103 protein-coding genes (2 of these 103 only partly in view) are annotated in these 114,748 nt (G+C 59.7%); 46 read left to right on the top strand and 57 right to left on the bottom strand.

Annotated features, from left to right (window positions below; all coding sequences use genetic code 11):
- The 3 genes from ftsA to lpxC all read left to right on the top strand — a co-directional run.
- Positions 1-466: the end of a cell division protein FtsA gene (gene ftsA, locus PspS34_RS23115; RefSeq protein ID WP_007989901.1), read on the top strand. The gene continues 794 nt to the left of window position 1, outside the view; 466 of the gene's 1,260 nt are visible here — the last part of the coding sequence; the start codon falls outside the window, past its left edge; its stop codon occupies positions 464-466.
- A 73-nt stretch (positions 467-539) separates the two neighbouring features.
- Complete coding sequence (gene ftsZ / locus PspS34_RS23110) at positions 540-1,733, top strand: cell division protein FtsZ (protein WP_008016708.1); 1,194 nt, start codon at positions 540-542, stop codon at positions 1,731-1,733.
- A 112-nt stretch (positions 1,734-1,845) separates the two neighbouring features.
- Positions 1,846-2,757: a UDP-3-O-acyl-N-acetylglucosamine deacetylase gene (gene lpxC, locus PspS34_RS23105; RefSeq protein ID WP_007916984.1), complete on the top strand. Its 912-nt coding sequence runs from the start codon at positions 1,846-1,848 to the stop codon at positions 2,755-2,757.
- A gap of 172 nt (positions 2,758-2,929) precedes the next feature.
- Here the strand turns inward: lpxC and PspS34_RS23100 are convergent, their stop codons facing one another.
- The 7 genes from PspS34_RS23100 to PspS34_RS23070 all read right to left on the bottom strand — a co-directional run bounded on the left by PspS34_RS23100 (position 2,930) and on the right by PspS34_RS23070 (position 13,121).
- Positions 2,930-4,432 carry a sensor domain-containing diguanylate cyclase gene (locus PspS34_RS23100; RefSeq protein ID WP_159390338.1) on the bottom strand — a complete coding sequence of 501 codons (1,503 nt, stop codon included), beginning with the start codon at positions 4,430-4,432 and terminating at the stop codon, positions 2,930-2,932.
- Between the two features lie 247 nt (positions 4,433-4,679).
- Complete coding sequence (locus tag PspS34_RS23095; RefSeq protein ID WP_057713368.1) at positions 4,680-4,904, bottom strand: hypothetical protein; 225 nt, start codon at positions 4,902-4,904, stop codon at positions 4,680-4,682.
- Positions 4,905-5,151: 247 nt separating this feature from the next.
- Positions 5,152-6,516: a heavy metal sensor histidine kinase gene (locus PspS34_RS23090; RefSeq protein ID WP_150814289.1), complete on the bottom strand. Its 1,365-nt coding sequence runs from the start codon at positions 6,514-6,516 to the stop codon at positions 5,152-5,154.
- Positions 6,506-7,183 (bottom strand): heavy metal response regulator transcription factor, encoded by a 678-nt coding sequence (locus tag PspS34_RS23085; protein WP_056726212.1) that lies wholly within the window; start codon positions 7,181-7,183, stop codon positions 6,506-6,508. Before PspS34_RS23085 ends, PspS34_RS23090 begins: the two co-directional genes overlap by 11 nt.
- Positions 7,184-7,192: 9 nt before the next feature.
- Complete coding sequence (locus PspS34_RS23080) at positions 7,193-10,294, bottom strand: multidrug efflux RND transporter permease subunit (RefSeq protein WP_090457605.1); 3,102 nt, start codon at positions 10,292-10,294, stop codon at positions 7,193-7,195.
- Positions 10,291-11,451, bottom strand: coding sequence for an efflux RND transporter periplasmic adaptor subunit (locus PspS34_RS23075; protein WP_057713371.1), 1,161 nt, complete (start codon positions 11,449-11,451; stop codon positions 10,291-10,293). Before PspS34_RS23075 ends, PspS34_RS23080 begins: the two co-directional genes overlap by 4 nt.
- 701 nt (positions 11,452-12,152) lie before the next feature.
- Complete coding sequence (locus PspS34_RS23070) at positions 12,153-13,121, bottom strand: LysR family transcriptional regulator (protein WP_150814291.1); 969 nt, start codon at positions 13,119-13,121, stop codon at positions 12,153-12,155.
- Between the two features lie 331 nt (positions 13,122-13,452).
- Here PspS34_RS23070 and PspS34_RS23065 point away from each other — a divergent pair, with 331 nt between their 5' ends.
- From PspS34_RS23065 to PspS34_RS23050, 4 genes are all read left to right on the top strand, one after another.
- The gene (locus tag PspS34_RS23065; RefSeq protein WP_154860493.1) at positions 13,453-14,952 is read left to right on the top strand and encodes an efflux transporter outer membrane subunit; all 1,500 of its coding nucleotides are present in this window, start codon (positions 13,453-13,455) and stop codon (positions 14,950-14,952) included.
- Between the two features lie 138 nt (positions 14,953-15,090).
- Positions 15,091-17,283, top strand: coding sequence for an FUSC family protein (locus PspS34_RS23060; RefSeq protein ID WP_154860492.1), 2,193 nt, complete (start codon positions 15,091-15,093; stop codon positions 17,281-17,283).
- A complete protein-coding gene (locus tag PspS34_RS23055; protein ID WP_154860491.1) occupies positions 17,273-17,473 on the top strand; it encodes a DUF1656 domain-containing protein in 201 nt (66 codons plus the stop codon). The genes PspS34_RS23060 and PspS34_RS23055 overlap by 11 nt, the downstream gene beginning before the upstream one ends.
- A 24-nt stretch (positions 17,474-17,497) precedes the next feature.
- Positions 17,498-18,361, top strand: coding sequence for an HlyD family secretion protein (locus PspS34_RS23050; RefSeq protein WP_057395860.1), 864 nt, complete (start codon positions 17,498-17,500; stop codon positions 18,359-18,361).
- Positions 18,362-18,488: 127 nt separating this feature from the next.
- On the opposite strand, the gene PspS34_RS23045 is transcribed toward PspS34_RS23050, so the two are convergent.
- The 16 genes from PspS34_RS23045 to yaaA form a co-directional block, all read right to left on the bottom strand.
- Positions 18,489-18,878 (bottom strand): DUF4440 domain-containing protein, encoded by a 390-nt coding sequence (locus PspS34_RS23045; RefSeq protein ID WP_154860490.1) that lies wholly within the window; start codon positions 18,876-18,878, stop codon positions 18,489-18,491.
- Positions 18,879-19,017: 139 nt separating this feature from the next.
- Complete coding sequence (locus PspS34_RS23040) at positions 19,018-19,842, bottom strand: SDR family oxidoreductase (protein ID WP_154860489.1); 825 nt, start codon at positions 19,840-19,842, stop codon at positions 19,018-19,020.
- A 34-nt stretch (positions 19,843-19,876) separates the two neighbouring features.
- Positions 19,877-20,341 carry a hypothetical protein gene (locus PspS34_RS23035; protein WP_057713377.1) on the bottom strand — a complete coding sequence of 155 codons (465 nt, stop codon included), beginning with the start codon at positions 20,339-20,341 and terminating at the stop codon, positions 19,877-19,879.
- Between the two features lie 289 nt (positions 20,342-20,630).
- Positions 20,631-22,082, bottom strand: a complete 1,452-nt coding sequence (locus tag PspS34_RS23030; protein WP_057713378.1) for a mannose-1-phosphate guanylyltransferase/mannose-6-phosphate isomerase — start codon at positions 22,080-22,082, stop codon at positions 20,631-20,633.
- A gap of 214 nt (positions 22,083-22,296) precedes the next feature.
- Positions 22,297-22,953 (bottom strand): alginate O-acetyltransferase AlgF, encoded by a 657-nt coding sequence (locus PspS34_RS23025; RefSeq protein WP_057713379.1) that lies wholly within the window; start codon positions 22,951-22,953, stop codon positions 22,297-22,299.
- Positions 22,954-22,967: 14 nt separating this feature from the next.
- Entirely contained in the window at positions 22,968-24,143 is a 1,176-nt protein-coding gene (locus PspS34_RS23020; protein WP_057713380.1) for an alginate O-acetyltransferase, read from the bottom strand.
- Between the two features lie 11 nt (positions 24,144-24,154).
- Positions 24,155-25,720 (bottom strand): MBOAT family protein, encoded by a 1,566-nt coding sequence (locus PspS34_RS23015; protein WP_154860488.1) that lies wholly within the window; start codon positions 25,718-25,720, stop codon positions 24,155-24,157.
- A gap of 215 nt (positions 25,721-25,935) precedes the next feature.
- Positions 25,936-27,060 carry a mannuronate-specific alginate lyase gene (locus PspS34_RS23010; RefSeq protein ID WP_150814295.1) on the bottom strand — a complete coding sequence of 375 codons (1,125 nt, stop codon included), beginning with the start codon at positions 27,058-27,060 and terminating at the stop codon, positions 25,936-25,938.
- An 8-nt stretch (positions 27,061-27,068) separates the two neighbouring features.
- Entirely contained in the window at positions 27,069-28,517 is a 1,449-nt protein-coding gene (locus PspS34_RS23005; protein WP_154860487.1) for an alginate O-acetyltransferase, read from the bottom strand.
- Positions 28,518-28,527: 10 nt separating this feature from the next.
- Complete coding sequence (gene algG, locus PspS34_RS23000) at positions 28,528-30,102, bottom strand: mannuronan 5-epimerase AlgG (protein ID WP_154860486.1); 1,575 nt, start codon at positions 30,100-30,102, stop codon at positions 28,528-28,530.
- 26 nt (positions 30,103-30,128) lie between these two features.
- Entirely contained in the window at positions 30,129-31,613 is a 1,485-nt protein-coding gene (locus PspS34_RS22995) for an alginate export family protein (protein ID WP_154860485.1), read from the bottom strand.
- Positions 31,610-33,055, bottom strand: coding sequence for an alginate biosynthesis TPR repeat lipoprotein AlgK (gene algK, locus PspS34_RS22990; RefSeq protein ID WP_223509078.1), 1,446 nt, complete (start codon positions 33,053-33,055; stop codon positions 31,610-31,612). Before algK ends, PspS34_RS22995 begins: the two co-directional genes overlap by 4 nt.
- Positions 33,056-33,130: 75 nt before the next feature.
- A complete protein-coding gene (locus PspS34_RS22985; protein WP_102671020.1) occupies positions 33,131-34,300 on the bottom strand; it encodes an alginate biosynthesis protein Alg44 in 1,170 nt (389 codons plus the stop codon).
- A gap of 36 nt (positions 34,301-34,336) precedes the next feature.
- On the bottom strand, positions 34,337-35,821 hold the full coding sequence (gene alg8 / locus PspS34_RS22980) for a mannuronan synthase (protein WP_174245556.1): 1,485 nt from the start codon (positions 35,819-35,821) through the stop codon (positions 34,337-34,339).
- 92 nt (positions 35,822-35,913) lie between these two features.
- On the bottom strand, positions 35,914-37,230 hold the full coding sequence (locus tag PspS34_RS22975) for a nucleotide sugar dehydrogenase (RefSeq protein WP_057713389.1): 1,317 nt from the start codon (positions 37,228-37,230) through the stop codon (positions 35,914-35,916).
- Between the two features lie 811 nt (positions 37,231-38,041).
- Positions 38,042-38,821 (bottom strand): peroxide stress protein YaaA, encoded by a 780-nt coding sequence (gene yaaA / locus PspS34_RS22970; RefSeq protein ID WP_159390337.1) that lies wholly within the window; start codon positions 38,819-38,821, stop codon positions 38,042-38,044.
- A gap of 266 nt (positions 38,822-39,087) precedes the next feature.
- Between yaaA and PspS34_RS22965 the strand changes: the two genes are divergently transcribed.
- Both PspS34_RS22965 and PspS34_RS22960 read left to right on the top strand, forming a co-directional pair.
- Entirely contained in the window at positions 39,088-40,212 is a 1,125-nt protein-coding gene (locus tag PspS34_RS22965) for a polysaccharide deacetylase family protein (protein WP_154860482.1), read from the top strand.
- Positions 40,213-40,548: 336 nt separating this feature from the next.
- A complete protein-coding gene (locus PspS34_RS22960; RefSeq protein WP_008050144.1) occupies positions 40,549-41,943 on the top strand; it encodes a PhoH family protein in 1,395 nt (464 codons plus the stop codon).
- Between the two features lie 128 nt (positions 41,944-42,071).
- On the opposite strand, the gene PspS34_RS22955 is transcribed toward PspS34_RS22960, so the two are convergent.
- Positions 42,072-42,515, bottom strand: coding sequence for an HIT domain-containing protein (locus PspS34_RS22955; RefSeq protein ID WP_154860481.1), 444 nt, complete (start codon positions 42,513-42,515; stop codon positions 42,072-42,074).
- Positions 42,516-43,253: 738 nt separating this feature from the next.
- Here PspS34_RS22955 and moaC point away from each other — a divergent pair.
- The 4 genes from moaC to PspS34_RS22935 all read left to right on the top strand — a co-directional run bounded on the left by moaC (position 43,254) and on the right by PspS34_RS22935 (position 45,505).
- On the top strand, positions 43,254-43,727 hold the full coding sequence (gene moaC, locus PspS34_RS22950; protein WP_057713392.1) for a cyclic pyranopterin monophosphate synthase MoaC: 474 nt from the start codon (positions 43,254-43,256) through the stop codon (positions 43,725-43,727).
- Positions 43,724-43,966 carry a molybdopterin converting factor subunit 1 gene (gene moaD, locus PspS34_RS22945; RefSeq protein ID WP_057713393.1) on the top strand — a complete coding sequence of 81 codons (243 nt, stop codon included), beginning with the start codon at positions 43,724-43,726 and terminating at the stop codon, positions 43,964-43,966. The genes moaC and moaD overlap by 4 nt, the downstream gene beginning before the upstream one ends.
- Before the next feature lie 3 nt (positions 43,967-43,969).
- Entirely contained in the window at positions 43,970-44,422 is a 453-nt protein-coding gene (gene moaE / locus PspS34_RS22940; protein WP_007989960.1) for a molybdopterin synthase catalytic subunit MoaE, read from the top strand.
- Between the two features lie 306 nt (positions 44,423-44,728).
- Positions 44,729-45,505, top strand: a complete 777-nt coding sequence (locus PspS34_RS22935; protein ID WP_150814303.1) for an ABC transporter substrate-binding protein — start codon at positions 44,729-44,731, stop codon at positions 45,503-45,505.
- Between the two features lie 134 nt (positions 45,506-45,639).
- On the opposite strand, the gene PspS34_RS22930 is transcribed toward PspS34_RS22935, so the two are convergent.
- The 5 genes from PspS34_RS22930 to PspS34_RS22910 form a co-directional block, all read right to left on the bottom strand.
- Positions 45,640-46,281, bottom strand: coding sequence for a PAS domain-containing protein (locus PspS34_RS22930; protein WP_007972668.1), 642 nt, complete (start codon positions 46,279-46,281; stop codon positions 45,640-45,642).
- Positions 46,282-46,371: 90 nt separating this feature from the next.
- Positions 46,372-47,499 carry an FAD-binding oxidoreductase gene (locus PspS34_RS22925; protein WP_090457579.1) on the bottom strand — a complete coding sequence of 376 codons (1,128 nt, stop codon included), beginning with the start codon at positions 47,497-47,499 and terminating at the stop codon, positions 46,372-46,374.
- A 150-nt stretch (positions 47,500-47,649) separates the two neighbouring features.
- Positions 47,650-48,594 (bottom strand): ornithine cyclodeaminase family protein, encoded by a 945-nt coding sequence (locus PspS34_RS22920; RefSeq protein ID WP_154860479.1) that lies wholly within the window; start codon positions 48,592-48,594, stop codon positions 47,650-47,652.
- Positions 48,595-48,732: 138 nt separating this feature from the next.
- Positions 48,733-50,223 carry an ATP-dependent RNA helicase RhlB gene (gene rhlB / locus PspS34_RS22915; RefSeq protein WP_090457577.1) on the bottom strand — a complete coding sequence of 497 codons (1,491 nt, stop codon included), beginning with the start codon at positions 50,221-50,223 and terminating at the stop codon, positions 48,733-48,735.
- A 98-nt stretch (positions 50,224-50,321) separates the two neighbouring features.
- The gene (locus tag PspS34_RS22910; RefSeq protein WP_154860478.1) at positions 50,322-50,978 is read right to left on the bottom strand and encodes an alpha/beta fold hydrolase; all 657 of its coding nucleotides are present in this window, start codon (positions 50,976-50,978) and stop codon (positions 50,322-50,324) included.
- Positions 50,979-51,447: 469 nt separating this feature from the next.
- On the opposite strand from PspS34_RS22910, the gene PspS34_RS22905 reads away from it, so the two are divergent.
- From PspS34_RS22905 to PspS34_RS22865, 9 genes are all read left to right on the top strand, one after another.
- On the top strand, positions 51,448-52,479 hold the full coding sequence (locus tag PspS34_RS22905; RefSeq protein ID WP_008018591.1) for an amino acid ABC transporter substrate-binding protein: 1,032 nt from the start codon (positions 51,448-51,450) through the stop codon (positions 52,477-52,479).
- Positions 52,480-52,544: 65 nt separating this feature from the next.
- Positions 52,545-53,726 carry an amino acid ABC transporter permease gene (locus PspS34_RS22900; RefSeq protein ID WP_057713400.1) on the top strand — a complete coding sequence of 394 codons (1,182 nt, stop codon included), beginning with the start codon at positions 52,545-52,547 and terminating at the stop codon, positions 53,724-53,726.
- Between the two features lie 10 nt (positions 53,727-53,736).
- Positions 53,737-54,834: an amino acid ABC transporter permease gene (locus PspS34_RS22895; protein WP_057713401.1), complete on the top strand. Its 1,098-nt coding sequence runs from the start codon at positions 53,737-53,739 to the stop codon at positions 54,832-54,834.
- A 28-nt stretch (positions 54,835-54,862) separates the two neighbouring features.
- Positions 54,863-55,627 (top strand): amino acid ABC transporter ATP-binding protein, encoded by a 765-nt coding sequence (locus tag PspS34_RS22890; RefSeq protein WP_007989979.1) that lies wholly within the window; start codon positions 54,863-54,865, stop codon positions 55,625-55,627.
- 253 nt (positions 55,628-55,880) lie between these two features.
- Positions 55,881-56,540: a FadR/GntR family transcriptional regulator gene (locus PspS34_RS22885; RefSeq protein WP_154860477.1), complete on the top strand. Its 660-nt coding sequence runs from the start codon at positions 55,881-55,883 to the stop codon at positions 56,538-56,540.
- A complete protein-coding gene (locus PspS34_RS22880; protein ID WP_154860476.1) occupies positions 56,530-57,834 on the top strand; it encodes a CynX/NimT family MFS transporter in 1,305 nt (434 codons plus the stop codon). Before PspS34_RS22885 ends, PspS34_RS22880 begins: the two co-directional genes overlap by 11 nt.
- Positions 57,835-57,945: 111 nt before the next feature.
- Complete coding sequence (locus PspS34_RS22875; protein ID WP_057713404.1) at positions 57,946-58,416, top strand: nuclear transport factor 2 family protein; 471 nt, start codon at positions 57,946-57,948, stop codon at positions 58,414-58,416.
- 40 nt (positions 58,417-58,456) lie between these two features.
- Entirely contained in the window at positions 58,457-58,777 is a 321-nt protein-coding gene (locus PspS34_RS22870; RefSeq protein ID WP_102671038.1) for a GIY-YIG nuclease family protein, read from the top strand.
- Positions 58,778-58,865: 88 nt separating this feature from the next.
- Complete coding sequence (locus PspS34_RS22865) at positions 58,866-59,801, top strand: glutathione S-transferase family protein (protein ID WP_150814310.1); 936 nt, start codon at positions 58,866-58,868, stop codon at positions 59,799-59,801.
- A 99-nt stretch (positions 59,802-59,900) separates the two neighbouring features.
- Here the strand turns inward: PspS34_RS22865 and PspS34_RS22860 are convergent, their stop codons facing one another.
- Together PspS34_RS22860 and yejK are read right to left on the bottom strand one after the other, a co-directional pair.
- Positions 59,901-60,251, bottom strand: a complete 351-nt coding sequence (locus tag PspS34_RS22860) for a glutaredoxin family protein (RefSeq protein ID WP_057713407.1) — start codon at positions 60,249-60,251, stop codon at positions 59,901-59,903.
- A complete protein-coding gene (yejK, locus tag PspS34_RS22855) occupies positions 60,251-61,255 on the bottom strand; it encodes a nucleoid-associated protein YejK (RefSeq protein ID WP_008018580.1) in 1,005 nt (334 codons plus the stop codon). The genes PspS34_RS22860 and yejK overlap by 1 nt, the downstream gene beginning before the upstream one ends.
- A 396-nt stretch (positions 61,256-61,651) precedes the next feature.
- Between yejK and PspS34_RS22850 the strand changes: the two genes are divergently transcribed.
- Both PspS34_RS22850 and PspS34_RS22845 read left to right on the top strand, forming a co-directional pair.
- The gene (locus tag PspS34_RS22850) at positions 61,652-61,933 is read left to right on the top strand and encodes an HU family DNA-binding protein (protein ID WP_007905514.1); all 282 of its coding nucleotides are present in this window, start codon (positions 61,652-61,654) and stop codon (positions 61,931-61,933) included.
- Between the two features lie 303 nt (positions 61,934-62,236).
- Entirely contained in the window at positions 62,237-62,671 is a 435-nt protein-coding gene (locus tag PspS34_RS22845; protein WP_150814313.1) for a DUF3757 domain-containing protein, read from the top strand.
- Between the two features lie 154 nt (positions 62,672-62,825).
- Here PspS34_RS22845 and rlmF read toward each other — a convergent pair whose 3' ends face one another.
- The 5 genes from rlmF to ccsA all read right to left on the bottom strand — a co-directional run bounded on the left by rlmF (position 62,826) and on the right by ccsA (position 70,987).
- Positions 62,826-63,857: a 23S rRNA (adenine(1618)-N(6))-methyltransferase RlmF gene (gene rlmF, locus PspS34_RS22840; protein ID WP_154860475.1), complete on the bottom strand. Its 1,032-nt coding sequence runs from the start codon at positions 63,855-63,857 to the stop codon at positions 62,826-62,828.
- 245 nt (positions 63,858-64,102) lie between these two features.
- Positions 64,103-66,949, bottom strand: coding sequence for a valine--tRNA ligase (locus PspS34_RS22835; protein ID WP_102672256.1), 2,847 nt, complete (start codon positions 66,947-66,949; stop codon positions 64,103-64,105).
- Between the two features lie 254 nt (positions 66,950-67,203).
- Positions 67,204-68,520 carry an MFS transporter gene (locus tag PspS34_RS22830; RefSeq protein ID WP_090457564.1) on the bottom strand — a complete coding sequence of 439 codons (1,317 nt, stop codon included), beginning with the start codon at positions 68,518-68,520 and terminating at the stop codon, positions 67,204-67,206.
- Between the two features lie 409 nt (positions 68,521-68,929).
- Positions 68,930-70,162: a transporter associated domain-containing protein gene (locus PspS34_RS22825; RefSeq protein WP_150814686.1), complete on the bottom strand. Its 1,233-nt coding sequence runs from the start codon at positions 70,160-70,162 to the stop codon at positions 68,930-68,932.
- A 12-nt stretch (positions 70,163-70,174) separates the two neighbouring features.
- Entirely contained in the window at positions 70,175-70,987 is an 813-nt protein-coding gene (gene ccsA / locus PspS34_RS22820) for a cytochrome c biogenesis protein CcsA (protein WP_154860474.1), read from the bottom strand.
- A gap of 210 nt (positions 70,988-71,197) precedes the next feature.
- Here ccsA and ffh point away from each other — a divergent pair, with 210 nt between their 5' ends.
- The 5 genes from ffh (at position 71,198) to rplS (ending at position 74,928) form a co-directional block, all read left to right on the top strand.
- Positions 71,198-72,574, top strand: coding sequence for a signal recognition particle protein (gene ffh / locus PspS34_RS22815; RefSeq protein WP_046041990.1), 1,377 nt, complete (start codon positions 71,198-71,200; stop codon positions 72,572-72,574).
- Positions 72,575-72,983: 409 nt separating this feature from the next.
- On the top strand, positions 72,984-73,235 hold the full coding sequence (rpsP, locus tag PspS34_RS22810) for a 30S ribosomal protein S16 (protein WP_007972721.1): 252 nt from the start codon (positions 72,984-72,986) through the stop codon (positions 73,233-73,235).
- Between the two features lie 5 nt (positions 73,236-73,240).
- On the top strand, positions 73,241-73,777 hold the full coding sequence (gene rimM, locus PspS34_RS22805; RefSeq protein ID WP_057713414.1) for a ribosome maturation factor RimM: 537 nt from the start codon (positions 73,241-73,243) through the stop codon (positions 73,775-73,777).
- A gap of 2 nt (positions 73,778-73,779) precedes the next feature.
- Positions 73,780-74,532 (top strand): tRNA (guanosine(37)-N1)-methyltransferase TrmD, encoded by a 753-nt coding sequence (trmD, locus tag PspS34_RS22800; protein WP_007897583.1) that lies wholly within the window; start codon positions 73,780-73,782, stop codon positions 74,530-74,532.
- 45 nt (positions 74,533-74,577) lie between these two features.
- Entirely contained in the window at positions 74,578-74,928 is a 351-nt protein-coding gene (gene rplS / locus PspS34_RS22795) for a 50S ribosomal protein L19 (protein WP_003175895.1), read from the top strand.
- Positions 74,929-75,130: 202 nt separating this feature from the next.
- Here the strand turns inward: rplS and PspS34_RS22790 are convergent, their stop codons facing one another.
- Positions 75,131-76,942: a sodium:proton antiporter gene (locus PspS34_RS22790; protein WP_159390336.1), complete on the bottom strand. Its 1,812-nt coding sequence runs from the start codon at positions 76,940-76,942 to the stop codon at positions 75,131-75,133.
- 107 nt (positions 76,943-77,049) lie between these two features.
- Here PspS34_RS22790 and xerD point away from each other — a divergent pair, with 107 nt between their 5' ends.
- The 6 genes from xerD (at position 77,050) to PspS34_RS22760 (ending at position 83,782) form a co-directional block, all read left to right on the top strand.
- The gene (gene xerD, locus PspS34_RS22785) at positions 77,050-77,946 is read left to right on the top strand and encodes a site-specific tyrosine recombinase XerD (protein WP_154860472.1); all 897 of its coding nucleotides are present in this window, start codon (positions 77,050-77,052) and stop codon (positions 77,944-77,946) included.
- A gap of 266 nt (positions 77,947-78,212) precedes the next feature.
- The gene (dsbC, locus tag PspS34_RS22780) at positions 78,213-78,944 is read left to right on the top strand and encodes a bifunctional protein-disulfide isomerase/oxidoreductase DsbC (RefSeq protein WP_057713416.1); all 732 of its coding nucleotides are present in this window, start codon (positions 78,213-78,215) and stop codon (positions 78,942-78,944) included.
- 133 nt (positions 78,945-79,077) lie between these two features.
- Positions 79,078-80,382 carry a homoserine dehydrogenase gene (locus tag PspS34_RS22775; protein WP_057713417.1) on the top strand — a complete coding sequence of 435 codons (1,305 nt, stop codon included), beginning with the start codon at positions 79,078-79,080 and terminating at the stop codon, positions 80,380-80,382.
- 66 nt (positions 80,383-80,448) lie between these two features.
- Positions 80,449-81,858 carry a threonine synthase gene (gene thrC / locus PspS34_RS22770; protein ID WP_150814684.1) on the top strand — a complete coding sequence of 470 codons (1,410 nt, stop codon included), beginning with the start codon at positions 80,449-80,451 and terminating at the stop codon, positions 81,856-81,858.
- A gap of 119 nt (positions 81,859-81,977) precedes the next feature.
- Positions 81,978-83,333, top strand: coding sequence for a transporter substrate-binding domain-containing protein (locus PspS34_RS22765; RefSeq protein ID WP_154860471.1), 1,356 nt, complete (start codon positions 81,978-81,980; stop codon positions 83,331-83,333).
- Positions 83,334-83,494: 161 nt separating this feature from the next.
- Positions 83,495-83,782, top strand: a complete 288-nt coding sequence (locus PspS34_RS22760; RefSeq protein ID WP_150814682.1) for a DUF3509 domain-containing protein — start codon at positions 83,495-83,497, stop codon at positions 83,780-83,782.
- A 169-nt stretch (positions 83,783-83,951) separates the two neighbouring features.
- Here the strand turns inward: PspS34_RS22760 and PspS34_RS22755 are convergent, their stop codons facing one another.
- Positions 83,952-84,920, bottom strand: a complete 969-nt coding sequence (locus tag PspS34_RS22755) for a TIGR02285 family protein (RefSeq protein WP_154860470.1) — start codon at positions 84,918-84,920, stop codon at positions 83,952-83,954.
- Positions 84,874-86,073, bottom strand: a complete 1,200-nt coding sequence (locus tag PspS34_RS22750) for a CaiB/BaiF CoA-transferase family protein (RefSeq protein ID WP_057713422.1) — start codon at positions 86,071-86,073, stop codon at positions 84,874-84,876. Before PspS34_RS22750 ends, PspS34_RS22755 begins: the two co-directional genes overlap by 47 nt.
- Before the next feature lie 147 nt (positions 86,074-86,220).
- Here PspS34_RS22750 and PspS34_RS22745 point away from each other — a divergent pair, with 147 nt between their 5' ends.
- From PspS34_RS22745 to PspS34_RS22735, 3 genes are all read left to right on the top strand, one after another.
- A complete protein-coding gene (locus tag PspS34_RS22745) occupies positions 86,221-86,763 on the top strand; it encodes a YaeQ family protein (RefSeq protein WP_007971297.1) in 543 nt (180 codons plus the stop codon).
- 66 nt (positions 86,764-86,829) lie between these two features.
- Complete coding sequence (gene recJ, locus PspS34_RS22740; protein ID WP_046042001.1) at positions 86,830-88,539, top strand: single-stranded-DNA-specific exonuclease RecJ; 1,710 nt, start codon at positions 86,830-86,832, stop codon at positions 88,537-88,539.
- Between the two features lie 276 nt (positions 88,540-88,815).
- A complete protein-coding gene (locus tag PspS34_RS22735) occupies positions 88,816-89,922 on the top strand; it encodes an NADH:flavin oxidoreductase/NADH oxidase (RefSeq protein ID WP_150814679.1) in 1,107 nt (368 codons plus the stop codon).
- Positions 89,923-89,988: 66 nt separating this feature from the next.
- On the opposite strand, the gene glpD is transcribed toward PspS34_RS22735, so the two are convergent.
- From glpD to PspS34_RS22715, 4 genes are all read right to left on the bottom strand, one after another.
- Positions 89,989-91,527: a glycerol-3-phosphate dehydrogenase gene (glpD, locus tag PspS34_RS22730; RefSeq protein WP_154860469.1), complete on the bottom strand. Its 1,539-nt coding sequence runs from the start codon at positions 91,525-91,527 to the stop codon at positions 89,989-89,991.
- A gap of 321 nt (positions 91,528-91,848) precedes the next feature.
- The gene (locus PspS34_RS22725; protein ID WP_007971301.1) at positions 91,849-92,604 is read right to left on the bottom strand and encodes a DeoR/GlpR family transcriptional regulator; all 756 of its coding nucleotides are present in this window, start codon (positions 92,602-92,604) and stop codon (positions 91,849-91,851) included.
- Between the two features lie 95 nt (positions 92,605-92,699).
- Positions 92,700-94,205, bottom strand: a complete 1,506-nt coding sequence (gene glpK, locus PspS34_RS22720; RefSeq protein ID WP_154860468.1) for a glycerol kinase GlpK — start codon at positions 94,203-94,205, stop codon at positions 92,700-92,702.
- A 74-nt stretch (positions 94,206-94,279) separates the two neighbouring features.
- Complete coding sequence (locus PspS34_RS22715; protein ID WP_090457548.1) at positions 94,280-95,131, bottom strand: MIP/aquaporin family protein; 852 nt, start codon at positions 95,129-95,131, stop codon at positions 94,280-94,282.
- Positions 95,132-95,478: 347 nt separating this feature from the next.
- Between PspS34_RS22715 and ybaK the strand changes: the two genes are divergently transcribed.
- Positions 95,479-95,949 carry a Cys-tRNA(Pro) deacylase gene (gene ybaK / locus PspS34_RS22710; protein ID WP_057713427.1) on the top strand — a complete coding sequence of 157 codons (471 nt, stop codon included), beginning with the start codon at positions 95,479-95,481 and terminating at the stop codon, positions 95,947-95,949.
- Positions 95,950-96,058: 109 nt separating this feature from the next.
- Entirely contained in the window at positions 96,059-96,841 is a 783-nt protein-coding gene (locus tag PspS34_RS22705; protein ID WP_154860467.1) for a PhzF family phenazine biosynthesis protein, read from the top strand.
- Between the two features lie 116 nt (positions 96,842-96,957).
- Here the strand turns inward: PspS34_RS22705 and PspS34_RS22700 are convergent, their stop codons facing one another.
- Both PspS34_RS22700 and argF read right to left on the bottom strand, forming a co-directional pair.
- Entirely contained in the window at positions 96,958-98,067 is a 1,110-nt protein-coding gene (locus PspS34_RS22700) for an ABC transporter ATP-binding protein (protein ID WP_154860466.1), read from the bottom strand.
- The gene (argF, locus tag PspS34_RS22695; RefSeq protein ID WP_057713430.1) at positions 98,064-98,984 is read right to left on the bottom strand and encodes an ornithine carbamoyltransferase; all 921 of its coding nucleotides are present in this window, start codon (positions 98,982-98,984) and stop codon (positions 98,064-98,066) included. The genes PspS34_RS22700 and argF overlap by 4 nt, the downstream gene beginning before the upstream one ends.
- A gap of 574 nt (positions 98,985-99,558) precedes the next feature.
- Here argF and PspS34_RS22690 point away from each other — a divergent pair.
- Both PspS34_RS22690 and grxD read left to right on the top strand, forming a co-directional pair.
- Positions 99,559-101,667 carry a molybdopterin oxidoreductase family protein gene (locus PspS34_RS22690; RefSeq protein WP_154860465.1) on the top strand — a complete coding sequence of 703 codons (2,109 nt, stop codon included), beginning with the start codon at positions 99,559-99,561 and terminating at the stop codon, positions 101,665-101,667.
- A gap of 97 nt (positions 101,668-101,764) precedes the next feature.
- On the top strand, positions 101,765-102,106 hold the full coding sequence (gene grxD, locus PspS34_RS22685; protein WP_150814674.1) for a Grx4 family monothiol glutaredoxin: 342 nt from the start codon (positions 101,765-101,767) through the stop codon (positions 102,104-102,106).
- 199 nt (positions 102,107-102,305) lie between these two features.
- On the opposite strand, the gene bfr is transcribed toward grxD, so the two are convergent.
- Both bfr and PspS34_RS22675 read right to left on the bottom strand, forming a co-directional pair.
- Entirely contained in the window at positions 102,306-102,782 is a 477-nt protein-coding gene (bfr, locus tag PspS34_RS22680) for a bacterioferritin (RefSeq protein ID WP_057713432.1), read from the bottom strand.
- 198 nt (positions 102,783-102,980) lie between these two features.
- Positions 102,981-103,199: a bacterioferritin-associated ferredoxin gene (locus tag PspS34_RS22675; protein ID WP_007985869.1), complete on the bottom strand. Its 219-nt coding sequence runs from the start codon at positions 103,197-103,199 to the stop codon at positions 102,981-102,983.
- 311 nt (positions 103,200-103,510) lie between these two features.
- Between PspS34_RS22675 and PspS34_RS22670 the strand changes: the two genes are divergently transcribed.
- Entirely contained in the window at positions 103,511-104,113 is a 603-nt protein-coding gene (locus PspS34_RS22670) for a peroxiredoxin C (protein WP_057713433.1), read from the top strand.
- Between the two features lie 186 nt (positions 104,114-104,299).
- On the opposite strand, the gene rnt is transcribed toward PspS34_RS22670, so the two are convergent.
- The gene (rnt, locus tag PspS34_RS22665; protein WP_057713434.1) at positions 104,300-104,977 is read right to left on the bottom strand and encodes a ribonuclease T; all 678 of its coding nucleotides are present in this window, start codon (positions 104,975-104,977) and stop codon (positions 104,300-104,302) included.
- Entirely contained in the window at positions 104,974-106,020 is a 1,047-nt protein-coding gene (pyrC, locus tag PspS34_RS22660; protein ID WP_090457540.1) for a dihydroorotase, read from the bottom strand. The genes rnt and pyrC overlap by 4 nt, the downstream gene beginning before the upstream one ends.
- 159 nt (positions 106,021-106,179) lie before the next feature.
- Between pyrC and PspS34_RS22655 the strand changes: the two genes are divergently transcribed.
- Both PspS34_RS22655 and PspS34_RS22650 read left to right on the top strand, forming a co-directional pair.
- Complete coding sequence (locus tag PspS34_RS22655; protein ID WP_150814673.1) at positions 106,180-107,085, top strand: OmpA family protein; 906 nt, start codon at positions 106,180-106,182, stop codon at positions 107,083-107,085.
- 129 nt (positions 107,086-107,214) lie between these two features.
- Entirely contained in the window at positions 107,215-108,432 is a 1,218-nt protein-coding gene (locus PspS34_RS22650; RefSeq protein ID WP_007972320.1) for an argininosuccinate synthase, read from the top strand.
- Between the two features lie 150 nt (positions 108,433-108,582).
- On the opposite strand, the gene PspS34_RS22645 is transcribed toward PspS34_RS22650, so the two are convergent.
- Positions 108,583-109,281, bottom strand: coding sequence for a hypothetical protein (locus PspS34_RS22645; RefSeq protein ID WP_154860463.1), 699 nt, complete (start codon positions 109,279-109,281; stop codon positions 108,583-108,585).
- 546 nt (positions 109,282-109,827) lie between these two features.
- Here PspS34_RS22645 and PspS34_RS22640 point away from each other — a divergent pair.
- Positions 109,828-110,454 carry a response regulator transcription factor gene (locus PspS34_RS22640; RefSeq protein WP_154860462.1) on the top strand — a complete coding sequence of 209 codons (627 nt, stop codon included), beginning with the start codon at positions 109,828-109,830 and terminating at the stop codon, positions 110,452-110,454.
- A gap of 83 nt (positions 110,455-110,537) precedes the next feature.
- On the opposite strand, the gene PspS34_RS22635 is transcribed toward PspS34_RS22640, so the two are convergent.
- The 7 genes from PspS34_RS22635 to PspS34_RS22605 form a co-directional block, all read right to left on the bottom strand.
- Positions 110,538-110,717, bottom strand: a complete 180-nt coding sequence (locus PspS34_RS22635; protein WP_007972325.1) for a hypothetical protein — start codon at positions 110,715-110,717, stop codon at positions 110,538-110,540.
- Positions 110,718-110,823: 106 nt separating this feature from the next.
- Positions 110,824-111,462 carry an endonuclease III gene (gene nth, locus PspS34_RS22630; protein WP_102671233.1) on the bottom strand — a complete coding sequence of 213 codons (639 nt, stop codon included), beginning with the start codon at positions 111,460-111,462 and terminating at the stop codon, positions 110,824-110,826.
- Positions 111,463-111,487: 25 nt separating this feature from the next.
- Positions 111,488-112,072, bottom strand: a complete 585-nt coding sequence (locus PspS34_RS22625; RefSeq protein ID WP_150814670.1) for an Rnf-Nqr domain containing protein — start codon at positions 112,070-112,072, stop codon at positions 111,488-111,490.
- Positions 112,065-112,676, bottom strand: a complete 612-nt coding sequence (locus PspS34_RS22620) for an RnfABCDGE type electron transport complex subunit G (protein WP_057713441.1) — start codon at positions 112,674-112,676, stop codon at positions 112,065-112,067. Before PspS34_RS22620 ends, PspS34_RS22625 begins: the two co-directional genes overlap by 8 nt.
- Positions 112,673-113,659, bottom strand: a complete 987-nt coding sequence (locus tag PspS34_RS22615; protein WP_150814668.1) for an RnfABCDGE type electron transport complex subunit D — start codon at positions 113,657-113,659, stop codon at positions 112,673-112,675. Before PspS34_RS22615 ends, PspS34_RS22620 begins: the two co-directional genes overlap by 4 nt.
- Positions 113,646-114,659, bottom strand: coding sequence for an electron transport complex subunit RsxB (gene rsxB / locus PspS34_RS22610; protein WP_150814667.1), 1,014 nt, complete (start codon positions 114,657-114,659; stop codon positions 113,646-113,648). Before rsxB ends, PspS34_RS22615 begins: the two co-directional genes overlap by 14 nt.
- Positions 114,656-114,748: the 3' end of an Rnf-Nqr domain containing protein gene (locus PspS34_RS22605; protein WP_154860461.1), read on the bottom strand. It continues 477 nt past the right edge of the window; the window shows 93 of its 570 coding nt (coding positions 478-570); its start codon lies off the right edge, out of view; its stop codon occupies positions 114,656-114,658. Before PspS34_RS22605 ends, rsxB begins: the two co-directional genes overlap by 4 nt.

Raw genomic sequence — 114,748 nt, 5'->3', positions numbered from 1 at the left:
GGCCAAACTGGCCGGTGCCGGTGAAACCATCAAGGTGCCAAGCGTTGGCGATCGTCCGCCGCGCGAACTGTCCCGCCAGGCCTTGGCCGAAGTGGTCGAGCCGCGCTACGACGAGCTGTTCACGCTGATCCAGGCCGAACTGCGTCGCAGTGGTTACGAAGACCTGATCCCGGCCGGCATCGTGCTGACCGGCGGTACGTCGAAGATGGAAGGCGCTACCGAATTGGCCGAGGAAATCTTCCACATGCCGGTGCGCCTGGGCGTGCCTCACGGCGTGAAAGGTCTGGATGACGTGGTACGCAACCCGATCTATTCCACCGGCGTCGGCCTGTTGATGTACGGCCTGCAGAAGCAGTCCGACGGCATCTCGTTCTCGGGCATCGGCAGTCGCGACAGCTACAGCAACGAAGAGCCACAGGCTCCGCTGCTGGACCGCCTGAAGAAGTGGGTCCAGGGCAATTTCTGAAGATTTACCGCAATACCGTTACACCGAAGCACGCAGTAGGCGAAAAAACTAGAGAATGTAAAGGAGAGGGAAAATGTTCGAACTCGTAGACAACATCCCCGCAAGCCCGGTAATCAAAGTTATCGGTGTCGGCGGTGGCGGCGGCAACGCTGTCAACCATATGGTCAAGAGCAACATCGAAGGCGTCGAATTCATCTGCGCCAACACCGATGCTCAAGCGCTGAAAAACATCGGCGCGCGGACCATCCTGCAACTGGGCACCGGCGTGACCAAGGGCCTGGGCGCTGGCGCCAACCCTGAAGTCGGCCGTCAAGCCGCTCTGGAAGACCGTGAGCGCATTGCCGAAGTGCTGGCCGGCACCAACATGGTGTTCATCACCACCGGCATGGGCGGCGGTACCGGTACCGGTGCTGCGCCGATCATCGCCGAAGTGGCCAAGGAAATGGGCATCCTGACCGTTGCGGTCGTGACCCGTCCGTTCCCGTTCGAAGGCCGCAAGCGTATGCAGATCGCCGACGAAGGCATCCGCATGCTCTCCGAAAGCGTCGACTCGTTGATCACCATTCCCAACGAGAAGCTGCTGACCATCCTCGGTAAAGACGCCAGCCTGCTGTCGGCTTTCGCCAAGGCAGACGATGTACTGGCCGGTGCCGTCCGCGGTATCTCCGACATCATCAAGCGTCCGGGCATGATCAACGTCGACTTCGCCGACGTGCGTACCGTGATGAGTGAAATGGGCATGGCGATGATGGGCACTGGCTGCGCCAGCGGTCCGAACCGTGCACGTGAAGCGACCGAAGCGGCCATCCGCAACCCGCTGCTGGAAGACGTGAACCTGCAAGGCGCTCGCGGCATCCTGGTGAACATTACCGCCGGTCCGGATCTGTCCCTGGGTGAATACTCCGACGTGGGTAGCATCATCGAGGCATTCGCCTCCGAGCACGCGATGGTCAAGGTCGGTACCGTTATCGATCCGGACATGCGCGACGAGCTGCACGTGACTGTCGTTGCCACAGGTTTGGGCGCTAAAATCGAGAAGCCTGTGAAGGTCATCGACAACACCGTTCACACTTCGATGGCTGCACAGCCACAACAACAGGCCCCTGTTCGTCAGGAAGCTCCAGCGGTGAACTACCGTGACCTGGACCGTCCGACCGTCATGCGCAACCAGGCTCAGGCCGGTGCTGCGACTGCCGCGAAGATGAATCCGCAAGATGATCTGGACTACCTGGACATCCCGGCTTTCCTGCGTCGTCAGGCCGATTGATGGAATGTATCAGGGCTATGAAGGTGATTGGTGTTCAGCAAAGGCGTGGTCTGCTATCATCGCCAGCCTTTGTTGATACCAGTTCGCAATTTGCGCTGAAGCGGCCCAAGCCATGATTAAACAACGCACACTGAAAAATATTATCCGTGCCACAGGTGTAGGCCTGCACTCCGGGGAGAAGGTCTACCTGACCCTCAAGCCTGCGCCTGTCGACACTGGCATTGTGTTTTGTCGCGCTGACCTCGACCCTGTGGTGCAAATTCCTGCCCGCGCGGAAAACGTCGGTGAAACCACTATGTCGACCACGCTTATAAATGGCGACGTCAAAGTGGACACGGTAGAGCACTTGCTCTCGGCCATGGCTGGCCTGGGCATCGATAACGCCTACGTCGAGCTCTCCGCGTCCGAAGTCCCGATCATGGATGGCAGCGCTGGACCCTTCGTATTCCTGATTCAATCGGCAGGCCTGGAAGAACAGGACGCCGCCAAGAAATTCATCCGCATCCTGCGTGAAGTGACAGTGGAAGACGGCGACAAGCGCGCCACTTTCGTCCCTTTCGAAGGGTTCAAGGTGAGCTTCGAGATCGATTTCGATCACCCGGTTTTCCGGGACCGCACCCAAAGTGCAAGCGTGGATTTTTCCAGCACTTCGTTCGTAAAAGAAGTCAGCCGCGCCCGTACTTTCGGTTTCATGAGTGACATCGAGTACCTGCGCAAGCACAACCTCGCACTCGGCGGCAGCGTTGAAAACGCTATTGTGGTCGACGCCGATGGCGTACTGAACGAAGACGGCCTTCGCTATGAAGACGAATTCGTGAAGCACAAGATTCTCGATGCAATTGGTGACCTCTACCTGCTGGGCAATAGCCTGATTGGTGAGTTCAAGGGCTTCAAGTCCGGCCACGCACTGAACAACCAGCTGCTGCGCAAGTTGATTGAGCAGACAGATGCCTGGGAAGTCGTGACGTTCGAAGACGCCAGCACTGCACCGATCTCTTACATGCGCCCGGTTGCGGCCGTGTAAGCAAAAAACCTCTCTAGTTTTTAAAGGCTACCTTCGGGTGGCCTTTTTTTATGTCCGAAGTTTGTAGTGCCTGGGCTGGCCTCATCGCGAGCAAGCTCGCTCCCACAGTTGATTGCATTCCCCTGTGGGAGCGAGCTTGCTCGCGATGGCGTCCTCCCATCCAATGAAAATCCTATTCGACACAAACCACCCGGTTACGCCCCCCTTCCTTGGCCTGATACAGCGCCTTGTCGGCACTGAACAGCAATTGCTCCAGGTTGATATCGCTGGCCGCCGTCCAGGTGGCAATACCGATACTCACACTCATCGGCGGTCCACCGACGTCCACCAGTGGCAGTTTCTGCACCGCCTCGCGGATGTGCTCGGCGATCTGCTTCGCGCCTTCACTGTCAGTTTCGGCCAGGATCACCGAAAACTCCTCGCCGCCATAGCGAGCCACCAGATCCGTCGGGCGATGGACATTGGCGCGCAGGACCCCGGCCAACGCCCGCAAGGCTTCGTCGCCGGCCTGATGCCCGTGCCGGTCATTGAAGGCCTTGAAGTGATCGGCATCGATCATCAGCAACGACAACGGCCTGCCACTGCGCTGCGCACGAAACCATTCATGGCGCAGGGTCTGATCAAGGGATCGACGGTTGGCCACGCCGGTCAAGGCATCGGTGGCCGCCAGTTGCGCCAATTCCTGCTCGGCACTTTGGCGCCGTCGCAGCTCGCGGCAGAGCAGCCAGGTCAGCCACAACAGGCCGATGCACAAGACCCCTGTTGCACCGCTGATCACATAGGCCGTGCGGTTCCAGGTGGCGAACACTTCGTCGATGGAAAGGGCCACGATGACGGTCAGCGGCAGATTGCCGACCCGGGTAAAGGTGTACAGGCGCCGTTGATGATCGACACTCGACACGCTTTCAAAGGTACCACTGCGCTCGCGCAGCATGCGTGCGACGTTGGGACGGCTGGAGAAGCTTTTGCCGATGGCGTTTTGCTCCCGGTACGGTTTCTGCGCCAGGAGGATCCCGTCATCGTTAATGATGCCCAGCGTACTGCCGTTGCCGATGTCGAGGCTGTTGAACAGTTGGTCGAAGTAGCTCATGCGCATCGACGCCACCGCGACCCCCACAAACTCACCCGTGGGCGAAGAAATGCGCCGGCTGAAACTGATGCGCCATTCGTCGCTGTCATCGCAGTCGCAGCGTGGCTTGAACGGTCGGCTGATAAACATGCCGGTGTCGTGATTGAAGGCATGGGCCAGGAAATAATCGCGGTCAGCGAAGTTGCCCGGTTTCGGTTCGATCAATGATGAGTCGACCAGCACGTCGCCGTGCTTGTCCAGCAGCAGGATGTCGCCCTTGTAGCGCGCAGTGGTGGAGCGGTCGAACAGCACCAGATGACGGATCTGCGGTGCAACCTGTTTAAGGTCGTCCCGTTGGGCGGCGGCGATCAGGCCCTGCAAGGTCAAGTCATAGAGCTCGACCGTACGCAGGACATCGGTATCGATCAGTTGCGCAATGGTGGTCGCGCTGCGTGTGGCGGTCTGCTGGGCGTAGGCGTGTTCGCGGATCAGCAGGAAAGTGACGATGCACAGGATCGAGATGACGGTCAGGGTACTGCCGAAGATCACCATGATCTCGGGTCGCCCGGTCGGGCCTTGAAAATGTGCAGTGCGGCTTGCGGTCATAGGGCTGACGTTCGCTAAAGGGACGCTCTAAGCGTAGTTGCATAAACGTAGCAGCCGAGTGAATCGTTCCCGTTGCTCGAACGATTGATCTTGGGTGTGGGCGTCAGTGACTTTCGTTGCGAAAATTGCAATGAAGGCCGAGTCGCCACTATAAAAAAAGCCGCTGACAGCAGCGGCTTTGAAGACAACTTCTCAAAGGGAAGAGCCGATGAAAAGTGTCGAGGGAAACGGGAGTGATCGGTGCGGATCAGCTGTCTTTCTCGGCCAGTGGCTGGGCCTGGATGCTGGATGCCTGCGGGGCTTGGGAGTCTTGAGCAGCCTTGGCCGTCATCTCGATCTGATGCTCTTCGAACGTTGCAGCGCGTGCGGCGTTATGCGCGACGAAAGTCTGCGATTCTTCCGCCATCGCCAATGGCGACAGGAACAAAGAGGACAAAACGAAAGCGCTGGCAATACCCATACTGTTGGACATTTTTAAAACCTTCTTGCTTGGCAAGTGCTGTTTGGTGCGGGCAAAGATAAGGATATGAGGCGAGGGGAAAAAGAGCGGATTCATGAAAGGACTGTTGCGCTTATGGCAATAGTTGATTGGCCGCTTATATGTGTTCAACCCAATCCAATGTGGGAGCGAGCTTGCTCGCGATAGCATCACCTCGGTTCAGAAGTTGCACCGAGTCGCCTGCATCGCGAGCAAGCTCGCTCCCACAAAGGAGAGGGTTTCAGACGGGAAGATGAATCCCGAAAGTATTCATCCCATGATCACTGCGCACGAACACATCGCCGCCATGCATCAACGCAATTGCCTTGACGATGGCCAGCCCCAGACCGTGATTGTGGCCGCTGTTGCTACGCGACGCATCGACCCGGTAGAAGCGTTCGAACAGGCGCGGCAGATGTTCGTTGGCAATCGGCGAACCCGGGTTGGCGACGCCGATGCTGACTTGATGCTCCTGGGTTTCGATCCGCACTTGAATCACCTGTCCGGGCGCGGTGTGCTGCACCGCATTATTCAGCAAGTTGATCAATGCCCGGCGCAGATGGGCGATCTCGATGCGCACCTGCGCGTCACCACTGACCTCAACCTGGACCTGAGCGTCTTCGAGAATGAAATCCAGATATTCCAGGGTCGTGGCCACCTCGTCGGCCAGCGAGGTTGAGGTGAGCTTGGTCGCCTTGCTGCCCTGATCGGCGCTGGCGAGAAACAGCATGTCGTTGATGATCGAGCGCAGTCGCTCAAGCTCTTCGAGGTTCGATTGCAGCACTTCGAAGTAATGCTCGGCGGAGCGCCCGCGGGTCAATGCGACCTGGGTCTGGCCGATCAGATTGGTCAGTGGCGAGCGCAGTTCGTGGGCGACATCGGCGTTGAATGACTCAAGGCGCGAGTAGGCTTGCTCGACCCGTTCCAGGGTCGAATTGAACGAGCTGGCGAATTGATCGAGTTCCGGCGGCAACGGTGACAATCGCAAGCGCCCCGAGCGCAACGGCGGGGCCAGGCGCTGGGCTTCCTGGGACAGTTTGATCAGCGGCTTGAGCCCGATCCGCGCCACCCAATAACCCAGTGCCGAGGCCAGCAGCACACCGACAATCGCCAGGCTGATCAGCGCGACCAGCAGGTGATGCTGGGTATGGAAAAACGTTTCGGTGTCGATGGCGATCATGAAGCGCAACGCTGGGCGCTGGTCCTTGGCCGGGAACTCGCTGACCAGCACTTTCAGCGGATACGGGTGCTCCGGCAGATGCATGTCGCGCGTACCCAGCGGGCCTTGGGCAAAGGCACGGATCTGCGAGGTCAGGTTGCCGTATTCGTAGTGTGGATCGCCGCTGATGATCCAGAAACTGATGCGCTTGTCTTCTTCGCTCAGCAGGTTGAGCTTGTTGTTGATCTTCACCCAGTGCTCTGGCGTGCCGTAACGGCCGACCGTGGATTCGAGCACGCTGTAGCGCGCATCGAGTTCGGCTTCTGGCAGCAGGCCCAGGCCCTTGTCGACCTGCTGGTACAGCGCCCAGCCAATCAGCAGGAACACCAGCAGCGCCACCAGCGTGAACATTGCGCTCAGACGCAGGGCGATGGAATTACTGGACACCACGGCTCTCCAGCACATAACCCATGCCACGAATGGTGTGCAGCAGTTTCTCTTCGAACGGCCCGTCGAGCTTGGCCCGCAGGCGTTTGATCGCGACTTCGACGACGTTGGCGTCGCTGTCGAAATTGATGTCCCAGACCATCTCGGCAATGGCGGTTTTCGAGAGGATTTCACCCTGGCGCCGGGCCAGTACACTGAGCAGCGAGAACTCCTTGGCGGTCAGGTCCAGGCGTGTACCGGCGCGGGTGGCCTTGCGGCTGATCAAATCTATCCACAGGTCGGCGATGCTCACTTGCACCGGTTCATGACCGCCGCTGCGCCGGGTCAGCGCTTGCAGGCGTGCCACCAGTTCAAGGAAGGAAAACGGTTTGCCCAGATAGTCATCGGCGCCTTCACGCAAGCCCTTGATGCGGTCTTCCACACGCTCGCGGGCGGTGAGCATGATCACCGGGGTTTGCTTGCGCGCACGCAGGGCGCGCAACACACCGAAGCCGTCGAGGCCCGGTAGCATGACGTCGAGGACGATCACCGCGTAGTCGCTCTCTAGCGCAAGGTGCAGACCTTCCACACCATCGCGGGCCAGATCTACGGTGAAACCCTGTTCCGTCAGGCCGCGATGTAGATAGTCCGCGGTTTTTTCTTCGTCTTCGATAATCAGAACGCGCATGACCCCGCCTCAGTCTGTGGTCGCCAGCACCGGTTCTGGCGCAGGTTTAGGTCGATGGAATAGCCGCTCAAGCCACAAGTATATGACCGGTGTGGTGAACAGCGTCAGCGCCTGGCTCACCAGCAAACCGCCGACCACCGCGATCCCCAGGGGCTGGCGCAGCTCGGCACCGGTGCCATAGCCGAGCATCAACGGCAGAGCGCCGAGCAGGGCGGCGAGGGTGGTCATGATGATCGGCCGGAATCGTGTGATGCAGGCCTTGAAAATTGCGTCCTCGGGCGACATTCCGCCATTGCGCTGCGCTTCGAGGGCGAAGTCGATCATCAGGATGCCGTTCTTCTTGACGATACCGATCAGCAACACCAGCCCGATCAGCGCCATGATGGAAAAGTCCTGGCCGCAAATCCACAGCATGATCACCGCGCCGAGGCCCGCCGAAGGCAAGGTCGAAATGATCGTCAGCGGGTGCACGAAGCTCTCGTAGAGCACGCCGAGAATGATGTACACCGCCAACAGCGCCGCCAGGATCAGCCACGGCTGGCTGGCCAGCGAGCTCTGGAACGCCTGGGCCGCGCCCTGGAAATTACCGCTGATGGCGGTCGGCATGCCGATGTCGGCCTTGGCCTGGTTGAGCATGATCACCGCATCGCCCAGTGCCACGCCGGGGGCCAGGTTGAACGACAGGTTGGCGGCGGGGAACATCCCGTCATGGGCGATGGACAGCGGGCCGACAGTCGGCGCATCGAACCTGGCCAGGGCCGACAGCGGCACCATTTCCCCGCTCAGGGGCGAGCGCAGGTAGAAGTAGTTGAGGCTTTCGGCCTTGCCGCGCTGCTTGGTATCCAGTTCCAGGATCACGTTGTACTGGTTGATCTGGGTCTGGAATTCATTGACCTGACGCTGGCCGAAAGCATCGTACAGGGCTTCGTCGACGTCACTGGCGGTGAGGCCGAAACGTGCAGCGGCGCTACGGTCGATGCTGATGTGGGTGATGCTGCCGCCCAGTTGCAGGTCGTTGGAAATATCGCGGAACGCCGGGTTGCTGCGCAGTTTTTCCGTCAAGCGTTGGGTCCAGGTGCTGAGGGTCGCACCGTCGTTGCTCTTGAGCACGTATTGGTACTGGGCGCGGCTCGGGCCGGAGCTGAGGTTGATGTCTTGCCCTGCACGCAGGTACAGGACGATACCCGGGACTTTCATCAGTTGCGGGCGAATCCGGTCAATGAACTGACTGGCCGAGACATCGCGGTCGCTGCGTTTTTTCAGGGTGATCCAGAAGCGGCCGTTGGCGATGGTCTGGTTGCTGCCGGAAACCCCGACCGAGTGCGAGAACGTTTCCACCGCAGGGTCGGCGGCGACGATTTCCGCCATTGCCAGGTGTTTTTTCACCATGTCGCCGTAGGAAATGTCGGCAGCGGCTTCGGTGGTGCCGAGGACGAAACCGGTGTCCTGGATCGGGAAGAAACCTTTCGGGATCAGAATGTACCCGGCAACGGCCAGGCCCAGTGACAGGCAGAACACGCCGATCATCAAGCGCTGATGGGCGAGGGCGTGGCGCAGGCCTTTTTCGTACCATGCCAGCAGACGCTCGCCAAAGCCCGGTTTGTCGTGGGCATGATGCACGGGCGCGCGCATGAACAGCGCAGCGAGGGTCGGTGCCAACGTCAGCGAAACCACCACCGAAATCATGATGGTGGAGGTGGCGGTCAGGGCGAACTCCTTGAACAGCCGGCCGACCACACCGCCCATGAACAGCAGCGGAATGAACGCCGCCACCAGCGAGAAACTGATCGACACCACGGTAAAACCGATCTCGCCGGCGCCCTTGATCGCCGCCTCGCGCATGCCGTCGCCGGCCTCCAGATGCCGGTGAATGTTCTCCACCACCACGATCGCATCGTCCACCACAAAGCCCACGGCGACCACGATCGCCACCAGCGTGAGGTTGTTCAGGCTGAAGCCCATGACGTACATCAGCGCAAAGCTGGCGATCAGCGACACACCGAGCACAGCCGACACGATCAGCGTGGCCGACAGTTGGCGCAGGAACAGCGCCATCACCGCCACCACCAGCATCACAGCGATCATCAAGGTGATTTCCACCTCGTGCAGCGAGGCGCGGATAGTCTGGGTGCGGTCGATCAACACCTTGACCTGCACCGAGGCGGGCAACATCGCTTGCAGCGCCGGCAGCGCGGCCTGAATGCGATCCACGGTCTCGACGATGTTGGCGCCTGGCTGGCGGAAAATCACAAGGTTCACGCCCGGTTGCGAACCCGCCCAGGCCTGAACGTAGGCATCTTCCGAACCGTTGACGACTTTCGCGACATCCTTGAGGTGAACCGGTGCACCGTCCTTGTAGGAAACGATCAACTGGCTGTATTCGTCGGGGTGGAACAACTGGTCGTTGGTCGACAGGGTTGAAATGCTTGATTCGCCGTACAACGCCCCTTTGGCCAGGTTGAGGCTGGTCTGCTGGATCGCCAGGCGAATGTCCGCCAGGGTCAGGCCGATGGCGGCGAGTTTGTCGGCGGACACCTGGACACGGATCGCCGGACGCTGCTGACCGGTGATGACGACCTGGCCTACACCGTCGACCTGACTGAGCTGACGGGACAACAGGGTTTCCGTCAGGTCACTGAGCTCAGGGCCAGGCATCAGCGAGGAGTTGACGCTGAGGATCAGCACCGGGCTGTCGGCCGGGTTGACCTTGCGCCAGGTCGGCAGGTTCGGCATGTCCTTGGGCAGTTTGCCCGCGGCGGTGTTGATCGCCGCCTGCACTTCCTGGGCGGCGGTGTCGATGCTCTTGTCGAGGGTGAATTGCAGGGTCAGGTTGGTCGAGCCCAGTGCACTGCTCGAGGTCATCTGGGTTACCCCGGGAATGGCACTGAATTGCACTTCAAGGGGCGTGGCCACCGAGGAAGCCATGGTTTCCGGGCTGGCGCCGGGCAGTTGCGCGGCCACCTGGATGGTCGGGAATTCTGCCTCCGGCAACGGCGCTACCGGCAGGCGCGGAAACGCGATGACACCCAGCAGCACCAGGGCGAACGTCAGCAGGACCGTGGCCACCGGGTGGTCGATGCACCAGGCTGAAATCGAACCATGGCCCTTCATTGCGCCGCCTCCGATCGCACCACCTGAGGTGGCTCGGTCAGCACTTGCACAGTAGCGCCGGGCTTGAGCCGCGACTGGCCATCGCTGACCAGTACATCACCCGGCTTCACACCCTTGATGATGTCCTGGCCGCTGCCTTGATAGACCATCTGTACCTGCACGGCTTCGACCTTGTCCCCATTGACCCGGTACACGAAGTGCTGGTCGAGGCCGCGTTGTACGACTGTCGGCGGCACCACCAGCGCATCTTTATCCAGGGCTGTCTGAATCTTTACCGTCACCAGCAGGCCCGGCCAGAGTTTCTGTGCGTCGTTGTCGAATTCGGCTTTGGCGCGGATGGTGCCGGTGTTGGCGTTGATCTGGTTGTCGATCAGGGTCAGGTGACCTTCGCCGAGCAGGTTGCCGGTTTCGCCGTCGGTGTCGGCCCCGATGTAAGCCTTGACCCGGGCGTGCTGTGGGTCGTTGATCAGGCCTTGCAGGGTCGGCAGCATTTGCTGCGGCAGGGAGAATTCCACAGCGATCGGGTCGATCTGGGTCACGGTGAACAGGCCTTGGGTGTCGGTCATGCGCAGGAAGTTGCCTTCGTCGACGGTACGAATGCCGACACGACCGCTGACCGGGGAGCGAATTTGTGTGTAGGAAAGCTGTACCTCGGCGGAGTCAATCGAGGCCTGGTTACCTTGGGCGGTGGCCTTGAGCTGGTTGACCAGGGCTTGTTGCTGGTCGTAAGTCTGCTTGGACACGCCGTCGTCGACACTCAACAGCTTGTAGCGCTTGAGGTTGACCAGCGCCACTTGCAGTTGCGCCTGGCTTTCGCCCAGTTGTGCCCGGGCCTGGTCGAGGCTGGCGCGGATCGACCGGTCGTCGATGGTGGCCAGCAGGTCACCTTTTTTCACCAGTTGGCCTTCTTTGACCAGCAATCTGGTGAGGATGCCGTCGATTTGCGGGCGGACCACGACGCTGTGCAGGGACAGTACCGAACCGATGCCGCTGACGTAGCGCGGTACGTCTTTTTCGGCGACGGCGACCACGCGCACCGGGATGGCGGTGGGGGTGGCGAGTTTGGCCTTGGCCGGTTTGGTGGCGTACCACAGGCCCAGCGCTGCCAGGACGATCAGAAGGGCGACGAGCAGGGCGGATTTTTTCTGGATTCGCATGCGAGTGGGGCGCCGGGGCTGGGTGGTCGGTAGGTGGGTAAGGTAGTTTCCTTTATAAACCTGTTTGCTGGTCAGGAGGGTGACGGCTAACTGACGGCGCTGTCAGTTTGGGGGGACTTGGCGGCCTTTGGGCCGACCATGTTCTTGGTTGACCGTGTACATATCCGTTTCTTCGGTAACGGCCACTTATGGTTTCGCCCTTACGGCGACTCACTTTTTTAACAAGCGCCTCAAAAAAAGTAAGCAAAAAAAGCGCTCGCCCCGAACGTCCGGCCCCTCGCTGGGGCTCGGCGTTCCTTCGCTCCGGCATTCATCCGGGGGCATTGCCCTCCGGTCGGCTTCGCTTCGACCTACATGCAATGAGTTCGACTGCGTCGAACGGCGCTGCGCGCCAATCCCCGGATGAAAGCCTCCACTCAGCCTCCCGAGGGGGCGGGCAGATCAAAAGCAGCCGAGGCGGCCTACCGGCCGGCCTGATTTTCCTGACCGTGCATAATTCAAAATGTGGGAGCGGGCTTGCTCGCGAAGGCGGCCTGACAGCCGGCCAATTTCTGGCAGATTGATGCAAATCCAACTGTGGGAGCGAGCCTGCTCGCGAAAGCGGTGTATCTGCTCACAGAGATTTGAATGTGAGTACGCCATCGTGAACAGGCTCGCTCCCACAAGGGATCAATCTGATATGAGCCGGGCTCGGGCATCCATCAATTCGCCACCCGAACCCCACCCAGACTCCCGCTCAATTCATACGCCGCCAATTCCGCCTGATGCGCCGCCAGCAATTCCGGCAACGATCCACGCAAATACTCGACCCAGGTCTTGATCTTCGCATCCAGGTACTGGCGCGACGGGTAGATCGCATACAGGTTCAGTTCCTGGGAGCGGTAGTTGGGCATCACGCGCACCAGTGTGCCGTTGCGCAGGCCTTCTATCGCGGCGTACAGCGGCAGCACCCCAACGCCCATGCCGCTGATGATCGCGGTTTTCATCGCGTCGGCGGAGTTCACCAGGAAGGGTGAGCTGTTGATGGTGACCATTTCCTGGCCATCAGGGCCGTCGAAGGCCCATTTCTCCAGCGGAATCACCGGGCTGACCAGGCGCAGGCAGGCGTGGTTGAGCAGGTCGCTGGGTTTTTGTGCGCAGCCGTTGGCTTTGACGTAGGCCGGCGAGGCGCAAACGATGCTGTAGGTGATGCCCAGGCGCTGGGAGACGAAACCCGAGTCTGGCAGTTCGCTGGCGAGGACGATGGACACGTCGTAACCCTCGTCGAGCAGGTCCGGCACGCGGTTGGCCATGGTCAGGTCGAAGGTCACGTCCGGGTGGGTCTTGCGGTAGCGGGCGATGGCGTCGATCACGAAGTGCTGGCCGATGCCGGTCATGGTGTGCACTTTCAGTTGCCCGGCCGGGCGTGCGTGGGCGTCGCTGGCCTCGGCTTCGGCTTCTTCGACGTAGGCCAGGATCTGTTCGCAGCGCAACAGGTAGCGCTTGCCGGCTTCGGTCAGGGCGATGCGGCGGGTCGTTCGGTTGAGCAGGCGGGTTTGCAGGTGGGCTTCCAGGTTGGAGACCGCGCGCGAGACGTTGGCCGTGGTGGTGTCCAGTTGCACGGCGGCGGCGGTGAAGCTGCCGGCTTCGGCCACGTAACTGAAGGCGCGCATGTTTTGCAAAGTGTCCATGGGGGGCTCTCGGGTGCGATGGCAAATTGTGACACGAAGTTTCAGAGTCTGAGACCCCAGACTTAAGGATTATCTCGTTAACGGTAACAAAGATTCACAGGAATCCCAGCTTATCGCCATTCAGGCCGCCCCATAGAATTGCGCAACTTGGGGAACCGGGGCTCGACCCACCGCATAACCTGTGGGAGCGGGCTTGCTCGCGAAGACGGTCTGACATTCACCATCAATGTCGACTGATGTACCGCTTTCGCGAGCAAGCCCGCTCCCACAAAAGCGGAACTCCAGTTTCCAGAAAATCTCGTACCTCCCCCTATTTCAGGAAATCGCAGCAGTGCCGCGTCGCATCAGCAGAGCGCTTCAGCCGCTCAGTGTTTTGGCTTTAACCCTGGCAATCAGCGGCTGCATCGGAACCGGAGGTATTGCCCCACAGGGCAAGGCGCTGGAAGCCAACTCACTGGCTACCGACGAAGCGATCCAGAGCGCCGCGCAGGATGCCCACTGGCCCACCGCACAATGGTGGCAAGCCTACGGCGACCCGCAACTGAATCGCTGGATCGACCTCGCCCTGCAAGGCAGCCCGAGCCTGGCCATGGCCGCCGCCCGGGTGCGTCAGGCCAGGTCCATGGCCGGCGTGGCCGAAGCGGCCGAATCGCTGCAGATCAATGGCGAGTCCACCCTCAAGCGTCACAACTGGCCTACCGACCAGTTCTATGGCCCCGGTGAGCTGGCCAACAGCACCACCTGGGACAATAACGCCGCGCTGGGTTTCAGTTATGCCCTCGACCTCTGGGGCCGCGAAAGCAATGCCACCGAGCGCGCCGTGGACATGGCGCACATGAGCGTTGCCGAAGCGCGTCAGGCCCAGCTCGAATTGCAGGACAACATCGTACGGGTCTACATCGAGTTGTCGTTGCATTACGCCCAGCGGGACATCGTTGAAGCGACCTTGAAGCAGCAACAGCAGATTCTCGAACTGGCGCAAAAGCGTCTGGACGGTGGCATCGGCACCCATTTCGAAGTCAGCCAAGCTGAAACACCGTTGCCGGAAACCCATCGTCAGATCGACGCCCTCGACGAAGAAATCGCCTTGAGCCGCAACCAACTCGCCGCCCTCGCCGGCAAGGGCCCGGGGGAGGGCGCGCAGTTGCAGCGGCCAACGCTGTCACTGGGTGCGCCATTGAAGCTGCCGTCGTCGCTGCCGGCACAATTGCTCGGTCAACGCCCGGACGTGGTCGCCAGCCGCTGGCAAGTGGCGGCGCAGGCGCGGGGTATCGATGTCGCCCATGCCGGTTTCTACCCGAACGTCGATCTGGTCGGCAGCCTTGGCTACATGGCCACCGGCGGTGGGGCAATGGAGTTCTTGACCGGCAAGAAACTCAACTACAGCGTGGGGCCGGCGATTTCGTTGCCGATCTTCGATGGCGGGCGCTTGCGCTCGGAGTTGGGCGAAGCCTCGGCGGGTTATGACATCGCCGTGGCCAAGTACAACCAGACCCTGGTCAATGCCCTGAAAAACATCTCCGACCAGTTGATCCGCCGCGAGTCCATGGACAAACAGCAGGCGTTCGCCGCCGAGTCGGTGGCCACTGCGCAGAAGACCTACGACATCGCGATGATCGCCTACCAGCGTGGCCTGACCGACTACCTCAACGTGCTCAATGCCCAGACCTTGTTGTTCAAGCAGCAGCAAGTGCAGCAGCAGGTTCAGGCGGCGCGCCTCAGTGCCCATGCCGAACTGGTGACGGCGTTGGGCGGTGGTCTCGGTGCCGGTATTGACGTGCCGAACGCCGAACAGACTCAAGTGCCGAAAACCCCGAGCCTTTTGCGTTGAACACGAACCCTGTGGGAGCGGGCTTGCTCGCGAAAGCGGTTTGTCAGGCGGAAAAATGCTGACTGACACTCCCTCTTCGCGAGCAAGCCCGCTCCCACAGGTCCTGAGTCTGACCTTATTTTTATTGAGCAGGATTTCATGACTCCCTTGCCCGCACCCTTGCGCTGGCTGTACTCCCTGGAATGGCGCCGGGGTTTCTTCGACTGGGCACGCAGCGACGGCGTGACTTGGGTCTACATTTTCAAGGTACTGTTCGCGGCATTCCTGACGTTATGGCTGGCCATGCGCCTGGAGCTGCCGCAACCGCGTACGGCGATGATCACGGTGTTCATCGTCATGCAGCCGCAAAGCGGCCAGGTGTTCGCCAAGAGCTTCTATCGTTTTCTCGGCACCCTGGCCGGTTCGGCGGTGATGGTCGCGCTGATCGCCCTGTTTGCGCAGAACACTGAGTTGTTCCTCGGTTCGCTGGCGATCTGGGTCGGTATCTGCACGGCAGGCGCCGCCCGCTGCCGCAACTTCCGCGCCTACGGTTTCGTCCTCGCCGGATACACCGCGGCGATGGTCGGCTTGCCCGCGCTGGCCCACCCGGATGGCGCGTTCATGGCGGCGGTCTGGCGGGTATTGGAAATCTCGTTGGGCATTCTCTGTTCGACCCTGATCAGTGCCGCCATCCTGCCGCAATCGGCTAGCGCGGCGATGCGCAATGCCTTGTATCAGCGTTTTGGTGTGTTCGCCCTGTTCGTCACCGACGGCTTGCGCGGTCGCAGCCGGCGGGAGGCGTTCGAGGCCGGTAACGTGCGTTTCATCGCCGAAGCCGTGGGCCTGGAAGGCTTGCGCAGTGTCACGGTGTTCGAAGACCCGCACATGCGTCGGCGCAATGGCCGGCTCAGTCGCCTGAACAGCGAGTTCATGGGGATCACCACGCGCTTCAATGCCTTGCACCAGTTGCTTGAACGCTTGCGCAGCAGCGCGGCGGACACCGTGGTGGCGGCCATCAAGCCGGGTCTGCAGGACCTCGCCGAGTTGCTCGACGGCTTCAGCGGACGTGCCCTGACCAGCGCCGATGCGGCACGCCTGGTCGCGGTGCTGAGCGCCTACAAGGAAGGTTTGCCGGCGCGAGTGCGCTGTCTGCGGGCAACGTTCCAGCAGCACAATCCGAGCGATGCCGAGCAACTGGATTTCCACACCGCGTACGAGTTGCTTTATCGCTTCGTCGACGACTTGCACGGTTATGCACAGACCCACGCCTCCCTGGCCGATCACAGTCACGAACGGGAGCGCTGGGACGAGCCGTTCACCCCGCAAACCAACTGGATGGCAGCGGCAGCATCGGGAATTCGCGCAGCGTTCATTCTGGCGGTATTGGGCAGCTATTGGGTGGCAACCGCCTGGCCGAGCGGGGCGACCATGACCCTGATTGCCGCCGCGACGGTGGGCCTGTCCGCCGCCACCCCGAACCCGAAACGCATGGCCTTTCAGATGGCGTGCGGGACATTGCTCGGGGCGCTGATCGGCTTCGTCGAGATGTTTTTCATTTTCCCGTGGATCGACGGATTTCCGTTGCTGTGCGTGATGCTCGCGCCGGTGATCGTACTGGGCTCGTTCCTGACTTCGCGGCCGCAATACGTCGGCGTCGGCCTGGGTTTGCTGATCTTCTTCAGCACCGGTTCGGTGCCGGACAACCTCACGGTCTACAACCCCTACACCTTCATCAACGACTACATCGCCATGGTGCTGGGCATGCTGGTGTGTGCAGCGGCCGGGGCGATCATTCTGCCGCCCAACAGCCGCTGGCTGTGGCGTCGGCTGGAGCAGGATTTACGCGGCCAGGTGGTGTACGCCATCAGCGGCAAACTCAAGGGATTGGCATCGAGTTTCGAAAGCCGCACCCGCGATCTGGTGCATCAGGCCTACGGCTTCGCGGCGGGCCAACCGCAAGTGCAGCGGGACTTGCTGCGCTGGATGTTCGTAGTGCTGGAAGTCGGCCACGCGATCATCGAGTTGCGCAAGGAACAGGCAATTTTGCCGGTGCATCCGGCCTATGCCGAATCCCAGCCGTGGCGCCAGGCGATCCGGGTGATGGGGCGTGCGCTGGTGCGGCTGTTCCTGCAACCGAACAGCAGCAATCTCGAACGCGCGCTGATTGCCGTCGATCACGCGATCAGCCGTGTGCAGTCCACCGACGAACCCTTCGCCCCGCACTTCGATACCTCGGCGTTGCGCCGGGTGAAGAGCTACCTGCACTTCATCCGCACCTCTCTGCTCGATCCGCAATCACCGCTCGCCACCTTCGCAAGCAGCCAGCCCCAAGGACTTGAACATGCCTCGTGAAATCGCCTTCCACGGCGTGTACATGCCGACCATGACCCTGATGTTTTTCTTCACCGCGGCGCTTTCCTGGGCGCTGGACCGGTTCCTGTCCGGGTTCGACCTGTACCGTTTTTTCTGGCATCCGGCGTTGCTGCGCCTGAGCCTGTTTACCTGTCTGTTCGGCGCGTTGGCGCTGACTGTCTACCGTTGACTCTCTATCACTGAGAATGCCCCGATGAAAAAGTTTTTCAGCCTGCTCGCGACCTTGCTGGTGCTGGCTCTCGCGCTGTGGATCGGCCGCTCCTTGTGGGAGCACTACATGAACACGCCATGGACCCGCGACGGCCGCGTGCGCGCCGATATCATCAACGTCGCCGCCGACGTCACCGGCGAAGTGGTGGACGTGCCGGTGCGCGACAACCAGTTGGTGAAGAAGGGCGATTTGCTGATGCAGATCGACCCCGAGCACTACCGTCTCGCAGTGAAACAGGCACAGAGTCTGGTGGCATCGCGCAAGGCGACCTGGGAGATGCGCAAGGTCAACGCCCATCGTCGCGCCGATATGGACAACCTGGTGATCTCCCGGGAAAACCGTGACGACGCCAGTAACCTCGCCGACTCGGCCCTGGCCGATTACCAGCAGGCCCAGGCGCAACTGGAAGCCGCCGAGCTCAACCTGAAACGCACTGAAGTGCGCGCGGCGGTGGACGGCTACGTGACCAACCTCAACGTGCATCGCGGCGACTACGCGCGCATCGGCGAGGCGAAAATGGCCGTGGTCGACATGAACTCGTTCTGGGTCTACGGCTTCTTCGAAGAAACCAAGCTGCCCCACGTGCGCGTGGGTGATAAAGCCGACATGCAACTGATGAGCGGTGAAGTACTCAAGGGCCACGTGGAAAGCATCTCGCGTGGCATCTACGACCGCGACAACCCGGAGAGCCGAGAGCTGATTGCCGATGTGAACCCTACGTTTAACTGGGTGCGTTTGGCGCAGCGGGTGCCGGTGCGGATTCACATCGATGAAGTGCCGGAGGGTGTGCTGTTGGCGGCGGGGATTACGTGTACGGTGGTGGTGAAACAAGGCGATGGTGCTTAACCCATTCCCCTGTAGGAGCGAGCCTGCTCGCGATGAACCAGAGCGCGCCGCGTGTATTCAGAATGCACGCGTTATCGTTGACGTCCATCGCGAGCAGGCTCGCTCCTACAGTTGATCGTCGTCGTGTTCAGCAGAAGGTCTCTTGCAGATGCCGCCAAAGAATTCTGCCTTCCACCTTCTCGAACACCACGGTCGAGCGACGATCCGAGTGCAGTCCGGTCGCATCGGTCTGCTGTTCACGGTAACTCACGGTCGCGCCACCGTCATGCAACGCAATACCGCGCAACTCACTGAGCTCGATGCGGAACCCGAGCTTCTTGCCGCCCGCCAATGTGAACAATTCGTTCAGCGCGTCAAAATCCAGCACCCGGCCGAGCGGCGAGACCATGGAGAACTGCGGCGAAAAACGTGTCAGCAGTTTTTCGAGTTCGCACGCGTCACGTTCTTCGGCCAGCCATTGTTCGATGGCCACGTGGGCCTGGATCACTTCTTCGAAGTATTCGGTGTAGTCGGTCATTGTGCAGTTACCTGACGTTTTGTAGGGACTGTGCGGGCCTCTTCGCGAGCAAGCCCGCTCCCACAATTAATTGTGTTTCTTCAGGAACAACTCGGTCAAATGTGGGAGCGGGCTTGCTCGCGAAGGTGTCGACGCGGTCTCAGAGCTGCCCACGCAGCCCGAACCGCTTCATCAGCCCGGACTCGAGCCAACCCTTGGGCAACAAACCCGCCAGCAGCGGCAACGCGCGGCTGCCATTGCCCAGGCGAATCAGTCGCGGTGGCTTGTCCTGCTGCACAGCCTTGAGCAAACCGACGGCAAATTCACTGGCCGGGGTCGGGTTGTCCTGAGAGGCTTTGGCCCGGGCGCGTATGCCTTCGCGCAGCGGAAACCATGGCGACTGTTCGCTGATCAGTTGCTCTGCTTCGTGCCCGGCATTCCTGGCGAAACTGGAAGCGATGGCTCCCGGCTGGACTTCCATGACCCGCACACCGAACGGCGCCAGTTCCATGCGCAAGGCATCGCTCAAGGCATGCACGGCGGCTTTCGAGGCACAGTAGGCCCCGGCGAATGGCGTGACCAACACACCCGAAACGCTGCCGATATTCACAACCAATCCTTTGGTCCGGCGCAGCACGGGAAACATCGCGCGAGTGACGCCGACGATGGCGAACACATTGGTTTCGAACTGGCGCTGCATGGCTGGTACGCCACCATCGAGCAGCGGTCCCATGGCGCCATAACCTGCGTTGTTGATCAGCACGTCGAGACCACCGCGCTCCTGGTTGATGCGCTCGCTCAACTGCTCAAGGGCAACACCGTCGTTTACGTCCAGTTGCACAGCGGTAAATCCGGCAGCGTTCAGCATGGCAACATCTTCGGTCTTGCGCGCACTGGCCCAGACTTCATAGCCGGCGACTTTGAATGCGTCGGCAAGGGCGCGGCCAATGCCGCTGGAGCAACCGGTAATCAACGCAACGGGCATGGCGCATTCCTTGTGCAAAAGAGAGGGGGAGGGATCAGTCGGAAAAACTACCCTGCAATCGCTCGGCGCGAAACTCCAGGGTTTCCGGACGGTAGCCAGGGCGCAGTGGCGGCAGCGGCAAACAGTCTTCCCAGTTGCCACCGGCCTGCAATTCACCAGGGCCACGATAGCGCGGGGCGGTGTATTGATTGTCGGCCAGGTTCACCGTATCGCCCGGTGCATAAGCCGCGACCCGCCAGCGCAACTCAGTGAGCGGCACGTCATTGCCGTTGTTCAGGGTTAATTGCAATGGGCGGTCGGCGGGACACTGCTGCGGTGCGTAACTGATGCGCAACTCCAGGCGTTGCAGTTGCTTGAGTTCGTGGTGGTCCATCCAGATGACCCAGGTGGCGACGATGCCCAGCCCCACGGCGGCGGCCACGGATACGGGCAAGGCCTTGGCCGGATAGCGCAGCAACAGGATCAGCCAGGTGATGACCAGCAGGACGCCGATGAACATGACGTGAAATCTCGGGAATAGAGAGGGTCATCCTACCTAAGCGCAGGTGGGGTTGGCGATGGGCGATTCGGTGGTGTGCCGACTGGCCCCATCGCGAGCAAGCTCGCTCCCACAGTGTACCGAGCCGAGCACAAAATATGTGATCAACCCAACACCCTGTGGGAGCGAGCTTGCTCACGAAGAGGCCAGTCGAGGCACTGCAAAAAGCCAGACAAAAAAAGCCCCCGCCCAGCCTGCTGCGGATAGGGAACGCAGCAGGCTGGACGGGGGCTTCTTGTTTTACTGAACGTTACTGCGCGATGGTTTTCACCGACACGCCACGCTCGACCGGCGTCGAGCGCCCGTAGATATCTTCAAACCGCTCGATATCGTCTTCGCCCAGGTAGCTGCCCGATTGAACTTCGATGATCTCCAACGGAATCTTGCCCGGGTTGCGCAAACGGTGAACCGAAGCGATCGGAATGTAGGTCGACTGGTTCTCGGTCAGCAGGAACACGTTCTCGTCACAGGTCACCTCGGCGGTGCCGCTGACCACGATCCAGTGCTCGGCGCGGTGGTGGTGCATCTGCAGCGACAGGCAAGCCCCCGGTTTGACCGAGATGTGCTTGACCTGGAAGCGGCCGCCCATGTCCACCGAGTCGTAGGAGCCCCACGGACGGTAGACCTCGCAGTGGTTCTGGGTTTCGCTGCGGCCCTGTTCGTTGAGGGTGTTGACCATCTGCTTCACGCCTTGGACCTTGTCCTTGTGGGCGATCATCATGGCGTCCTTGGTTTCGACCACGACGATGTTTTCCAGGCCGATCACCGACACCAGCTTGCCGTTGCCGTGGATCATGCAGTTTTTGCTGTCCTGGATCACCACGTCGCCTTTGGTGACGTTGCCGTTAGCGTCTTTTGCATTGACTTCCCACAGCGACGACCAGCAGCCGACATCGCTCCAGCCCGCGGTCAGCGGCACGACGCAGGCGCGTTGGGTTTTTTCCATCACCGAGTAGTCGATGGAATTGTCCGGGCAGCACGCGAAGGTGGCTTCGTCGAAGGTGATGGTGTCGGCATCCTGGTGGCTGCGCTCCAGGGTCAGCACGCAGGTGTCGTAGATGTCCGGATCGTGCTTCTTCAGTTCTTCAAGGAAGCGGCTGGCGCGGAACAGGAACATGCCGCTGTTCCAGAAGTAACCGCCGGACTGGACGAACTCGGTGGCGCGCTTCACGTCGGGCTTTTCGACGAAGTGCGAGACGCGGCTGACGCCTTCAGGCAGCAGCGAGTCGTTGGTCGACTTGATGTAGCCATAACCGGTTTCCGGCTTGGTGGCCGGCACGCCGAACAGCACCATTTCACCGTTTTCGGCGGCGACGGTGGCCAGGGCCAGGGCGCGTTGCAGGGCTTTCTGGTCTTCCAGCACGTGGTCCGCCGGCAGCACCAGCATCAGCTCGTCGCGACCTTCGTTGACCAGCATCAACGCGGTCAGGGCCACGGCCGGCGCGGTGTTGCGACCGAACGGTTCCATCAGGATGCGCTGGGTTTCCAGCTTACGCGCGGCCAACTGCTCGTTGACGATAAAGCGGTGGTCCTTGTTGCAGACCACGATTGGCGAATCCATGCCTTCGAACACCAGGCGTTCCAGGGTTTGCTGGAACAGGGTGTGTTCGCCGGTCAGGGCCAGGAACTGCTTGGGGAATTGCTTACGGGAAAGCGGCCAAAGACGTGAGCCACTACCACCTGACAAGATCACCGGAATCATGTTTTTACTCCTTGAAAATCGATTGGTTAGAGCTACTGCGTTCTGTCGTTTCACTCTTGTTTTTGTTCCGCGTCCGGATTGACTACTCGATCTACTGTGGGAGCGGGCTTGCTCGCGAAAGCGGTGGGTCAGTCAACATCATCGTTGAATGTGAATCCGTATTCGCGAGCAAGCCCGCTCCCACAAGGGGATTGGGGTCAATCCGGCAAATTCATTAGCGCGTCGACACCGGGCGTTTCACCCAGACCGGCGACAGGCTGCTGCCGCTGCCAGTGACGTACAGCACTGCGGCTTCACCGCGTTCCAGGGCGACCGGTTTCACGTCGCCGACTTTGGTGGTGCCGTCGTACAAGGCCAGGCTGACCTTGACCGGGTTGATTTCACGCTCGCCGCGACCCTTGGGCGCAACGTTCGGGACCACGTCGGTCTTACCGTCGGCGGTCTTCAGGGTCAGCGCCTTGTCGCTGAGGTTTTGCACGCGTACCAGGGACTTCTGTTTGTTCTTGAACGGCGGCTCTTCGATCAGTTGCGGGGCGCCGCTGGCGTTGTTGACCAGGGTGTAATAGTGGTCGCCGGCCAGTTTCACCGGCAGGGTCTGGCTGCCAACCTTGGCGCTGTAGTCGCCGCCCGGCATGAAGCTGAAGTCAGTGCTGGACAGTGGCGCGACGTCGCTCAGGTTGGTGCTGCCGACGGTGGCGCTGACTTCGGCGTTGCCGGCGTTGTAGATACGCACGAAGGTCGAGCCTTTCGGTGCGGTCGGGCCGTACAGGGCGGCGTCGCCTGCGGCGAAAGCCTGTACCGACAGCACGCTGAGGCCGGCAACCAGGGCAAAGCTTTTAGCGAGACGACGAGGAGTTGTAGTGAAAGTCATGGTGTACCTCTCTTTCAGTTTTGCGCCCGGTCGGGCGTCTCGGATTTAGTGTTTGCAGCTACGTTTTGTTGGCGGGCGCCGGCTTGTTTAAGCTCTGCGACCCACTGCGGGTCGGCGTCGCCGATTTCGTTGTTCACGGGCAGATATCGTTCAGGGAACTCCCAGATCAGCACCTGTGGCGGGCTGTTCTTGAAGGCGTCGCTCTTGAGGTAGCTGAGCATCGGCAGAATCGGACCGTGGCCGTCTTCGGCGTAATTGACCACGTCGCTGTTCAGCGCTTGCTTGAGCGCCCCGACGAAGTTCCAGTTGGGGTTGGCGCTGTAGCTGGTGCCGATCAGGGCCACCGGCACTTCGGTGTTGGCGAACAGCGCGTCGTCACCGGCGGATTGATCTTCAGCCACGACCGTATTGCGCTTCTGCAATTGCTCCTGTTTAGGCATCAGGTTTTCGAACAGCGGGTCCAGTGGCAGGAACAGACGCAGGTCGCCCTTGTGCGTAATGGTTTCGGCAGGTTCAGTGACGAAACGCTGGGGCTCGCCGCTCAGCGGATACTTGTCGGCAATGGTCCTGGCCAGACGGTTGGCGGCGATCTCGGCACCTTGCGGTGTCCAGTGGGTGTCGGTGCGCAGGAACACTTGCTGGCCATTCTGCTTGGCCTGTTGCAGCGGGCCGAGCAGGTCAGGGGCCGGAATACGGTCGGCGGCCAGGCGCTGGTGGAAGTCCTTGTAGAGGTTGGCGTGGATGCTCGCCGGTTTCACTTCACCGAGGTGTTCCGGGTACAGGCGCACCTTGGCCGGCACCACCGCCATCACCAGTTGCACGCCTTTTTCCTTCAAGGTCTGGCGTACGCCTTCGACCAGCGCGTAGTTGCCTTGCAGGTTCAGCTCTTCGTTGACTACCGGGTGGAATTCTTCATCGCTGTACAACCACTGGTCGCGACCGAGCACCACGCCCGGACGACCTTCGTTGAACAGTTTGAAATCCAGCGCGGCCCAGAGGTTGGTGCCCAGGCGTTTGATCGGGAACTCGTCGTCGTAGTGCGTTTCCACGGCTTTGCTCCAGCGGCCGTTGAGCACAGTCGCATCGGCGTTGGTGCTGAAGCCGAAGAAGCTGCGCACCGACCACAGACCGAGCACCAGCAAGGTCACCAGGAACAGCGCGATGTAGAAGATGCGTAATGAGCGGGTCATGGTCAGATCCCTCAGAACTGGAAGTAAAGGAACGGCGAGAAGCTCTGCGCCGAGAGTTTGAGAATCGAGGCAATGAACAGCAGCAGCACCAGCGCACGCATCACGTAACGCGACCAGTCAGCGGTCCAGTAGGCCGGTTGCACCTGGGCTTCGACGCCGACGGTGTAGCCTGGCTGGTGGATGCTCGCCGGGTTATCCCCAGGCGCGGCCTTGATCGTTCCCGGTGTCGCAGCGGCCGGGCCGTCGGTGTCGGCGCTCACGGCAGGCTTGGTCTTGACCGGAGGCTGGTTGGTGTAGAAATCGCGCAGGCCGAAGAACGCCAGGGTCACGTAGGCCACGATCAGGGTCGCCACTTGCAGACCGGTGAGGCTGGCCTGGTTGAGTTCCGACAGCGACCAGTCGCCGAAGCTGAACATCGCACCGTACATGCGCCCGGCGACGTGCAGGTTTTCCGCGCGGAAGATCACCCAGCCCATCACCACCAGCAGGAAGGTCAGTGCCCAGCGGATCGGGTTGAAACTGCGTGGCGAGGTGTTCAGGCCGATGGCTTTTTCAATCGCCAGCCACATGCCGTGCCACGCACCCCAGACGATGTAGGTGATGTTCGCGCCGTGCCACAGACCACCAAGCAGCATGGTCAGGAACAGGTTGCGATAGGTCATCAGCGTGCCTTTGCGGTTACCGCCGAGGGTGATGTACAGGTAGTCACGCAGCCAGGTCGACAGGCTGATGTGCCAGCGCCGCCAGAACTCGGTGATCGATTGGCTGATGTACGGCTGCTTGAAGTTTTCCATGAAGCGGAAACCCATCATCAAGCCCAGGCCGATGGCCATGTCGCTGTAACCGGAGAAGTCGAAATACAACTGCGCGGTATACGCCAGGGCGCCGAGCCAGGCATCGCCCGTGCTCGGGTTTTGCAGGGCAAAGCAGTGGTCGGCCACCACCGCCAGGGTGTCGGCGATGAAGACTTTCTTGATGAAACCCTGCATGAACCGCGTGCAGCCCTCGGAGAACTTGTCGAGGGTGTGGGTGCGGTTGTTGAACTGGTCGGCCAGGTCACGGAAACGCAACACAGGGCCTGCGATCAAGTGTGGGAAGATCGCCACGAACGCTGCGAAGTCGATCAGGTTGCGGGTCGCCGGGGTGTCGCCACGGTAGACGTCGATGATGTAGCTGATGGACTCGAAGACGTAGAACGAGATCCCGATCGGCAGCAGCACGTGGGTCAGGATGAAGGGTTCCAGGCCCACCGACGTCATCATTGCGTTGATGCTGTCGACGCCGAAGTTGGCGTACTTGAAGTAGCCGAGGATGCACAGGTCGACAGCCACGCCGAGCAGCAGCCAGCGCTGCGCCGGTTTGGTTCTGACCCCGGCGGCACCGACTTTCAGGCCGATCCAGTAGTTCCACAGCGTAACGCCGGCGAACAGCGCGAGGAAGTCCACACGCCACCAGGCGTAGAACACGTAACTGGCAATCAGCAGCAGCAAATTGCGATAGCGTTGCCCGCTCAGATAGTACAAGCCGAGGAAGATCGGCAAGAATAAAAACAGGAACACGTTGGACGAAAAAACCATCCCGATCTCTCCTTGTTTGAACCAACAGTCAAGGGCCAACGGCCCCCCCAAACCCCCCACGGAAATCCGGGGGGCATCACACTCAACTAACGTCTTGCACTGACCCAGTGTGGGAGCGGGCTTGCTCGCGAAAGCGGTGCGTCAGTCGACATCTTTGGTGGATGTCAGACCGCATTCGCGAGCAAGCCCGCTCCCACAGGGGATCTGAGTTTGTCCTAGGAACCCTTGCTGCCCTTTTCATTGGCCGGGTCGTAGACCTTGGTCAGGTCACCGCCGAGGCGGAAGGTCTTGAACGGTTGCATCTTGTGCTTCTTCGCCAGCACCTCGGGCGAGCAGGTGTAGAGCGAGCAGAACGGTTCGAGCCAGGCGAATTTCGAGTCGACCTTCAAGTCGGTCATGTCCTGTTCCTTGCCGTTCTTTTCCTCGAACTCATCCGGGTCTTTCACCCCGGCGAGCACGCGATCACCCAGGCGTTTCAATGCGCCGTTGTTTTCCTGGCGCAAATCCACACCGTTGACCTGGGCGAAACTGGCGATCATCGCCAGCGGCGGCAGGGCGTAGTTGTGGTAGGCCAGGGCCCGTTGCTGACGCTTGAGTTCGTTGGGCAGGTAGCCGTCGGCGTCGACCTGGTTGGCGCCGACCTTGTATTCCTTCACTGCCCAGTCGAACAGGTCGCGACGGTTGGTGGCGACGGACGTGGCCATCACTGACCAGGCGGCCCAGTACGAGTGGTTGTTGGTCTGGTCGAGCGGCAGGTTGTCCCAGTCGCTGACCACCTGGTCGGCCATCTTGCTGAACCAGGCTTCGATCAGCTGCGACTCTTGCTGATGGTTGGCCAGCGGACGGGAGTCGGAGAATTTCAGGCGAATGTACGACGACGCCATGCTGCCCAACGCCCATTTGCGCATGGACTTGCCGGTGTGGTTGAAGTCCTTGGACATCAGCGCATCGGCCTTGGCCCAGGCGGTCAACCAGGTCAGCGTGCACTCCAGTTGTTCCGGGCGGCCGTCACGCATGAACTGCATCACGCGCTTACTGATGCCTCGCTCGATCTTGGTGATGTCGGCGGTGCTTTCGCGGAAGGCTTTTTCCGACTGCTCGTTCAGGGTCGCGCGGGCCTTGTCCGAACCTTCGTATTTGCTGCGAAATTGCAGCGAGCCGGTGTACGGCGTCGGCATCGCATCGCAGCCTTCGCTCTTGTCGCCGGTTTTGATTTTTTCAATCGGCGCGAAGTATCCCTGCGGCGGGCGCAGTGGCGCCGCAGCCTGCGCTGCACCGGCGAACATCGCCAGGCTTAACAGGGTGGGTGCCAACAATTTTGAAAGTATCGGATTTCGCATAGCAGACCTCATTGCCCGACCGAAGCAGTACGCTGTTCGGCGCTCGGGAATACGTTGCGTTTGCAGATTTTCGCTTCGACTTTCTGTGGCGTGGTGGCGTTTTCAGGCCCCAGGATTTCGACGGCCAGCAGATTCTGCGTGGCCCAGTCTTCGTCCGTGCGCAACTCGAAGGCGAAACGCCCGTCGGTATCGGAGGTTTCCGGTTTGTCGATCTTGATGTCCTCGTGGCGTCCGTTCATGTACCAGAGGGTGGCTTGCAGGGTTTTCACCGAGGTGTCGGCGAAGCGGATGTCGACCTGGTGACTGCCGTTTTGCAGGTTCAGGTTTTTGCTGTTGACCATCAGTTCATTCTTGCCCGGCTTCAGGGTGGTGCTGCCGGACATCTGCGCATCCTTGCCTTCGCAACCGTTGTCCAGCAGCGCCATCATCTGGCGGTAGATGGTTTCCTGGTCGAGGCGATACAGCGGCGAGAATTCCCAGATGAGAATCTTCGGCGGGTTCTTCTGGAACTCGTCGCTGCCCAGGTACTGCAGCATCGAACCTTCCAGGCCGCCGCCGGGGAACGCCACGTTGAGAATGTCGGCGCCGATGGCCTCTTCGAGGAAACCGGCGAAGTTGTAGTTCTTGCCGCTGTGGGAGGTACCGACCAGGGTGATTTCCGGATTGCCGGAATCGCCGAACAGATCGCCATCGCCCGCTTCGCCCTTCGGCTCGGTGGTGAACTGATCCATGTACTGGATCGCGTAGCTGGTGCCACAGAGTTGACCGGCCATGTTGTGCAATGTTCCGGTCTTGCCCATGCGACCCGACTTGTGGGTCTCGAATTCGCGCTTGGGAATGTCGGCGAACTCAGGCAATTGCTTGACCTTCTCGGCGACGATTTTCGCCGTGCGCTGTGCACCATATGGAGTCCAGTGCTGGTCGCCACGGAAGTAGAAATCGTGGGCGGGCAGGGTGTCGGGCAGTTGCTCGTTGGTCAGCGGCGACAGGTCCGGAACGACATAGCCCATCTGCGCAAAACGACCGAGCATGGACTTGTAGTTCCTCAGCGCCTTGTCGAAGTCGAAGCTGGCTTTCTCTGCCGGGTTGAGCTTGTTGCGGTTCACCAGGCCACGGGTCGGCTGATAGACCACGACCAGTTCGACACCTTTGCTCTTGAACGCATCGTGCAGTTGTTTCATGCGTTTGTAGCCGGCGGGCGTGGTGTCGAATTCGGTGCGCAAATCTTCTTGCGTACGGAACAACCAGTCGCCCTGGGCCTGTACCAGCGTGGTGAAGTTCTGCTGATAACGGGTGGTGTAGTTCTTCGCATCGTGGGCGGCCGGGCACAGGCTGCAGCACGGTTCTGCGGTGAAGCTAGGCGCTTTGACCTCATCGGCGCGAGCACCACCGCTGGCGGCGAGAATGCCGGCGGTCAGGGCCGACAGGCTGAGTAATTTGATCAAGTGTGGGTGCATAAGATTATCCTCAGTCCCGCATTTCGGTCTGGCGTTCGACGGGGTCGATCAGCACGGCTTTCTGCTGGCGCACCAGCAGGTCGAGAATTTCATCCTGGCGCTCGCCGAGAATCCCCGAAAAGCTGATGCCGCTGGATTTGGTCGGGGCGAGCATGGACACGCGATACAACTCGACACTCAGCGGCGAGTCGATGGACAGCGGCCCGCTACCGTTGGCCGCCAACTCACCGCCGACCACGATCAGCGACACCTGGGCGTCGAACGGGTCGAGCTTGATGTCACGGTCGGTGTTGCTCAGGTCCTTGATGTGCCCGTAGACGCCGGTCAGGCCGTTGGCCATGGCGACGTTTTCGTACAGGCGAATGTTCACGCTGTTACGAATGCGGATGCCGTGGCGACGGTTGCTGACGACTTTGTTGCCCCACAGCAGGTTGTCGGCACTCTCGTAGAGGGTGATGCCGTCGGTGTGGTTCTGGTAGATCTCGTTGTGGGCGATCAGGTTGTTCACGCTGTTACGGTCGATCACCAGGCCCGACAACTTGTTGTCGTAGCTGCGGTTGTTGAAGATGAAGCTGTCGTTGACCTCACGGGAAATAATGATCCCGTGCTTCTTCTTGGTCCCGTACACCGTGTTGTCGGCAATGATCAGACCGTGGGAACGGTCGTGGGGGTCGATGCCGTAGACGATGTTGTCTTTGTAGGTGTTGCCCTTGACCACGAAGTCGCGGGTTTCATAGCAGTAGAAGCCGTACCACATGTCCGAGAACTCGGAGCCGACGATCCAGCCGGTCGGCTCAGGACGCTTGAGCACCTTGGCCATGTTCGGCGTGTACTGGGAAATACTCACGCCGTAGGATTTACTGTTGGCGTAGCCGAAACTGGCGATCTTGCTGTTGGCGATGTAGGTTTCGGTGCCGCCCCAGGACAGCAGGAACGGACGGAATTCCTTGGGCGAATTGAACGTCGCCGGGCCGTTGTCCTTCTCGCGCCAGCCAGTGATTTTTGTGTCACGCACGAACAGCTGGCCGTCGTTGACCAGGAACGAGCCGGCCTCCTGGGACAGGCGCAGTTCCTGGGTCTGCTTGTCGATTTCCAGGATGCCGTGGCGACCGACCACGATCGGCAACTTCGCCAGGAACACACCCGGCGAGGTTTCGCTGAAGTACTGCTTGGGGACCTTTTTCGCCAGGTCCTTGAGGTTCATGTAGCCGTCGTCGACGAAGATCGCCTGGGGGATGCCGTGCTGACGCACTACCCACTCGGCCATCTTGTTGTCGCCACCGATGAAGTCCTTCAGGGCGTCTTCCTGCATCATCCGGCGCAGGCTGATCTTGCCCGGTTTGCTGCGCACGATCTTCGCGGCGATGGCTTCGGCTGTGTAGCCGGAAACGTCCGGCAGTTTCGGCGTGGCCAGTTCCAGCGGCCCGGTCGGTGCGCTGCTGACGGTGTAGGTCTTGGCCTGTTGCAGTTCCTTGGCCGTGGTTGCCGGCTTCGCCGGCTCCACATTGGCGAAGCCAGTCGCACTGGCCAGCAGCATCGCGCCGGCCAGCAGGCTGATCGAGCCTTTTCGGGCTGGATGATTCATCTGGAAGACTCCCTTCGCAATGTGCATCAGAAGCGCCAGATCACGTCGATGAACGCGCGGTGCATGTACGAATCGACTTCCTTGCCGTACGCATCGCCTGGCTTGAACACGCCGCCACGAAAGCGCACCAGGGCCGAAGGCTCATCGATCGCCTGACTCATCGAAACTGGCAACAGGCCTTGCTTGAAGTACTTGGTCACCACCAGGTCCATTTCCTGACCGAGGTCTTTCTCGCCATCGTTCAGTGGCAGGGACGTACTGGAGAGGATCGCGCCAGTCACGTCATCGGTATTGTTCTGCACAGCGTCGATGCCGTTGCTGCCGACCGGCTTGTTGCCGTCGACGCGCCAGAATTTGTGGTAGATCAGGCTGGCGTCGTATTCGTCGTTGAGCATCCACGAACCGAACAGAGTGGCGCTCTGCATGTTGTTCATTTCGCCACGGAAGGCTTCGCCGAAACGGTGCACGCGCGAGCGGGTACCGGTGTAGTTCGAGCGGTTACTTTCCAGACCGTTCTGTTCATAGTCTTCGCTGGCGCGGGCGTAGGCCGCACCGACTTGCCATTGCGGATCGAGGCGCAGGCGAACACCCAGATCGGTGGCCCAGCCATCGACATCGCCGCTGCGCTTGGCTTGTGCGGGAGCGGTGCCATCGGCGTTCAGCGGATTGACCGTGTCACGGTCGCCGCTCATGCCGGTGATGCTGCCCCAGTAGTTGACTGTGTTGGTATTGCGCCAGTTGTAGGCGTCGCTGTCGGCGGTGAGGCCGAGCCAGCTGATGTCGCCGTTTTGTTTTTTGTCCAGCGAATCGCTCGGCACGCCCGGTTGTGCGTAGTCGAGTTTGCCGTCGTCGTGGGTGTGATGACCGCGGATGCCCACCCAGTTGCCCGGTGTCCACTGGTACGCCGCATCGGCGTAAGCGTGCAGGCGATCCTTGTCCTCTGGTGCGAGCTCCTTGAGGTCGGTGCGGTACTCGCTGAAGCGTTCGGCGATACCGACGTTGGCGCGCAGCAGGGTGGTGTCGAAGGTCCAGTTAAGGGCTTCGATGTTGGTGTCGCGCCATTGGCCGTCGTCATTGCGCAGGCGCTGGCGACCGAACTTCAGGATCTCGCCGGGGTAGGGCGTGAAGCCGCTGTAGCCGACCCAGAACTCACGCATCGCCAGGTAGTTTTTCTTGGTCTCGCGATCACCATTGTCGGTGTTCTCGGCGCCATCGGATTGTTGCAGGGTGTCGGTCTCGATGATGTCGGTGGACGTCACTGCCTGACCCATGGCGTAGGCGCTCCACGCGCCGCTTTCGCCATAGACCCACGGACGCAGGTCGAGACCGACGCCGTTGACGTCGCCGCCGTCGGCGGTGCCGAGGTCACGGTCGTCTTCGGACTGGCCGGTGATTTTTACGTCCAGGCCGAAGTTCTTGGTTTCTTCAGTCATGGCAGCCAGCGTCGGGCAAGACCAGATCAGCGCGAATGTCAGGCCGATGCCGGCCTTCATGAATGGATTCAACTTCATTGGGATTCCTCGCCATCTTCTTCTTGCAGGGCATGCAGTTCCGGCGTGTTCGGGCTCAGGGCACCGCGCACGGCCTGTTCTTGTTTCAACAGGCGTTGGGCCTCGGCCAACCGGTCGGGCGGCAGCTGCGTTTGGATTGTTTGCGCAAGCTCGGTGGCTTGCGGAGTGTTCTGGGCCAGGGCCAGTTGGCTGAAGACATAGGCGTTCAGCGGATCCGGCTTGGTGCCCTTGCCTTGGGAAAACAGTTGGGCGATGGCGAAGTCGGCGCTGTTCTGGCCGTTGCGCGCAGCGGTCAACAGATGGTCGAGGGCCTTCTGCGGATAGACCTTGCCCAGGTAGCCACGGCGATAAATCTGGCCGAGGTAGTAATCGGCAGCGACTTCACGGCCGACGGCTTTCTGGAAATGCGCTTCGGCGACCTTGGCGTCGGCCGGCACCAGTTTGCCTTCGAAGTAGAGCTTGCCCAGCAACAGCTCGGCGCGGGGCTGGTCGGCGGCGCGGCCGTTGTCCAGGTACTTCATCATCTGGTCGACGTCGCCCAGTTCGGGGAAGTCGTAGAGCAGTTGCGCGAGGGAGACCCACGACGCCGGATAGCCCGGTGCGATCGGCTCTAGCAGCGACTGCGCGGTTTTCTCGTCTGTCTTGCCCAGGGAGGCATCGGCGAGCACGCGGGCGACGCTGTCGACGCGCTGCGCCGAAACGGTGCCATAGGCATGAGCCGCTTGCATCTGCTTGATCAGCTCGGCCTGTTGCTCTGGCTTGGCCTGTTTCTGATAGACCGTGGCCAGTTCGACGTAGCAGATGTCGCTGGTGTTGAGCGCGGCCTTGCAGATTTTTTCCACGTCATCCAGATGCTGGTCGTAGGTGCCCTGGGTGCGATAGAGCAGCACCTGCGCCAGACCCGCTTCCGGCTTGCCTTCGGCGCGCCATTGGCTGATCTGCTGCTGGGCATTCACGTTGGGGAAGCTGTGCGGGTATTGCAGGTACAGCATCGCCAACGGGATCAGCGTATTGCCTTCGCCCGCCGCGGCGGCTTTTTTCAACAGGGTTTCGGCTTCGTGTTGTTCCGCTTCGGTGGAGCCGGGCTTGGCCACCAGCAGACGACCGAGGCGTGCCTGGGCGCGCGGCGAAACGCTGGCCGCGGCGCGGTAAGTCGCCTCGGCCTGTTTCATCTGCGTCGGGTCACGGCTGTCGACCTGGAGATCGGCCAGGCCGACCTGGGCTTCGCTGTAGCCCAGGTCGGCCAGTTGCCGGTAATTCTGCGCAGCGGTGGCGGTATCGCCACGTTTGAGCGCTTCGTTGGCCAGGCGCTGGTCGGGCAGGCCGGCGCAGCCGGCCAGGCTCACCGCCAATGCCACAGCACACAGAGACCCCATGTGGGAGCGGGCTTGCTCGCGAAAGCGGTGTGTCATCCCACATTGATGTTGAATATTAAACCGCATTCGCGAGCAAGCCCGCTCCCACAGGGGCTGCGGCGTGTTTTGAATTTTTGTGATAGTCACAGGCATGTCCTCGACTTAAAGACCGACAGCCATGGCTTTGTCGATCAGCCAGTTCAGGTTCGGGCCACGGTCGCTGTTCACTTCCACCGGGCGGCCGGCGAGGGAGCTGTCCAGGGTTTCGTCCGGCTGGATCAGCACGCGGATGTCAGAAGACAGGTCGGCGCTTTTCAGGCTGGTGCTGCTGACGATCTTGCCGGTGCGGCTCTTGTCCTCGCCGGCGATCTGGAAGCGCACTGAAGTACCCGGGCGCACGTCGCTGAACTGGCGATAGGAGAAGCGCGCTTCTACGTTGGCTTCGCTGTTACGCGGCACCAGTTGGAAGATCACGTCGCCCTTGCTGGCGTACTGGCCGTTGGCGACCATTTGCTGGGCCACGGTGCAGTCGCAAGGCGAGGTCAGGGTGCCGGTCATCTGCTTGCCGAACAGTTCTTCAACCTTGGCCGGTTGCAGTTGGTCTTCGTCCAGATGGCCCTTGAGCACGTCGAGCATGCTGGTGCTGAAGGTCGCCAGCGGTGCGCCCTTGGCGGCCACGCCGTCGGCTTTCACCAGGCTCTGCACGGTGCCGTCGCGAGGCATGGTGATGTTCACGCCCGGCACGCTGACCAGGCCGGCCTGGGCGTGGCTGACGAAGTACATGCCATACACCGATTTGAAGACAAAGCCGAATGCAGCCACGCCGACAACGAAGATCCCCAGGCTGAAGGTCACGGCTTTCAGGCGTCCGAACGCGGACATGCCGTGGCCGCCGTCCTTGACCTTGCGCGCCTTGGTGAAGTTGTCGCGCTGCAGGGTCGCCAGCATTTCACCCACGCTGACGATGTCGCCAGCCAGGTGCGAAGTGATCAGGTGGCGCAGGGTCGAGATGTCCCGTGGTTCCAGGTTCTGGAACTGGCAGCCGGCGCGTCCGGTCTCGCGATCGAAAGAGCGGACCTGCAACTCGACGTCCATGGCCAGGCCGAGGTTGTCGATGACGAATTGCAGGCGGGCCTTGTACACGTCACCCATCTTCAGCGGCAGTTGACCGGCGTTGAACGCCAGGCCACCGGCGGACAGATCGATCACCCGGGCTTCGACCGGCGTCCGGTCAGGGCCGAAGAAACGCAACTTGGCCGGGATTTTCACTCGGGCGTGTTGGCGCTGGGCTTCGGATTCGTGCACTACGTTGGCGTTGACGGCGGTATTCATAAAGGCGATTTCCTGGTTAATTCAATAAGGGGGCGGTCAGACCATCAACAGCAGCACGGCGACAAAAATGCTGCCGGCAGAGAAGGTCATGGTCCGAGACGACCAAGTGTTGAACCAACGTTGAAAGCTGGCGAGATCACGGGTCAGAGACGTGGGTTGGCGGGTCCAGGACTGTTGGTCGAGGCGGAAGAACACGTAGATCTTCACCAGCGCGCCGACGATCTGGTTGTAATAGAGAATCGCCGGGTAAGCCGGGCCGATCCGGTGTCCGGAGCACGACAGCAACAAGGTCAGGATGAACCGGGTGATGCCGATCCACAGCAGGTACACCAGGATGAACGCGGTGCCGTACTTGAAGCTGGCGATCAACGCCACGGTCAGGCCCAGCAGCGAGGTCCACATCGACACGCGCTGGTCGAACAGCACCACCGAAGTGAACACGCCGAGGCGTTTGATCCCCAGGCCCAGGGCACGGGAGTTCTGCCGCAGGTTGTTGCCGTACCAACGGAACATCAGCTTGCGGCTGGCCTTGATGAAGCTCTTTTCCGGCGGGTGTTCAACGGTGTTGATCGCCGCGTCGGGCACGTAGAACGTGTCGTAGCCCAGGCGCATCAGGCTGAACCAGCTCGACTTGTCATCGCCGGTAAGGAACTTGAAGCGACCCAGGCGCCAGTGTTGCAGCGAGTCGCTTTCCACGTCGGCGATGAAGTCCGGGTTGGTGACCACGGTGGCGCGGAACACCGACATGCGGCCGGTCATGGTCAGCACGCGCTTGGACAAGGCCATCGAGCACATGTTGATGTGGCGCTGGGCGAAACGCAGCTTGTGCCATTCGCTCATGATGTAGCCGCCGCGCACTTCGCAGAATTCGTTGGTGGTCAGGCCGCCGACGTTGCCGAACATCTGGAACCACGGCACGGTCTTGAGCACCACGCCTTCGGCCAGCACGGTGTCGCCATCGATCACCGCGACCACGGCGCGATCATCCGGCAGGTGCCGGGAGATGGCGCGGAAGCCGTAGGCCAGGCCATCGCGTTTGCCGGTGCCGGGAATGCGCACGAAGTCGAGCTTGACCCGGGACGGCGGGTTCATCCGTTTCCACAGGCTTTTGACCAGCAGCTCATCGGACATTTCCACGATGGAGCAGACCACGGTGGTCGGCAGGCCGCAGTCGATGGCTTCGCGGATCACCGAGCTGTAGACCTGTGCGGTGGTCAGGGCGTCGATGCGGAAACTGGTGACCATCAGGAACACGTGGGACGGGTCAGCCGCTTTGCCCAGCTTGCGCACTTTGCGCCGCAGGTGCGGGTAGACGATGTACAGAAAAATCATGCCGCGCACAAAGTGGGTGGCACCCATCGAATAGCGCCAGATACCCACGGCGCCAATCAGGAAAATGAAGTCCTTCGACTCGGAGTCGAACGTGGACACGGGCAGCGCCATGGCGAGGCCCATCAGTAAACTCAGGTAGAACAGCCAACCGGCGGCCTGGAGTAGGCCGTGTTTTAGCCTGTGCATAATCGGAATCCTAAAGTCAGTTGCAAGCCCCAAGCTTCAAGCCCCAAGCGAGGAGCTTTGAACTTGCGGCTTGGAGCTTGAAGCTTGCGGCTGCTTTACCAGCAGATACCTTCAGTCCGGCCAGTCACGCTGGTGGCCTTGGACATGAAACCGACCAGGTCGATCACTTGCTTGCCGTGTGGAACTTCCTGCACCAGCGCGCGGAACTTCTCGTCGCGGTTGCCGAGGATGATCACGTCGGAGTTGTTGATCACCGCGTCGAAGTCGGAGTTGAGCAAGGACGAGACGTGAGGGATCTTCGACTCGATGTAGTCCTTGTTCGCACCGTGAACGCGGGCGTACTCGACGTTGCTGTCGTAGATGCTCAGGTCATAGCCCTTGCCGATCAGCATTTCTGCCAGGTCGACCAGCGGGCTTTCGCGCAGGTCGTCGGTGCCGGCCTTGAAGCTCAAGCCCAGCAGGGCGACTTTGCGTTTGTCGTGGCTGGAAACGATGTCGAAAGCGTTCTGCACCTGGGATTCGTTGCTGCGCATCAGCGAGTTGAGCAACGGGGCTTCCACGTCCAGGGAACCGGCGCGGTAGGTCAGGGCACGCACGTCTTTTGGCAGGCACGAGCCGCCGAAGGCGAAGCCTGGGCGCATGTAGTACTGGGACAGGTTGAGGGTCTTGTCCTGGCAGACCACGTCCATCACTTCACGACCGTCGACGCCGACCGCCTTGGCGATGTTGCCGATTTCGTTGGCGAAGGTGACCTTGGTGGCGTGCCACACGTTGCAGGTGTACTTGATCATCTCGGCGACCGCGATGTCCTTGCGGATGATCGGTGCGTCGAGCTCTTCGTACAGCGATTGCAGAACGTCGCCGGACGCCTTGTCGAATTCACCGATGACGGTCATTGGCGGCTGGTCGTAGTCGGCGATGGCGGTGCTTTCGCGCAGGAACTCAGGGTTCACGGCCACGCCGAAATCAACACCGGCCTTCTTGCCGGAGCAGTCTTCGAGAATCGGGATGACCACATTGGCCACGGTACCCGGCAGTACGGTGCTGCGCACCACGATGGTGTGGCGGGTGGTCTTGTCACGCAGGACAAAACCGATTTCGCGGCACACTGCCTCGATGTAGTTCAGTTCCAGATCGCCGTTCTTCTTGCTCGGCGTGCCCACACAGATCATCGACAGGTCGGTGTCGCGAATCGCCTCGGCGAAGTTGGTGGTGCCACGCAGACGACCTGTCTGGATGCCTTGGGCCAGAAGTTCACCCAGGCCTGGTTCAACGATCGGCGATTTGCCGGCATTGATCATATCGATCTTGTCTTTGGCCACATCGACGCCAACGACGTCATGGCCCCGTGCAGACAGGCAACCGGCACATACTGCGCCGACGTAACCCAAACCAAAAATGCTGATGCGCATCGCAATTACCTCTGTATTGATCAAGCCATTAGATGGCCGGAGTTAATGGTGTTCAGCGTGTTTTAGTGCACTCGCAAGTGTGCCTTACAGGCACGACAATGCTCTGTGATGGCATATAAGTTACGAGTGTCTAAATAAATGCACTCAAGGTGTGCGCAACTAGGCCTTGTTATTATGATTTGCCCTGTTATGCAGCCGATCCCTCTTTCGGAGGATGCAGGCGCAACGGCCTTGCACGCCTGATGTCAGGCCGAAAGCCCGTAGATCAAGCGGTTGGGTGCTCGGGTGAGCACGTTTATAGGGGCGCTGTCGTGGCCTTGTAGGGGATAGTCATACCGCGTTATCTCCTGTCCGATTGCTGTTGTCCAAATCGGTGATTAGTCAGCGCAAGTTAATATTACAACTTCGCTACACGAATCGCTTATCTGCGTAAGTTATCTCGTACACGCTCGGCGAGAATCGTTACCGGTGGTATGAGCGGCGCGTTTGGACATAGTTCCAGCCCGCTCATCGCGAAATCTGAAATTTCTTGAAATATTGAGAAAGATGGCACTGCTCTCAAATTGATAGCACTTACCGTTTCGCCCTTTATATATAGGCGGATAATTGGGTCGGATAGTTTTTTGCCACTACTGTTAAAAAAAGTCAGTGCCACTACGCAAAAAAATGATTGAAGTCGAGTGAAACTAAAGTTAGAAAATCAGCTGGTGTTTTTATGGCGCCAAAAAAATGGCGAAATGGCGGGGAAGTCTGAAGTGAATCAAGGGTCGGCGCACGAGGGTTTGTGGAGGTCGTGCGCCGACCGGATGTATCACTCTGGTGCGTGATCGCGTAGAAACACCAGATTGTCCGGCTTGGACTGTTCGGCGCTGTAGCGATAGCCTTGAACGTCGAACTGCTTGAGGGTGGCCGGGTCGTTGATGCGTTCTTCGATGACGAAGCGACTCATCAAGCCACGGGCCTTTTTCGCGTAGAAGCTGATGATCTTGTACTGGCCGTTCTTCAGGTCCTTGAATTCGGTATTGATGATGCGCGCGTTCAAGGCGTTGCGTTTGACGGCCGAGAAGTACTCGTTGGACGCCAGGTTGAGCAGCACGTCATCGCCTTGATCGACCAGGGCTTCGTTCAGCCATTCGCTGATGCGCGTGCCCCAGAAGGCATACAAATCCTTGCCCCGAGCGTTGGCCAGTTTGGTGCCCATTTCCAGGCGATAGGGTTGCATCAGGTCCAGCGGGCGCAGCAGGCCATAGAGGCCCGAGAGCATGCGCAGGTGTTTTTGGGCGTAATCGAAATCGGCTTCGCTGAGGGTTTGCGCATTCATGCCGGTGTACACATCGCCCTTGAATGCCAGCAGCGCCTGCTTGGCGTTTTCCGGGGTGAACGCGGGCGTCCAGCTGTCGAAACGCGCGGCGTTGAGCCCGCCGATCTTGTCGGAAACGTGCATCAATTCGCTGATTTGCGCGGGCGTCAGCTCGCGCAATTGCAGGATCAACTCCTGGGAGTGGTCGAGGTACTGCGGCTGGGTGAAGCGCTGGGTCGCCGGCGGTGTTTCATAGTCGAGGGTCTTGGCGGGTGAAATCACCATCAGCATGAAGTCGTCTCCTTTAATCGTGGCGGCGATTCTAGGGGGTTGTCCTCGTTGACTCCAGCTATCGCGTCCATAGGTGATGGCCGGTTCGCCACCAACCCCTTGTGGGAGCGGGCTTGCTCGCGAATGCGGTATGACATTCAGCGAAAATGTCGACTGATACACCGCTTTCGCGAGCAAGCCCGCTCCCACAGTGGTTCGGTGTTGCTGCAGGAGGTGTGTCTGGATCAGCTATAGTGCCGCGCGGGTTTTGTTATGGAGACATCCCATTGCGTATCGCTTTTCTCATTTCGATCTGGCTACTGAGCTTCGGCGCCATCGCGGCTCCGGGCGATGTGGCGACGCTCGATCGCAGCACCTGGCCGGAGAAACTCGGCAACCCGACACTGTTCGACGTGGCGTCCAGGGCCGAGATCCTCATGTTTTCCAGTGTCCTGTTGGCCAGCGAGTCGCTGGATGAACCCGCCCTGGCCCAGCGCCTGGGCCTGCGCACGATCAATCTGGAGTCGGTCGACCGGGTTCGTCAGCGCATGTGGCAACGGCTGCTGGCCAACTACAACTTCGCCCAACAGAGTTGCGACCAGGATGCCTCCTTCTGTTTTCTGGTCGAAGACATGCCCACCTTGCGCGAGCAGGCTGCCAAATTCCAGGTCGGCGCAGACAGCTATTACATCAAGTGGGCCGAGCCGAGCCGCGTGTTCCACACCCAGTACCTGGACGAACAGTTGCACAAGGCCGCTTTGTTCCCGCAAGCCAGCAGCGAAGTCGATCATTTTGGCGACTATGAGCGCAGCGGCGGCGGGATGCATGACCGGCTGTTTCTGCTGACCTTCGACAGCGCGGCCAACGCCGCACCGGATAACACCGCCTGGGTCGCCGAGTACCTGCGCAAGTCGAACCTGAGCGGGACGTTCTTCGTCCTCGGCAAGGACATCCAGGCCCGTTTGGCCGAACATTCGGTGAGTAACCTGCAAGCGACCTACTCGAGCCAGTGCATCGGCGTACAAGGCTGGGAGTTCCGTTCCCACAGCCACTGGCAGGACTGGCAGGACTCGGTGCGCCGCAGCGCCGAACTGGTCAAGAGCAAGCTGCCGGAGAACTACGTGCCCCTGTTCCGTCCGCCCGATGGCCAGCGCCGTTCCGATGCCGAAGGCTTCTTCAAGACTCAGGGGTTGCAGGTAGCGTTGTGGGACATCGACGCCCAGGATGGTGCCGGCAAACTCAAGGGCAACCCGAGTGCGCAACGGGTGCTGACCCTGATGCTGCTGTGGCGGCACGGAGTGATCAATTTCAATGTGAAACAGGATTCAGTGAAAACGGCGTTGCCGTGGCTGGTCACGCAAACGGCGCCTGTCGGGATCGGCTGGGAGGATTGCCAGGATGCGTTTCGCTGAAAATGACAAAACCCCGTAAACATTGGGTTTTTGGCAATTTTGGAAGGGGATTCGTTGCAGGTGGACTTCCGACTTTAAACGGGTGATGGCAGTCCGCCAAGTGCTATTGGTCAATCTGCAAAATAAACTTCAAAAAAGCGTCAAAGTACTTTTTTCTGTCACACGTTTTGGAGTATTACGAAGACAGACCGCCGAAACCTGCAACACAGGTGGCGTCTTCCAAGACCCCGCATGTATGCAGAACACTTGAGTCCCCGCAGGTGTATTCGGCAGTCACTTCGAGGCGCAGCACCGTCAAGGTATTGCGTCGAATGGCTCCCACAAAGGTGACCGAGTATGGATGATCACGGACGTAGCTCTTCTTCCAACCAGCCAATCCTTTATGTACTCGATACCAACGTATTGATTCACGATCCAAACGCGCTGCTTAACTTCGAAGAACACCACGTCGCGATCCCGATGACCGTGCTTGAAGAGCTCGACAAGCTCAAGAGCGGGCATCACAGCGTAGCCGCCGAATGCCGCCAGGCCATCCGCCTGATCGACAAGACTCTGGGCGATGCCTCACCCGAGGACGTCGAGCAGGGTGTGCCGATCCAGCGTGGCAAAAGCGGACCCAAGGGTTTGCTGTCAATTTTGATGAGCAAGCATGCCGAGCCGAACCTGATTCTGCCCGAGCACCTGAACGACAACAAAATCATCAATCAACTGATCGACCTGCACGCGCGCGATCCGAAGAAGCCCGTGGTGCTGGTCACCAAAGACATCAACATGCGCCTCAAGGCGCGCGCCTGCGGAATCGCGGCCGAGGACTACAGCACCGACCAACTGGTCGATGACGTGTCCTTGCTGCCCAATGGCTACCACAACATGACCGGCTCTTTCTGGGACCGCGTGAGCAAGGTTGAAACCCGTCAGGACCACGGCCGCACCTGGCATCAGGTGCAATTGATCGACAACCTGCCGGCGGTGCACATCAACGAATTCATCATTGATGAACAGGGCTTTGTCGGCTGGATCAAGGAGATTGAAGAGGACCGCTTGCTGATCCTCGACCTGCACCAGGAACCGCTGCTGCACCAGGAAGCCTGGGGCCTCAAACCGCGTGATATCTATCAGAGCCTGGCGTTGTACGCCTTGCTCGATCCGGATATCCACCTGGTCAACCTGTCGGGTGCCGCGGGTTCGGGTAAAACCATCCTGGCGCTGGCCGCTGCGATCGAGCAGACCATGGTCAGCAAACGTTATCGTCGCATCATCGCTACCCGTAGCGTGCAGGGCCTGGATCAGGAAATCGGCTTCCTGCCCGGTACCGAGGCGGAAAAAATGGAGCCGTGGCTGGGCGCCATCACCGACAACCTCGAAGCCTTGCACATGGATGACGAAAGCACCCATGGCAGCGTCGACTACATCCTCAGCAAAGTGCCGTTGCAGTTCAAATCCCTCAACTATATCCGGGGCCGCAGCTTCCAGCAGAGCCTGATTCTGATCGACGAATGCCAGAACCTCACGCCGCACCAGATGAAAACCATCATCACCCGTGCCGGTGCCGGTTCCAAAGTGGTGTGCCTGGGCAACCTGGCACAGATCGACACCCCTTACCTGTCCGCGACCAGCTCCGGGCTGACCTACCTCACTGAACGCTTCAAGGACTTCCCGAACGGGGTGCATATCACCTTGCAAGGGGTACCACGTTCGATCCTGGCCGAATACGCCGAATCGCATCTGTAACTGTCCACCGGAACCGGGCGCCCGCAAGGTCGCCCGGTTTTTTGTACGCGAGGTAAAGGCTGTGCCTCAGGGCAGACCCAATACCGATGAATGTGTTTCTGCAAAGCCTGGGGCGAAAGCAGTCTTGTTTACAGAGGTTGCGAAAAATAGCCCTTGAGGGTTTCCGTAAGAATTGATTGAGCGTTCAATACCTCTTGGGTCGGCTCAGGCTGTGAGCTACTAAACTTTTTTCGCGCCCAACTGAAAAAGAAGGGGCCATCAATAATATGTTCATTGTGTTCCGACAAATATAACTTGGTCACGGAAGCATACCTGGGGAAAACGTGAAAATGCAGTTCATGATTGAGCTCGGAAATACGCATTATGTATATTTTTTCAGGAGAAAATAGAGTGTTTAACGCTCGCTCCGTAAATGCTAGCCCACTCATCAGTTCGGCACTTTCCTCTGCGCTTAGTTCTGCAAGTCTTGTTATGTCCCGCTTAAGAGAAATAATCATGTAGCCAGGGATGTCACAGTCCCGGCAATGAGAGATCATGATGTGTTTTCCTGAGTAAATTGTCCGTGCTGACATGACTAACCTTCCGTGTGCCAACCATGGTTAGCGTGTAGGGCCCGCGCCGTTGAGCTCCTGCCGGAGGTCGGCAGAAAAGGGCGCGTGTTCATGATTTCTTCAGGAGATCCTGGCTGATGACTGCCGGAAACTGCGCCGGGAGCAATAGCGTAGACTTGGATGTTGGATTTACTGAATTCGCGTGCCAATGACCTTTTGTGATACCACTGACTTGAGTTTGTAGGGTCGTGAATTTTGTTGGTCAGTTTTTCTCGAATTAACAACTCGGTCAATCATTCAGTTGTAGGAAGTTTCACGGCAGGTTATGGGTGCGGACTTTCGGAGAGTTCTTACGTCGAGATTTGTTATAGGATAATCAGTAAGTTATCAACTGGTGAACAAGGTTGAGTCGTTCGGCGATGTCAAAAAAGTGCATTTTCAGTAGGATTTTGTTACATGTGTTTCTGTTATTTGGTAATGCTTGTAAGCTTAATAATGAATCGCATCTGTAACTGTCCACCGGAACCGGGCGGCCGCGAGGTCACCCGGTTTTTTATGCCCAACACAAATCCAACTGTAGGAGCGAGCCTGCTCGCGATGGACGTCAACGATAACGCGTGTTGTCTGAATGCCCGCGTTGTTCCTGCGTTTTTCGCGAGCAGGCTCGCTCCTACAGGGGGATTGTGTGAGCCGATATTCGTGCGTGCGGAAATCTGACCCGCAGGTTTACAATCGACGCTCCTGATCAGGAGTAATCCCGTGCTGACTCATCTCGATTCCCAAGGTCGCGCCAACATGGTCGACGTCACTGAAAAAGCCGTGACGTTCCGTGAGGCGACCGCTCAAGCGCTGGTGCGCATGCTGCCCGAAACCCTGCAGATGATCGTCAGTGGCGGCCACCCCAAGGGTGATGTGTTTGCCGTGGCACGCATTGCCGGCATCCAGGCGGCGAAGAAAACCAGCGATCTGATTCCCCTGTGCCATCCGCTGATGCTGACCGGCGTCAAGGTCGAGCTCAGTGCCGAAGGCGAGGATTCGGTGCGCATCGTGGCGCGTTGCAAGCTGTCAGGGCAGACCGGCGTCGAGATGGAGGCCCTGACCGCTGCCAGCGTCGCCGCGCTGACGATCTACGACATGTGCAAGGCCGTGGACCGTGGTATGACCATCGAAAGCGTGCGTTTGCTGGAGAAGGTCGGCGGCAAGAGCGGACATTTCCAGGCGGAGCAGTCATGAACGTTACCGTAAAGTTTTTCGCCCGTTATCGTGAAGCGTTGGGTCTGGATTCGGTGAAAGTAGAAGGCAACTTCGCCACCGTCGACGACGTCCGCGCACTGTTGGCCCAACGTGACGGTGCCGAGGTGTTGAGCGAGCAGAACCTGATGTGCGCCCGCAACGAAGACCTGTGCCAGCTCGACGAGCCGGTCAGCGACGGCGATGAAGTGGCGTTCTTTCCGACTGTGACCGGAGGCTGAACCATGGCGATTCGCGTGCAGTCCACGGCGTTCGACCCTGGGGCCGAAGTCAATGCCATGCACGATGCCAATGTCGGCGTGGGTGCAGTGGTGAGTTTTGTCGGCTACGTGCGCGACTTCAATGACGGCCTCGACGTGGCCGGGATGTTCCTCGAACACTATCCCGGCATGACTGAAAAAGCGTTGGGCAAGATCGCCATCGAGGCAGAGCAGCGCTGGCCGCTGCTCAAGCTGGAAGTGCTGCACCGCATCGGCGCCCTGGAGCCGGGCGAGCCGATTGTCTTCGTCGGCGCGGCCAGCGCCCATCGTCAGGCGGCATTCGACGCCTGCGCCTTTGTCATGGATTACCTGAAAACCCGTGCGCCGTTCTGGAAGAAAGAAAACACCAGTGACGGGCCGCGTTGGGTCGAGGGGCGTGACAGTGATCATGCGGCGGCGGATCGCTGGAAGCAGTAGTTTCTGCGGCGTTCTTTAGTCCGTCTTCGCGAGCAAGCCCGCTCCCACAATGGATCTGGTTGAACACAAATTTTGTGTACGACACAGAACCCTGTGGGAGCGGGCTTGCTCGCGAAGGGGACATCCGACTCACCCAATACCTTGCAGAACCACCACCCGACCACCGGCCGGCGCGAGCTGCATTTACCTCATTGACGATGCATACATAAAAGTCCAGTATGGAATTATAAGTACAAAAAAGGTTTCCACCCGTTTCAGCTTTTTCTTCTGTCTTGCCAAACCAACAACAACCGCGAGAAAACGAACATGAAGAAGTTCCCCCTCATTACCGGTCTGGCCCTGAGCCTGTTGGCGTGCAGCTCTGTGTTCGCCGCCGAGAAAACCCTGCGCATCGGTATCGAAGCGGCGTATCCACCGTTCGCCTCGAAAACCGACAAAGGCGAAATCGTCGGTTTCGACTATGACATCGGCAATGCCTTGTGCGCACAGATGAAGGCCAAGTGTGTGTGGGTCGAAGGCGAGTTCGACGGTCTGATTCCTTCCCTGAAGGTGAAGAAAATCGACATGGCGCTGTCGTCCATGACCATCAATGAAGACCGCAAGAAGTCGGTGGACTTCACCCACAAGTACTATTTCACCTCGTCGCGTCTGGTGATGAAGGACGGCGCGGTGGTGGATGACCAGTACGCCAGCCTCAAGGGCAAGACTGTCGGTGTGCAGCGCGCCACCACCACCGACCGTTACGCCTCCGAGGTGTTCGAGCCCAAGGGCATCAACGTCAAGCGCTACAGCAATAACGAAGAAATCTACATGGATCTGGCCGCCGGTCGCCTCGACGCGATTTTTGCCGACACCATTCCACTGAATGACTTCCTGTCGATGCCGCGAGGCAAGGGTTACGCCTTTGTCGGGCCGGAGCTGAAAGATCCGAAATATGTGGGCGAGGGTGCCGGGATTGCCGTGCGCAAGGGCAACACCGAGTTGGTCAGCGAGCTGAACACGGCCATTGATGGCATTCGCGCCAGTGGTGAGTATCAGAAGATTTCGGACAAGTACTTCAAGTCCGACATTTACGGCGACTGATAGTCCGCTTTCGCGAGCAAGCCCGCTCCCACAATGGATCTCTACCAAACACAGATTTTGTGTTCGACGCAGAACCAGTGTGGGAGCGGGCTTGCTCGCGAAGAGGCCAGATCAAGCAATACAAATCTCAGGGCCTAGCCCTTCAATTCCTTCAAATGCTTGTACACCGTCGCCCGGCCCATGTTCAGCACATTGGCCACGTAGTTCGAGGCGCTTTTGCCCTTGAACGCGCCTTCGGCGTGCAACGCCAGCACCAGCTCACGCTTGTGGTCGCGGGTCAGCAGATTCAGGCTCAACTGACGTTCGCGCAGCCAGGCGTGGAGGAAGGTGTTGATCCGCTCCTGCCAGTCATCGCGGAACAGTGCATCCGGTTGCGGGATCAGCTTGGTCGGCGACAGGAACAGGTCCAGGGCGGCCTTGGCATTCTCGAACAGAGAAATATTCAGGTTGATGCACAGCACCGCCAGCGGATGACCTTCGCTGTCCCGTAGCACCGTGCTGAGGCTGCGAATCTTCTGACCATCCCAGTTGAGCTTTTCGTACGGCCCGATATTTCGTTCGCTGACATCGTCGCTGAGCATGTCTTCCAGCGCCGAGTCGTCGCCGATTTCCCGCTTGGACAGGTTGTTGGCGATGTAGTCGACCTTTTGCGTGCGCAGGTCGTGCAGCACCACTTCGGCGTGGGGGAAAAACAACGTGGCGATGGCGTCGGCTATCGCGTGGAAGTTATCCAGGGACGTGTCGTCCAGGGCCGAGTCTTTTTCGGGGGCGTTCATACAGTGGAACTCCAGGCAGCGTCAGCGCCCCATCAAAGGGGCGCTGAAAGTGTGCCGTAATCGTGTGGGCTCGTCACCTGAGGATCAGGATCAGCCAAGGCGGGCAGGGGAGAGCATTTCGGCATTCAGGCCGAAACGGCCGAGCGATTCGGGCAACGCGGCACCGCGCACCAGTGCCGCGCTGGCCTGGCCCATGGCCGGCGAGGTCTGGATGCCATAACCGCCTTGTGCCGCGACCCAGAACAGCCCCGCTACCTGTGGGTCGAAGCCGGACAACAGGTCGCCGTCGCTGACGAAGCTGCGCAGGCCAGCCCAGGTGCGGGTCGGGCGGCGAATGGTCAGGGTCGTGGCTTCTTCGATCTGGTAGATGCCCATGGCGATGTCCAGCTCTTCGGGCTGCACGTCGTGGGGTTCCACCGGGTCGGCGTTGGCCGGCGAGCCGAGGAACATCCCGGCGTCGGGTTTCATGTAGAAGGATTCATCGAGGCTGACCAGCATCGGCCAATGGTGGATGTCCACGCCTTCGGGGCCGGCGAAGATGAACGCGGCACGGCGTTTGGGTTGCAGGCCCAGGGGTTTGGCGCCGGCCAGTTCGCCGATCTTGTCGGCCCAGGCGCCGGCGGCGTTGATGATGATTGGCGCGCTGAACGTCTGGCTGTTGGTCTGAACGTGCCATACACCTTGGCCGTCGCGGCTCAGGCCGACGACTTCGCTGTCGGTATGCACTTCGCCCTGGTTGCGGCGGATACCGCGCAAATAGCCCTGGTGCAGGGCATCGGTGTCAATGTCGCTGGCGGTCGGGTCGTAGATGGCGCCGTGGACCTTTTCCCGGCGCAGGATCGGCACCAGCGCGCAGGCCTCGTCGGCGCCAAGCAATTGCATCTCCGGGACCGTGGTTTTTGCGCTCTGGTATTGCCTGTTAAGTTCGTCCGGGTCGCCGGTCAAGTCCACGGTCATTTCGCCCCGCGGGGTCAGCAGCGGGTGTTCGCAGAAACCGCTGGGCGGGTTGTCGAAAAAGTCCCGGCTGGCCAGGGTCAGCGCCCGTACTTGCGGGGTGCCGTAGGCCGCGGTGTACAGCGCCGCCGAACGGCCGGTGGAGTGATAGGCCGGATGGGATTCGCGTTCGAGCACGATCACGCGGCCGTGCTGCGACAACCAGAAACCTGTGGAAGCACCGGCAATTCCGCCGCCGATGATGATGAAATCTGCCTGGCTCATGAACGTCTCCTGATGGGGCGTAAATGCCTATGGTGAAGAAATTTTCTGTGGGAGCGAGCTTGCTCGCGATTGCGGTCAATCATTCAGCATGGATGTCGACTGACTTGACGCTATCGCGAGCAAGCTCGCTCCCACAGATGAGTGGTGGTGTCAGTGAGATAGGCGATAGATCGCATTGGCCAGCGCAATGTCTTCCAGGCCCAGGCCGATGGAGCGGAAAAACACATGACGGTCGTAGTCGGGGCGCTGCACCTTCTCGCTGAGCAGGTCGGGCAGGTCGCCGACAATCGCGCCCTTGTCCCAGCTGTGCCGTTCGGCGGCGATCAGCATTTCACCGGCCGAGCCCGGGGTGGTCAGACGATAGTCGCAGAACACCTGCATGTCGTTGAGGCTCTGCGGCGGCACTTCGTGGGCACGCGGCGCATTGGTGCTGATGGAGGTGATCAACGCCGGTTTGCGCAAGCTCGACGGATCGATCACCGGACCGGCGGACGAGGTGCAGAGCATGATCACGTCGGCATCCTGAACGGCAGCTTCGCGGCTGTCGACGATGTTCAGGCGTGGCTCGATGTTTTTCAGCAGGCTCACGGTTTCGGCATCTTCGTTAAGGCTAGGCGAGTACAGGCTGATGCTCTGCCAGTCGCGCAAGCCTTTCACATAGTGCAGGTGCGCCTGGGCCACTTTACCGCTGCCGATGATGGCCAGGCGATTGGCTGTGAGTGGCGCGAGGGCGTCGACCGCCACGGCGGTGGTGGCCGCCGTGCGCGCGGTGGTCAGTTCTCCGGCATCGCACAACAACAGCGGCTGGCCGGTCTGCATCGACATCAGCAGCGTCCATGCAGTCACCAATGGCCCCTGTTCACGGACGATGTACGGTGACGTCTTGATCCCGTACACGCCGTCTTCAGCCAACACGCCCAGGTAGTTGATGAAATCGCCGGCGCCCTGTGGAAACTCCACCAGTTGCTGCGCCGGTTGTACGGCCTGCCCGGCGGCCAGCTCGCGGAACAGTTTGCGCAGGATCTGCGGTACATCGACCTGCGCCAGTAGCTCGCGAGCCTGGGCTTGGGGGATCACTTGGGGCGTGCTGGACATGGTCGGCTCCGGAGTTTGAATTAAACTAATTTGTCTATTATGGACTTTTAGTTATCGCGAGCAAGCTCCTGTTGAAAAAAAGCCGGGCGAAAAAAAAGCGCAGTCCGTTTCCGGCTGCGCTTGTCTTTTCAGCGTCGCTTAATGAGGACGCTTGCGCTCAACCGCCCGCAACAGATGCGTCGGTGGCGTTTCACAGCTGATCTTGCGCCCCAGCTTTTCCTCGATGGACGGTAACTGGTAGGAGTCGTCTTCACCGGCAAAGCTGATGGACACACCGTCGGCACCCGCACGACCGGTACGACCGATGCGGTGCACGTAGTCGTCCGGCACTTCCGGCAGGGTGAAGTTGATCACGTGGCTGATGCCGTCGATGTGGATACCGCGACCGGCGACATCGGTGGCGACCAGTACGCGGATCTTGCCTTCGCGGAAGCCTTCGAGGGTCTTGATGCGCTTGTGCTGCGGCACGTCGCCGGACAGTTGCGCGGCGTTGATGCCGTCGCGCACCAGGCGTTCTTCGATGCGCCGCACTTCATCCTTGCGGTTGGCGAAGACAATGACCCGCTCCCAACCATTGTCGTTGACCAGGTTGTAGAGCAGCTTGTACTTGTCGGCACCGGCCACCGCGTAGATGTGCTGCTCGACGTTTTCGTTGGCAACGTTCTGCGATTCGATCTCGACGATCGACGGATCGGTGGTCCATTGCTTGGCCAGGTTCATCACGTCTTCGGTGAAGGTCGCGGAGAACAGCAGCGTCTGGCGCTCGGACTTCGGCGGCGTCTGGCGAATGATCTGGCGCACTTGCGGGATGAAGCCCATGTCGAGCATGCGGTCGGCTTCGTCCAGCACCATCACTTCGACCATGTCCAGATGCACGTCGCCGCGCTGGTTGAAGTCCAGCAGGCGGCCCGGCGTGGCCACGAGGATGTCGCAGTGGCGGGCTTCGAGGTGCTTGAGCTGCTTGTCGAAGTCCATGCCACCGACGAACGTCATGACGTTGAGGCCGGTGTACTTGGTCAGGTCGGCGGCGTCCTTGGCGATCTGCACCACCAGTTCGCGGGTCGGCGCGATGATCAGTGCCCGTGGCTCACCCATGTAGCGCTCTTTCGGCGGCGGGGTCTGCAGCAACTGGGTGATGATCGAGATCAGGAACGCAGCGGTCTTGCCGGTACCGGTCTGGGCGCGGCCGATGGCGTCTTTGCCCGCGAGGGTGAAGCCCAGCACCTGTGCCTGGATCGGCGTGCAATACGGGAAGCCCAGGTCCTGGATGGCGTGCATCAGTTCAGGGGCGAGTTTGAAATCGTGGAAGCGGGTCTTGCCTTCCTGGGGTTCGACGACGAAGTCTTCGAGTTTCCATGGGATGACCGGTGCCTTGGGCTTGGGTTCGCGGCGCGGTTTGGCGGGTTTCGGCGTGTCGCTGCGCGGCTGCTCCGGGGCTGTGATCGCCGCAGGCTGGGCGTCTTCTACGGTCTTCGGCTCGTGCTTGGGTGCAGTCGTGGTGGCGGTCCGTTCAGACTGATTGCCGTCGGTGCGGTGGCCGGGAGCGTGAGACGGAGCGCTGGGGACTGGCGCGAGTTGCTCAGTCTCGCTTTTACCGAACATTTTCTTGAGTGCTTTGAGCACGGTCATCTCATCAATTGGTTAAGGAATGTACGCCGGGCAGTGTAATGCAAGAATCGGGCGCGGCGTAGTGGGATGGATCAAAGGGCGCTTTTAAACAGAAATGCTTAACGCAAGCACTCGGCGAGCCAGACGCCGATGTCGCGAATTTCTTCGGGTAACACTTCGTGACCCATTGGGTATTCCTGCCATGTCACGGTGACACCACGCAGCTTCAAATGCTCGTAGGCGCTGCGCCCCATCGAGTTTTGCACCACATCGTCGTACTGGCCGTGCAGGCACAGCACTGGAATGCGCTGCTGGCTGGCGGACATTTCCAGTTGGTCACTGAAGGTCGGTGCATAAGTGGAGAGGGCGAGTACGCCACCCAGTGGTCCCTGCCATTTCAGAAACGCGGTGTGGAGCACCACCGCACCACCCTGTGAAAAACCTGCCAGGAAAATCCGCGAGGCGTCTATTCCGCTGGCCTTCTGCGTTTCGATCAGTTCGATGATCCAGTTGGCAGATTCTTCCAATTGCTCGCGGTTGATCGCGCGCGCGGGGCTCATGGCCAATATGTCGTACCAGCTCGGCATCTCGTATCCGCCATTGATGGTGACGGCGCGGCTCGGCGCCTGGGGCAAAACAACGCGGGTGCTCAACAGGGTTTCCTGCAGGGCTTCGGCCACTGGCAGGAAGTCGTAGCGATCGGCACCCAGGCCGTGCAGCCAGATAACGCAGGCATCTGCGGTCTTGACGGGTTCAAGAATCAAGGGGTTGGTCATGGCTGCTCCAAAATTGTGCGTGCGCTCTCATTGAGTGCTAAGGCTGAGTGCGTGTCTGGTTGATCAGTTACGAAGATGTCGCAAGGTTACAAGTTTTGCTATTGACCTGCAGCTGAACCGCTTCGGAGAGCAGTGTGGTACGGGCTTTGCTATGGCGAAGTCTGTATGAAAAATCCCACGCCTGTCGGTAACACTATCAGGCCAAGGTTATTAGTGGGATTGAAAAGAATCCGGTGATGGATGTTCGCCAAAGGCCGATATGGGGCTTCGCGAACGTGAAAGGGCTACAGCCCGTTCGGCCGACTGGTGAGAGTGAGTTTTCCATGACGTGGATTTTCTCCTACTAGACTCATAGCTAACGTCTTACGTCGGTTGACCCCCAAAACAAGCCAACACGGGTCGACTACGCCTCAAAAGGGTGCGACAGGACTCACGCTCCGACACAACAAGAGCAAAACTGGAGGTTTGAATGAAGATGTTGAAATCCACCCTGGCTATCGTGACTGCAGCCGCAGTACTCGGTGTCAGCGGGTTTGCCCAGGCGGGCGCAACCCTGGATGCAGTGATGAAGAAAGGTTTCGTGCAGTGTGGCGTCAGCGATGGCTTGCCAGGCTTCTCGGTTCCGGATTCCACCGGCAAGATCGTGGGTATCGATGCTGACTACTGCCGTGCAGTAGCGGCGGCAGTCTTCGGCGACGCGACCAAGGTCAAGTTCAGCCAGTTGAACGCCAAGGAGCGCTTCACCGCGCTGCAGTCCGGCGAAATCGACATTCTGTCGCGCAACACCACCATGACCAGCTCCCGTGACGCGGGCATGGGCCTGAAATTCCCGGGCTTCATTACCTACTACGACGGTATCGGCTTCCTGGTAAACAACAAGCTGGGCGTCAAGAGCGCCAAGGAACTGGACGGTGCAACCATCTGCATCCAGGCCGGTACCACTACCGAGCTGAACGTTTCCGACTACTTCCGCGGCAACGGCCTGAAGTACACCCCGATCACCTTCGACACCTCCGATGAAAGCGCCAAGTCGCTGGAATCCGGTCGTTGCGACGTTCTGACCTCCGACAAGTCCCAGCTGTTCGCCCAGCGCAGCAAGCTGGCTTCGCCGAAGGATTACGTGGTTCTGCCGGAAACCATTTCCAAGGAACCTCTGGGCCCGGTCGTGCGTAACGGCGACGACGAGTGGCTGGCCATCGTGCGCTGGACTGGCTACGCCATGCTCAACGCTGAAGAGGCCGGCATCACTTCGAAGAACGTCGAAGCCGAAGCCAAGGGCACCAAGAACCCTGACGTTGCCCGTCTGCTGGGTACCGACGGTGAATACGGCAAAGACCTGAAAGTGAAGAAAGACTGGGTCGTGCAGATCATCAAGCAAGTCGGCAACTACGGCGAAGTGTTCGAGAAAAACCTCGGCAAGAGCACTCCGCTGGAAATCGACCGCGGGCTGAACGCTCTGTGGAACGCTGGCGGCATTCAATACGCACCACCAGTGCGCTGATGGTTCTATCACCCGGTGGGCCAACCACCGGGTGATGTTCTGTTCCATTATTTCCGGGGCACTTCATGCAAAATTCAATCGGCGCACCAAAGCAGAGGCTCAGCCTCAGCGATCCACGCGTGCGTGCTTGGGTATTCCAGATCATCACGATTATCGCGGTGGTCTCGCTGGGCTGGTATCTGTTCGATAACACCCAGACCAACCTGCAACACCGGGGCATCACCTCCGGTTTCGACTTTCTGGAGCGCAGTGCCGGTTTCGGCATCGCTCAACACCTGATCGACTACACCGAAGCGGACACATACGCCCGGGTGTTTGTCATTGGTCTGCTCAACACCTTGCTGGTGACCTTCATCGGCGTGATCCTGGCGACGATCCTGGGTTTCATCGTGGGTGTGGCGCGGCTGTCGAAGAACTGGATCATCGCCAAGCTGGCGACGGTATATGTGGAAGTCTTCCGCAACATTCCGCCGCTGCTGCAGATCCTGTTCTGGTACTTCGCGGTGTTCCTGACCATGCCGGGGCCGCGCAACAGTCATAACTTCGGCGACACCTTCTTCGTCAGCAGCCGTGGCCTGAACATGCCGGCCGCGTTGATGGCGGACGGCTTCTGGCCGTTTATGACCAGTGTTGTAGTCGCCATCGTCGCCATCGTGCTGATGAGCCGCTGGGCCACCAAGCGCTTCGAAGCCACCGGTGTGCCGTTCCACAAGTTCTGGGTTGGCCTGGCGATGTTCCTGGTCATCCCTGCGCTGTGTGCGCTGATTTTCGGTGCACCGGTGCACTGGGAAATGCCGAAGCTGCAAGGCTTCAACTTCGTCGGCGGCTGGGTGTTGATCCCGGAACTGCTGGCGCTGACGCTGGCTTTGACCGTGTACACCGCGGCGTTCATCGCCGAGATCGTGCGCTCTGGCATCAAGTCGGTCAGCCACGGCCAGACCGAAGCGGCGCATTCCCTCGGCCTGCGCAACGGTCCGACCCTGCGCAAGGTGATCATCCCGCAAGCCCTGCGCGTGATCATCCCGCCGCTGACCAGCCAATACCTGAACCTGGCGAAGAACTCCTCGCTGGCGGCCGGTATCGGTTATCCGGAAATGGTCTCGCTGTTTGCCGGGACCGTGCTCAACCAGACCGGCCAGGCGATCGAGGTGATTGCCATCACCATGAGCGTGTACCTGGCGATCAGTATCAGCATTTCCCTGCTGATGAACTGGTACAACAAGCGCATTGCGCTGATCGAGCGGTAAGGAAAAGCGCATGAGTACTCATACTTTCAAACCCGACATGCCACCGCCGGCCAAGGTCTTCGGCCCGATGGCGTGGATGCGCGCGAACATGTTCTCCAGCTGGCTCAACACCCTGCTGACCCTGTTTGCGTTCTACCTCATCTACCTGGTGGTACCGCCGATCCTGCAGTGGGCGATCCTTGACGCCAACTGGGTCGGCACCAGCCAGGCCGACTGCACGAAGGAGGGCGCCTGCTGGGTGTTCATCCAACAGCGCTTCGGCCAGTTCATGTACGGCTACTACCCGCCGGTACTGCGCTGGCGCGTGGACCTGACGGTGTGGCTGGCGATTGTCGGCGTGGCGCCGTTGTTCATCTCGCGCTTTCACCATAAGGCGGTGTACGGGCTGAGCTTCCTGGTGCTGTACCCGATCATTGCCTGGTGTCTGCTGCATGGCGGCGTATTGGGTCTGGACGCCGTGGCGACCAGCCAGTGGGGTGGCCTGATGCTGACCCTGGTGATTGCCACCGTCGGCATCGCCGGTGCGTTGCCGCTGGGGATCGTCCTGGCGCTGGGCCGTCGTTCGAACATGCCGGCGATTCGCGTGGTCTGCGTGACCTTCATCGAGTTCTGGCGCGGCGTGCCGTTGATCACGGTGCTGTTCATGTCCTCGGTGATGCTGCCGTTGTTCCTGCCGGAAGGCATGAACTTCGACAAGCTGCTGCGGGCGCTGATCGGCGTGATCCTGTTCCAGTCGGCCTACGTGGCCGAAGTGGTGCGCGGTGGTCTGCAAGCAATTCCCAAGGGACAGTACGAAGCGGCGGCGGCGATGGGCCTGGGTTACTGGCGCAGCATGGGTCTGGTGATTCTGCCGCAGGCCCTGAAACTGGTGATCCCCGGCATCGTCAACACCTTCATTGCGCTGTTCAAGGATACGAGCCTGGTGATCATCATCGGCCTGTTCGACCTGCTCAACAGCGTCAAGCAAGCCGCCGCCGACCCGAAATGGCTGGGCATGGCCACCGAAGGCTATGTGTTCGCCGCCCTGGTGTTCTGGATTTTCTGTTTTGGTATGTCGCGCTATTCCATGCATCTGGAACGCAAGCTCGACACTGGCCACAAGCGCTAAGTCGCTACCTAATTTAGGAAGTTTTGTGATGAGCGAAGCAATCAAACAGCCTGTGAGCCCTGAAGGCATTATTCAGATGCAGGGCGTGAACAAGTGGTACGGTCAGTTTCACGTACTCAAGGACATCAACCTCAACGTCAAGCAGGGCGAGCGTATCGTGCTGTGCGGCCCGTCGGGTTCCGGAAAATCCACCACCATCCGCTGCCTCAACCGCCTGGAAGAGCACCAGCAGGGCCGCATCGTGGTCGATGGCGTGGAGCTGACCAACGACCTCAAGCAGATCGAAGCGATCCGCCGTGAAGTCGGCATGGTGTTCCAGCACTTCAACCTGTTCCCGCACCTGACCATCTTGCAGAACTGCACCCTGGCGCCGATGTGGGTGCGCAAGATGCCCAAGCGCAAGGCCGAGGAAATTGCCATGCACTACCTGGAACGCGTACGCATTCCGGAGCAGGCGCACAAGTACCCGGGGCAACTGTCCGGCGGTCAGCAACAGCGTGTGGCGATCGCTCGCGCGCTGTGCATGAAGCCGAAGATCATGCTGTTCGACGAACCGACCTCGGCACTCGATCCGGAGATGGTGAAAGAGGTGCTGGACACCATGATCGGCCTGGCCGAAGACGGCATGACCATGCTCTGCGTGACCCATGAAATGGGCTTCGCGCGTACCGTGGCCAACCGCGTGATCTTCATGGACAAGGGCGAAATCGTCGAACAGGCTGCGCCGAACGACTTCTTCGACAAGCCGCAGAACGAGCGCACCAAGCTGTTCCTGAGCCAGATCCTGCATTGATCAACCCCAGGCACTGAAATAAACCCGGACTGAGTTCCGGGTTTATTTTTGCCTGCGGAAAACTCATACCCCTGTAGGAGCGAGCTTGCTCGCGATGGACTGGAGAGCGCCGCGGGGTACCTGCCAACCAGCGTTATCGTTGACGACCATCGCGAGCAAGCTCGCTCCTACAAGGGGGGCTGTTGCCGTTCTGGGATATGTTGACTAACATGTCAGAAAATTCATCCTATGATTGGATGAAAGGGCGAATTCCATGTCAGAAATTTCTCCGTTAGTGAAACGATCCCTGGTCGATCAGGCCCTGGATCAGTTGCGCCTGCGCATCAACCAGGGCACTTGGGTCGTGGGCCAGCGCTTGCCCACCGAGCCTGAGTTGTCCGCCGAGCTGGGCATCAGTCGCAACACCGTGCGCGAAGCCATGCGCGTGTTGGCGTTTTCCGGGTTGATCGAAATCCGTCAGGGCGACGGCAGTTACCTGCGGGCGGTGGTCGATCCGCTCGATACTTTGAAGGCGCTGTCCCGTTGTTCTCTTGAGCAGGCCCGGGAAACCCGGCACATCCTCGAAGTCGAGGCCATTGGCCTGGCGGCAGTGCGCCGAACCGATGAAGACCTGGTGGCATTGCACGAGGCCCTGAGTGTCAGCGGCAGCCACTATCACGGCGATCTCGACACCTACATCGCCTGCGACCTGGTGTTTCACCGCCGGTTGGTAGACGCCGCACACAACCCGACCCTCAGCGAGTTGTATCGCTATTTCTCCAGCGTCGTCGGCGCCCAATTGCGCCAGATCCTGAACATCGTCCCGCGCCGTCAGGAAGTGTTCGACCTGCACATCGCGTTGCTCGATGCCGTCGAGCAACGCGACCCGGAACGAGCCAAAGCCCTGTCGAGGCAGTTGATCAATGAACCTTGAAACCGAGAAGTCCATGCACCGCAGTGAGTTATCCACAGCCCCCAAACGTTCGGCCGAGCTGGAAGAGTTGCTGATCGATGCCGAGGCCGATGACGAACAGGTCCAGCAAGCTCACCCGGTTCTGCACCGGCCCTGGCTGTTGCTACTGGGCCTGATTCTGGTGGCGCTGAACCTGCGTCCGGCGCTGTCGAGCATGGCGCCGATGCTCAGCGAGGTCTCGAAGTCCCTTGGCTTGTCGGCGTCCGCGGCGGGGTTGCTGACCACGTTGCCGGTGCTTTGCCTTGGCCTGTTTGCGCCGTTGGCACCCGTGCTGGCGCGGCGATTTGGTGCGGAGCGGGTGGTGCTGGGCATTCTTCTGACCTTGGCGGGCGGGATCATCCTGCGCAGTTCGTTCGGTGAAATCGGTCTGTTTGCCGGCAGTGTGCTGGCCGGTGCCAGCATCGGCGTGATTGGCGTGTTGCTGCCGGGCATCGTCAAGCGCGACTTCCCGAAACAGGCCGGGACCATGACCGGTGTCTACACCATGGCCCTGTGCCTGGGCGCGGCGATGGCGGCGGGTGCGACCGTGCCGCTGAGTGAACACTTCGACAAAAATTGGGCGATAGGCCTCGGCTTCTGGGTCATTCCGGCATTAGCGGCCGCGCTGTTCTGGTTGCCGCAAGTCGGCCAGAAACACGGCGCGCACAACGTCGCCTACCGGGTTCGCGGATTGCTGCGCGATCCGCTGGCCTGGCAAGTGACCTTGTACATGGGCCTGCAATCGTCCCTGGCCTACATCGTGTTCGGCTGGTTGCCGTCGATCCTGATCGGGCGCGGCCTGACTCCGACCCAGGCCGGTCTGGTGCTGTCGGGTTCGGTGATCGTTCAACTGGTCAGCTCCCTCGCCGCGCCATGGCTGGCGACGCGCGGCAAGGATCAGCGCCTGGCGATTGTGATCGTGATGGCCCTGACCCTCGGCGGTCTGTTCGGTTGCCTGTACGCCCCGATTGAAGGTCTGTGGGGCTGGGCGATCGTGCTGGGGTTGGGGCAGGGCGCCACGTTCAGCCTGGCATTGACCCTGATCGTGCTGCGCTCGCGGGACTCCCACGTTGCGGCGAACCTGTCGAGCATGGCCCAGGGCTTCGGTTACACCCTGGCGTCCATGGGACCGTTCGCGGTCGGCATCGTGCATGACTGGACCGGCGGCTGGACGGCCGTGGGCTGGATCTTCGGTGTCATCGGCCTTGGTGCGATCCTCGCCGGCCTGGGGGCCGGACGTGCGTTGTACGTGCAGGTCGAAAGCGAAAAGGTCTGATTCCCGCACACTGTCGGTATTCGTCTTGCGAATGCCGATAGTGTTCGACCCGTTTGCAGACTATCGTGCAGGCAATCTTTCGATACCCATTGCACAACAGGGAGTCTGCCCATGAGTGAAGTCCACAGCGCCTTGATCACCCGTTTCTACCAGGCCTTCCAGCGTCTCGACGGTGAGGCGATGGCTGCCTGCTACACCGATGACGTGGTGTTCAGTGACCCGGCGTTCGGCGAGCTTCGTGGTCGTGATGCTGGCGATATGTGGTGCATGCTCACCACCCGCGCCAAGGATTTCTCCCTGACCTTCGATCATGTCCGTGCCGATGATCGTATCGGTAGCGCCCATTGGGTCGCGACCTATCTGTTCAGCCAGACTGGCAATACCGTGGTCAATGACATCCAGGCACGCTTTGTCTTTCGCGATGGCAAGATCTGCGAGCATCACGACAGTTTCGACCTGTGGACATGGTCACGTCAGGCCCTGGGTTTCAAAGGCCTGCTGCTGGGCTGGACGCCACTTGTTCGCAACGCCGTTCGCTCACAGGCCCTGAAGGGGCTGAAGGCATTCCAGGCCAGTCGCTGATAAGATCGCGGCTTGTTTTCCTTCAAGCCCTGATCGTTACGTGACCACCCTCAGCGAAAGCCCTGTCGACGCCGACACCCCCGCGAGCAAAACCTGGTTCGTCTACCTCGTTCGCGCGGCCAACGGTTCGCTCTATTGTGGGATCAGCGATGATCCCGTACGTCGCTTCGCCAAGCATCAAAGCGGCAAGGGCGCGCGATTCTTTCTTTCCAGCCCGGCCATGGCCCTGGTCTACACCGAACGCTGTCGCGACAAAAGCGATGCATTGCGTCAGGAGCGGCTGATCAAGAAACTCAAGAAGAGCGCCAAGGAATGCCTGGTGGCGAGCGCAGCGAGCGCCGCCCCTGGCTTATCACTCTGACTGATCGGTTCCCATCAGGCAGATCTGTAGGCTGCCAGGTGATTGCGCGCTAAGCTGCGGACTCCTGATCCTTGCGGCGGAGCCGAGCATGTCCGAGTTGATTCTGCATCATTACCCGACGTCCCCCTTTGCCGAGAAGGCCCGCCTGTTGCTGGGCTTCAAGGGCTTGTCCTGGCGCTCGGTGAAGATCTCGCCAGTGATGCCAAAACCGGATCTCACGGCGTTGACCGGTGGCTACCGCAAGACACCGGTGTTGCAGGTCGGTGCCGATATCTATTGCGACACGGCATTGATTGCCCGGCGACTGGAGCAGGAAAAGGCCTTGCCGGCGTTCTTCCCGGAAGGTCAGGAAATGATCGTCGCGTCCTTTGCCGCCTGGGCTGATTCGGTGGTGTTCCAGCATGCGGTGAGCCTGGTGTTCCAGCCGGAATCGATTGCCGTGCGTTTCGGTAATTTACCGCAGGAAGCGATCAAGGCGTTCCTGGCCGACCGCGCCGGTTTGTTCAGTGGTGGTAGCGCGACAAAACTGTCTACCGAACAGGCGAAGCACCAGTGGCCGACGATCATGTCGCGTCTGGAGCTGCAGTTGCAGCGCGAGGAGGGTGACTACCTGTTTGGCGAGCCGTCGATTGCCGACTTCGCCCTGGCTCATTGCCTCTGGTTCCTCAAGGCCACGCCGGTGACGGCTCCGCTGGTCGAAGCTTATCCGGCAGTCAATGCATGGCATACGCGGGTGTTGGGCTTCGGTCATGGCGCATCCAGCGAGATGAGTTCCGAGGAGGCTTTGGCAGTGGCGCGCACGTCCACGCCAGCGGCTTTGCCGGATGAGCAATTCGTCGATCCCAACGGGTTCACGGTGGGTCAGCAGGTGGTCATCGCGGCCACAGACTATGGTGTTGATCCGGTCGCGGGAGAGCTGCTGTTTGCCGGCCGCGAAGAACTGATTGTACGGCGCGAGGACGAGCGCGGCGGTGTGGTGCATGTGCACTTCCCGCGGTTCGGTTTCCGGATAGAAGCCTGCTGAAAAAACTTTGTGGGAGCGAGCTTGCTCGCGATGGCGGACTGACATTCGACAAAATTGTTGGCTGTGTTGGCCTCATCGCGAGCAAGCTCGCTCCCACAGTTACTTCAACGCTGCCAGAATCGCATCCGGGTCATACCCGCGAATCAGCGTCCCGTTCACATCGATGATCGGAATGCCCCCACCGCCCAGCGCCTGATAGTCCTCGCGCGCGGCAGCATCCTTCTCGATGTCGAACTCCTTGTACGCAATGCCTTTCTGATCGAGGAAGCGCCGGGTCAGCTTGCAGTAACCACACCATTCGGTGGCGTAGAGCACAACGTTGGCCTTGGCCTGCGTCTGCGCCGACACCACTTGCGATGGATTGAACACCCGCTCGATCTTGCCCCAGTTCTGATAGGCCACGACCACCAGCAGGATCAGCAGGAATTTCTTCAGCACGCCGCCGAGCATCAGTTGCGACGCTTCAGCTGATCGGTGAGTGAAGTGGGCAGGCCCTTGATGATCAACGTGCCGGCTTCCTCGTCGTACTCGATCTTCGAGCCCAGCAGGTGTGCTTCGAAACTGATCGACAGGCCTTCGGCGCGACCAGTGAATCGGCGGAACTGGTTCAGGGTGCGTTTATCGGCCGGGATTTCCGGCGAGAGGCCGTAATCCTTGTTGCGGATGTGATCGTAGAAAGCCTTCGGGCGTTCTTCGTCGATCAGCCCCGACAACTCTTCCAGGCCCATCGGCTCACCGAGCTTGGCCTGGCTACTGGCGTAATCCACCAGGGTCTTGGTCTTCTCGCGGGCGTCGTCTTCCGGCAGGTCTTCGCTTTCAACGAAATCACTGAAGGCCTTGAGCAGGGTGCGGGTTTCACCCGGACCGTCGACGCCTTCCTGGCAGCCAATGAAGTCGCGGAAGTACTCCGAAACCTTTTTGCCGTTCTTGCCTTTGATGAACGAAATGTACTGCTTGGACTGTTTGTTGTTCTGCCACTCGGAAACGTTGATCCGCGCCGCCAGGTGCAACTGGCCAAGGTCGAGGTGGCGGGATGGGGTCACGTCCAGTTCGTCGGTTACGGCCACACCTTCACTGTGGTGCAGCAGGGCAATGGCCAGGTAGTCGGTCATGCCTTGCTGATAGTGTGCGAACAGCACGTGGCCGCCGACCGACAGGTTCGATTCCTCCATCAGTTTCTGCAGATGCTCGACCGCCACGCGGCTGAACGCAGTGAAATCCTGACCGCCCTCGAGGTACTCCTTCAGCCAGCCGCTGAACGGGAACGCGCCGGATTCCGGATGGAACAGGCCCCAGGCTTTACCCTGTTTGGCGTTATAGCTTTCGTTGAGGTCGGCGAGCATGTTCTCGATGGCCGCAGACTCAGCCAGTTCAGAGTCGCGGGCGTGGAGAACTGCAGGTGTGCCGTCGGGTTTTTTGTCGATCAGGTGGACGATGCAATGACGGATCGGCATGGGCTTCTCGGCTGAATGAAGAGAGGAGGGCGCGCTCCCCCGAAAAAGCGCCCAGTGTACCGCAACCACTGGTTTTGGCGCGGTGCGAAGGCCAATTCCCGGGCGACCGGCGGCGCTTATGCGATTTTTTCCCGATTTAGAGCAATAAAGCTGACCAAATGGGTAGCTGGAGGCGGATATTTCCCCGTCTCTGTGCTAGTTTTGCCCGGTCTTGCGCGAAGTCACTGCGTTAAGCCTGCAGTCAGCTTTTGTCAGGTCGAACCAAACCCTGATTTCGGTATCTATAACCCCGATCCCGAGGTTATTTCGCCGAGGGTGCCAGATCCAGAAGATCGGGCTCGATGGCTGACATTGCACTCTGCAATCCATATGAATTTGATAGGGAAGGAACACTACATGGCTCTTACTAAAGACCAACTGATCGCCGACATCGCTGAAGCTATCGACGCGCCGAAAACCACCGCGCGTAACGCTCTGGACCAACTGGGCCAAATCGTTGCCGATCAGCTGGAAAACGGCGGCGAAATCACTCTGCCGGGTATCGGCAAGCTGAAAGTGACTGAGCGCCCTGCCCGTACTGGCCGTAACCCTTCGACTGGCGCTGCCATCGAAATCGCTGCCAAGAAAGTGATCAAGCTGGTTGTGGCCAAAGGCCTGACCGACGCTGTTAACAAGTAAGACTTGTTAAAAAAAACCGTGCACCGGAGCGATCCGGGCACGGTTTTTTTGTGGGCGCTGTAACGGTTTACGCAAAGTAAATTGTTGGAATAATCCCTTTGTTTGAAAGCAGTTGTTACCCGCGCACCTGATAGGGATAGCCGTTTCCGCTGAATAGCACATTTCTCTCTGTATAAAACGAACGTTCCTACAGAACTGATAGTTGAGTGTGCGCCTTGGGTCGGTAGTATCAATAAGGCGTAGCGCTTGGCTTCGCGTAATAAGCTAAACCAAATTTCAGTTGTTGGTTACAGGGACGTTTTTATGAAAGTTAAACAGTTGTTGATGTGCGTATCGTTTCTGGTGTCCGGCCAGGCTTTGGCAAATGTTACCGAGTACTGCCCGAGTCCTTCTGACATCAAGGAGTTGGCAGCCGGTATCTATAAAGCCCCGACAGCAAGTGGCGACGGAGAATGGTACGGCGTTTCGCAAACCGGGCGTGGGCCAATAGGCGAGTTCGAGTTGGCGATATTCGCGCCTCGCGTAGCAGCCGAGAGAGGCACTGTTGCCGGTGAGATTCTGCGTTGTGGTTACAAACTGCAAAATGGAGGCGATCTGGATATGAGGTACAAGCGAGAGGGAACTATTGTAAGTATTGATACCAGTGGACCATGGGAGCAATGGTATGGTCAGTATTACTGCGAAAGCAAAGAGGCGCGAGCTTGTGCGTTCACAGAGAATGTTCGTACAAAACGTTAAAGCGAAGATATCCAAACTTTCCTGTTATCGAAGTTGCAGGAAAGTTGTCAGGCAGTTGGTGGTTACAGATCTGAGCGTCACTGTTAATCGCTAGGTCTGTTAAAAGCCGTGTACAGGAGTCATCCGGGCACGGCTTTTTTGTGCGTCTGGCTTTTTACTCGGCTGTAGCTTTCGACCATCGTGCCTGACGCCAGGCCTGTTGCTGCGCTTTGGTCTGGAAGGTCCAGGCGACGAAGCGGCTCTGCTTTTGGCCTTGGCCCATTTCGACCACTTGGCTGTCCAAAGCACCGACCTTTTTCAAGGCGGTCTGGATCGCCGGCAGGTTCGACGCCTTCGACACCAGTGTGCTGAACCACAGCACTTGTTGCGCCACTTGTACGCTCTCGCTGACCAGTTGCGTGACGAAGCGCACCTCCCCACCTTCACACCATAATTCCGCTGCTTGCCCGCCGAAGTTTAACACCGGCAGCTTGCGCTTCGGATCGGCTTTGCCCAGGGCGCGCCATTTGCGTGTGCTGCCCCGTGTGGCCTCGTCCAGCGAGGCATGGAACGGCGGATTGCACATCGTCAGGTCAAAGCGCTCTGCGCTCTCCAGCAGGCCAGTGAGGATCTGCTTGGGGTTGTTCTGCTGACGTACCTGGATCGCTTTGTTCAGGCCATTGGATTGAATGATGGCCTTCGCCGCGGCGATGGCGGTCGCATCGATATCGGAACCGAGGAACTGCCAGCGATAGTCGCTGTAACCGATCAGCGGATACACGCAGTTGGCGCCCATGCCGATGTCCAGCACCTTCACGGCGGCGCCACGGGGGATCACACCGTCATTGCCACTGGCCAGCAGGTCGGCGAGGAAGTGCACGTAATCGGCGCGGCCGGGCACCGGTGGGCACAGGTAGTCGGCCGGAATGTCCCAGTGAGCGATGCCATAGAACGATTTGAGCAGCGCCCGGTTGAACACCCGCACGGCTTCAGGGCTGGCGAAGTCGATGCTTTCCTTGCCGTACGGATTGATGATCACGAATTTCTTCAATTCCGGAGCGCTTTTGATCAGCGTCGGAAAGTCGTAGCGACCCTGATGGCGATTGCGCGGGTGCAGGCTGGCCTTTTCCTTCGGGGCGACGGCCGTGGCCGGAGTCTTCGGGGCAGGCTTTTTGCGCGCAGGCTTGGGGGAGCGGGGGGCGGTCATGGCGGTGGTCGATTCGGGTATGGCTAAAAGTGGCGGGCATTGTCCCACATCTGTGGGGCAACACCGATCAAATGTGGGAGCGGGCTTGCTCGCGAAAGCGGACTTTCAGTCGATATTTATATCGAGTGTTATGGCCTCTTCGCGAGCAAGCCCGCTCCCACAGGAGATCTTCATTGGATGTAAGAAAGTGACAGGCATAAAAAAGGGAGGCCGCATGGGCCTCCCTCTTTCATTGCGATCTGCCGTTACAAACTGGCAATCCGCGCATGCTGCTCGGCCAGCTTGCCCAGGGCCTGTTCGGCCTCGGCCAGTTTGGCGCGTTCTTTCTCGATGACTTCAGCCGGTGCCTTGTCAACGAAACCGGCGTTGGACAGCTTGCCGCCGACTCGTTGCACTTCACCTTGCAGACGCTGGATTTCCTTGTCCAGACGCGCCAGTTCCGCACCTTTGTCGATCAAGCCGGCCATTGGCACCAGCACTTCCATCTCGCCGACCAGCGCGGTGGCGGACAGCGGTGCTTCTTCGCCAGCAGCCAGTACGGTGATCGATTCCAGGCGCGCCAGCTTCTTCAGCAGGGCTTCGTTCTCGGTCAGGCGACGCTGATCCTCGGCGCTGACGTTCTTCAGGAACAGCGGCAGGGGTTTGCCCGGGCCGATGTTCATTTCGCCACGGATGTTACGAGTGCCAAGCATCAGGCCCTTGAGCCATTCGATGTCATCTTCGGCCGCCTGATCGATGCGTGTTTCGTTGGCCACTGGCCAAGGTTGCAGCATGATCGTCTTGCCTTCGATACCGGCCAGCGGCGCGATACGCTGCCAGATTTCTTCGGTGATGAACGGCATGAACGGGTGCGCCAGGCGCAGGGCGACTTCCAGTACGCGAACCAGGGTGCGACGGGTGCCGCGCTGGCGTTCGACCGGTGCGTTTTCGTCCCACAGCACAGGCTTGGACAGTTCCAGGTACCAGTCGCAATACTGGTTCCAGATGAACTCGTACAAGGCCTGTGCTGCCAGGTCGAAACGGAACTGGTCAAGCTGGCGGGTCACTTCGGCTTCGGTGCGCTGCAGCTGCGAAATGATCCAGCGGTCAGCCAGGGACAGCTCAAAGGCTTCGCCGTTCTGGCCGCAGTCTTCGCCCTTGTCCAGTACGTAGCGCGCCGCGTTCCAGATCTTGTTGCAGAAGTTGCGATAGCCTTCGACGCGGCCCATGTCGAACTTGATGTCACGACCGGTGGACGCCAGCGAGCAGAAGGTGAAGCGCAGGGCGTCGGTGCCGTAGCTGGCGATGCCTTCGGCGAACTCGTCACGGGTCTGCTTCTCGATCTTCTTCGCCAGTTTCGGCTGCATCATGCCGGAGGTGCGTTTCTGCACCAGGGCTTCGAGCTCGATGCCGTCGATGATGTCCAGTGGGTCCAGGACGTTGCCCTTGGACTTGGACATCTTCTGGCCCTGGCCATCGCGCACCAGGCCGTGGACGTAGACGGTCTTGAACGGAACCTGCGGGGTGCCGTCTTCGTTTTTCACCAAATGCATGGTGAGCATGATCATCCGGGCTACCCAGAAGAAAATGATGTCGAAGCCGGTTACCAAGACGTCGGTGGAGTGGAATTTCTTCAGGAACTCGGTTTTTTCCGGCCAGCCGAGGGTGGAGAACGTCCACAGGCCCGAGCTGAACCAGGTGTCGAGAACGTCATTGTCCTGTTGCAGCGCAACGTCCGGGCCGATGCTGTGCTTGGCCCGCACTTCGGCTTCGTCGCGACCGACGTAGACCTTGCCCGACTCGTCGTACCAGGCCGGAATCCGGTGGCCCCACCACAGCTGACGGCTGATGCACCAGTCCTGGATGTCGCGCATCCACGAGAAATACATGTTTTCGTACTGTTTCGGCACGAACTGGATACGGCCGTCTTCAACGGCGGCAATCGCAGGCTCGGCCAACGGCTTGGTGGACACGTACCACTGGTCGGTCAGCCAAGGCTCGATGACGGTGCCGGAGCGGTCGCCTTTCGGCACCTTCAGGGCGTGATCGTCAACGCTGACCAACAGGCCGGCGGCGTCGAACGCGGCCACGATCTGCTTGCGCGCTTCGAAGCGGTCGAGACCGGCGTATTCGGCCGGGATCTTGCCGTCGATGGTTTCGTTCAGCGTGCCGTCGAGGTTGAACACCTGGCAAGCCGGCAGGACCGATGCGTTCTTGTCGAAGATGTTCAGCAGCGGCAGGTTGTGACGCTTGCCGACTTCATAGTCGTTGAAGTCGTGGGCCGGGGTGATTTTCACGCAGCCGGTGCCGAATTCAGGGTCGCAATAATCGTCGGCGATGATCGGGATGCGGCGGCCAACCAGTGGCAGCTCGACAAATTTGCCGATCAGGGCTTTGTAGCGTTCATCGTTCGGGTTAACGGCCACGGCGGAGTCGCCGAGCATGGTTTCCGGGCGAGTGGTCGCGACGATCAGGAAGTCGTTGCCTTCAGCGGTCTTGGCGCCGTCGGCCAGCGGGTATTTCAGGTTCCACAGGAAACCTTTCTCGTCGTGGTTTTCCACTTCGAGGTCGGAAATCGCCGTGTGCAGCTTGGTGTCCCAGTTGACCAGGCGCTTGCCGCGGTAGATCAGGCCGTCTTCGTGCAGGCGGACGAAAGCCTCTTTAACGGCCTCCGAGAGGCCGTCGTCCATGGTGAAGCGCTCGCGGCTCCAATCTACGGACGAACCGAGACGACGGATCTGACGGCTGATGTTGCCACCGGACTCATCTTTCCACTCCCAGACTTTCTCGAGGAATTTCTCGCGGCCCAGGTCATGGCGGCTCTGGCCCTTGGCTTCGAGCTGACGCTCCACCAACATCTGCGTGGCGATACCGGCGTGGTCGGTGCCCGGCTGCCACAGGGTGTTGCGACCCTGCATGCGGCGGAAACGGATCAGGGCGTCCATGATCGCGTTGTTGAAGCCGTGACCCATGTGCAGGCTGCCGGTGACGTTCGGCGGCGGGATCATGATGGTGTAGGACTCGCCCGCGCCTTGCGGGGCGAAGTAATTCTCTGACTCCCAGGTGTTGTACCAGGAAGTTTCAATGGCGTGCGGCTGGTAGGTCTTATCCATGCGCGGCGGGACCCTATTGGCATTTATTCAGGAAAAGCCGGGAAGTATAGCGGGGATGAGCCCATGCGCGTAGAGCGAGGTGACAATGGGTGGGGGAAAAGTTGTGGTTTTTCGGGGAGTGTTTTGTCTGCAATGACGCCATCGCGGGCAAGCCACGCTCCCACAGGATCAGTGTCGATCACAAAATAGTGGTTCGACAAAAAAACTGTGGGAGCGGCGGTGCGGCGATCCGACTTGCCCGCGAAAGCAATCTGTCAGGCGATCTGATTCAAATCGTTATGCCGCGTTTCCTTCAGGCACAGCACCGCGATCAAACTCAGCACCGCCGCCGCGGACACATAACCGCCGACATAACTCAATCCGCCCATCGCCACCAGTTTCTGGGCGAAGAACGGCGCCGCGGAAGCGCCGACGATACCGCCCAGGTTGTAGGCCGCCGAGGCGCCGGTGTAGCGCACGTGGGTGGGGAACAGCTCCGGCAGCAACGCCCCCATAGGCGCAAATGTCACACCCATCAGAAACAGTTCGATGCACAGGAACAACGCCACGCCCCAGGTCGAGCCTTGGGTCAGCAGGGGCTCCATGAGGAAGCCGGACAGGATCGCCAGCACACCGCCGATGATCAGCACCGGTTTGCGCCCATAACGGTCGCTGGCCCAGGCCGACAGCGGGGTGGCGGCAGCCATGAACAGCACCGCGAAGCACAACAGGCCGAGGAAGGTTTCGCGGCTGTAGCCGAGCGTTGCCACGCCGTAACTCAGGGAAAACACGGTGGAGATGTAAAACAGCGCGTAGCACACGACCATTGCGCCGGCTCCCAGCAATACGGGCGCCCAGTATTGGCCGAACAGCTCGAACAGCGGGATCTTCACTCGTTCCTGGCGCGCCATGGCGTTGGCGAATACCGGGGTCTCATGCAGCTTGAGACGAACGTACAGGCCGACCATCACCAGTGCGGCGCTGAGCAGGAACGGAATACGCCAGCCCCATGAGCGGAACTGTTCGTCATCCAGCACCACGGCCAGGGTCAGGAACAGGCCGTTGGCCGCCAGAAAGCCGATGGATGGACCCAGCTGCGGGAACATGCCGAACCACGCGCGCTTGCCTTTCGGCGCGTTCTCCGTGGCCAGCAATGCCGCGCCACCCCATTCGCCGCCCAATCCAAGGCCTTGGCCGAAGCGCAGGACGCAAAGCAGGATCGGTGCCCAGGCGCCAATGCTGTCGTATCCCGGCAGCACGCCGATCAGCGTGGTACACACGCCCATCAGCAGCAGCGAGGCGACCAGGGTCGATTTGCGGCCGATACGGTCGCCGAAGTGACCGAAAAGGGCCGAACCCAAGGGGCGTGCAAGGAAGGCGATGCCGAACGTGAGAAAAGCCGAAAGCATCTGGGCGGTGCCGGATGTCTGCGGAAAGAACACCGGGCCGATCACCAGCGCGGCGGCGGTGGCATAGACGTAGAAGTCGTAGAACTCGATGGCGGTACCGATGAAGCTTGCGGTGGCCACGCGGGTGGCGGAGTTCGTCGGTTGCGCAGGTGTGGAGTCGCTGTAAGTCGTGCTGGTCGTCATGCGGTTATCCCTGACAGTCATGTGCTCCAGTGGAGCGAATTATTATGGTCGAGAACCCAGGGATGTGGGCGGAGGCACGGTCGCTGTTCAAGGTCGGAACAGTCGTCGGTTTGTTGCGGACTTTGCTGGTGGACAGGCCGGATGCTGCGACGTGCGGGGTAAGCACGGGGCCGGCGAGGCTTGGGTAAGCGTTTCGATTATAGGAAGGTGGCTAACGATCGAACAAGAGGGCTTGCGAGGACATTGTGGCGAGGGGGCTTGTCGGAACGCCGCACCGCCCCGTTCGGCTGCGAAGCAGTCGTAAAGTCGGCAGCCACGGTGTACCAGATGAAAAGTAGTTGCATGGTTTAGCACTGCTTCGCAGCGCAACGGGGGCAAGCCCCCTCGCCACAAGGATTTGTGTCGGGTTTTAGATAACCACAGGCATCGAGCTGGTCTGCCAGATCAGCACCCGCGTGACACGGTTGTCCTCGGTCTCGAGAATTTCCAGGCGATACCGGCCGATCTTCAGGCACACCGCGCTATCGGGAATAGTCTCCAGGGCCTCGGTCACCAGGCCGTTCAGGGTTTTCGGGCCATCGCTGGGCAGGTGCCAGCCGAGGCTCTTGTTCAGCTCGCGAATGGACGCGGCACCGTCGACCACCAAGCGTCCGTCGGCTTGCGGATGAATGTGCGGATTGTCCAGGCTCTGCTGGCTTTCGAACTCGCCGACGATTTCTTCGAGAATGTCTTCCAGGGTGACGATGCCCAGCACTTCGCCGTATTCGTCGACCACCATGCCCAGGCGTCGCTGCTGCTTGTGAAAGTTGAGCAGTTGCAGTTGCAACGGGGTACTTTCCGGCACGAAGTACGGCTCGTGGCTGGCCGCCAGCAACGCTTCCCTGGTCAGGCTCGCATCGGGCAGCAAATGAAGGATGTGTCGGGTGTTGAGGACGGCTTCGACCTGGTTGATATCGCTGTGGAACACCGGCAGGCGCGTGCGTTTGTTGTGGCGCAATTGTTCGATGATTTCTTCGATGGAGTCATCGAGATTGATGCCGTCCACGTCGCTGCGCGGTACCAGGATGTCATTGACGGTAATGTTGTCCAGCGCGTGGATGCCTGGCAGCGGGTGAGGGCGGCTTGCGGTTTCGGAGGGCGCATGCCGCTCCGTCAGCGCTTCGTCCTCGCTTTGTTGCACCACTTTGGCTTTACGGGCGAATGGGCGCGTCAGCAACTGACTGATGCTGTTGAGCAGCCATGCCGCGGGATAGATGATTTTCAGCGGTAACCGCAGCAGGTTGTTGCCCTGGGCCAGGATCGCATCCGGATAGCGGGTGGCGAGGGCGCGTGGCAAATAGTCGGAAAACACCAGCAACATGGCGCCCGCTCCGAGGCAGGCGACCCACGGGCCGTTCTCGGCCCAGGTGAACATGGCCAGCAAGGTGCTGATGACCACCACGAGTGCACGGCACAGAGTGTTGCAAAAAATCAGGCTGGCCAGTGGGAAGCTGAGTTTCGCTACCGGTTTGTCGCTGGAACGCGTTGCGGTGCGCTGGGCCAGCAAATGCTGGTGCGCCGCTTCGATGGCGGTAAACAGCCCTGACCATAAAACCAGCAGGGTCACTACCGCGAGCATCGGCCCTATGGGCAAGTCGTCCATTAATGCCGCCCGTCAGATATGCAGGATGTATTCACGAACCAGCTTGCTGCCGAAATACGCCAGCATCAACAGGCAAAAACCGGCCAGGGTCCAGCGAATGGCTTTGTGCCCGCGCCAGCCAAGGCGATTGCGTCCCCACAGCAGCACGCTGAAAACGACCCAGGCCAGGCAGGCCAGCAGTGTTTTGTGCACCAGATGCTGGGCGAACAGGTTCTCTACGAACAGCCAGCCGGAAATCAGCGATAGCGACAACAGCGTCCAGCCGGCCCAGAGGAAACCGAACAGCAGGCTTTCCATGGTTTGCAGTGGCGGGAAGTTCTTGATCAGCCCGGATGGGTGCTTGTGCTTGAGCTGATGGTCTTGAATCAGCAGCAACAAAGACTGGAACACCGCGATGGTGAACATGCCGTAGGCCAGGATCGAAAGCAGGATGTGGGCGAGGATGCCCGGCTCCTCAACGATGACCTGTACCGTGCCGGCGGGAGCAAAATGCGCCAGCAACACGGTCAAGGCCCCAAGCGGGAGCAGCAGGACCAGCAGGTTCTCCACCGGAATCCGCGAGCAGGCCAGCAGGGTCAGTGCGATGACCGCCACGGCTATCAGGCTGGCGGCACTGAAGAAGTCCAGGGCCAGACCGGTCGGGGTCAGCAGGTGGGTGAGCAGGCTGGCGCTGTGGGCCAATACGGCGAGCACGCCGAGCATGACCAGCAGGCGTTTGTTGACCTTGGCGCCGGACGCCAGGCGAGTGCCCTGGTAAATGGTCGCAGCGGCGTACAAGCAGGCGGCGGCGAGAGTAGTTAGCAAGCTGGGTGACAAGGGGAGCATAAATCCTGTTAGGCAAGCCCGAAAGTCGCTGAGTTTGGCATAGAACCCCCGCCACACGAAAGACCGCGCAACCCGACGGCGAGGTGTCCGCCGGCCGCAGTCTTCGCTATAATCCGCGACCTGCCCACGCCGCAGGCTCGCCGAGCACACGTTTAGTCCGGTCCGGGCCGCCATTATCCCGGTCTACACAGGGCCTGAAAGGATCGCGCAATGTTTGAAAACTTAACCGACCGTCTCTCGCAGACGCTGCGCCATGTCACCGGCAAGGCCAAGCTGACTGAAGACAACATCAAAGACACCCTGCGCGAAGTGCGCATGGCGTTGCTCGAAGCCGACGTCGCCCTGCCGGTGGTCAAGGACTTCGTCAATTCGGTCAAGGAGCGCGCCGTCGGCACCGAGGTGTCACGCAGCCTGACGCCGGGCCAGGCCTTCGTGAAGATCGTCCAGGCCGAACTCGAAAGCCTGATGGGCGCGGCCAACGAAGATTTGAACCTGAGCGCAGTGCCGCCAGCGGTCATCCTCATGGCAGGTTTGCAGGGCGCTGGTAAAACCACCACCGCCGGCAAGCTCGCGCGCTTCCTTAAAGAGCGCAAGAAGAAGTCGGTCATGGTCGTGTCCGCCGACGTTTATCGTCCAGCGGCGATCAAGCAGCTGGAAATGCTCGCCGGTGAAGTCGGCGTTACCTTCTTCCCGTCCGACCTGAGCCAGAAGCCGGTCGAGATCGCGCAAGCGGCTATTAAGGAAGCCAAACTCAAATTCATCGACGTGGTCATCGTCGATACCGCCGGTCGCCTGCACATCGATGAAGAGATGATGGGCGAGATCAAGGCCCTGCACGCCGCGATCAACCCGGTCGAAACCCTGTTCGTGGTCGACGCCATGACCGGCCAGGACGCCGCCAACACGGCCAAGGCCTTCGGCGATGCATTGCCGCTGACCGGTGTGATCCTGACCAAGGTCGACGGCGACGCCCGTGGCGGTGCCGCACTGTCGGTGCGCGCCATCACCGGCAAGCCGATCAAGTTCATCGGTATGGGCGAGAAGAGCGAAGCGCTCGATCCGTTCCATCCTGAGCGTATCGCCTCGCGCATCCTCGGCATGGGCGACGTGCTCAGCCTGATCGAGCAGGCGGAAGCGACCCTCGACAAGGACAAGGCCGACAAGCTGGCCAAGAAACTGAAGAAGGGCAAGGGCTTCGACCTCGAAGACTTCCGCGATCAGCTGCAACAGATGAAGAACATGGGCGGCCTCGGCGGGCTCATGGACAAGCTGCCGAACATGGGTGGCGTGAACCTGGCGCAAATGGGCAACGCCCAGGGTGCGGCAGAGAAGCAATTCAAGCAGATGGAAGCCATCATCAACTCCATGACCCCGGCCGAGCGCCGCGACCCTGAGATGATCAGTGGTTCGCGCAAGCGCCGGATCGCCATGGGTTCCGGCACCCAGGTGCAGGACATCGGCCGCTTGATCAAGCAGCACAAGCAGATGCAGAAGATGATGAAGAAGTTCTCTGCAAAAGGCGGAATGGCCAAGATGATGCGCGGCATGGGCGGAATGTTGCCCGGCGGCGGCATGCCAAAGATTTAGTGTCCAGTCACGCCAATACTGCTCAATTTTGGCGGCGCCTGTGGACCTCATGCTGCGTTGCCGCTCCTCGCCATAGCCAGCTATGACTCGTCGCGGCGCATTGCCTGAGGTCCACAGTCACTCGCCAAAATATGAGCATTATTGGCGAGACTGGACAGAAGAATCCGCGCCGGTCATCGCACCGGCGCAGACCCGCAAGGAAGCGGGATCTCCAGCAAACCCGCACTTGGCGGGAGCTGACCGGCCGTTTTCAACGACGGCTCTATAGCAAATCTGCATGGCGGCCGATAGACCGCCGGAAAAAGTCATTTGCAAAAGTCCGGATATTCCTTAGAATATGCGGCCTTTCGGGCACCCATGCCCGCTGTGCCTTTAGATTTGCAGCACCGACTACAGGAACGATGTTCACATGCTAACAATCCGTCTTGCCCTTGGCGGCTCCAAAAAGCGCCCGTTTTACCACTTGACCGTAACCGACAGCCGCAACCCGCGCGACGGTTCGCACAAGGAACAGGTTGGCTACTTCAACCCTGTTGCCCGTGGTCAGGAAGTTCGTCTGTCCGTGAACCAAGAGCGCGTAGCCTACTGGCTGAGCGTTGGTGCACAACCTTCTGAGCGCGTTGCTCAGTTGTTGAAGGAATCTGCTAAGGCTGCGGCCTGAGCAATATGAACGCGACGCCAGCCATTGCTGATGATTTGATCGTTATCGGCAAGATTTATTCTGTTCACGGCGTTCGCGGCGAAGTGAAGGTGTACTCCTTTACTGATCCGATTAAAAACCTGCTGGACTACAAAACCTGGACGCTCAAGCGTGACGGTAATGTAAAGCAGGTAGAGCTGGTCAGCGGACGCGGGAATGACAAGTTCCTGGTCGCAAAGCTCAAGGGTCTCGATGATCGCGAAGAAGCTCGTCTTCTGGCCGGTTATGAGATCTGCGTGCCGCGCAACCTGTTCCCTGAACTGACCGACGGCGAGTACTACTGGTACCAGCTGGAAGGTCTCAAGGTCATCGATACGCACGGACAACTGTTCGGAAAAATCGATCACCTGCTGGAGACCGGCTCGAACGATGTCATGGTGGTCAAGCCTTGCGCTGGCAGCCTGGATGATCGCGAACGCCTGTTGCCCTATACGGAGCAATGCGTGTTGGCCGTCGACCTGGCCGCGGGCGAGATGAAGGTGGATTGGGACGCGGATTTCTAAGCGTGGCTAACTTGCGCGTAGAAGTGATCAGTCTGTTTCCCGAGATGTTTTCCGCCATCAGCGAGTACGGCATCACCAGTCGGGCGGTGAAACAGGGGCTCTTGCAGCTCACCTGTTGGAATCCGCGAGACTACACGACGGATCGACATCACACTGTGGACGATCGCCCGTTTGGCGGTGGTCCGGGCATGGTGATGAAGATCAAGCCCCTGGAAGATGCTCTGGTTCAGGCCAAGGCAGCAGCCGGGGAGGCGGCGAAGGTGATTTACCTGTCCCCCCAAGGCCGTCAACTGACTCAGTCGGCGGTACGCGAGTTGGCGAATCTGGATGCATTGATCCTGATTGCCGGCCGCTATGAAGGCATTGACGAGCGTTTTATTGATGCTCATGTCGATGAAGAGTGGTCGATTGGCGACTATGTACTGTCTGGCGGCGAGCTGCCGGCGATGGTCCTGATCGATGCGGTTACACGACTGCTGCCTGGAGCTTTAGGGCATGCGGACTCCGCAGAGGAAGATTCCTTTACGGATGGTTTGCTGGATTGCCCGCACTACACCCGACCGGAGGTGTATGCGGATCAGCGTGTTCCCGACGTATTGCTAAGTGGCAATCACGCGCACATCCGGCGTTGGCGTTTACAGCAGTCCCTTGGTCGGACCTTTGAACGACGCGCCGATCTTCTGGAAAGCCGCTCGCTTTCTGGAGAAGAGAAGAAGCTGCTCGAGGAATACATCCGCGAGCGGGACGATAGTTAACAACGTATCGATGGTAGATCCGACGATTTACCTTAGGAGCACAGCATGACTAACAAAATCATCCTTGCACTCGAAGCAGAGCAGATGACCAAAGAGATCCCTACCTTTGCCCCGGGCGACACCATTGTCGTTCAGGTGAAAGTGAAGGAAGGCGACCGTTCGCGTCTGCAAGCGTTCGAAGGTGTTGTTATCGCCAAGCGTAACCGCGGCGTAAACAGTGCATTCACCGTTCGTAAAATCTCCAACGGTGTTGGCGTAGAGCGTACTTTCCAGACCTACTCCCCGCAAATCGACAGCATGGCTGTCAAGCGTCGCGGTGACGTACGTAAAGCCAAGCTGTACTACCTGCGCGACCTGTCGGGCAAAGCAGCTCGCATCAAGGAAAAACTGGCTTAAGTCCAGCTTCCGATGCAAAAAAGCAGCCTGCGGGCTGCTTTTTTGTTGCCTGCGGTTTAACGAATTCTCCGGATCGCGGCCTGACGCGAGACCGGGTTGCGGCCATCGCGAGCAAGCTCGCTCCCGCAGTAGATCTTCTGCGACCGCAATGCCTGTGAACGCCATAGATCCCCTGTGGGAGCGAGCTTGCTCGCGATGCGATTTACGTAGCGTCGCTGGTTTCAGGCTGAATCAACGCCAACAACGTCCACCCTGCTGAAGGCTGGACCGCACTGTCCGGCGTCACCACATGCACCCAGCCACTGTCATCACGAGCAAACAGCAGAGTCGCACGCTCGCCATGCAACGCCTGATAGTCCTCCCAGCCAAAGCCCTCGGTCAGGTTCGTGCTGTACAACTCAGCCCCCTGATGCAGCTGATTGGCCAGCTTGATGTAGGTTAACTCCTCATTGCCTAGCAAACGCCCGCGATGTTCATGGCTGGCGCGATGTTTGTCGGTGCGTCGGCTCTCCTGGCCGCTGGCCAGTCCGAACAGCCGTTGATGGCCGAAATCATGGCGAAAACGCATTGCGGCGAGGGTGTTCAACTCCCCGGACGGTGACAACGCCAGCAAATGCCCGAGGCCGACCAGATCCAGATGCGCATCGGCATGTTGCGAGGCCGGGTTGCCAAAATAGGTCGGCAAGCCTTCCATCCGGGCTGCGCGAATGTTTTCCCAGCTCGAATCCGTCAACAGTACGCGACTGCCCAGTTGCTGCAGGGCCTTGCCCAGCGTGCGCGCAGGTCCGTTGGCGCCGATGATCAGAAAGCCGCTCGGTGCCGGTTCCGCCACCTTCAGCAGGCGCGCCAGCGGTCGTGCCGTCGCGCTTTGCAACACCACCGTGCCGATGATCACCGCAAAGGTGAGCGGCACCAGCAGCAACGCTCCCTGGTGACCGGCCTCATGCAGGCGAATGGCGAAGATTGCCGACACCGCCGCTGCCACGATGCCCCGTGGGGCAATCCACGCCAGCAGCGCCCGTTCGCGCCAACCCAGGCTGGAGCCCGCCGTGCTCAGCAGCACATTCAAAGGGCGGGCGATGAACTGAATGACCAGCAGCAAAATCAGCACCAGAGGCCCGAGGCCGATCATGGCGTTCAGGTCCAGCCGTGCCGCCAGCAGAATGAACAGGCCGGAGATCAGCAACACGCTGAGGTTTTCCTTGAAATGCAGGATGTGCCGTACATCCACGCCTTTCATGTTGGCCAGCCACATGCCCATCAGTGTCACGGCCAGCAACCCGGATTCATGGGTGACCTCGTTGGAGGCAATGAAAATACCCAGGACTGCCGCGAGCGCCGCCAGGTTGTGCAGGTATTCCGGCAGCCACTGGCGGCGAATCAGGGTGCCGAGCAACCAGCCACCAAAAATACCGAACAGGCTCCCGCACAAAATCACGCCGCCGAAGGTCAGCAGGCTTTCCTTGAGGCCGTTACCTTCGGCACTGGCAATGATGAAGCTATAGACGACTACCGCCAGCAGGGCGCCGATGGGGTCGATGACAATGCCTTCCCAGCGCAGGATATTGGCAATCGACGCTTTCGGGCGCACGACGCGTAGCATCGGTACGATCACGGTCGGCCCTGTCACCAGGGTCAGGCTGCCGAACAGGATGGCCAGCAACCAGTCGAACCCCAGCAGCCAGTGAGTGGCGACAGCAATGACCACCCAGGTGGAGAGGGCACCAATCGTGACCAGGCGATGGACGACGCTGCCGATTTCGCGCCACTCGGACAGATGCAGGGTCAGGCTGCCTTCGAACAGGATCAGCGCCACCGCCAAGGACACCAGCGGCATCAGCAATGGCCCGAACATTTCTTGCGGGTCGAGCAAGTGCAGCACGGGGCCAGCCAGGATGCCGGTCAGCAGCAGAAAAAGAATCGCCGGCAATTTCAAGCGCCAGGCCAGCCATTGGCAAAGCAGCGCCGCCGCGCCTATCCCGCCAAATGCCAATAAAATCTGCTGCTCGCTCATTGCTGCTCCCTGTTCCTTGAAATGGCGGCCTATGAAAGACTAGCGGCCGTTTTCATGTCCAATCTTAATTTTGCGTGCAGCCTCAAGGCTGCATGATTCGAGTACCCATGCCTGCCATCGATCACCCGCTGATAGACCAATTCCTCGATGCCCTGTGGTTGGAGAAAGGTCTTTCCGACAACACCCGCGATGCCTATCGCAGTGACCTGGCGCTGTTCAACGGCTGGTTGCAGGAAAAAGGGCTGGAGCTGATCAACGCTGGCCGCGAACTGATCCTTGATCACCTGGCTTGGCGTCTGGAACAAAACTACAAGCCTCGTTCCACTGCGCGATTTCTCTCCGGTGTGCGTGGGTTCTATCGCTACTTGCTGCGGGAAAAACTCATCGCCGTCGATCCGACCCTTCGCATCGACATGCCGCAGCTGGGTAGGCCGCTGCCGAAATCCTTGTCGGAAGCCGACGTGGAGGCGCTGTTGAAAGCGCCGGACCTGAGTGAAGCCATTGGCCAGCGTGACCGGGCCATGCTTGAAGTCCTGTACGCCTGCGGCCTGCGAGTGACGGAGCTGATCAGCCTGACGCTGGAGCAGGTCAATCTACGTCAGGGCGTGCTGCGCGTGATGGGCAAGGGTAGCAAGGAGCGTCTGGTGCCGATGGGTGAAGAGGCAATTGTCTGGGTCGAGCGCTACATGCGCGATGGCCGTGGCGAACTGCTCGGCGGGCGTCCCAGCGATGTGTTGTTCCCGAGTCAGCGTGGCGAGCAGATGACGCGTCAAACCTTCTGGCACCGGATCAAGCACCAGGCCAAGGTGGCCGGGATCGGCAAGTCGCTGTCGCCGCACACCTTGCGCCATGCCTTCGCCACGCATCTGCTCAATCACGGTGCAGACCTGCGGGTGGTGCAGATGCTGCTGGGGCACAGCGATTTGTCTACGACGCAGATCTACACCCATGTTGCCCGGGCGCGCTTGCAGGATTTGCACGCCAGGCATCATCCACGCGGGTGAACTTCCCGAGATCCGCTTTTCTGTGGGAGCGGGCTTGCCCGCGAAGAGGCCGGCACATACAACATTGATGTCGCCTGATACGACGCTTTCGCGAGCAAGCCCGCTCCCACAGGAGATTGTGTCGCCACAAATGTCTTGCATCAGGTGCATTCGGCCATGTGGGCCTTATGTGATAGGCTGGGCCGGTTTGCACGATGGGCGTTTATGACTCGGTGTTTCGGCACGGGCGTTCTGATCGTCCCATTTGTCCGTCTTCAGGAGTTCTCATGCGTCTGACCCAGATTTTCGCCGCCGCAGCCATTGCGTTGGTCAGCACCTTTGCCGTCGCCGATGACGCGGCCGACAAAGCCATTCGTAAAAGCCTGGAAAACCTCCAGCTCGAAGTGCCGGTAGAGACCATCACCGCCAGCCCGTTGCCAGGCCTGTACGAAGTCAAGCTCAAGGGCAGCCGTGTGCTGTATGCCAGCGCCGACGGCCAGTACGTGGTTCAGGGCTACCTGTTCGATCTCAAGGACGGCAAGCCGGTCAACCTGACCGAGAAGACCGAGCGCCAGGGCATCTCCAAACTGATCAACGCCATTCCGGTTGCCGAAACCGTTGTCTACCCGGCCATTGGCGAAACCAAGTCGCACATCACCGTATTCACCGACACCACCTGCCCGTACTGCCACAAGCTGCACGCCGAAGTGCCTGAGCTGAACAAGCGCGGCATCGAAGTGCGTTACGTTGCGTTCCCGCGTCAGGGCCTGGGCTCGCCGGGTGACGAGCAACTGCAAGCGGTGTGGTGCTCGAAAGACAAGAAAGCGGCCATGGACAAAATGGTCGACGGCAAGGAAATCAAGGCCGCCAAGTGCGATAACCCGGTCTCCAAACAGTTCGCCCTCGGCCAGTCGATCGGCGTGAATGGCACACCGGCCATCGTTTTGGCCGACGGTCAGGTCATTCCGGGCTACCAGCCTGCGCCACAAGTCGCCAAACTGGCGCTGGGCGCGAAGTAAATTCGCATCGTCACGGCAAGCCTTGACGATCATGGTCCGGTAGCGACATTCGCCGGGCCATCAATAGAGAGCCGCGAGTCTGCGGTTGTTTTCACGGCCGGCCTCGAGTCGGCCGTTTTATGGGGAGTTCACAGTGAAACCGGTCAAAGTAGGCATCTGTGGGTTAGGAACCGTCGGTGGCGGTACCTTCAACGTACTTCAGCGCAACGCCGAGGAAATTGCTCGTCGTGCCGGGCGTGGAATCGAAGTGGCACAAATTGCCATGCGCACGCCAAAGCCTCAGTTCCAAACGACCGGTATTGCGATTACCAACGATGTCTTCGAAGTGGCCACGAACCCTGAGATCGACATCGTCATAGAGCTGATGGGCGGCTACACCGTTGCCCGCGAGCTGGTACTCAAGGCCATCGAGAATGGCAAGCATGTGGTCACCGCGAACAAGGCGCTTATCGCCGTTCACGGTAATGAAATTTTCGCCAAGGCCCGCGAGAAGGGCGTGATCGTTGCGTTCGAAGCGGCGGTGGCCGGTGGCATCCCGGTGATCAAGGCGATCCGCGAAGGCCTGTCCGCCAACCGCATCAACTGGGTAGCCGGCATCATCAACGGCACCGGCAACTTCATCCTGACGGAAATGCGCGAGAAGGGTCGCACCTTCGAAGACGTATTGGCCGAAGCCCAGGCCCTGGGTTACGCCGAAGCCGATCCGACCTTCGACGTCGAGGGTATCGACGCCGCTCACAAGCTGACGATCCTGGCATCCATCGCGTTCGGTATTCCGTTGCAGTTCGACAAGGCTTACACCGAAGGCATCACCAAGCTGACCACCGCCGACGTGAACTACGCCGAAGCGCTGGGCTACCGCATCAAGCACCTGGGCGTGGCGCGCAGCACCGCGGCCGGTATCGAATTGCGCGTGCACCCGACGCTGATCCCGGCCGATCGCCTGATCGCCAACGTCAACGGCGTGATGAACGCGGTGATGGTCAACGGCGATGCTGCCGGTTCGACCCTGTTCTACGGCGCTGGCGCCGGCATGGAGCCGACCGCTTCGTCGGTGATCGCCGACCTGGTGGACGTGGTCCGCGCCATGACTTCCGACCCGGAAAACCGAGTACCGCACCTGGCGTTCCAGCCGGATTCGCTGTCGGCTCACCCGATCCTGCCGATCGAAGCCTGCGAAAGCGCCTACTACCTGCGCATCCAGGCCAAGGACCATCCGGGCGTATTGGCTCAGGTCGCGAGCATCCTTTCGGAGCGCGGCATCAACATCGAGTCGATCATGCAGAAGGAAGCCGAGGAGCACGACGGCCTGGTGCCGATGATCCTGCTGACCCACCGTGTGGTGGAACAGCGCATCAACGACGCCATCGCTGCTTTGGAAGCCTTGGCGGGTGTGGTCGGTCCAGTTGTACGGATCCGTGTCGAGCACCTGAACTAAGCCGATATCGTTGACCGGGCTCGCTTGCGGGCCCGGCACTACGAACACTGTCCATTGGAGTCAGTCATGCGTTACATCAGTACCCGCGGCCAGGCACCGGCCCTGAATTTCGAAGACGTCCTGCTGGCTGGTCTTGCCACCGACGGCGGTCTGTACGTCCCGGAAAACCTGCCACGTTTCACCCAGGAAGAAATCGCTTCCTGGGCCGGCCTGCCGTATCACGAACTGGCCTTCCGCGTCATGCGCCCGTTCGTCACCGGCAGCATTCCGGACGCCGATTTCAAAAAGATTCTTGAAGAAACCTACGGCGTGTTCGCCCACAGTGCCGTTGCGCCGCTGCGTCAGCTGAACGGCAACGAATGGGTGCTGGAGCTGTTCCACGGCCCGACCCTGGCGTTCAAGGATTTCGCCCTGCAACTGCTCGGTCGTCTGCTCGACTACGTGCTGGAAAAGCGCGGCGAGCGCGTGGTGATCGTCGGCGCCACCTCCGGTGATACCGGCTCGGCCGCCATCGAAGGCTGCAAGCACTGCGAAAACGTCGACATCTTCATCCTGCACCCGCACAACCGTGTGTCCGAGGTGCAGCGTCGGCAGATGACCACGATTTTCGGCGAGAACATCCACAACATCGCCATCGAAGGCAACTTCGATGACTGCCAGGAAATGGTCAAGGCGAGCTTCGCCGACCAGGGCTTCCTCAAAGGCACTCGCCTGGTCGCGGTGAACTCGATCAACTGGGCGCGGATCATGGCCCAGATCGTTTACTACTTCCACGCATCCCTGCAGCTGGGCGGCCCGGCGCGTTCGGTGTCGTTCTCGGTGCCGACCGGCAACTTCGGCGACATCTTCGCCGGTTATCTGGCGCGCAACATGGGCCTGCCGATCAATCAGTTGATCGTCGCCACCAACCGCAACGACATCCTGCACCGCTTCATGAGCGGCAATCAGTACGTCAAGGACACCCTGCACGCCACGCTGTCGCCGTCGATGGACATCATGGTCTCGTCGAACTTCGAACGCCTGCTGTTCGACCTGCACGGTCGCAACGGTGCGGCCATCGCCGGGCTGATGGATTCGTTCAAGCAGGGTGGCGGTTTCAGCGTCGAGCAAGAGCGCTGGACCGAAGCCCGCAAGTTGTTCGACTCGCTGGCCGTGGATGACGCGCAAACCTGCGAAACCATTGCCGAAGTCTACGAGCAGACTGGCGAAGTGCTGGATCCACACACAGCCATCGGCGTGAAAGCTGCCCGGGAATGCCGTCGCAGTCTGGATATTCCAATGGTGATCCTGGGCACCGCCCACCCGGTCAAATTCCCGGACGCCGTGGAAAAAGCCGGTGTAGGAAAAGCGCTCGAACTGCCGGTACATCTTTCTGATTTGTTTGAGCGAGACGAACGTTGCACCGTATTGCCAAATGACCTGAAGGCCGTGCAGGCCTTTGTCAGCCAGCATGGCAACCGCGGCAAGCCGCTGTAACCGGTCAGCGCTGTTACATTTTGAAGCCCGTCTCCTGACGGGCTTTTTCATTTATGCATGCACACTTGTCGTGTTATCGCCGCGAAGGGACAGGCGAATGGATCACCAAGGACGTGGGAATGCTGTTTACAAGTGTGTTCAAGCCAGTCGCGCGCTGGCTGTTTTTATTCGGCATGCTGGGAATCGCCGAATGGGGAGGGGCAAGCCCTGCATCGATTCAGGAGCGTGGGAAGTCTGCCGCACGGTCAATGGTCGTGCTGGATGACCAGGAGTTGCAGTGGATGGCCAAGCATCCTCGGGTTGTGGTCTCGGCGCTGGAATACCCGTTGTACCTGTTCAAGGATGAACATGGCCAATGGACGGGCTTGAACAGTGACCTGCTCAAACGCATCAGTGACATGACGGGGTTGCAGTTCGTTTACCAAGAGTCTTTTTCCACCGATCAGATGCTGGCCCATCTGGAAAGCGGCGCTGCGGATTTGAGTACGACCCTGGCGATGAATGACGAACGCAAGGCGTTTCTCGATTTCAGTCATGCGTTCGGCGGTGCAGGATGGGTCTTTCTCGGGCAGGCCGGAGCACCACCGGTGCAGTCGCTGGAGGATCTGGCGAAGCGGGTACTGGTGCTGCCGACCCGGCATGCACTGGAGGCGATGATCCGTCGTAATTATCCGTCCATCGAGTTGCGTTCGGTTAAAACCTACGCCGAAGCCCGTGCCTGGGTGGAAAGCGGCGAAGCCTACGCCACCATCGAAAGCGAAATCGGCGCCCAGCTCATTCCGTCGGGCCGGCTTAAGATCGACGCCGTGGTGCCGGGAAAATGGGATGCGGATTATCTGGCGGTGCGTGAAGGCCAGCCGCAGTTGCTGAGTATCCTCAACAAGGCGCTTGAGGCGTTTCCTGAACAGGAGTTGCGCGGCCTTCGCCTGAAGTGGTTCGGCGGCGCTACCGCGCCACAGGCGTCTGGCCTCTGGCAGCGGATTGACCAGTGGGTTTGCTGGGGCGTGTTGGTGGTCAGCCTGTTCGGCCTGTTGTCCCTGCTCTGGAATCGGCGGTTGGCGGTGGTGGTCAGGCAACGGATCGAGGCCCAAAGCACTCTGCGCGATCAGCTCGCCTTCCAGCATGCCCTGATGGATGCCATGCCTGACCCGATGTTTGTCCGTGATCTGCAAGGGCGCTTGATCATGTGCAACAAAAGTTATGAGGACGCCTTGTCGACGCGTTTTGACCGGATGCAGGGGCGGCAGTTGATCGAGGTCGATGCCATGCCCAGACAAACCGCGGAATTGCTGCATGCCGAGTTCATGGCGCAATTGAGTACGCGCAGGACGCGCTTTTTCGAGCGTCAATTGATGTTCAAGGACGGTGTCAGGGATATCTACCAGTGGACAGTGCCGTTTTACACGGCGGATGGCCAGCTACGGGGATTGTTGGGGGGGTGGGCCGACATCGCCCGGCGCACCCGACAGACGTGATGGTTGGGTTTTTTCCCTGTCATGTTCGCCGTGCATGCTCTCTTGACTGGGCTGCAGGTTCGACTGCGGTCAGTACCCAGAACCTTCTTCTCGGGCCAGCGGTCATTTGTAGTAGGCATGCCCCAGGCACGTTGTTTTCGGACTATTGAGTGGTGATCGGGATGGAAAGTATCAGTCTGTTGCTCGGTGAGGCGCTAAGCCCGTATCAGGTTACGTTGACCCCGTCAGGCATTCGTGGCGAATGCCGGGTGACCCTGACGAATGCTATCGGCGCGACCGTGGTCGAGCGCGAGTTCAATCAGGCCCAGTTGAATGACAAGCGCTTGCTGACGGATGTGGTCGACGGTTTGCATCGCGACGTGCTGATCGCTGAAGGACGCCTTGAGCCTTGTGTGATCGCGGCATTACGTAATGCGGCGCAGGACAAGCTGCTGGCCAGCCGCAATTGAACGGTTTTTTGTAGGAACCTTCCCATACCCTGGTCAGTCAGACTTTGTAACAGCAGGATCAAGCATTGTGCTCCGGTGCTTGTAGCTTGCTGCTACTGGTCTCCAAGCAGGCCACGTTTGACCCCGAGTCGTCTCCCCACTTCTCGGGGTTTCTTTTGCCCGGGATTTGTCAGGGGGGCGCCAGATTGTCGAAAAACGCCTTGGTGTCTTTCAGGTAATCGCTGCGGCTTTGGGGATCCAGCCAGGCGGCGTAGGCCTCATCTAGGCGTTCACGGGGAAGGGTGCGCAACACCTGGTTGATCTCGACAATGGCCTGTCGGCCTTTTGGCGTGTCGGTGCAACCGATGTAACCGGACAGGTATTTGCCCGTGCCACGGATCGGATAGAACTGCAATTCATCCTCGGCAATGCCTTGCAGCGAGGCCTGGTAGCGTATTTCCGGGCGATAACCCAACAGCAGGTGCAAGCGTCCCAGGCGCTGCATCTGCAGCAGGCTGCCCAAGGCGTCGTTACCGTAATGAGGGGCCAGCGCGTCGGCTGGCGCTTGCTTGAGCAGTCCGTCGAGGTATTCGCCGTAATTGCGCTCGGCAATAATTCCCAGTTTTTCGCTACCGCTGGCGAGCAGCGCTGCCAGGTCCACTTCGTCGTCCTTGATAAAGGGTGTCAGCACTTTCTGGTCGACGCGCCGTACGGCCAGGCCATTGCTCATGGCGCGGAAGACCGGAATGGAAAAGGCGATCCACTTTTCCCGTTCCTTGCTCCAGTTCAGCGCCGCGTCGCAGACGAGGGCGGGTTCGTGGAGCATTTGCAGTCCACGCGCGCGATTGACCCTCATCACGCTGTGCTGGTATTGCGGCATGCCGGCAATCAACAGTGGAAGCAATTGATCGATAACGCCCAGACCCTTTTTCGGCCCGTCGAAAATCGTCAGCGGCGGCAGGTCGCGCTTGAGCCAGATCAGGGGTTCCCCGGTTTGCGCCAGGGCTGACGGGATCGGTCCAGGGAGCAGGAACAAGATCGCCAGCATGCACAGCAGCCGCCCGCCGCGTGGCGGGCAGTGTCGAATGGGCCATGCGGGCAGGTGCCTCAGCCTAGATGGCTCCGTCTTTGCGCAACTGTGCAATTTGCGTCGCGTCATAGCCAAGTTCCTGGAGTACCTGTGCGTTGTGCTCACCCAGTTGTGGCCCGACCCATTCACATTCCCCGGGTGTCTCTGAGAGTTTCGGCACAATGCCCGGCATCTTGAAGTCTTTGCCGTCCGGCAGCTTGGCTTGCAGGAACATTTCCCGCGCCAGGTACTGGGGGTCATTGAACATGTCTTCGGCGCTGAAGATCCGGCTGGCCGGCACCTCGGCCTGATTGAGCTGCGCCAGCACCCTGTCCAGCGGCAACGAGTTGACCCAGCGATCGATGACGCCATAAATCTCGTCGCGTCGGGCATCGCGGCCATCGTTGCTGGCAAGCTGGGGGTCGTTGGCCAAGTCTTCCCGGCCAATGATCAGCATGAAGCGTTTGAAAATCGCGTCGCCATTGGCGCCGATCTGCACGTGCTTGCCATCGGCACTGGTGTGGATCGAGGACGGGGTGATGCCAGGCATGATATTGCCCGTGCGTTCGCGGATGAAACCGAACACGTCGAACTCCGGAACCATGCTTTCCATCATCGCGAAGATGGCTTCGTACAGCGCCACGTCCACCACTTGCCCCAGACCGCCGTTGACTTCGCGATGACGCAGGGCCATCAACGCGCCAATCACGCCCCAGAGCGCGGCAATCGAGTCGCCGATGGAAATGCCGGTGCGCACCGGTGGGCGGTCTTCGAAGCCGGTGATGTAGCGCAGGCCCCCCATCGACTCACCGACCGCGCCAAAGCCGGGCTGATCCTTCATCGGGCCGGTCTGGCCGAAACCCGACAGCCGCACCATGACCAGTTTCGGGTTCAAGGCGTGCAGGACGTCCCAGCCCAGGCCGAGTTTTTCCAGGACGCCGGGACGAAAGTTTTCGATCAGTATGTCTGCCTCACCCAGCAGCTGTTTCAGGATGGCCTGACCGTCGGGGTGCTTGAGGTTGAGGGTCAGGGACTTTTTGTTGCGGGCCTGGACGAACCACCACAACGAAGTGCCTTCATACAATTTGCGCCATTTGCGCAATGGATCACCGCCGTCCGGGGATTCGATCTTGATTACGTCGGCTCCGAATTCCGCGCAAATACGCGAGGCAAACGGGCCGGCAATCAAGGTGCCCAATTCGATGACTTTCAGACCGGAAAGCGGTTTGGCGGTGAACGGCATGCTGGATCCTGTGGGGCAAAGGTTGAGCGGATAGAGCGTTTTAACATAGCCGACTGTCAGACGCTCCAGCTTGATTGTGTTCAATTCGTGGATTGCCCGTCGCATCGGTTAGACTTGCCGACTTTCCTCGTATCAAGAAGCCCGTACATGGCCCAGCCGTCCACGACCTACAAGTTTGAACTGAACCTCACCGACCTCGACCGCAGCGTCTATGAGAGCGTGAAGCAGACCATCGCCCGTCACCCTTCGGAAACCGAAGAGCGCATGACCGTGCGCCTGCTGGCCTACGCCCTCTGGTACAACGAGCAGCTGTCTTTTGGCCGTGGTCTGTCAGAAGTGGATGAGCCGGCCTTGTGGGAAAAAAGCCTGGATGACCGCGTCCTGCACTGGATCGAAGTCGGCCAGCCGGATGCCGAGCGCCTGACCTGGTGCTCGCGCCGCACTGAACGTACCAGCCTGTTGGCCTACGGCAGCCTGCGCGTGTGGGAGGGCAAAGTGGTGCCGGCGGTGAAAAACCTGAAGAACGTCAACATCGCTGCCGTGCCTCAGGAAGTCCTGGAAACCCTGGCCAAAGACATGCCCCGCGTCATCAAGTGGGACGTGATGATCAGCGAAGGGACGATCTTCGTCACCGACGACCGTGGTCAGCACGAAGTCCAGTTGCAGTGGCTGGCCGGTGAGCGCGGCTGATTTTTCGCAACTGCCCCGCGTCACCCGGTTTTATCCTACGTATTGAAGAGAAGCATCTTTCACCCCATGCGCATCGAACCTCGCCTGCTGCCCGACACCCTGCCATTCCTCGGTGATATTCCGCCGCTGTTGACCCGCCTGTATGCGGCTCGGGGTGTGCTGTCCGAGGCGGAACTGGACAAGAGCCTGGCGCGGTTGATTCCGTTCCAGCAACTCAAGGGCATCGATGCCGCGGTGGATCTGCTGGTGACTGCGCTCGAACAGCGTCAGCGCATTCTGATCGTCGGCGACTTTGATGCCGACGGCGCGACGGCGAGCACCGTGGGCACCTTGGGTTTGCGTCTGTTGGGGGCGGCACATGTCGACTATCTGGTGCCCAACCGATTCGACTACGGCTATGGCCTGACACCGGAAATCGTCGCGGTGGCGCTTGAGCGTCAGCCGCATTTGCTGATCACCGTCGACAACGGCATCTCCAGCGTCGAAGGCGTGGCAGCGGCGAAAAAGGCCGGGCTCAAGGTGCTCGTCACCGACCACCACTTGCCCGGTGACGAGCTGCCGTTGGCCGATGCCATCGTCAATCCGAACCAGCCCGGTTGCGAGTTTCCGAGCAAGGCGCTGGCCGGCGTCGGGGTGATTTTCTATGTATTGATGGCCCTGCGTGCGCGGTTGCGCGAGCTGGGCTGGTACACAAGCAAGCCGCAGCCGAATATCGGCGAACTGCTCGATCTGGTGGCTCTTGGCAGCGTGGCCGACGTGGTGCCGCTGGATGCCAACAACCGGATTCTGGTGCATCAGGGCCTGGAGCGGATTCGCGCTGGACGTGCCCGGCCGGGAATCAAGGCGATCCTCGAAGTGGCCAAGCGCGATCATGCGCGTATCACCTCCACCGATCTGGGCTTCATTGTCGGCCCGCGCCTGAACGCAGCGGGGCGCCTGGACGACATGAGCCTGGGTATCGAATGCCTGCTGACCGAAGACGCAGGTCTGGCCCGTGAGATGGCGGCGCAACTGGACGGCATGAACCAGGATCGCAAATCCATCGAGCAAGGGATGCAGCGTGAAGCGCTGGCGCAGCTCAAGGATCTGCCGGTGGAGTCGATGCCGTTCGGCTTGTGCCTGTTCGATCCCGAGTGGCACCAAGGCGTTATCGGTATCCTCGCGTCACGGATGAAAGAGCGCTATTTCCGCCCGACCATCGCCTTTGCCGATGCCGGGGATGGTTTGCTCAAGGGCTCGGGGCGTTCGGTCCAGGGCTTTCACATCCGCGACGCCTTGAGTGTGGTGGCGGCGCAGCATCCGAATCTGATCACCAAATACGGTGGTCACGCGATGGCGGCCGGCCTGACGCTGCCGGAAGCAAATTTCCCCTTGTTCGCCGAAGCCTTTGACGCTGAAGTGCGCCGGCAGCTGCGCGAAGAAGATCTGACTGGCCGCCTGTTGTCGGACGGCACCCTGGCGGTGGAAGAGTTCCACCTGGAGCTGGCTCGTGCCTTGCGGCATGCCGGTCCTTGGGGGCAACACTTCCCGGAACCGTTGTTTCATGGGGTGTTCCAGTTGGTCGAGCAGCGCGTCGTTGGCGAGCGGCATCTTAAAGTCGTGCTCAAAAGTGAATGTGGTTCGGTGAAACTCGACGGCATTGCCTTTGGGATCGATCGCGATATCTGGCCGAATCCGACCATCAAATGGGTGGAGCTGGCCTACAAGCTCGACCTCAACGAGTTTCGCGGGAACGAGACGGTTCAATTGATGATTGCCCACATCGAACCGCGTTGACCCCCTGTAGGAGCGAGCTCGCTCGCGATGGACGACAGGACACCGCGGGGTATCAGGTCCCCAACGCTATCGTTCACGCCCATCGCGAGCGAGCTCGCTCCTACAAGGGGGCAACATCCCTCGATGTCGACTAGGCTCTAAGCACTGCTTGATTTTGGCCTTGTGACGTCTTGTCGAATTTTTTGCCCGCGGGGGCGGGTGTTGTACCTTTTTCCTGTCACTCGTCGACTATTCAAACAGAACCTGGAGCCTGCCCACTGATTCGAGAGGTGCCCCATGAGTCTGCTGCTTGAACCCTTTACCCTTCGCCAATTAACCCTGCCCAACCGCATCGCGGTATCGCCGATGTGCCAGTATTCCAGTGCCGATGGCCTGGCCAATGACTGGCATCTGGTCCACCTCGGCAGCCGTGCTATCGGCGGGGCCGGGCTGGTGTTTACCGAAGCCACGGCGGTCACCGCCGACGGGCGCATCACGGCCGAGGATCTCGGTCTGTGGAATGATGAACAGATCGAACCCCTGCAACGCATCACCCGCTTCATCAACGCCCAGGGCGCCGTTGCCGGTATTCAGCTGGCCCATGCCGGGCGCAAGGCCAGCACCCACCGGCCGTGGCTCGGCAAGCATGGCAGCGTCAAACCCGACGAGGGCGGTTGGGTGCCGGTCGGACCTTCGCCGATTGCGTTCGACCCGCAGCACACCCAACCCAAACAACTGGATGACGACGAGATCGCCAAGGTGATCCAGGCCTTTGTCGATGCGGCAAAGCGCTCACTGACGGCCGGTTTCAAAGTGGTCGAAGTGCACGCGGCCCATGGTTACCTGCTGCATCAATTTCTGTCGCCGTTGAGCAATCAGCGTCGCGATCAATATGGCGGTTCGTTCGAAAATCGTATTCGGCTGGTGCTGCAGGTCACCGAAGCGGTGCGTGCGGTGTGGCCTGAAGAGTTGCCGGTGTTTGTCCGGGTCTCGGCCACCGACTGGGTGGAAGACGGCTGGAACCCCGATGAAACCGTGGAGCTGGCCCGCCGCCTCAAAGCCTTGGGGGTCGACCTGATCGACGTCTCGTCGGGCGGGACGGCAGTCAATGCTGAAATTCCCACAGGGCCCGGTTACCAGACCCGCTTCGCCGAGCGGGTGCGCAAGGAGTCGGGCATGGCCACCGGCACAGTCGGCATGATCACCGAGCCGGCCCAGGCCGAGCACATCCTGCGCACCTGTCAGGCGGACATCATTTTCCTAGCCCGTGAGTTGTTGCGCGATCCGTACTGGGCGCTGCACGCGGACGACGACCTGGGCGGGCACAAGGCCGTGTGGCCGGCGCAATATCAGCGGGCGACTCACCGTGAGCAGCCCATTCATGAATCGGATTTGCGCGACTGAAATCCATCGATACGAAAAAGCCCCTGAATCGTGAGGTTCAGGGGCTTTCGTTTATCCGGATCGTGGTCAGGCCGCTTCGATCTTGTTGCGGTTTTGCTCGACCTTGTTCAGGTATTCCTTGAGTTTTTCCTGCTCCGCGGCTGTGGTGAACAAGCCGAGCTTGCTGCGCCGCCAAAGAATATCGTGTGCGGTAGTGGCCCATTCTTCACTGCACAGGTAATCGACCTCGCGGGTGTAGAGACCGCCGCCGATGTGCTCGCCCATATCGCTGATGTCCTGTACGCCTTCGAGCATGCGCCAGGTACGGCTGCCGTAGGAGGTGGCCCAGCGACGAGCGATCTCGCTTGGTAGCCAGTCGAATTTGTCGCGGATACGTGAGCTCAAGGCCTGCGGGGTGGTCATGTCTTCACCGCCCGGCAGTGTGGCGCTTGCGGTCCAGCTTGGCTGGATGTGCTTGAAGTAGGGTGCCAGTTGCGCCAGCGCCGACTCGGCCAGTTTGCGATAGGTGGTGAGCTTGCCGCCGAACACCGACAGCAACGGAGCCTCTTCGCCAGTGCCAGACAGCGCCAGGGTGTAATCGCGGGTCACGGCCGACGGGTTGTCGGATTCGTCGTTGCACAGCGGGCGCACACCGGAATAGCTGTGCAGGATGTCCTCGCGGCTGATTTGCTTTTTGAAATGGGCGTTGACCACGTTCAACAGGTAATCGGTTTCGCCGTCGGTAATTGCCACCTTCGCCGGATCGCCGGTGTACTCGCGGTCGGTGGTGCCGATCAGGGTGAAGTGATTCAGGTACGGAATGGTGAACACGATACGCTGATCTTCGTTTTGCAGGATGTGCGCGTGTTCGCCTTCGTACAGTTTCGGCACGATCAGGTGGCTGCCCTGGATCAGGCGGATGCCGTAAGGCGATTCCATCTTCAGGTCATCGCGAATGAACCTGGCGACCCAGGGCCCGGCCGCATTGACCAATGCCTTGGCGCGGATCGAAAACAGGCTGCCATCGGCGCGCTCCAGGTGCAGGTGCCACAGGCCCTTGGTGCGACGTGCGCTGACGCAGCGGGTCTGGGTGTGAACGTGGGCGCCTTTTTCCCGGGCGGCCATGGCGTTCAACACCACCAGGCGGGCGTCGTCGACCCAGCAGTCGGAGTATTCGAAGCCCTTGGTGATTTCGCTTTTGAGCGCGCTGTCGGGGCCGAACTTCAGGCTTTTCGAACCTTGCAGTTGCTCGCGCTTGCCCAGGTTGTCATAGAGGAACAGACCGGCGCGAATCATCCATGCCGGGCGCAGGTGTGGGCGGTGCGGCAACACGAATCGCATTTGCTTGACGATGTGCGGCGCCTTGGCCAACAACACTTCGCGTTCAGCCAGGGCCTCACGCACCAGGCGGAACTCGTAATGTTCGAGGTAGCGCAGGCCACCGTGAATCAGCTTGCTGCTGGCCGACGAGGTATGGCTGGCCAGGTCATCCTTTTCACAAAGGAACACCGAGAGACCGCGTCCGGCGGCGTCCGCTGCGATCCCCACGCCATTGATCCCGCCACCGATGACGGCGATATCGTAGACCTCGGCGAGAGGGGGCGTAGGCAAGGTGGAAGTGGGCATCGGCTCGGCCTCGGAATTCTTTGATGTTTTGTATTTGAATTCGAACATTAATGTTCATTTGCGAAAATACTAGCCCATAAAGACGCCCACAGCCAGTCAGCTTCGATTGAAAATACTCATCGAAGGGCCATTAAAGGAAAATTTACGAACATTGAAAGGTTGCAGGCTGCTTTTGTGGCGAGGGGGCTTGCCCCCGTTCGACGGCGAAGCCGTCGCAGGTTGGGGCTATGAATGTGCCTGTCTGAACTCGGCTGAATGGTTTTAGGGCCGCTTCGCAGCCCAACGGGGGCAAGCCCCCTCGCCACAGGGGAAGGAGGGGGGTTAAACCACTTCCAGGCGAACCTTGTGCTGGTTCAACAACTGCGCCAGCGCCGGGGAGGGTTGCTGATCGGTGACCAGGCAATCGACCAGGCTGATCGGCCCCAGGCGAATCATGGCGTTGCGCCCGAACTTGCTGGAGTCGGCCGCGAGGATCACCTGCCGGGCATTGGCGATGATCGCCTGGGATACCCGCACTTCCTGATAGTCGAAGTCCAACAGGCTGCCGTCTTCATCGATGCCGCTGATGCCGACCAGGGCGAAATCGACCTTGAACTGATTGATGAAGTCGACACTGGCCTGACCCACCACGCCACCATCGCGCCGCACGTTGCCGCCAGTGAGCAGGACATCGAAATCGTCCTTGGCGCTGAGCATGGAGGCGACGTGCAGGTTGTTGGTGATGATCTTCAGGTGACTGTGGTTGAGCAGTGCCCGGGCAATGGATTCGGTGGTCGTGCCGATGTTGATGAACAACGAGGCATGGTCGGGAATCTGCGCGGCAATGGCTTCGCCGATACGCTGTTTTTCATCGCGCATCTGATCGGCGCGCATGGCGTAGGCGGTGTTTTCAACGCTGGAGTCGTAAGCCGCGCCGCCGTGGTAGCGACGCAACAAATTGGCTTCCGCGAGCTGATTGATGTCGCGGCGAATGGTCTGCGGGGTAACTACGAACAGCGTGGCCATTTCCTCGATGCTGACATAGCCGCGTTCGCGGACCAGTTCGAGGATTTGCTGCTGGCGGGGAGGCAGATTCATGGGGCGTCCTTTGGGCTGCCGTGCAAAATTTGCCCATGATGCCGCAGGAATCTGCTCCCGACCAGTTACATACAGATACGAGCCTGCGTCTTGGCTTATTCAGTCTCGTCTTCAGCCGCCCAATCGCGGGTACGGCTGACCGCTTTTTTCCACCCCGCGTAGAGTTTTTCCTTCGCCGTTTCATCTAGCGTCGGCTCGAACTTGCGTTCGATCACTGCCTTGCCACGCAACTCTTCCAGGCTGCCCCAGAAGCCGCAGGCCAGGCCTGCCAGGTAAGCCGCACCCAGAGCCGTGGTTTCGCGCATTTGCGGACGCTCGACCTGCGTGCCGAGGATGTCGGCCTGGAACTGCATCAGGAAATTGTTCGCCACCGCGCCGCCGTCCACGCGCAGGGCCTTGAGGCGTTCGCCGGAGTCCTGTTGCATGGCGTCGAGCACGTCGCGAGTCTGGTAGGCAATCGATTCCAGCGCTGCGCGAATGATGTGATCTACGCGTACGCCGCGGGTCAGGCCGAACAAGGCGCCACGGGCGTACGGGTCCCAGTAGGGAGCACCAAGACCGGTGAAGGCCGGCACCAGGTACACACCGTTGCTGTCTTTGACCTTGTTGGCGAAGTATTCGGTGTCGTGGGCGTCGTTGATGATCTTCAGTTCGTCACGCAGCCATTGCACGGTGGAGCCGCCGTTGAACACTGCGCCTTCCAGCGCGTAGGCCACTTCGCCACGTGGGCCGCAGGCGATGGTGGTGAGCATGCCGTGTTGGGACTTGACGGCTTTGTCGCCGGTGTTCATCAACAGGAAGCAGCCAGTGCCGTAGGTGTTTTTCGCCTGGCCTGGCTCGACGCACATCTGGCCGAACAGGGCGGCTTGCTGGTCGCCAGCGATGCCGCCGATGGCGATGCCGCTTTTGGTGTGACCGTAGATTTCGGACGACGATTTGACTTCCGGGAGCATCTCACAAGGGATGTCGAGGACCTCCAGCATCTTCGCGTCCCACTCCAGCGTGTGGATGTTGAAGAGCATGGTGCGCGAAGCGTTGGTGTAGTCGGTGACATGCACCTTGCCACCGGTGAATTTCCAGATCAGCCAGCTGTCGACGGTGCCGAACAACAGCTCACCGTTGCGCGCGCGCTCGCGGCTGCCTTCGACGTTGTCGAGGATCCACTTGAGCTTGGTGCCGGAGAAGTACGGGTCGGTGACCAGGCCGGTGGTGTCGCTGATGTATTGCTCGTGGCCATCGCGCTTGAGCTGCTGGCAGATCTCGGTGCTGCGTCGGCACTGCCAGACGATGGCGTTGTAGATCGGGCGGCCGGTGTTCTTGTCCCAGACCACGGTGGTTTCGCGCTGGTTGGTGATGCCGATGGCCGCCACCTGGTCGTGGTGCAGGCCGGCTTGTGCCAGGGCCTCGACCATCACGGCGCTTTGGGTAGCGAAGATTTCCATCGGATCGTGTTCGACCCAGCCGGCTTGCGGGTAATGCTGTGCGAACTCCCGTTGGGCGGTGCAGACCACGTTCGCGTCGCGGTCGAAAATGATCGCGCGGGAGCTGGTCGTACCCTGATCGAGGGCAATGATGTAGTTCTTATTCTGTGTGTCGGTCATGTCGATTGCCTTGGACGAAATAAGGGAGTGAGGTCTGGCGCGCGATCAAGGGGCAGGGGCACGCGCCAACGGTATCAAGAAGTTCTGGGTTTGCCGTCAATGGCAGCTGTTGCATCCTTTGTAGCAGGTACGGCGCTGGGCAGATGGCGGGCAATCAGCCCGCGATAGGCGGCAGCACCGAGGCAGGCACCGACAATCGGTGCAAAAACAGGAATCAGGAAATACGGGATATCGCGTCCGCCAGTGAAGGAAATTTCACCCCAGCCAGCGAAGAAAGTCATCAGTTTAGGGCCGAAGTCCCGCGCCGGGTTCATGGCAAAACCGGTCAGTGGTCCCATCGAGCTACCGATCACCGCAATCAACAGGCCGATCAGCAGCGGTGCCAGCGGGCCTTTGGGCAGGCCATTGTTGTCATCGGTCAGGGACATGATCACGCCCATCAGGATGGCCGTGATGATCACCTCGACCAGAAATGCCTGGGCGGTGGTCAGCACCGGGTTCGGGAAGGTGGAGAACACGGAGGCCAATTCGAGGCTGGCTTGAGTGCCGCGAACCATATGGTGCGTTTGTTCGAATTCGAAGAATAGATTGCTGTAGAGCGTGTAAACCAACAGCGCTCCACAGAAGGCTCCCGCCACCTGGGCGAGTATGTAGAAAGGCAATTTACGTTTTTCGAAGTCCGCGAAAATGCTCAGGGCAATGCTGACGGCAGGGTTCAGATGAGCCCCGGAAACCCCAGCGGTAAGGTAGATCGCCATGCTGACGCCGACGCCCCAGATAATGCTGATTTCCCACAAGCCAAAACTGGCACCCGCGACCTTGAGCGCGGCAACGCAACCTGTACCAAAAAAGATCAGCAGCGCCGTACCCAGAAACTCGGCCATGCATTGGCTCGAGAGCGACGGTTGTTGTAAAGCAGTTGTCATTGAAACCTCATTTTTTTTGTTGTCTGGCGCTTTTTCCATCATGGTCGGAGCGCGGTTTTCGCCGAGGCAGGATCCCCGTCCTGGTCGCGGTTTACTGCTGGGTGCAGCGGTAGGACGTTTCGTACAGTTTCATAAACGAAAAAATATAGACAAGAAACGCTGCTGTCAAAGGTCGAAAGTGAACCATTGGTCACAAAGAAACTATTCGCTGTATGAATGACCGGGTTGTTGAGGAATGGGGTTGCCAGGCAATGGCGTCATGAATGCGCCGCTGTAGAGCCTTTTAATGATCAATGTCCTAGAATCGGGCGCAGTATTTTTCTTCTGCCGCCCAGTCTGGAGCTGTCATGACCCCCGCATTGGATTTGTTGAAAAAGGTTCGGGCCGAACATCGCGTACACAGTTACGAACATGACCCCAAGGCCGCCTCCTACGGGTTGGAAGCGGCGGAAAAACTCGGGCTCGATCCGGCGCAGGTGTTCAAGACCTTGCTGGCGGCCAGTGAAAAGGGCGAGTTGCTGGTGGCCGTGGTGCCGGTTGTCGGCAGCCTGGACTTGAAAGGGCTGGCCCACGCCGCGGGCGTGAAGAAGGTCGAAATGGCCGACCCGGCGGCAGCGCAGCGCTCTACCGGCTATCTGTTGGGCGGGATCAGTCCGCTGGGGCAGAAAAAGCGCTTGCGTACCTTCATTGATAATTCGGCCCAGCCCTTCGCCAGCATTTTTGTCAGTGCGGGGCGGCGTGGACTGGAAGTCGAACTGGCACCGGCGGTGCTGGCCGAGCACACCCAGGCCAGATTTGCCGATATCGGCCGTGCGTGAACATCATCGGAGTCCGCGCAGCGCTGTATGGTGAAAATCAGCCTGCTCTGTCACTGGTGCCGGCTGAGCCAGCGCGGCATGCTTTGTGGTCTGACAAAGGGAGAAGGTTATGCAACTGGAGTTTCATCAGGTCGACGCGTTCAGCAATCAGCCATTTAGCGGCAATCCGGCGATGGTCTATCGGCTCGACACCTGGCTCGCCGATGAGTTGATGCAAAAGATTGCCGCCGAACACAACCTCGCCGAAACGGCGTTTGTCGTGCGTGAAGGGCAGGGCTGGCACATCCGTTGGTTTACGCCGACCACTGAGGTGCCATTGTGCGGTCACGCGACGCTGGCTAGCGCTCATGTGCTGTTCGAGATTTATAAGGAGCCCGTCGAGCGACTGGACTTCACCTGCAAATCCGGCCCGTTGGGCGTGACCCGTGAAGGTGGGCGGCTGTGGCTGGATTTCCCGGCGATTACTGCATCGCCGGTGAACGTGATCTCGGACATCGAGCGTGCACTGGGCGTGAAGGCTGTTGAGGTACTGGCTTCAAATGAGCTGTTCGTGGTGCTGGAGTCGGAGCAAGCCGTGCTCGACTGCAAACCGGACATGGTGGCCCTGGCGAAACTGCCATGGCTGGGTGCCATCGTGACGGCGCGGGGCGAGCAGCACGATTTCGTTTCCCGCTACTTCGCCCCGGCAATCGGCATCAATGAAGACCCGGTGACCGGATCGACCCATTGCCTGCTGATTCCGTACTGGTCAAAGCGTTTGGCCAAGTCGAGCTTGACGGCTTTTCAGTGTTCGGCGCGGGGCGGGGAATTGTTCTGCCAACTGGAAGGCGATCGGGTGAGGATCGGCGGCAATGCGACCCTGGTTGCCAGTGGCACGCTGATGCTGGGATAACGCAAACCCATTGTGGGAGCGGGCTTGCTCGCGAAGGCGGACAGTCAGTTAACATCATCATCGACTGACACTCCGCCTTCGCGAGCAAGCCCGCTCCCACATTTAGTCCATGTTTATCAGTTGGCCGTGCTGTAGCGCCGGACACCTGATTCAGCCGCAGGAATCTGCGCCGCCGTGCTGCCGGACGCCTGGAACAGCACCAGGTGTTCAGCCGCGACACGAATACCCACATCCGCCCCAACCTGACGATCGACATGGCTCGGGAAAATCGACTCCAGCTGTGCGCCTGTCGGCAGTTGCAAGCGATACAGGGTCGATGCACCCAGGAATGTCTTGCCGGCAATTCGCGCCCTCAGTGCGCTGTCCGGGGCATAGACGATATCGTCCGGGCGCAGCAACACGTCCACGGCGCCGCCTACCGGCCAGGTGTAGGCCCGATTGCCGCGCAACTCACCCAGTTCGGTTTGCACCGATTCTGGGCTGCTCAACTGACCGCGAATGAAATAGCCCTGGCCGATGAAACTCGCGACAAAAGGTGTCAGGGGTTCGTGATACAGGTTGTAGGGCGTATCCCACTGTTCCAGGCGACCTTCCTTGAACACACCAACGTGGTCGCTCACCGCGAAGGCTTCTTCCTGGTCGTGAGTCACCAGAATCGCGCTGGTGCCACGGGCCTTGAGGATGTCGCGTACTTCATGGCTGAGCTTGCGGCGCAATTCGCCATCAAGGTTGGAGAAGGGTTCGTCGAGCAACAGCAGTTGCGGTTCCGGCGCCAGGGCACGGGCCAGTGCGACACGTTGCTGCTGACCTCCTGAAAGCTCGTGGGGGAAACGCTTGCCGAGATTCTTCAGGTTGACCAGTTCCAGCAGCTCTTCGGTCACGCGATCCTTTTGCGGATGCTTGCGAATGCCGAAGGCGATGTTGTCGGCCACGCTCAAATGCGGAAACAGCGCGTAGTCCTGGAACACCATGCCGATGCGACGTTTCTCCGGCGCAAGGGTGAAGCCGGCGCTGGAGATGGTCTCGCCAGCCAGCTGGATTTCGCCTTCGTGCACCGGTTCGAAACCGGCGATCGCCCGCAGGGTGGTGGTCTTGCCGCAGCCCGACGAGCCCAGCAGGCAACCGATGTCGCCTGCGTTCAGGTGCAGGTTGAGGTTCTGCACCACGCGCTGGTCTTGATAGCCGCAGGCGAGGTTGCGCAGGTTAAGCAGTAATGGCTGGCTCATGCGTGGTGATACGCCGGTTCGACGAGGAACTCGAGCAGGGCTTTTTGCGCGTGCAGACGGTTTTCGGCTTGATCCCAGGCCACCGAGCGCTTGTCATCGAGCAGGTCGATGCTGATTTCCTCGCCGCGGTGCGCTGGCAGGCAGTGCATGAACAGCACGTCTTCAGCGGCCAGGTCGAGCAGGGCGCGGTTGACCTGATACGGCGCGAACAGTTGCAGACGCTTGGCGGTTTCCTCTTCCTGGCCCATGGAGGTCCAGACGTCGGTGCTCACCAGATGTGCACCACGCACGGCTTCCTTCGGATCGCGAACGATGGTGACCCGATCGCCGGCCTTGGCCAGGAACACCGGGTTGGGTTCATAGCCTTCCGGGCAGGCTACGCGCAACTGGAAGTCGAACTGGATCGCCGCTTCTATATAGCTGTTGCACATGTTGTTGCCGTCGCCAATCCAGGCCACGGTCTTGCCCTGGATGGAGCCGCGATGTTCGAGGAAGGTCTGCATGTCGGCCAGTAACTGGCACGGGTGCAGGTCATCGGACAGGCCATTGATCACCGGTACGCGGGAGTTGGCGGCGAATTCGGTCAGGTTGCTGTGGGCAAAGGTACGGATCATCACTGCATCGAGCATGCTCGACATGACGATGGCGCAGTCGCCGATCGGCTCGCCACGACCCAGTTGGGTGTCACGTGGCGACAGGAAGATCGCCTGCCCGCCGAGCTGGATCATGCCGGCCTCGAAGGAGATCCGGGTACGGGTCGAGGATTTCTCGAAAATCATTCCCAGGACGCGGTTTTTCAGAGGCTCGAACAGTACGCCGCGGTTACGCAGGTCCTTGAGCTCAACGCCTCGACGGATCACGCTGACCAGCTCTTCGGGCGTGCAATCCATCAGGGAGAGAAAGTGCCTTGCGCTCATCATTGACTACCTTTTGCTACAAACCGCAGATGCTCAAAGCCTTGTTTAACGGAACAACGGGCGAGACCTGCGGCGTAAGCCGCACGGGGCGACGAAATAGGGGAAGGCGCGATCTTATAATTAAATGTCGCGTCTTACCAATAGGGCTACAGTTTTTAGGGAGTTTCAGAGGTGCTACGGGTTTACCGAGGTAGCGCTTTTGAAGCCTGTTTCCTGATAGCGGCGGTTCATTTGTACACCGGCCCCTCGGGGCTTGGCAATCAGGCGCGGCGGCAATGGTGCGCTGACAGTCGGTTTTTGACTTGTCATTCATCAGCGCCGGGCTTGATGGGCACTGGCGCCCGATCGGCGAGCAGACCGGCGCGCATGGCCCCCACGGACCGATTGAAACCCTTCAGGAAATTCAGTTGCAGGTGCCGCCCAGGCTGCCTTCGAACTGAACTCGGACGGCCATCGGCTGGCCTGATAACCCTCGATTCACAAGACGAACGTCGCTGGCGTGTCGTCGGCTCTGGCGCCATAGTTTTGTTTCCGCGGCCTACGTTGCCCGCCCATAACAAGACAGAGACTGGCCATGACCAAGACTCTCCATCACCGTGCGTGCCATTTGTGCGAAGCCATCTGTGGCCTGACCATCGAAACCACCAGGGGCGAAGGCGGTAACGTCCAGATCACTTCGATCAAGGGCGACCCCCAGGATACGTTCAGTCGTGGGCACATCTGCCCCAAGGCCGTGGCGTTGCAAGACATTCAGAACGATCCGGATCGCCTGCATCAGCCGATGCAGCGGGTGGGCAATGAATGGCAGCCCATCGAGTGGCAAGCGGCATTCAATCTGGTCGCCGAACGCCTCGCCGCCATTCAGGAACGTCACGGGCAAAACGCCGTGGCGGTCTATCAGGGCAACCCGAGCGTGCACAATTACGGGTTGATGACCCACAGCAATTACTTCCTCGGCCTGTTGAAAACCCGCAACCGGTTTTCCGCAACGTCGGTCGATCAATTGCCCCATCACCTGACCAGTCATTTGATGTACGGCCACGGTCTGCTGCTGCCGATCCCGGACATCGACCACACCGATTTCATGCTGATCCTGGGCGGCAATCCACTGGCTTCGAACGGCAGCATCATGACCGTGCCGGATGTGGAGAAACGCTTGAAGGCGATACAGGCCCGGGGTGGCAAGGTGGTGGTGGTCGATCCGCGCCGTAGTGAAACGGCGGCGATTGCCGACCAGCATCTGTTCGTACGCCCGGGCGGTGATGCAGCGCTGTTGTTCGGCCTGCTCAATACCTTGTTCGCTGAAGGTCTGACCCGCGACAGCCATCTGCCGGTGGACGGCCTGGAGGACGTACGGGAGGCTGTCGCACCGTTCACTGCCGAGGCCATGAGTCCGTTGTGCGCCGTACCGGCCGAACAGATCCGCCAGTTGGCGCGGGACTTCGCCGCGGCACCGAGTGCAGTCTGCTATGGCCGCATGGGCGTCTCGACCCAGGCCTTCGGTACTCTGTGCCATTGGGTGGTGCAGTTGATCAATCTGGTCACCGGCAATCTCGATCGCGTGGGTGGTGCCTTGTGCACCGAGCCAGCAGTGGACCTGGTGGCGTCGACCTCGGGCGGGCATTTCAATCTGTGGCAGAGCCGGGTTTCCGGGCGCCCGGAGTACGCCGGAGAACTACCTGTCTCGGCGCTGGCCGAAGAGATGCTCACTGAAGGGGAAGGGCAAGTCCGCGCGCTGATCACCGTGGCGGGCAATCCGGTGTTGTCCACACCCAATGGCCGACAACTCGAACAGGCGCTGGACGGTCTGGAGTTCATGGTCAGTATCGACCTGTACATCAATGAAACCACGCGTTACGCCGACCTGATCCTGCCGTCCACATCGGCGCTGGAAAACGACCATTACGACACCACGTTCAACCTGTTCGCGGTGCGCAACGTCAGCCGTTTCAACCGCGCCATCCTCGCCAAACCCCAAGGTGCATTGCACGACTGGGAGATTTTCGTCGGCCTGGCCAAGGCATTTGCCGTCAGGACCGGCAAAGAGCTGAAGCCCACCATCGCCCCTGCGCAAATGATCGATCGCGGCTTGCGCATGGGAATGTACGGCGACAATTCAGAGCACAAGCTGTCGCTGGCGACTTTGTTCGATCATCCCCATGGCGTCGATCTGGGCGCGCTCAAGCCTAACCTGACCCCACGCCTGAAGACTGCCAATCAACGCATCCAGGCCGCGCCTGCGGCGATTCTCGCTGACCTGGCGCGCTTTGCAGCCTTGAAGGCGCCGGCCGCCGACGAGTTGTTGATGATTGGCCGCCGGCATGTACGCAGCAACAATTCATGGATGCATAACTATCATCGGTTGGTAAAGGGCAAGCCACGTCACCAGTTGCTGATGCATCCGGACGACCTGGCCGGTCGCGGGCTCAGCGACGGACAGCGCGTTCGGGTCAGTTCACGGGTGGGTGTGATCGAAGTCGAAGTGCTTGGCAGTCTGGACATGATGAAAGGCGTGGTCAGCCTGCCTCACGGCTGGGGGCATGCGCGGCCGGGCGTGCAAATGTCGATTGCCAGCAGCCAGCCGGGCTCCAGCGCCAACGACCTGACCGACGAACGCCAGATTGACGAACTGTCGGGAAATGCCGCGCTCAATGGTGTGCCGGTGATCGTGGTGGCGGCTTGAATCAGTCAGACGGAGAGACCGAGCAGGGCGCTCGGCTTTCCGTTACAATGCGCCACCGTGCCGACCCATGAGTCGGAAAGTTCAGCCGAGGTGCTCCATGGATATCATCGAAACGATTAAAGAGCAGATTGCCAACAACACCATTCTGCTTTACATGAAAGGCTCGCCGAATGCCCCGCAGTGCGGCTTCTCCGCGAAAGCCGCGCAGGCCGTGATGGCGTGTGGCGAAAAGTTTGCGTACGTGGACATCCTGCAGAACCCGGAAATCCGCGCCAACCTGCCAAAATACGCCAACTGGCCAACCTTCCCACAGCTGTGGGTTGCCGGTGAACTGGTCGGCGGTAGCGACATCATGACTGAAATGGCTGCTGACGGTTCGCTGCAGAGCCTGATCAAGGACGCCGCCGCCAAGGCTGCTGCTCCAAAGTCCGAAGCCTGATTCGCTTCCTGTAGGGGCGAGCTCGCTCGCGATGGACTAAAGAACGCCGCTGGGTGTCAGGCTCCCAGCGTTATCGTTAACGACCATCGTCGGAACGCCGCCCGGAGCAAGCTCGCTCCTACAAGAGCAGGCAATAAAAAGCCCCGCCACTCGAAAGAGGGCGGGGCTTTTTATTGCATCGAGATTAATGGCGTAGAAGTTACTCGTCTTCGCCCATCTGTGATTGCAGATAGTTCTCAAGGCCTACTTTATCGATCAGGCCCAGTTGGGTTTCCAGCCAGTCGATATGTTCTTCTTCGGACTCGAGGATATCTTCAAGCAGTTCACGGCTACCGAAGTCGCCAACTTTTTCGCAATGCGCGATAGCCACTTTGAGATCGGCATGGCCGGTTTTCTCGATACGCAGGTCACACTCAAGCATTTCCTTGGTGTGCTCGCCAATGTGCAGCTTGCCCAGGTCCTGGACATTCGGCAGGCCTTCAAGGAACAGGATGCGCTTGATCAGCTTGTCCGCGTGCTTCATCTCGTCGATGGATTCGTGGTACTCGTGCTTGCCGAGCTTGTTCAGGCCCCAATCTTCATACATGCGCGCATGCAGGAAGTATTGATTGATCGCGACCAGCTCATTGGCGAGGATCTTGTTGAGATGCTGGATGACTGTAACGTCGCCTTTCATGATGGGGTCCTGCCCTGTATTAGCTGTCAATAGAGCAGAGTTTGAGCCTCGTACTTAATAGTGTCAAACCTAAGTTATTGAAACTTAAATGAAAATTAATCGGAATAAGAATGTTTGTGTTCCGCGTCTAGAGCATAACTAGTTGATTTTGAGGCATAAAAAAACCGGACATATGTCCGGTTCTTTGAAATTCGATGTTTAAGCCGCGGTAAATTCTGCTGGATAAGGAATTGCAGCCTGGGCCGTTTGCAGTTTGGTCAGGGTCTCGCGGACCACTTCCTTGGCGAGGCAGGCACATTTGCCGCACTGGCTCGCAACGCCGGTGGCTACACGGACTTCCTTGTAGCTGCAGCATCCTTCATAGATCGCATCGCGGATTTGACCGTCGGTGACGCCAGTGCAGAGGCAAACATACATAGGGAAGGACCGTCGCTGATTGTGACTCAATTGCGATGGATCTTAATGTTAACGAGAATGATTGTCAAAGTGGTTTCAGAGCACTTTTCGTCATAAACGGGTATGGCTGACGAACGGTCTGCCTGGCAAACCGGTGATCCAAAACCGGTGGGGATTTCATCGTACGGGGAAAAAACAGCTAAGCCAGCTCAAACACGCGGTGTATGATGGCCGGTCTTTTGCGACCGGGGATCGTGTCACAGGGCTGTCGCCTCAGGGTGGCAGGCTGATGCGAGCCCTGTTTCTCACGCTATTACACCAGGAGATATCCAATGAGCGTACTCGTAGGCAAACAAGCCCCTGACTTCACCGTACCGGCCGTACTCGGCAATGGCGAGATCGTTGACAGCTTCACCCTGTCCTCGGCGATCAAAGGCAAATACGGCCTGGTGTTCTTCTATCCACTGGACTTCACCTTCGTTTGCCCGTCCGAGCTGATCGCTCTGGACAACCGCATGTCTGACTTCAAGGCTCGCAACGTTGAAGTGATCGCTGTTTCGATCGACTCGCACTTCACCCACAACGCATGGCGCAACACTCCAGTGAACAATGGCGGTATCGGCCAGGTTCGCTACACCATGGCTGCCGACATCAAGCAGGACATCATGAAGGCCTACGACGTTCAGTCCGCTGATGGCGTGGCTTTCCGTGGCGCGTTCCTGATCGACGACAAAGGCGTTGTCCGCTCGCAGATCGTCAACGACCTGCCGCTGGGCCGTAACATGGAAGAGCTGATCCGTCTGGTCGACGCTCTGCAATTCCACGAAGAGCACGGCGAAGTCTGCCCTGCCAACTGGAAAAAAGGCGACAAAGGCATGAACGCTTCGCCAGAAGGCGTTGCTGCTTACCTGACCGAGCACGCTGCCGCTCTGTAAGGCGTTCCAGGTATAAAAAAACCGGCCTTCGAGGCCGGTTTTTTTATGGACGGAATTCACTCAGTCGTCTGTAGGAGCGAGCCTGCTCGCGATGGACTTGAGAGCGCCGCTGGGTGTCAGGCTTCCCGCGTTATCGTTCACGACCATCGCGAGCAAGCTCGCTCCCACATTGATTCGTGAGTGCACTCAGTCGCCGAAGTCTTCCCAACCACCCATCTGTTTCCAGCGATTGACGATGCCGCAGAACAGCTCTGCCGTCTTCTCGGTGTCGTAGCGAGCCGAGTGAGCCTCGCGACCGTCGAAGTCGATGTCCGCTGCCTGGCACGCCTTGGCCAACACGGTCTGGCCGTAAGCGAGACCGGCCAGCGTTGCGGTATCGAAGCTGGAGAACGGATGGAACGGATTGCGCTTCATGTCCAGCCGCGCAACCGCCGCATTCAGGAAGCCCAGGTCGAAACTGCTGTTATGCCCGACCAGGATCGCCCGTTTGCAACCGTTGGCCTTGAGGGCCTTGCGCACGCCGCGGAAGATATCGTTCAGGGCAGACTCTTCACTCACCGCCATGCGCAGCGGGTGATCGAGCTTGATCCCGGTGAATTCCAGGGCTGCCGCTTCGATGTTCGCGCCTTCGAACGGCTCGACACGGAAAAAGTAGGTGTGATCCGGGTAAACAAAACCCTTTTCATCCATGGCGATGGTGGTCGCGGCGATCTCCAGCAGGGCATCGGTGGCCGAGTTGAAGCCACCGGTCTCTACGTCGACGACAACCGGCAGGTAACCACGAAACCTTGCCGCCATTGGATGACGAGGGCCGCCTCCGCCGCCATTGCCTTCCAGTTCGTCGTCGAAATGGTCTTCACTCACGCGTGTTCCTCCAGCAGGCGCCAGCGCAGTTTTTCACCGGCGCGCAGCGGGATAACGGTCAGCTCGCCAAATGGCAGGCTGGTCGGGGCGGTCCACTCTTCGCGGACCAGGGTGATGCGATCGGTGTTGGCCGGCAGACCATAGAACCGAGGGCCGTTGAGGCTGGCGAAGGCCTCGAGCTTGTCCAGCGCATTGCGCTGTTCGAAAGCTTCGGCGTACATCTCGATGGCCGCATAGGCGGTGTAGCAACCGGCGCAGCCGCAGGCCGCTTCCTTGGCATGCTGGGCGTGGGGAGCCGAGTCGGTGCCGAGGAAGAACTTGTCGCTGCCGCTGGTGGCCGCGTCGAGCAGGGCTTCCTGGTGGGTATTGCGCTTGAGGATCGGCAGGCAATAGAAGTGCGGCCGAATCCCGCCCACCAGCATGTGGTTGCGGTTGTACAACAGGTGATGCGCGGTAATGGTCGCGCCCACGTTGGCCGAAGCCGAGTTGACGAACTGCACGGCGTCCGCGGTGGTGATGTGTTCGAAGACCACTTTGAGGGTCGGGAAACGCTCGACCACACGACGCATGTGCTCGTCGATGAAGATTTTTTCTCGGTCGAACACGTCGACATCGCCCCGGGTGACTTCACCGTGGACCAACAACGGCATCCCGACTTCGGCCATGGCCTCTAGTGCAGGGAAGATCTTGTCGATGCTGGTGACGCCAGAATCCGAGTTGGTGGTCGCGCCGGCCGGGTACAGCTTGGCGGCGTGAATGAATCCGCTGGCCTTGGCCTCGCGAATTTCTTCAGGCTGGGTGCGGTCGGTCAGGTACAGGACCATCAGTGGTTCGAACAGGCTGCCGGCCGGGCGGGCAGCGAGAATCCGCTGCCGATAGCCGTCGGCTTCGGCCGCATTGCGTACCGGTGGAACCAGGTTGGGCATGATGATGGCGCGGCCAAAGGTGCGCGCGACATCCGCGACGGTATTGGTCAGCACGGCACCATCACGAAGATGAATATGCCAGTCGTCGGGACGCAGCAGGGTCAGGCGGTCGGACATGAGGGGATTCCAGGCGGGTCAAACTCAAGGGAATGCTACCGGAAAAGACTCTTGCAGGCACTCGCTATCAAGTTTTGCAGGAAGCTTCCGATATCCAACAGGTATGCCGTAAACATGTGTGTGTCGGTCTTTTTGTTGTAGAAGCCAGTGGAGCCTCCCGTGCGCCAGCGTTATTTAGCCTTGCTCAGTGTGTTTGCCAGCCTTCCGGCGATGGCGCTCACTTTCCAGACACGTCTGGAGAACATTGAGTGGACGGTCGAAGGCGACAAGTTCGAATGCCGCCTGACTCAGCCGGTTACCGATTTCGGTTCGGGCGAGTTCGTGCGTCGTGCCGGCGAGCAGGCGATTTTCCGTCTGAAAGCCTACAACCCGATGATCGGCGGCGGTTCGGCCACCTTGCTGGCCGCTGCCGCGCCGTGGCAACCGGGCCGTGACGATATCAACCTGGGCACGGTGAGAATCGGCAGTGGCAACGTATTGTTCAATAGCTCACAGGTTCAGGCCGGGCGTCTGATCAGTGGCCTGATGGACGGTCGCAGCCCGGTCGTTCGACATTCCTCGGGGGATGGGCGGGTGTCGGAAGTACGCTTGTTGCCGGTCAGGTTCACCAAGGCGTTTGCCGACTACCAGGGTTGCGTGGCGAAACTGTTGCCACAGAATTTCGAACAGGTGAAGCAATCGGAAATCGGCTTCCCCGGCGGCGGAATCGAACTCGACAGCGCCGCAAAAGCCAAACTGCAGGTAATGCTGGAGTACATGAAGGCCGATCCGACGGTCAATCACATCGAGCTCGACGGTCACTCCGACAACAGCGGCAACCGCCTGACCAACCGCGACCTGTCGCGGCGCCGAGCCCTGGCAGTGATGGAGTTCTTCAAGGCCAACGGCATCCAGGAATCGCAAATCACCCTGCGTTTCCATGGCGAGCGTTATCCGGTGGCGCCTAACACCAACAACACCAACCGCGCGAAGAACCGTCGAGTAGCAGTGCGCCTGGAGCGCGGAGCACCCGCGGAACAAGTCGCCCCGCAAGCGACGAAGGCGGCCACTTCGGCCACTTCCTGACCCGGCTGTAATCGTCGCGCCCTCGACATAATCTGTCGCTTCGTCGTCATAAGCTGTCGCGCCACTGTAAATTATTCTGCATGAGCGGTAGACTTCCCGGCTTTCCGTAGAACCCCGTGGAGTGATGGCATGGCGGACGTAAACAAGGTCGTTCTGGCGTATTCCGGCGGCCTGGACACTTCGGTGATCCTCAAGTGGCTGCAGGATACTTATAACTGTGAAGTAGTGACCTTCACCGCTGACCTGGGTCAGGGCGAAGAGGTCGAACCTGCACGCGCCAAGGCTCAGGCCATGGGCGTCAAAGAGATCTACATCGACGACTTGCGCGAAGAGTTCGTGCGCGATTTCGTTTTCCCGATGTTCCGCGCCAACACCGTTTACGAAGGCGAGTACCTGCTGGGTACTTCCATCGCTCGTCCGCTGATCGCCAAGCGCCTGATCGAAATTGCCAACGAAACCGGTGCAGACGCCATTTCCCATGGTGCCACCGGCAAGGGTAACGACCAGGTTCGTTTCGAACTCGGTGCGTACGCCTTGAAGCCAGGTGTGAAAGTGATCGCTCCTTGGCGCGAGTGGGACCTGCTGTCCCGTGAAAAGCTGATGGATTACGCCGCGAAGCACGCGATTCCGATCGAGCGCCACGGCAAGAAGAAGTCCCCGTACTCCATGGATGCCAACCTGCTGCACATCTCCTATGAAGGCGGCGTGCTGGAAGACACCTGGACCGAGCACGAAGAAGACATGTGGCGCTGGACCGTTTCCCCGGAAAACGCTCCAGACAAGCCGCAGTACCTGGAACTGACCTACCGCAACGGCGATATCGTCGCGCTGGACGGCGTCGAAATGACTCCAGCCACCGTGCTGGCGACCCTGAACCGTATCGGTGGTGAGCACGGTATCGGCCGTCTCGACATCGTCGAGAACCGCTACGTGGGCATGAAGTCCCGTGGCTGCTACGAAACCCCTGGCGGCACCATCATGCTGCGCGCCCACCGTGCGATCGAATCGATCACCCTGGACCGCGAAGTGGCTCACCTCAAGGACGAGCTGATGCCCAAGTACGCCAGCCTGATCTATACCGGCTACTGGTGGAGCCCTGAGCGTCTGATGCTGCAACAGATGATCGATGCGTCCCAGGTCAACGTGAACGGCGTTGTGCGCCTGAAACTGTACAAGGGCAATGTGATCGTCACTGGCCGCAAGTCCGACGACTCGCTGTTCGACGCCAACATCGCTACCTTCGAAGAAGATGGCGGCGCGTACAACCAGGCGGATGCCGCGGGCTTCATCAAGCTCAACGCCCTGCGCATGCGCATTGCGGCGAACAAAGGCCGGAAGCTGTTCTGAGACCTTTGACATCGTGATGGGTGCCTGACCTCGTCCTCGACGAGGTCAGGTACCTGAAAACGGGGTGTGATGCCAGTTACTGCGTTGTCGGGTGTTTTCGTTTCCGTTGATGATTTCCTGTTTTTCCCCTTCTCGATGGCCTGACCTGTACTACAGGTTGCTGTTCGCCGGTTGCCCGGCGTGATCAATGACCGACAACCTGTGCGAGTCCAGATTGTAGGCCACATAAAAGGCGGCACCGCGTTTGCTGGCCTGCTTTGTATGTCCAAGCGCACTGGCTTTCAGTAATTTCTCCGAAACGGCACAAGTGACAAACAGAATCACGTACGCCGTCTTTTCCCGTGGCCTCTGGATTTTTTCCAGCAGCGCTCCAAACTCGACCTCTTCGCTCATCCAGCGTACATCAACGATGTACAGGTCTTTTACCGGCTCCGGTAACTGAAGGTGATGCTGAACAGAGACAACGGTTTGCAGACCAATCCCGGTTGGCGGGTCCTGTGCGCCACAGGGCGTTCGGGCTGACCGCCAGTCATTCGCTGACGTTTCCAGTGTGGGGTTTTCAGACGGTTTTGCGGACGCTTTTTTTTCCGAGCGCCCAACATCATCCATAACCTTCATGAAGTGCTTTCCCTTCTCAAAATCGGAGGGTGCATAAAGTGATTTATAGTTGAAGTTGAGTGTCGCGAAAAAAAGCAAAAGTAAATAGAACGGAAAACTGATCAGGAACCAGACGTAGAGTTCTCTTTCCTCCTGATCAAGGAAGGGTAGAGAGACGGCTGCCGAAGTTTCAGAGAGCGCTGCGAATATCGCGATAATTGTCATTGGGTTGGTGATTCGTTTTTTTATCATATTCTGTACTCATGTCGGGTTGTCTGTTCTCGAGTGGTTTATGAAGTTGGCTTGTTGTGGTGGTTATTGTAGTGCTTTTGATTATCTGCTGATTTTTGACAAGTTTTTATTTGTTTGTTGTATCGCTCGTCGGTTTCTTGAATTTTTGGCGTATTTTAATGATTGCTCAAAAAATATTATTTGCTGTAAGAGTAATTGGATGCGAGGTGTGTGATATTTCTGGTATGAGTATTGAGTGTGTAAATATCAGTTACGTTTTAGCGGAAAGGTAGAGGCTAGTAGTTCTCAGGGCGCGACCGGATCAAGCTGGCTCTCGAAAAATTTTGGTCGTAAATCGACACAGGTGGCTGCTGGAAAGTGCGACACACTGACGCTGATACAGTTTTAAATTCATTCTGTTCGAGGGATTTTTGTAGGAGGAATCCGTGTTGTTTGTAGGGGATGTCTCTTGGTGTGGGTGTCCGGGAGGGGCGACATGCCATGGGTGAAACGACTAGGCTATTGTGCGGGCTCTAAAAATTCGAACAGCGAAAATTGGACTTGCCCATGAATAAAGTGCTGATCGTGGATGATCACCCCGTCATTCGTCTTGCGGTACGTATGCTAATGGAGCGTCATGGCTACGAAGTTATTGCAGAAACCGATAATGGTGTGGACGCACTGCAACTAGCCCGTGAACTTATGCCGGACATTATCATTCTGGATATCGGGATTCCGAAGCTGGACGGGTTGGAAGTCATCGCGCGTTTGTCTTCGACTTCAATGCCGATGAAAGTGCTGATTTTGACTTCCCAGGCGCCGGGACATTTTTCGATGCGTTGCATGCAATCCGGTGCAGCCGGTTATGTCTGCAAACAACAAGACCTCACGGAGTTGCTCAGTGCAATAAAGGCCGTTTTGTCAGGCTACAGTTACTTTCCTAATCAAGCCTTGCATACCGTACGTTGCAGTTTGGGGAATGCCAGTGAGGCCGATATGGTCGATCGATTGTCGGGGCGGGAAATGATGGTCCTGCAGCAGTTGGCCCGAGGAAAGACCAATAAAGAGATTGCCGATGGGATGTTTCTCAGCAATAAAACAGTCAGTACTTACAAGACCCGCCTGTTGCTCAAGCTGAATGCGCGGTCTCTGGTCGATCTGATCGAACTGGCACAACGCAATGGTCTGGTGTGATGGCATAACTGCGCGACATGGGGCGCCTATCGGGGTACGGCACTTAGCAAAAAAAAGCCTCCGTTTCGGGAGGCTTTCAGGTGTCATAAATCAAAATCGTAATCGGCCAATTGCTTTTGCAGTCGGCGCTCCTCCAGCAGGTTGTCGATGGTGCGGCGTTTGCTCAGATTAGTTTTCGCTACTTCAACCACCGGTTCAGCATCATCGGTTTCGGCGGTGGTGAAATCGTCTTCTACGTCTAATTGCTCTTTGCCAGTACTCATTTAGTTGCTCCAGGCTAAGAAGGCCTTTGGCGCCCCTTATATCGACATTCTCCCGGCGGGTAAAAAAGATTTTTTCAATCGACAAATCAATAAACCCAATAGCGCCTCAATCGTCGGAGGTTTTGTGCTTGTATTCGCACAAGTCCTCGATCCGGCAGCTTCCGCATCGGGGCTTGCGGGCCAGGCAAACATAGCGACCATGAAGGATCAGCCAGTGATGGGAGTCGAGCAGGTACTCCCTGGGCACGAATTTCATCAGTTTTTTCTCGACTTCCACCACATTCTTGCCGGGAGCAATGCCAGTCCGGTTGCTGACCCTGAAAATATGCGTGTCGACGGCCATGGTCAGCTGACGGAATGCCGTATTGAGTACCACATTGGCGGTCTTGCGGCCGACGCCGGGCAGTGCTTCCAGCTCTTCGCGGGTTTGTGGGACCTCGCCGGCGTGACGCTCGACCAGCAAACGGCAGGTTTCGATCACATTTTTCGCTTTGCTGTTGTACAGCCCGATGGTCTTGATGTACTCCGACAGCCCTTCGACACCCAGGGCATGCATCGCTGCCGGGGTATTGGCGACCGGGAAAAGCCTGGCTGTGGCCTTGTTGACGCCGACATCGGTGGACTGCGCCGAGAGAATCACGGCAATCAGTAATTCGAAGGGGGAGGAATAGGCCAGTTCGGTCTTTGGTTCCGGGTTGTCCTCGTGCAGTCGGCGGAAAATTTCCAGACGTTTTGCGGCATTCATGGGCAGTGCGTTTCCTCGAAGGCAATCAATGTGTGGGCGTCGGGCGCCAGGCCTGCCAGGCGGCGATCAGGAGTCCGAGCAGGATGAACCCGCCAGGGACCAGTGTGGTCAGGCGCAGTCCGCCGTCAGCCACCAGCACCCAGCCATGCCAGTCAGTTTGCGTTGCGCCGAACAGCCACGATAGATGGTTTCCAAGTGTTCCGTTGCCGATGAGTTCGCGCAGCAGGCCCAGCGCGATCATCAGCGTGGCAAACAGGCTATTGAGTCGCAGACGTTGATGCCAATCGCTCTGAAAGACCCCGGTGTGTTCCAGTACGACGCATTGCAAGGCGATCAAGGCTCCATAAATCCCCAGATGCTGCTGCCATTGCAGCGACCAGGCTTGTGCCATGAGTTCCGCGCAACTGGTGAGGGTGGCTGCCAACAGGATGCTGGCCAGCATACGGGTCGCCGGGACCAGTCGAGATCGCAGGGCACCCATGGCCAGACCGAACAACTGAGTCACCACCATGAACATCAGGCACAGGCCAACTGCAGCCATCAGCGAGTGGGTGACGCCGATCAGTGGCGTCAGCATCAAGGCGTTGCGCAGAGTCGATGAGTTATCCATGGGCAGGGATTCCGAGCAGTTGTTGCCGGTGTTCATCGAAGTAGCGCAAGGCATCGTGGACGGCATTGATCACCGCTCTTGAGGTGATGGTTGCGCCTGCGATCTGATCGAACTGTCCCTGATCCTTTTTCAGCGCCCAGCCGCTGTCACCGGGTTCTGTTCGAGACTTGCCGGAAAAAACCTGGAGCCAGGCATTGGGCCAGTCGGCGATCCGAGCCCCCAGTCCAGGTGTTTCCGACTGTTTGAGGGTTTTGACGCCCAGCAACCTGCCATTGGCGTCGACTGCGATCAACAGGTCGATGGCACCGGCGTAGCCAAGGGTTTGACTGCGCAGCAACACCGCGACGGGTTGATCGGCTCGGGTCGCCAGATAACCACCCAGCAAGGTGCTGTTGGTCAGTGCGGCTGCTTCAATCGTTATGGGGTGTTCGAGTGGTTGATTGTCGTAGCTGTCCGGCGCGATCAGGTCCAGCAGGTTACGGCTGTCGATCAGGCGCTGTTCGGCTGCAATGCGTGGCGCGCTGCCGAGTTGTACGAAGTACGTCACGCCAAGGCCCAGTGCGGCCAAAAGCACCACAAGCGCGATGCTTGATGTCCTGTTCATGGCGCCTCCGGCTGTTGCCTGGCCGCCACGAACCGCTCCAGCGCCGGCACGCACAGGTTCATCAACAGCACAGCGAAGGCGATGCCGTCCGGGTAGCCACCCCAGGTACGAATCAGATAAGTCAGAAGCCCAACACCAGCGCCGAACAACAGTTTCGCGCCAGGGCTTCTGGCGCCGGACACCGGTTCGGTGATGATGAAGAACGCCCCCAGCATGGTCGCGCCGGTCAGCAGATGAAACAACGGCGAGCCATGGGAGTCGGAGCCCGAGCCGTTCCAGCACAACAGGCTGATGATGAACAGGCTGGCCAGCATGCCGACCGGTGCATGCCAGCTGATCACCCTTCGTTGCAGGAGAAACGCTCCACCCGCCACAAAGGCCAGGTTCACCCATTCCACCCCCCGGCCGCCAAAGTGGCCGAATGCCGGGTTGCCGGCAAACAGTTCATCCATGGTCAGGCTTTTGTTGATCCGCAGACTGTCCAGTGCCGTGGCCTGCACCCACGCATCCGGCACATGGCCGATGCCAAACACGTGCTGCAGGCCGCTCAGCAGATCCATGCCATGGGGCAATGGCCAATGGGTCATTGGTTGGGGAAAGGTCACCAGCACCAGCGCCAAACCGAGCATCGCCGGGTTGAAGGGATTCGAACCGACGCCACCATACAAGTGCTTGCCGAACACCATCGCAAAAGAGGCAGCACTGAGGGTCAGCCACCATGGGCAGTAAGGCGGCAGCGCCAGAGCCAGCAATGTGGCACTGACCAGCGCGCTACCGTCACTCAACGTTGCCCCCGGCGGCTGCTTGCGCCATTGCACGACGGCGGCCTCGACGGCCAACGCGGCAGTGGCCGCCAGAAGCAGATTGATCAACACACCCCAGCCGTACAGCCAGAACGCTGCCAGGATTCCCGGCAGCGTGGCCAACAGCACCAGTTTCATCGCCTGTTGCAGGCGATCATCCACCACGTCAAGGGCTGGCATGGGCGTCCACCAGGCGTTCGGCTTCACCGAGTGCGCGTTCCAGGGCTTCGATTTGTTCCGCTGGTGCTTCGTTGGCCTGAGCCTTCTTGAGTTCGGCGCGACGCATGGCCAACTGGATCTTGGCCCGTTTCAGATCGGCATCATTTGACGACGCAGCTGCGACCGTCGGCGCAGGGGAAGGTGGAGCGGCGTTTTCCAGTTGCGCCAGGTTTTGTTCGGCGGCTTCGAACTGTTGTTGCAGTGCGATCAACTGCGATTGCTGTTCGAAGGTCGGCGGATGCCCGAAGGCCTTCAGCGATTTGTGCAACTGCGCCCGACTCATCGCCACCTCGATCTTGGCCTTTTTCAGCGCGGCATCGGCATTGGCGGTTTTCTGTGCGCGGACGCGCTCGAGGGCCGCCTGCACCGGGTCGGCTGTCGTCTCGGCAGGTTGTGCGGCTCGCTGCCTTGCCTGGCGCTCGGCGATTTTCTGTTGCTCCTCACGCTGCAGGCGGGCATTGCGTTGTTCGAAGCGGCGCCGTGCGTGATCGCGCTTGAGGTTGCGGGCCTGCCGCGCCTGCGGTGTGAGGGCCAGGCCCCCGACAACAGGCAGTACAGTGTTCGGCTGCAATGGGCGCATTTCGATGCAGTCCACCGGGCACGGTGCCACGCAGAGGTCGCAACCGGTGCACTCATCAATGATCACCGTGTGCATCAGCTTGGCCGCGCCGACGATGGCATCGATCGGGCAGGCCTGAATGCACTTGGTGCAACCAATGCACTCGGCCTCGCGGATATAGGCGATCTGCGCAGGTGCCGAGCCGCGAGTGATGTCCAGTTCCAGCACCGGCACCTTCAGCAGTTCAGCCAGGGCCGCGATGGTTTCGTTGCCTCCGGGAGGGCACTTGTTGATCGGCTCACCGCTGGCGATGCCTTCGGCATACGGCTTGCACCCGGGGTGCCCGCACTTGCCGCATTGGGTTTGCGGCAAGAGTGCGTCGATGCATTGAATCAGACTCATGTTTTGATCAGTCCGCTGAATCCGAGAAAAGCCACTGCGATCAGGCCGGCACCAATCAGGTCGATCGGCAAGCCGCGAAAGGGCAGGGG

This window comes from Pseudomonas sp. S34 (assembly GCF_009866745.1).
Taxonomy (GTDB): domain Bacteria; phylum Pseudomonadota; class Gammaproteobacteria; order Pseudomonadales; family Pseudomonadaceae; genus Aquipseudomonas; species Aquipseudomonas jessenii.
This window is presented reverse-complemented; position numbering and strand designations above follow the sequence as displayed.

Bases quoted from the DNA above. Each gene is read 5' to 3' on its own strand.
- moaD (WP_057713393.1), top strand. From the start codon at position 43,724: ATGAACGTTACCGTAAAGTTTTTCGCCCGTTATCGTGAAGCGTTGGGT.
- PspS34_RS22750 (WP_057713422.1), bottom strand. From the start codon at position 86,073: ATGCCGTTCACCGCCAAACCGCTTTCCGGTCTGAAAGTCATCGAATTG.
- PspS34_RS22700 (WP_154860466.1), bottom strand. From the start codon at position 98,067: ATGAGCCAGCCATTACTGCTTAACCTGCGCAACCTCGCCTGCGGCTAT.
- algG (WP_154860486.1), bottom strand. From the start codon at position 30,102: ATGAATCATCCAGCCCGAAAAGGCTCGATCAGCCTGCTGGCCGGCGCG.
- PspS34_RS22755 (WP_154860470.1), bottom strand. From the start codon at position 84,920: ATGACGCGACGCAAATTGCACAGTTGCGCAAAGACGGAGCCATCTAGG.
- PspS34_RS23095 (WP_057713368.1), bottom strand. From the start codon at position 4,904: ATGTCCAACAGTATGGGTATTGCCAGCGCTTTCGTTTTGTCCTCTTTG.
- rlmF (WP_154860475.1), bottom strand. From the start codon at position 63,857: ATGACCGCCCCCCGCTCCCCCAAGCCTGCGCGCAAAAAGCCTGCCCCG.
- argF (WP_057713430.1), bottom strand. From the start codon at position 98,984: ATGAGCGCAAGGCACTTTCTCTCCCTGATGGATTGCACGCCCGAAGAG.
- PspS34_RS22675 (WP_007985869.1), bottom strand. From the start codon at position 103,199: ATGTATGTTTGCCTCTGCACTGGCGTCACCGACGGTCAAATCCGCGAT.
- PspS34_RS23075 (WP_057713371.1), bottom strand. From the start codon at position 11,451: ATGCGAATCCAGAAAAAATCCGCCCTGCTCGTCGCCCTTCTGATCGTC.
- PspS34_RS23015 (WP_154860488.1), bottom strand. From the start codon at position 25,720: ATGGTTTTTTCGTCCAACGTGTTCCTGTTTTTATTCTTGCCGATCTTC.
- PspS34_RS23080 (WP_090457605.1), bottom strand. From the start codon at position 10,294: ATGAAGGGCCATGGTTCGATTTCAGCCTGGTGCATCGACCACCCGGTG.
- PspS34_RS22900 (WP_057713400.1), top strand. From the start codon at position 52,545: ATGCAAAATTCAATCGGCGCACCAAAGCAGAGGCTCAGCCTCAGCGAT.
- PspS34_RS22850 (WP_007905514.1), top strand. From the start codon at position 61,652: ATGGCTCTTACTAAAGACCAACTGATCGCCGACATCGCTGAAGCTATC.
- PspS34_RS22615 (WP_150814668.1), bottom strand. From the start codon at position 113,659: ATGCCAGCCCTTGACGTGGTGGATGATCGCCTGCAACAGGCGATGAAA.
- PspS34_RS23050 (WP_057395860.1), top strand. From the start codon at position 17,498: ATGAAAAAGTTTTTCAGCCTGCTCGCGACCTTGCTGGTGCTGGCTCTC.
- PspS34_RS22650 (WP_007972320.1), top strand. From the start codon at position 107,215: ATGGCGGACGTAAACAAGGTCGTTCTGGCGTATTCCGGCGGCCTGGAC.
- PspS34_RS22690 (WP_154860465.1), top strand. From the start codon at position 99,559: ATGACCAAGACTCTCCATCACCGTGCGTGCCATTTGTGCGAAGCCATC.
- PspS34_RS23045 (WP_154860490.1), bottom strand. From the start codon at position 18,878: ATGACCGACTACACCGAATACTTCGAAGAAGTGATCCAGGCCCACGTG.
- ftsZ (WP_008016708.1), top strand. From the start codon at position 540: ATGTTCGAACTCGTAGACAACATCCCCGCAAGCCCGGTAATCAAAGTT.
- PspS34_RS22975 (WP_057713389.1), bottom strand. From the start codon at position 37,230: ATGCGCATCAGCATTTTTGGTTTGGGTTACGTCGGCGCAGTATGTGCC.
- yaaA (WP_159390337.1), bottom strand. From the start codon at position 38,821: ATGCTGATGGTGATTTCACCCGCCAAGACCCTCGACTATGAAACACCG.
- PspS34_RS22670 (WP_057713433.1), top strand. From the start codon at position 103,511: ATGAGCGTACTCGTAGGCAAACAAGCCCCTGACTTCACCGTACCGGCC.
- PspS34_RS22635 (WP_007972325.1), bottom strand. From the start codon at position 110,717: ATGAGTACTGGCAAAGAGCAATTAGACGTAGAAGACGATTTCACCACC.
- yejK (WP_008018580.1), bottom strand. From the start codon at position 61,255: ATGCCGATCCGTCATTGCATCGTCCACCTGATCGACAAAAAACCCGAC.
- PspS34_RS23100 (WP_159390338.1), bottom strand. From the start codon at position 4,432: ATGACCGCAAGCCGCACTGCACATTTTCAAGGCCCGACCGGGCGACCC.
- PspS34_RS22790 (WP_159390336.1), bottom strand. From the start codon at position 76,942: ATGAGCGAGCAGCAGATTTTATTGGCATTTGGCGGGATAGGCGCGGCG.
- grxD (WP_150814674.1), top strand. From the start codon at position 101,765: ATGGATATCATCGAAACGATTAAAGAGCAGATTGCCAACAACACCATT.
- PspS34_RS22760 (WP_150814682.1), top strand. From the start codon at position 83,495: ATGGAAAGTATCAGTCTGTTGCTCGGTGAGGCGCTAAGCCCGTATCAG.
- recJ (WP_046042001.1), top strand. From the start codon at position 86,830: ATGCGCATCGAACCTCGCCTGCTGCCCGACACCCTGCCATTCCTCGGT.
- rplS (WP_003175895.1), top strand. From the start codon at position 74,578: ATGACTAACAAAATCATCCTTGCACTCGAAGCAGAGCAGATGACCAAA.
- PspS34_RS23055 (WP_154860491.1), top strand. From the start codon at position 17,273: ATGCCTCGTGAAATCGCCTTCCACGGCGTGTACATGCCGACCATGACC.
- PspS34_RS22875 (WP_057713404.1), top strand. From the start codon at position 57,946: ATGAGTGAAGTCCACAGCGCCTTGATCACCCGTTTCTACCAGGCCTTC.
- PspS34_RS23060 (WP_154860492.1), top strand. From the start codon at position 15,091: ATGACTCCCTTGCCCGCACCCTTGCGCTGGCTGTACTCCCTGGAATGG.
- rimM (WP_057713414.1), top strand. From the start codon at position 73,241: ATGAACGCGACGCCAGCCATTGCTGATGATTTGATCGTTATCGGCAAG.
- dsbC (WP_057713416.1), top strand. From the start codon at position 78,213: ATGCGTCTGACCCAGATTTTCGCCGCCGCAGCCATTGCGTTGGTCAGC.
- PspS34_RS22995 (WP_154860485.1), bottom strand. From the start codon at position 31,613: ATGAAGTTGAATCCATTCATGAAGGCCGGCATCGGCCTGACATTCGCG.
- PspS34_RS22890 (WP_007989979.1), top strand. From the start codon at position 54,863: ATGAGCGAAGCAATCAAACAGCCTGTGAGCCCTGAAGGCATTATTCAG.
- thrC (WP_150814684.1), top strand. From the start codon at position 80,449: ATGCGTTACATCAGTACCCGCGGCCAGGCACCGGCCCTGAATTTCGAA.
- PspS34_RS22735 (WP_150814679.1), top strand. From the start codon at position 88,816: ATGAGTCTGCTGCTTGAACCCTTTACCCTTCGCCAATTAACCCTGCCC.
- lpxC (WP_007916984.1), top strand. From the start codon at position 1,846: ATGATTAAACAACGCACACTGAAAAATATTATCCGTGCCACAGGTGTA.
- PspS34_RS22935 (WP_150814303.1), top strand. From the start codon at position 44,729: ATGAAGAAGTTCCCCCTCATTACCGGTCTGGCCCTGAGCCTGTTGGCG.
- PspS34_RS22930 (WP_007972668.1), bottom strand. From the start codon at position 46,281: ATGAACGCCCCCGAAAAAGACTCGGCCCTGGACGACACGTCCCTGGAT.
- PspS34_RS22905 (WP_008018591.1), top strand. From the start codon at position 51,448: ATGAAGATGTTGAAATCCACCCTGGCTATCGTGACTGCAGCCGCAGTA.
- nth (WP_102671233.1), bottom strand. From the start codon at position 111,462: ATGAATGCCGCAAAACGTCTGGAAATTTTCCGCCGACTGCACGAGGAC.
- PspS34_RS22920 (WP_154860479.1), bottom strand. From the start codon at position 48,594: ATGTCCAGCACGCCCCAAGTGATCCCCCAAGCCCAGGCTCGCGAGCTA.
- PspS34_RS22620 (WP_057713441.1), bottom strand. From the start codon at position 112,676: ATGAACAGGACATCAAGCATCGCGCTTGTGGTGCTTTTGGCCGCACTG.
- PspS34_RS22825 (WP_150814686.1), bottom strand. From the start codon at position 70,162: ATGGACGACTTGCCCATAGGGCCGATGCTCGCGGTAGTGACCCTGCTG.
- PspS34_RS22705 (WP_154860467.1), top strand. From the start codon at position 96,059: ATGCAACTGGAGTTTCATCAGGTCGACGCGTTCAGCAATCAGCCATTT.
- PspS34_RS23020 (WP_057713380.1), bottom strand. From the start codon at position 24,143: ATGACCCGCTCATTACGCATCTTCTACATCGCGCTGTTCCTGGTGACC.
- ybaK (WP_057713427.1), top strand. From the start codon at position 95,479: ATGACCCCCGCATTGGATTTGTTGAAAAAGGTTCGGGCCGAACATCGC.
- PspS34_RS23030 (WP_057713378.1), bottom strand. From the start codon at position 22,082: ATGATTCCGGTGATCTTGTCAGGTGGTAGTGGCTCACGTCTTTGGCCG.
- PspS34_RS23005 (WP_154860487.1), bottom strand. From the start codon at position 28,517: ATGCACCCACACTTGATCAAATTACTCAGCCTGTCGGCCCTGACCGCC.
- PspS34_RS23010 (WP_150814295.1), bottom strand. From the start codon at position 27,060: ATGCGAAATCCGATACTTTCAAAATTGTTGGCACCCACCCTGTTAAGC.
- PspS34_RS22845 (WP_150814313.1), top strand. From the start codon at position 62,237: ATGAAAGTTAAACAGTTGTTGATGTGCGTATCGTTTCTGGTGTCCGGC.
- PspS34_RS22715 (WP_090457548.1), bottom strand. From the start codon at position 95,131: ATGACAACTGCTTTACAACAACCGTCGCTCTCGAGCCAATGCATGGCC.
- PspS34_RS23070 (WP_150814291.1), bottom strand. From the start codon at position 13,121: ATGGACACTTTGCAAAACATGCGCGCCTTCAGTTACGTGGCCGAAGCC.
- algK (WP_223509078.1), bottom strand. From the start codon at position 33,055: ATGCGGTTTAATATTCAACATCAATGTGGGATGACACACCGCTTTCGC.
- PspS34_RS22910 (WP_154860478.1), bottom strand. From the start codon at position 50,978: ATGACCAACCCCTTGATTCTTGAACCCGTCAAGACCGCAGATGCCTGC.
- PspS34_RS22625 (WP_150814670.1), bottom strand. From the start codon at position 112,072: ATGGATAACTCATCGACTCTGCGCAACGCCTTGATGCTGACGCCACTG.
- rsxB (WP_150814667.1), bottom strand. From the start codon at position 114,659: ATGAGTCTGATTCAATGCATCGACGCACTCTTGCCGCAAACCCAATGC.
- PspS34_RS22925 (WP_090457579.1), bottom strand. From the start codon at position 47,499: ATGAGCCAGGCAGATTTCATCATCATCGGCGGCGGAATTGCCGGTGCT.
- glpD (WP_154860469.1), bottom strand. From the start codon at position 91,527: ATGCCCACTTCCACCTTGCCTACGCCCCCTCTCGCCGAGGTCTACGAT.
- rpsP (WP_007972721.1), top strand. From the start codon at position 72,984: ATGCTAACAATCCGTCTTGCCCTTGGCGGCTCCAAAAAGCGCCCGTTT.
- PspS34_RS23025 (WP_057713379.1), bottom strand. From the start codon at position 22,953: ATGACTTTCACTACAACTCCTCGTCGTCTCGCTAAAAGCTTTGCCCTG.
- PspS34_RS22885 (WP_154860477.1), top strand. From the start codon at position 55,881: ATGTCAGAAATTTCTCCGTTAGTGAAACGATCCCTGGTCGATCAGGCC.
- PspS34_RS22765 (WP_154860471.1), top strand. From the start codon at position 81,978: ATGCTGTTTACAAGTGTGTTCAAGCCAGTCGCGCGCTGGCTGTTTTTA.
- PspS34_RS22725 (WP_007971301.1), bottom strand. From the start codon at position 92,604: ATGAATCTGCCTCCCCGCCAGCAGCAAATCCTCGAACTGGTCCGCGAA.
- xerD (WP_154860472.1), top strand. From the start codon at position 77,050: ATGCCTGCCATCGATCACCCGCTGATAGACCAATTCCTCGATGCCCTG.
- glpK (WP_154860468.1), bottom strand. From the start codon at position 94,205: ATGACCGACACACAGAATAAGAACTACATCATTGCCCTCGATCAGGGT.
- PspS34_RS22860 (WP_057713407.1), bottom strand. From the start codon at position 60,251: ATGCTCGGCGGCGTGCTGAAGAAATTCCTGCTGATCCTGCTGGTGGTC.
- PspS34_RS22865 (WP_150814310.1), top strand. From the start codon at position 58,866: ATGTCCGAGTTGATTCTGCATCATTACCCGACGTCCCCCTTTGCCGAG.
- PspS34_RS22955 (WP_154860481.1), bottom strand. From the start codon at position 42,515: ATGTCAGCACGGACAATTTACTCAGGAAAACACATCATGATCTCTCAT.
- PspS34_RS23035 (WP_057713377.1), bottom strand. From the start codon at position 20,341: ATGTTCATCGGCGTCCTGCTGGTCATCACCTGGCTGATCCTGTTGCTG.
- bfr (WP_057713432.1), bottom strand. From the start codon at position 102,782: ATGAAAGGCGACGTTACAGTCATCCAGCATCTCAACAAGATCCTCGCC.
- PspS34_RS22640 (WP_154860462.1), top strand. From the start codon at position 109,828: ATGAATAAAGTGCTGATCGTGGATGATCACCCCGTCATTCGTCTTGCG.
- PspS34_RS22960 (WP_008050144.1), top strand. From the start codon at position 40,549: ATGGATGATCACGGACGTAGCTCTTCTTCCAACCAGCCAATCCTTTAT.
- PspS34_RS22880 (WP_154860476.1), top strand. From the start codon at position 56,530: ATGAACCTTGAAACCGAGAAGTCCATGCACCGCAGTGAGTTATCCACA.
- moaE (WP_007989960.1), top strand. From the start codon at position 43,970: ATGGCGATTCGCGTGCAGTCCACGGCGTTCGACCCTGGGGCCGAAGTC.
- PspS34_RS22985 (WP_102671020.1), bottom strand. From the start codon at position 34,300: ATGAATACCGCCGTCAACGCCAACGTAGTGCACGAATCCGAAGCCCAG.
- PspS34_RS22745 (WP_007971297.1), top strand. From the start codon at position 86,221: ATGGCCCAGCCGTCCACGACCTACAAGTTTGAACTGAACCTCACCGAC.
- pyrC (WP_090457540.1), bottom strand. From the start codon at position 106,020: ATGTCCGACCGCCTGACCCTGCTGCGTCCCGACGACTGGCATATTCAT.
- ffh (WP_046041990.1), top strand. From the start codon at position 71,198: ATGTTTGAAAACTTAACCGACCGTCTCTCGCAGACGCTGCGCCATGTC.
- PspS34_RS22835 (WP_102672256.1), bottom strand. From the start codon at position 66,949: ATGGATAAGACCTACCAGCCGCACGCCATTGAAACTTCCTGGTACAAC.
- PspS34_RS22830 (WP_090457564.1), bottom strand. From the start codon at position 68,520: ATGACGACCAGCACGACTTACAGCGACTCCACACCTGCGCAACCGACG.
- ccsA (WP_154860474.1), bottom strand. From the start codon at position 70,987: ATGCTCCCCTTGTCACCCAGCTTGCTAACTACTCTCGCCGCCGCCTGC.
- PspS34_RS23085 (WP_056726212.1), bottom strand. From the start codon at position 7,183: ATGCGCGTTCTGATTATCGAAGACGAAGAAAAAACCGCGGACTATCTA.
- rhlB (WP_090457577.1), bottom strand. From the start codon at position 50,223: ATGACCGTGCTCAAAGCACTCAAGAAAATGTTCGGTAAAAGCGAGACT.
- PspS34_RS23040 (WP_154860489.1), bottom strand. From the start codon at position 19,842: ATGCCCGTTGCGTTGATTACCGGTTGCTCCAGCGGCATTGGCCGCGCC.
- PspS34_RS22895 (WP_057713401.1), top strand. From the start codon at position 53,737: ATGAGTACTCATACTTTCAAACCCGACATGCCACCGCCGGCCAAGGTC.
- PspS34_RS22645 (WP_154860463.1), bottom strand. From the start codon at position 109,281: ATGATAAAAAAACGAATCACCAACCCAATGACAATTATCGCGATATTC.